Below are 111,946 nucleotides of genomic sequence, written 5' to 3' on the forward strand. Positions count from 1 at the left end.
GATAGCTGTGCTGGCCTTGATTAGCAGCAGTCAATACATACCTGACAGCATCAGCAGAATGGTCGGGCGCTGCTTTCTCCATATCCTCTGGATTGCGATCATCACTAATGCAATAAGGCAATGTCGCCCACAAGCTTTCACAACGCTCTGAAATGAATAGACCAGGCTGTTCACTACCCGCTTGCCACAACAAACTCTTCATCAGTTGCCACCCCACAGCCCTTGAACTCTTAGGGCTGCCAGTGACCTGCCATCCGTACTTCTTAAATTCAGTGCTCAGCGTCACAGGATCGCTATGACCGCCAAAGCCAAGCTGCGCAGTAACTGCTGAATCCATAATTACCCTGCGGGGCGGAATCACAAAATCTGTGAACCCGTTCCGCATATAAAGCTTCTTCACTCGCTCCACAAACTGCGGTGCAGTAAGTGATCGATCTCCCCTATTCCATTCCTTTGATCCGTCTGGCTGAATCGAGCAGATGTATTCCTCATCAACGCAGACCCAACTACCCCTAGCGATATGACGCTCTCCAAATACCATTGGCTCTTGGATCTGACACATCAACACGACGCAGGCAGGGCTGGCCGTGCCCCAGTCACCACCGATCCAGCACCAATGTGCCTTGGTCTTTTCAGTAAATGCTCCGCTCTTATCCGGATACCACGGGATCTGAAAATCACGGGGCAGCATGTTGCGATCAAGTGATAGGGCTGAACCAAAGAATCCAGCCGTTACTTGTCCCCATTCACCCAGCACCTCCGCCGCAATCTTGCTCTCATCCCCGAAGCAACTAGCCCGTAGCTCCTGCTCATACTGGTCAGGACTAAAGAGATAAGGATTGTCCCGCAGAGTTGATTTCACCCATACCGCAGGCTGTGCTCCAAAAAACTCACAATTAAAAATCCGGTTTGGCATCGCTTTTGTAACGATGTAATCCCGAATCCACCAGCTGCCAGGCCCTAAAGGGTTAGCCGTCGCAATGAACTTTGGCACCACAGTTGGGTCCGTCGTCCGCATTGATGACCTAGCCCGCAACACAACCTGCGGGTCGCCTTCCTGCCCCAGCTCATCCCAGAAGATATGGCTCAGATCCTCACCCTGGATCTTGTTAAACGCATCATTGGCATCCATATGAATCAGCCTGATCGTCCCCCCATTACTCAGCTTCCATTGCCGCTTCGCCTTGAAATACTTTGACCCTGGCATCAACGTCGGCACCTGCTGATACAACAGATCCTCAAGCTTCGATAATCCAGCTAGATCACGTCTGATCAGTACCGCATTAAACGCCTCACCACTGATCAGGGCAAAATATCCAATCAGCCAGATCAGCATGATTGACTTGCCACCGCCCCGACCACCAGCAAGGATCAAAGTATTCAGCTGATCAACCGATTGCACCAGGCCTGCCACCCTCCGCTGCCAGGGCGACAGTTGAATCGTTCGCGGTGCAGTATCAGCCAATTAATAACAACATGCTGCATATATTCTGGCAGATTGAAATAACCTGACTAGGAACCCGCTGGCTGGCTGCTGAATTTTTGATATAGTCAATCTGACGGCATCGATCGTCATTCACAACGCCTTTGAGCCACATGATCTTCGCGACCTCTGCGTTGCAGCAAGCTATTGATGCTGCAGACCTTTCTGATGGACAGCGCCATTGGTTGCGCTCTACGCAGTTGTTGCAACGCGGCACTGCGTTTGATGGTGCCATCGCTGCTGGTCTGTCTCCTGACGATGCACCGGACAAAAGCAACCCGGTGAAAGCCTTATCTGGGCGATGGAATCTGAACCTTGGCAAAGCATGTCATCAGATTGCAGATGAACTTGGCTGGACCAAACAGGACAAGCGGTTCTGGATTGATCTGATGGTGACGTTCGAGGACGAGGAGTACAAAATCGATGATCAAGTCATCTGGGTGCTGCGCCCTCAGTGGGTCAACTTGCATATCTGAATTGACTGCTGACTGACTGCAAGGGTGTCAGCAATCCGGACACCTTTGATGACCTTGCCTCCCCGGAACCCGGGTTCCCGCTAGTAGCGGGAACCATCACTGGCACATACCCCCGTGAGATAGGTGATTTGGACACGGTCCAGTATTGAACTGGACACAGAACACTGCTCAGTCTCATTGAATTAGACAGCTGAGACGGGACTATGACTAGGCCGACTGGCACACCGTGGCCTGCGTACCTGTGACAGCCACAGGGCAGCAATCACACGTCCAGCGTCTGTTGATTCCACTGCTCAGGGCTCAACTTCCCGCTGGTGTCACCTTGCTGCAGGAAGTCACGAACAACATTGACTTGCACCGCCTGGACACCGGCATCAGGGCTGAGCTGGTTGTTGAGCTGACGGGCACGGCGATCGTGATGAGTCGATAGCGCTCGCAACAGCGCTGGATCAACGCCTTCTGTCTTGGTGACCTTCACCTGCTCATGCCCATTCGGCAGGCGGATCACCTCACGCACAACACGACCACTGCGACGTTGCTCTTGGATCTCCTCGCGCATCTCACGTTCGCTGAGATTCCAGCGTTCCTCGCTGAGTGCCATCCGCTCTTCCATCGACAGCTTGTTAATGGGATGAGCCTTGGCGACCGACTTAATCATCTGCGACACACGCGCCTGCGTGATCCCAAGCTCATTGGCAATATCCCATTGCGTCAACCCGGCAATATATAACTCCCAGGCACGATTTGCGGTTTCTTGACTCTTCTTTTGAACGTTGATTGATGCAGCCACGTTAATACTTACTCTGAACCCTTGAAAAATTATAAGACGTTATAAGTAATCGAAGCAAAATCCCCCCATATCGCTGCGTATGGGTAGCTGCTCCATGGTCCATACCCCCCACCCCCCTTTGTGCGTATATGAGCTAATTACCCTCTTTTTAATCATCAATACTTTTAAGGGGGGTATCCCTTGGACATAGGACCAACCCTTTTCAGCACTGAGAAAACCGCCTTGGACCACCTATGGACCGGTCCAGGACCACGTTGATTAGGTCCACGAGCTTGGTCCATCGGATCTACGCTTTGGTCCACCTTCAGAGGCGCTTCCATATGCGCGGGCGAGCACCTCCGTGTTGTCCCGTTCTTGGTCTTTTCAGCCCCCATCCAGCGCGTGTCATGGCGTCTTTGATGAGCATCTGATTCTTCTGCGTGGTCATGCCCGTGTCGCGCACAGCTTCCAGCAGTTCATTGGGATTAATTATTTCTGCCCCTGCGTGTTCTTGGAGGTATCTGGCGACCGGACCCTCCAGGATGTTGTCGGCGGTGTAATCACGATTCAGGTCATCGTTTTCTACCTCGTCGGCATCGCCCAGGAACGTCTCAAAGCCGTTGAAATAATCAGCCGTTGCCTGCGCCCAGATCGCATCACGCAGAGCAGCAAGGGCCTCGGTATCGATCTTGGATGGAACGTCGCAGGGAATGATCCACCAACGGCGCTCGCCTGTGTCGTCGTAGAGGAAGTCACCACGGTTGCAAGAGCCGACAAAGATTGAAGGGCGCGGGCAAGGTGCTGCCTTAGTGGCATATGGCGGGCGGAAGTGGTCGCACTCAGTCGAGAGGAAATTCTTGAGGTGTCCGGCGTGAGTGAGTGAGGTGATGCCATCTAGCTCTCCTAGTTCCAACCCCCAGTTGGCGTGCAGCGTGAGCAAGGCGTCTTTATCGCCAATCTTTCCACGGAAGATGGCGAAGAATGGGCCGAACAGGACACGCCAGAACGATGTTTTCTTAATGCCCTGATTGCCCTTCAGGACCAGACAGGTGTCGTGCTGACAACCGGGCTCGTAAGCGCGCTTGACGGCAGCCACAAGGGTTTTATGGAGCATGCGGTCATAGATGGTCTGCGGCCCTTCGTTATCAGCGGGGCGAAGGAACGTTGATGCCAGACGTGTGATGTCGACGCGGTCGCCGTAACGGATGGTGTCTAGGTAATTCCTGACGGGATGGAAGGCGTCTTCCTGCGCCGCTGCCGCTAGGGCATCTCTGGCATCGCGTTTGTTGACGTCATATCCCCGCTGTTGGATTGGGATGTAGATGCACTCTTGTTCGTGTGAAGAGAGGGTGATGCCATTGATCTCCACGTCTTGTGACATGAGGTTCCAGCGAATTAACCCGTCATGGATCGGGTCTTGCATGACGGTGGTGAACATCGTTGTGAGATCACCAGCGCGGATTGCAGTGCGCTTGCCCTTTTCGTTGATGCCAGAGGGGAGAGTGCTAGCGAGCAGATGAACAGGTTTATTGGGGGTATTGAGCTGATGCCCGTTCGGGGAGAAGGCTGAGGCAATTTCTGTTGGCCAATCCATCAGAGACCCTCCGCCATGGCACGAACAGCCGCGGGGCAAGGAGTGCCGAGGTTGTTTTGTTGGAACTGGCGCAGATCCTCGACTTGATAGGCGATGGATTTGATCTGAGCTTCAACGCGAAGGCGATGCAGCTGTGCGAGATCTTCGTGATCCCGCCAGATCGTTTTGAGGTGAGGTTTGAGGGCTGCTGCTTTGACCTGAGCGTCTGTTATGGCTACGCAGGCGGAATGCAATTCGTCAGGCGTTGCCGTGTAGAAGTCAGGGGCATCCCATGCAGCGTCAAAGGCGTTGTGGAACTGATCGAGGATGTGAGCCCATTGAGAGCGTTTGGTTTGGCGTGAGAGAAGTTCTTGCGCAGTGTTGGGGGTGGCCGGCTTCGGCCACCGATCCCGTTCACGGTCTGGCTTGAAGACAGCAGCTGAACCGCTGAATCCACCGTTGTGGTGGATGAATGCCCATTGCTGCCCCGCGATGGTGAGGGTGTCACCAGGGCGCATGTCCGTGCCGGTGTGACAAAGGATGGTTGTGTCCGACCACCGGCAATCTGCGTCTTTCGTCCTGCTGCATACGGGGCAGGGGTGATTGCGTCCGGAAGTTTTCACTCTCCCGCCTCCCAAATATCAATCTGTTGGGTGAAAGTTGTGTCGCGTTGCTTGGCGATTCGTGCGATGGCGCACATCAATGCCGCTAGCTGTTGATCTGCTTTTACGTCTGCCTGAAAGTCGTGTTCTGGCGGGACAGGCAGCGGCTGGGCGTAATGCGGGGCAGAAGCCAAGCGTCGTGCAGCGGCTTCTGTCATTGATTGGACTTTGTCGGAGGAAAGCCGACCTTTAGTAGAGTTGTTCATGTGAAAGCTTGTTTTCCTGAGGCGGTGTGGTGACCGCCTTTTTTTATGGGGCGACGAAGGCGCTCTGGCCGCGTTTTTCCATGTATTCAGCGATTGCGTGCCGGATCACAGTTGACTGGCTGACGCGATGCTCATGGGCAAACTCTTCAACACTGGCTTGCATCGGGATTGTTGCTTTAAAGCCAATGAAGAGGCGACGTGCTGGGCCGTTTTGAGTTTCGTGTTTCGAGAACTCTTTCGGGTTCACGGAAGTCATAAGAGAATTGAATAAATAAAGACTAGAGGACAAATGAGTGCCGTCTAGGTGCCAGAAATCCACTGCCTATGCCTCCTGATAGCTGATAACAACTGGTGACATCTAGTGACAAAGATTTAACTATTTTTTGGGTGATTTTACCTACCCGTTACTAACTTTTTTGAGAAAGTTTTGCGAGGTATTGATCCAGGGCAGTGCCGTATTCCTGCGCCTTCTGGAAGCAGTCATCAGCGAGATTGTTTTGCTGGTGATGCCCCCAGTACGCGGCTCTGAGCGATTCCCAGTGCTCCCCGGTTGAGAGCACAGAGGCTGTGTCTTCTTTGGATGCCATGACGACGTTGCGGATTGGATTAGCCATTAGTTCTTCCTTGCATTGCCATTAGGGAACATCACGCGAGCGCCATTAGTCAGTGCCGTTTCCAGCGCGGCTTCGGCACCAGGGCGACCATCTAGCCAGTCATTCATGAGTTGATTCACTTCCTGCTCAGTGGAGCCAGCAAGGAACAACATCATTCGGGCGTTGGCCTTTGCCTGGTCTCCGCCGTCGCTTGTTTCGGCGGGCTCCTGAATGGTTGCCATGACCCATTTCGCAAAGCCTTGATGGCTCAAAAGAATGCGATCAGCCATCGGTGCCCTCCGATTGGTGGAAATGACGCCAAGCCTGCGGATGCAGCAGGCTCGTCCCGGCCATCACGACAGCAACGGTGCAAAGGATTGAATCGGTCATGAGCCCTGCACCTCACTAATGAGTTGATCCATGCCGTCTTCGCCGTAAACCTCAATGGCAGCGTTGCGAGCTTTCTTCAGGTCTTCACGGCGCTGCAGTTCTGCAGCCACCATTTCCTTGGTGCGCTTCGCCAGTGATTTACGGATTGCCGGGATGTTGTAAACAACAGGACCACCAGCAGTACCAGTGGCAAAGATGAAGTGATCACCAGGCGTGAGCCTGCCGTCACGACGCATTAAACGAAGGGTGTTGCGTGCAATCGCCAGAAGCTCTGCAGCCTCGGGCTCATGCACCCATTCGGGCGTATTCATTAGGAGGAAGTCGGAGGTTTACTCCGCGTCCCTCAGTTGCTCTGACTTTCTGGCAGCCAGCAACGCGTTGCACGTTGAAGCTGTGCCCAGTTATTCCGTTGCTCACACTTGCGGCGCTTGACCACGGAGGCCAGTGCCTCTTTAGGGCTCATGCCATGCGACTCATCAATGCGCTGAGCGTTGTCGGCAACAGCCTGACGAGAGGCATCAGCCTTGGGCTGACGGGCGTCTGCAAGTTGAGTTGACGAGATGAGGTTGCCGCGATGATGCAGCTTCCTGACTCGCTCGGTGGCGGAAGTCATCGACTGAGGTTCTGCGGTTTCCTCCCCGTCAGATCCAGGCGTTTCACGTCAGCTCGGGGAAAGCCGCTTCACCCCCACGGGAGAAGGTTTGACGTGTCCGACCTCTGAATCTGTTGTTGAGTCAATGCTGTTACGCAGGCGAAATGCTGTCAACAGGTACCAACGGCTATCAACAAAAGTCGTGCGAAAGGCCAATAAAAAACCCCGATGCTTTCGCACCGGGTTCGCACAACCGATTTGGGAAATCGCTCAGATTGCAGTCGGGGAGACAGGATTTGAACCTGCGGCATCTTGCTCCCAAAGCAAGCGCGCTACCAAACTGCGCCACTCCCCGGCGCTTTTCCACTTTACGGCGTCGTGGGTGCTGGCTCAGCTCTGTTGTCTGGAGATTGTGTTCTCAACTGAGTCGTGCCTCGGGATTCATGACTGCACCAGCCCAGTACGAAGCTTGTTTCGTCCTGGACTTGCCTCGCTTTCAATCTTGAATTCTGTCTTGGCACGGCGAGCGTGAGCTCTGCTTTTCGTTGTTGACTCAAGTTCTTTCTTTTGTGTGCTGTTGAGTGCTGTTCTCCGTGGCTGTCATTTGTAGTACAGATACCCCTTCCATTGCTTGATTTAGGTTTGATCATGTCGACTGGCTAATCAATGAACTTCTCCGTTTCAATGGCTTCAGCAGCTCTGGTCAGTCTTTCTTGTCTGTTCCCGGCTTTTTCTAGGGCCAGTACCTCTGTAGCGGTTGATTCGTGGTTGCTCAAATATGCAGCTGATGCGTGTATTAATGACGCAATGAGGGCTGCTAATCAAGTTGGATTCACGATTAATCAAGAGGTTATCAAATATGGTCCAAGGAATCAGAATTGTATTCTTTATGCTTCGTCCATTGATGGTCCCTATAGTATGGCATTTGCATGTGAGGAGTCTGATAGAACCGTCGGGCTTGCGATGAGCGGCTTGAATAATGACATGACTTTTCAGATGTATCAGGCGGTTCTAAAGGCCTACGAATCACTTTAGGTTTGATCGAATCGATCGAATGTTCAGCCTGCTATCGCTGGTTTTATGTGGGCGGAGTCGCTGATTTATTGTTTTGATATTTAAAATCGAGCTCCTGTTCCTGTGTGCTGCTGTTTTCTTGTTATTGCTTGTTGATGTCCTTTTGTTGATATTGTGCTGTAACGCTGCATTGTTCAATGAGTGTTTGATCAGGATTGATCGATGCTGATGGCCACTCCTTCATTGTTCTCCAACAGTGGAAACATGGTAATGGAAGGACGTTTGGTTTGACTGCAAATGCGGCTGCTTGGTTGACATTTTTTGGCCTTTGCTCTGTGAAGGAATGCCTGATCACAAAGCATCCTGTGCATGCCATCGCCTGTTGAGGTGACTTTTTTAGATCACCGGCTTGGACATTGAATGGCTGGCGGCCAATTGTTCAGCAAGAGCCATACTGCTGAGCAGGGCACCTTCAGCGCGTCCAAATCCCGGGCCTTCGATCCAGTCCCCGCAGAATCCAATTCCGCTTGCAGGGCACCATTGCAAATCTTCAGGCAGCGGATGGTCCATGGGCTGTGCGGCTCCCCAGCGCATCATTCCCAGCGATAAAGGTTTCAGGTCATCGCCTGGTATCCCACTTAATCCGGGAATCTGTCTGATCAGGTCAGGTAAGAGAAGCCTGATTCTCTCTTCCTGCTTTGCCATTAAGCCTGGCTGCCGATCAGGTGTGATCGTGCTGCCGTCATCAAGGCCGTGCACCACAACTCCCAACACTGAGCCTGGTTGTTCCTGAAACACAAGGCGTTCCACTTGCCAACGTTCCTTGGCTTTCGGTGTCAGCCAGATCTGGCGCGGAAGCTTCTGATCTCCCAGGCCTTTGATCTCCAGCATCAGGTTCCAGCGAATCGATGCGCTGCTGTTCTCCAGAACGTCCAACGCCGCATCCAGCCGGGGATCATCACCGATTGGAACAGCCTCTCTCAGAGGTATATCCGGCCAGGCCAGCATGGACAGGGATCGTGGATGGGCCAGCAGAGTGCCGCTCAACACCAATTGTTTTGCCATCAGCACGACAGCGCCCTGTTCGTCGCTGAGCTCCCATCCCGAGCTGGTTTTTTTCAGCCTGCGGATCCGACATCCATACAGCCTCTTCAGGCGCGAAGAAGCCTGCTCCAGCAAGCCTTCACAGACGCTGGCCATCGTCGGGTGACCGCGTAGCCATTCGCCTTCCAGCAGCTTCTCCTCCGGGACCTCAACCAGCCGGCCGTTGTGATCAAGGCCCTTGAAAAGTCCCCACTCACGTTTGAGCGTTCCACTGGCGCGTAGTGGAGCCAAGATCGCTTCAACACCCGAATTGCCTGGAGCTCTGACGTTGAATCCAGGCGCTCCATGATCGAGCCTCCAGGTTTGATCGTCCCGCCGCCGGCGTGTCGCCGTTCGTCCTCCCGGGCCCCTTCCAGCCTCCACCACGGCCATTGAGCCCTGAACCCCCAGCTGATGCAGTCGCGCCAGCAAGCTGCAGCCCGACAGGCCAGCCCCGATCACGACGAGATCAACCACCTTCATTGACTCTGGAAATCTGGCAAAAAAATAGAGATTCAGGAGAGAAAAACATTCTGCTACCTGCTTTGTGCCATTTGTTCAAAAGCGGCCCTTCTGGGAATTCTGATGAGCAAGTGTCCCTTTTCCGGTCATGCCGGTGCCGTTAGCCCCTCTGGTGGCACGACGAACCGAAATTGGTGGCCCAATCAGCTTGATCTATCGATTCTTCATCAACATCATCCGGCCTCCAATCCGCTGGGTGATGACTTCAATTACGCCGAGGAATTCAACAAGCTTGATTTCGAGGCCCTGAAACGGGATCTTGATGCCCTGATGGCTGAGTCGCAGGATTGGTGGCCTGCCGATTGGGGACATTACGGAGCCCTGTTCATTCGAATGGCCTGGCACAGTGCCGGCACCTATCGCAGTGCTGATGGTCGTGGCGGCGCAGGCCACGGCAATCAGCGTTTTGCGCCGCTCAACAGCTGGCCCGACAACATCAACATCGACAAAGCCCGTCGCCTGCTCTGGCCGATCAAGCAGAAATACGGCAACAGCATTTCCTGGGCGGATTTGATGATCCTTGCGGGCAACTGCGCTCTGGAGTCGATGGGGTTCAAGACCTTTGGCTTCGCCGGCGGCCGGGTTGACATCTGGGCGCCGGAGGTTGATGTGTTCTGGGGTACTGAAACCGGCTGGCTAAGCGACGAGCGCCACAACGCCAAGGGTGAGTTGGAGCAGCCTCTTTCGGCCACGGAGATGGGCCTGATTTATGTGAATCCGGAGGGTCCGGAGGGCAACCCGGATCCACTGGCTTCAGGCCGGGAGGTGCGCGACACCTTTGCTCGCATGGGCATGAACAACGAAGAGACCGTGGCCCTGGTTGCCGGTGGACACACCTTTGGCAAGGCCCACGGTGCGGCCGTGGCGGACCACGTCGGAGCGGAGCCAGAAGGCGGCAGCATCGAACAGCAGGGCCTGGGATGGCACAGCGATTACGAAAGCGGCAAGGGCGTGCACACCATCTCCAGTGGCATCGAAGGGGCCTGGAAACCCAATCCCACCCGATGGGATGGCGGCTACTTCGAAATGATGTTCACCTATGAGTGGGAACTCAGCAAAAGTCCTGCGGGCGCCTGGCAATGGCATCCCAAGGACGTGCGTGAGGAGCATCTGATCCCCGATGCCCATGACCCCACGAAGTCGTCACCGCCGATGATGACCACGGCGGATCTTTCCCTGCGATTTGATCCCGCCTACGAGCCGATTTCCCGGCGTTTCCGTGAAAACCAGGACGCTTTCGCCGATGCCTTTGCTCGCGCCTGGTTCAAGCTCACGCACCGTGACCTGGGACCCCGTTCGCTCTATCTGGGGCCTGAGGTGCCGCAGGAGGTGTTGATCTGGCAGGACCCGATCCCCCCCGTTGATCACCCCTTGATCGCTGCCGCTGAGATCGACGACCTAAAGCACAAGCTGCAGAGCAGTGGCCTTTCCGTGGCCGAGTTGGTGAGCACGGCCTGGGCTTCAGCCTCCAGCTTCCGTGGATCAGACAAGCGGGGTGGAGCCAATGGAGCCCGTTTGCGCCTGGCGCCGCAACGCAGCTGGGAGGTCAACCGCCCCGAGCAGCTCAATCACGTGCTCGGTGTGTTGGAAGGCCTCCAGCAGGCCTTCAACACCAGCCGCGGCGATGGCAAACGCGTTTCCCTGGCAGACCTGATCGTGCTCGCCGGAGGGGTTGGTGTGGAGAAGGCTGCGGCTGCGGCAGGGCACAATCTCGTGGTGCCGTTCCATCCCGGCCGCATGGATGCCAGCGAGGCGCAGACCGATGCAGCCTCCTTCTCAGTTCTCCGGCCGATCGCCGATGGTTTTCGCAATTGGATGCGCTCAGGCCTTGAGGTGCCCGCCGAGCAGTTGCTGGTGGATCGCGCCCAACTTCTCAATCTCAGCGCCCCTGAAATGACGGTGTTGGTGGGTGGATTGCGGGTTCTCGGCACCAATGCAGATGGATCTGATCGAGGTGTGCTTACCGATCGAGTGGGTCAGCTCAGCAACGATTTCTTCGTGAACCTGCTGGATATGGAAACGGAGTGGACAGCAGTGGAGGGAGCCAGCCAGCTGTATGCAGGCCGCAGCCGCAGCAGCGGTTCCCAGAAATGGACGGCCACGCGTGCCGACCTGGTGTTCGGCTCAAATGCCCAGTTACGTGCCATCGCTGAGGTGTACGCCCAGCGAGGTGGTGAGCAGACGTTCCTCGAGGACTTCGCAGCTGCCTGGGTGAAGGTGATGGAGTTGGATCGTTTTGATCGGCGCTGAACAACGGCGCCGTTGATCACATCCAGTACTCCTCAGCTGCCACCCGGGAGATCAGCCCGCCAAAGAGAGCAAGCAGCAAGGTCACCGCGAAAAAAATGAAATAAGCCAACGGATGACCCCGGTGTAGGTAGAAATTCTGATCGTCATAACAGCGGATCCGTGGAGCGCAACATCAACTGCAACGTTCCATCGTTCCGCTTTGCTGTTTGCTGACCTCGAGGCGCAACCAAACCCGCCGTAGGCATCGGCTGATTACACCCTGGATCGATCACGAGGATCTAAATGGGTCGCCTGAGATTCGAACTCAGGACCAGCCGGTTAAAAGCCGGATGCTCTACCGCTGAGCTAGCGACCCGTCCCCTCTTGGGGGTGCCATAACAGGCACTCATGGACCTTATCACTCAGTTGCCCTGGAGACTGGAGGCTGTCACAAGCCCCCGATGAATGTCGCTGAGCCCTGGCCGACTCCTCAGATCAACGACGCTGCCTGGGTGGCTGAATCAGCTGTGGTGATTGGCGATGTGGTGATGGCCGAGGGCAGCAGTCTCTGGCCGACGGCTGTGGCGAGAGGTGATCTGGAGGCGATCCGAATCGGTGCGTTCAGCAATGTTCAGGATGGATCGGTGCTGCATGGAGATCCTGGCCAGCCCGTCACGATCGGACGGGAGGTCACGGTTGGACACAGGGCCGTGATCCATGGCGCCACGTTGGATGACGGTTGCCTGGTGGGTATCGGTGCCGTTGTTCTGAACGGTGTCACGGTTGGGGCCGGGGCCTTGGTTGCCGCAGGCTCTGTGGTGACGAAGGATGTGCCGCCGCGGACGATGGTGGTGGGCATCCCGGCGCAGGCCAAGCGTGAACTCAGTGAGCAGGTTGTTGAACAACAACGGCAGCACGCTCGCCGATATGCCGAACTGGCTGCTCGCCATGCCTTGATCAGGCAATGATTGCTGCGAATTTGATCAGCTTTTCGGCCAAGAGTCCCGCATACGGGAGATGGTCCGTAAGATCGCCGGAATTCAATCTCCATCCATGAGCTTCGTCCGAGTCGCGATCGGCCTGGTCCTGATCCTCGCGGTTGTCGGTTATTCCGCCTTCAGTGTGATCACCACCGGTCAGGTGCTCGGTATCGATGCACGTCTCTTCCTGGTGGTGGCTCCGGTGCTGGCTGCTGTGAGCTGGGCAGCATTCAATATCGGTCGAGCAGCGGTCGGCCAACTGCAGATGTTGCTCAAGCGCAGCCGCGCCTGATCTTTAGGGTGAAGGCTGTCAAAGAGCAGCCTCTTGTCAACGCAGCCTGCACGGGTCACGGTTCTTGGAGCCGGTCTGGCCGGAACAGAGGCTGCCTGGCAAGTTGCTCGCGCTGGTATTTCCGTGAGGTTGGTGGAGATGCGGCCGATCCGCCGCTCCCCCGCACACCACAGCAGTGATTTTGCGGAACTGGTTTGCAGCAATAGCTTTGGATCCCTGAGCAGCGACCGTGCCGCCGGCCTGCTTCAGGAAGAGATGCGTCGGCTGGGATCGTTGGTCATCGCGATGGCCGATCAGCATGCCGTGCCTGCCGGTGGAGCACTGGCCGTGGATCGTGGCCGGTATAGCGCTGCTCTCACGGAGGCCCTCGATCAGCATCCTCTGGTATCGATTGAGCGACGGGAGCAGCAGGATCTGCCATGTGCAGAGGAGGTCACTGTGCTAGCCACCGGGCCGCTCACCAGTGAACCGCTGGCTGAGGATCTCCGGCGTTTCACCGGCCGTGCCGACTGCCACTTTTTCGATGCCGCCAGTCCGATCGTGCACGGCGACAGCATCGACCATGAGATCGCTTTTCGAGCCAGCCGTTACGACAAGGGCGATGCGGACTACATCAATTGTCCAATGGACCGGGAGCAGTACCTCGCGTTCCGCGCTGCACTGCTGACAGCCGAGCAGGCTGAACTCAAGGACTTCGATCAGGAGCAGGCCAGTTTCTTCGAGGGCTGCCTGCCGATTGAAGAGCTTGCCCGCCGTGGTGAAGACACCATGCGCTACGGACCGCTCAAGCCGATCGGTCTCTGGGATCCCCGCTGGGGCGATGTGAACGATCGGGATGTGCGTCGCGCCCGGCGTGCCTATGCGGTGGTGCAACTGCGTCAGGAGGACCGTGATGGACGTCTCTGGAATCTGGTGGGCTTCCAGACGAATCTCAAATGGGGCGAGCAGAAGCGTGTGCTCCAGATGATTCCAGGACTAGCGGCTGCCGAGTTCGTGCGTTTCGGGGTGATGCATCGCAACACCTTTCTGGAGTCGCCCCAGTTGCTGACGCCAACACTGCAATTCCGTCAGCGGCCATCACTTCTAGCTGCAGGTCAGATCACCGGCACCGAGGGCTATGCGGCTGCTGTGGCCGGGGGCTGGCTGGCCGGCACCAATGCTGCACGGCTGGTTCGTGGCCTCAGTCCGATCGATCTTCCTGCCACGACGATGGCAGGAGCCCTCACCCACTTCGTGAGTGAAGCCCCGACGGCCAAATTCCAACCGATGCCCCCCAATTTCGGTCTGTTGCCGGACCTGCCTGAACGCATTCGCGATAAACGCGCCCGTTACGGTGCCTACCGAGACCGTGCTCTGACGGATCTCGAGCCCGTCCGAACCCTTTCGCTTCAGCCAATTCCCGCATGACCGACCAGCAGCATTGGGATGCCGTTGTGATCGGCGCCGGAATCGGTGGGTTGGTGACCGCCAGCCAGTTGGCGGCCAAGGGTGCCCGTGTGCTGGTGCTGGAGCGGTATCTGATCCCCGGTGGCAGCGGCGGCGCCTTTCAGCGCAAGGGCTACACCTTTGATGTGGGCGCCTCCATGATCTTCGGCTTCGGGGAGAAGGGGCATACGAACCTGCTCACCCGAGCCCTCGCCGATGTGGGGGAGCGCTGCGACACCATCCCCGATCCTTCACAACTCGAGTACCACATGCCTGGTGGTCTGCAGATCGCTGTAGATCGCAATTACGAGCAGTTCATCGCCGATTTGTCCGCCCGCTTCCCCCATGAGGCCAGCGGCATTCGCCGGTTTTACGACACCTGTTGGCAGGTGTTCAACTGCCTTGACGCCATGCCGCTGCTGTCCCTGGAAGACCCGGCCTATCTCGCCAAGGTCTTCTTCAAGGCACCTCTGGCCTGCCTCGGCCTCGCCCGCTGGCTTCCTTTCAATGTGGGGGCGGTGGCGCGTCAGCACATCAGCGATGAACAGCTTCTGAAGTTCATCGACATCGAATGTTTCTGCTGGTCGGTGATGCCGGCGGATCGCACGCCGATGATCAACGCCGGCATGGTGTTCTCCGATCGCCATGCCGGGGGCATCAACTACCCCAAAGGTGGTGTTGGCGTGATCGCCGAGAAGCTCGTCAAAGGGCTGGAGCGTCATGGCGGGGCCATTCGCTACAAGGCCAGGGTGACCGATGTGCTCGTCGAAAACGGCCAGGCCGTTGGCGTGACACTTGCCGATGGTGAGACGATTCGAGCCCGCCGGGTGATTTCCAATGCCACCCGCTGGGACACGTTTTCCGGGGATGTCAGCGCGCCGACAGCCAAGAACGAGCCAAAAGCCGACAAAAAGCCGACAGCCGACAGCCAGGCCCTTGTGGATGCAGCCCATACGCCGGCCAAGGAGCAGGTCTGGCGTCGTCGTTACGTTCCCTCCCCGTCCTTTCTGTCCCTGCACCTGGGCGTGCGGGCAGAGCTGATCCCTGAAGGCGCTCACTGCCACCATCTGCTTCTTGAAGATTGGGAGCGGATGGAGGACGAGCAGGGTGTGATCTTCGTCTCGATGCCCTCACTGCTGGATCCGGACCTTGCACCTGAGGGGCATCACATCGTTCACACCTTCACGCCGTCATCGATGCAGGCCTGGCAGGGGCTAACGCCTGCCGAGTACCGCCAGAAGAAAGAGGCCGATGCCGCTCGCCTGATCCACCGGCTGGAGGCGATCCTTCCGGGGCTCGCGGATGCCATCACACATCAGGAGATTGGAACCCCCCGAAGTCACCGGCGTTTTCTTGGACGCTTCCAGGGGAGTTACGGACCAATCCCGGCGATGCAACTGCCGGGTCTGCTACCGATGCCTTTCAACCGCACTGGTGTGCGCCACCTCTACTGCGTGGGTGATTCCTGCTTCCCTGGGCAGGGGTTGAACGCGGTGGCGTTCAGTGGCTTTGCCTGTGCCCATCGCGTTGGGGCAGACCTGGGCCTGAATCCGTGGGCCTTGCCGGCCTGAATCTGTTTAGGGTTTCGCTGCTATCCAGCTTCAATGACCTCCCCGCCCGAACCATCTGCTGCAGAGCTGGCTCGTTTTCTGGAGCAGCGTGGCGAGCTAACAAAACCCTGGAATCTGCAGATGCTGCGCCTGCAGAAACTCAAGGAAGAGAAGGGGTCGATGACACCGGAGGCTTACCTCGAAAAGATCCGCGATGCCCATCAGGATCTGATGCGACTTGGACGCTTCTGGGAGGGGCGGGAAGCGGAGGTGTTTAGTGGGACCTATCAGCCATCTGAACTGATTGAGCCTCGTCCCGGTTCCGCCGAGGATCGTTGAACAGATGGAACGGTTCGGACTCTCACCGCTGATTCGCTTCACGCTGCTCAGCCTCTATCTGGCGTTGGTTTTGCCCCTACCACTTCTGGCACCAGAATCGCTGCGCTATCCGATGGCCCTGGGGCTGGTTCTGGGACTTGTTTTGGTGGTGGGGCTGCTGAGTGAGCAGGTGGAGACTGACAACATGGGGATTCAGGTGCGCTACCCCGCCTGGATTCGCTGGTTGCTGCGCCGTGGCTGGTCCATGCCCTGGGAGGACATTCGCGCGCTCGTCCCGGTTGGCACCAGCCAGGGAGGGACCGTTTACTACCTGAAAGCCAAGGATCTGCGTCATCAGCTTCTGCCCCAGCGGATTGAACGCTTTGATCGCTTCCTCAAACTGCTGCAGGAGAAGAGCTCCGTGAGCACCGCTGGAATCGGTCGACTCACACCCCCCTGGACTTATCAAGTGCTGGCGGTTTTATCCGGCTTGATGCTGATCACCGAGATATTGACGGCGATTTGGCGATTCTCGGCAACGATGGGCTGAACACCTAAGGCTTGTTGCTGTGCTGGATCGAGACGTTTTCAGGTTGATTACAACGCAAGCCAGTGTTCTGGGTCTGTTGCTTGTCAGCAATGTTCCTGTCTTTGCGCAACCGCCATCTGAAGCCCTCGTGCGCGAGGCACTGGCGTGCACCCGCGCGGAGGAGCGTTTCACCGTTGGGCGGGACAACGGCTTCCAGGCCGGGTTCAACTCTGTTCCCGCATCGTCAATGCTGCCCGAGGCCATGAAGCAGGAGATTTTGAGGCGATTTCAACGGGTCGCTGATCAGGTGTTTTCCTGGCGAGATGTGGAATCTCGTTTCATCGAGCTCCATCAGACTCACTACACCAAAGCAGAGCTGGAGGGTCTTATGAGGTTCTGTTCAGACCCCGCTTATCGAGCTCTTGTTGAAGCTGATCTGAGGATGATCCCTGCCTCGATGCAGATCGGCGTTGAGTTTCAACCTCAGATTCAAAGCCTTATGCAGAAGGAACTCGAAGAGGTCTTCCAAGGGCTGTCTCAATAACTCCGATTCAGCTTGCAGGCAGATTGTCGAGGCTGAAGCGATAACCACGCTGGCGGACGGTGGTGATGCCACCACCTTCTCCGAGGCCGGCTTGCTCGAGCTTGCGGCGCAGGGTGAGCACCTGGGTGTCCACCGAGCGTGGGCCGCCACTGAATGGGGGCCAGGCCATCCGCAGCAGCTCCTGGCGGCTGCGAACAAGCCCCGGGGGCATCAGCAGGGCGCAGAGCAGGGCGAATTCGCGCGGGCTGAGCTCCACAGGCTGATCACGGAGGGTGACCTGTCGCAGAAGCAGATGGACCTCAAGAGGGCCCACGGTGACGCGCTCCTGCAGTCCGCTGTGGCCGCGTTTCAGCAGGGTGCGACAGCGGGCCGCCAGTTCTTCGAGGCCGAACGGCTTGCGCAACACATCGTCGGCTCCGTCATCTAGCAGTCCCACCACAGGGTCGGCACCGCTGCGGGCCGTGAGCACGATGACCGGGCAGCGCAGCTGCTCCGCTAGTCGCAACGCGGAGCTGTGCTCCAACAACTCAGCGCTCACCAGGAGGTCAGGAGACTGCTCCTGACAAACCTCTAGGGCTTCCGAAACCTTTCCGACAGCAGCCGTGAGGTGTCCGTCCTGGCGAAGGCGTTGGACCAGCACGGTGCGAAGTGTGGGATGTGGCTCCACAACCAGAACCCGTGACGGTTCCTGTCCGGTTCCGGAATTCGGCAACGACATGGTTGCCATGCTGATGTCGCTGGCTTCCGCAGTGATGTCGCGAGGGGTGGAGGTCACGGCACTGACTAAGGCGCGCTTACGCTAAGCCGAAATTTCTGGCACGCTGGTAACAGAGACAGCGGTCTCCTCAATGACGGCACTTGACGATCCTGCAGCTATCCGTCATTTCCAGTCACTTTGTGATGCCTGCCAGGATCTGACCAACCGCTACCACTCCCCTTCTGAGCTGCGTATTTATGCAGATGGCTATCTGCATGCGCTGCGCCGTTCCTCCACACTTGATCCGCGGGTTTTGCACCGATTGGAACAGCTGATCGATCGCTGGATTCTCGATCCGTCCAGCTTTATCGGCCCTGATGGCGATGTGAGCACGCTCTACATGCGCCGACCTGAAGCATTCTGACCATTTCAGCTTGATGCTTGCGCGCTACCAATTTGCTCAAAACGACTGATGCGACAGGTTTTCTAAATCAGTCAACTACGCGATTGTGCAAGATTCGATTACACTTTTCAAGTTGCAGCGATAGGCGAATGTTTATTTTTTGTGAGCGGTATGACTCAATTATGTGGTGAGCATATCGAATAAATCTTTCTGTCAGGTTCGATTGATTTCTGTTCGAGGGTGATGCCTGGATCGACAAAAAAGGAGCCGCAGCTCCCTGAAGTGTTGGGGTACAAGCCATCAACTGGCCAACGCAATTTCCAGCTTCTCTTTGAGTTCCCCGGCGTTGTACATTTCGATCAAAATGTCTGAGCCGCCAATGAATTCCCCTTTTACATAGACCTGAGGAATCGTTGGCCAACTTGAGAATTCTTTGATTCCCTGACGAATCTCCGGGTCGGAAAGCACATCGAATGTTTCAAAGCTGACGCCGAGGGAGTGGAGAATCTGTACGACGTTGTTCGAGAAGCCGCACTGGGGCATCAATTTTGAGCCCTTCATGAACACAAAGATCGGGCTGGTCTGAATCAGATCTTCGATGCGGCTGCGGGTGGAGGCGTCCATGAATCGAAAGGTCAGGTGGAGGTTGAGGTGTCTGGGGTTGAGCCGTTGGGAGCTGTGGTGTTGAGCGCCAGGGCATGAATGGCTTCGCTGGCCAATTCGCTCTGAAGCGCCCCGTAAACAAGCTGATGTTGCTTGATGCGGGATAAACCAACAAATGCTGTGGAAACCACGCTCACCTGGAGGTGATCACCACCACCGGTGAGATCTTCAACCGTCACCGTGGCATCAGGGATGGCGCGCTGTATAGCGGCCTCAACGGCAGCCGGCTGAACCATGAGTCAGGAAATCCTTCTATCGGATGTTGACAGATCAGTTGCCACCTACGGGAGCGGCACCTTTGAATTCCGTGTCGACGAAACCGAGCTCAACCAGGCTCTGATAGGCCTTCTGTCCCTGAGGTTGGGAGGGTGTCATCAGCCTCACCACTTCAACCAGCACGGGGACCGCCACTTCCGGTTGGTTCTGACGGCGGAACAGGGCTGCCAGACGGAGGTTGGCTTCCGCCAGCAGGACCAGAGATTCGCGACCTTTGTCGTCCATTTCTCTTGGAATCCTGGCATCGAGACCCCGGAAGGCACCGCTGAGATCCCTGTAGAAAGCGAGCAAACTCTTGGCTGCCTTGCGGGCATCGTCGTAAGCCTTGCGCGCTGTGGTGAGATCACCGGCAGCAGCAGCGGCGTCACCTTTGTTGATCAGGGCCTGAACGGATGAGGGGTTGAAGCCGCCCGTGGTCTGCGCCAGAACCCGACCGCTGGCAGCGCCCTGGGCCAGAGCCTGAGCCGGTGCAAACCCCAGGGCAGCCAAAAGAGCTGCAGCCGTCAATAAAGAGCGACAACTCATTGGGTCAGGTCCATTAATAATTCGCGGACTTTATAAGCAATGCAGGGGACGGCCCACCGCCTCACGGGCCGCTTGTTCAGCCGCATGCATGCCCATCGCCAGTGCATCGGTGAAGCGTTGCCCCGCTTCCCTGCTGCTCTTCTCCGGCAGTGTCATCGGTTCTCCAAAGCAGATCGCTGCGCGACTGAATGGTCGTGGTGGGGCCTGGCTGTACCCGAGTCCAACAGGGATGACAGGAACTTGCACTCCTCTTCTCTGCGCCAGCTGGGCTAGGCGAACCAGTCCCAGATGCAGCTGAATCGCACGATCCTGCCGTTGAATCCGTCCTTCTGGAAACACCACCAATTGCTGGCCATCGGCCAGCAGATCGATGGCCAGCCGCAGTGTGGTCATGGAGGGCCGTTCCTGATCCACCGGGAAGCAACCGAGACGCTGCAGAAACCAGCCCTGAGCTCCGCCCATCTCCGTCGTGGTCACCATGAAGCGGCAATCACGGCCGGTGACCCTACGTCCGGCGGCCATCGGCAGCATCAGGGCATCCCAGCGAGCCCGATGGGTGGGGGCCAGCAACACAGGGCCGGAACGCGGCAGGTTGTGGTGCTGCAGCACGATCCGCTGCCGAAATTGAAGGCGCAGCGCCAGATCCTGGGTGACCAGCATCGCCAGCGGAGCCCAGAATGGGTTGATGCCCACCTGAAGGGCTGATTCGCGGTTGGCGAGGGCCGCAGTCACCGAGTTGCGGTTTTTGGCGTTGAGAACCTACGGCGCTCAGGCGGCACTGCATAGGATCCCGATTGAACAGCCGTCCCCATGGCCAGTCTGGGCGTCAACATCGATCACATTGCCAACGTGCGTCAGGCCAGGCGCACAGTGGAACCTGACCCTGTCCCGTTCGCGATGCTCGCTGAGCTGGGTGGGGCTGATGGCATCACGGTTCACCTGCGTGAAGACCGCCGTCACATCCAGGACCGGGATGTGACATTGCTGCGGGAGACCGTTCGCAGTCGCCTCAACCTTGAGATGGCCGCCACCGAAGAGATGCTCTCGATCGCGCTGAAGCTCGGACCGGACATGGTGACTCTGGTCCCTGAGCGGCGCGAGGAAGTAACCACAGAGGGGGGGCTGGATGTGGTCTCTCAGCTTGAAAAGATGACGAGCTCGGTGCATCGTCTTCAGGATGCAGGCATCCCTGTGAGCCTGTTTGTGGACCCCGATGAGCGCCAGCTGCAGGCCTGTCAACGCAGTGGCGCGCGCTGGGTGGAGTTGCACACGGGGGCCTATGCCGAAGCCAGTTGGTCGGCACAGCCGCAGGAACTGGCCAGGCTGATCGAGGGCTGCTGCATGGCCCGTCAGCTGGGACTGCGGGTCAATTCCGGCCATGGCCTCACATACCAGAACGTCGAACCTGTGGCGGCAATTGAGGGGATGGAAGAGCTCAACATCGGCCACTCGATCGTGGCGCGGGCCCTCGCGGTGGGTCTGCAACAAGCTGTGCGAGAGATGAAGGCGCTGGTTCAGAATCCCCGTCTCGATCCCCTGTTTGGGCAAGTGTCTGGATGACGCAGTATCACTTCGTCGCCGCCAGCGAGCGGTTTCTTACCGAGGAGGAGCCCCTCGATGAGGTGCTCAGGGAGCGCCGACGCAACTACGGCGAAAACGGCAAAGAGATCGATTTCTGGTTGGTACGCCAACCGGCCTTTCTGTCGGCTCCGCAGCTTGCGGAACTCAATCAACGCATTCCCCAGCCAGCTGCTGCGGTGGTGTCATCGGATCCCAGCTTCATCACCTTCTTGAAGTTGCGTCTGGAATATGTGGTCACCGGGCAATTCGAAGCGCCCTCGGCTGAGATTCCTGAGCCTCTTGCCAGTCAGCTCTGAGATGCATTGATTCGGCTTTCGATCGAAGCGAATCAGCGTGCGTTGGTGATTTTCAATAAGGCACTAAATTTTGGTGAGAAGCCGAGAAGAGTTCATGTCTTACGAAGGGATGTACGACTACACACCGGCTCCAGCACCGCCCCCGTCGCCAGATCCATCTCCGATACCAAGTCCGGAACCGAGCCTTCCCGATCCAACGCCGGATCCTGGTTATCCAGATCCCATGGTTTACCCAACGCCGGCTCCTGGTTTTCCAGATCCCATGGTTTACCCGACCCCGGCTCCTTACGTCCCCGCCATTGACCCTATGACGGGCTTTGATGGTCTGCCAGAGGGCAGTTATCCGCCAGCGATCGATCCTGAAACCGGCATGGTCCCCATGCCGCCAGAGGCGGGCTATGGCCCCATTGAGGATCTGCCAGAGGGCAGTTATCCGCCGGCGATCGACCCTGAAACAGGCAATGCATTCCTGCCTCCTGATGATGGTTATGTACCCCCGATTGCAGATGACCAGGACTGGGGCGATTACAGCTGGGACTCCGTGAATTGGGACAACAGCGCCGTCGAGGACAACTTCGACTGGGGCGCGGTGGATTGGGGAGACCTTGAATGGGAGGGGAAGAACGCGGATGCGGAAGCGATCGACTGGGGCGCGGTGGATTGGGGAGACCTTGAATGGGAGGGGAAGAACGCGGATGCGGAAGCGATCGACTGGGGCGCCGTGGAGTGGGGAGAACTGGATTGGGAAGGAAAGAACGCGGATGCGGAAGCGATCGACTGGGGCGCGGTGGATTGGGGAGACCTGGACTGGGAGGGGAAGAACGCGGACGCGGAAGCGATCGACTGGGGCGCCGTGGATTGGGACGAACTGGATTGGGAAGGGAAGAACGCGGATGCGGAAGCGATCGACTGGGGCGCCGTGGATTGGAAAGACCTGGATTGGGAAGGAAAACAATCCGATGCCAAACAGATTCAATGGGAATCAGTCGAATGGGAGGAGCTCGATTGGGCGGGTGAGGACGCTGACTGCAAAAATATCGATTGGGGTGAAGTGAAGTGGACTGACGTTGACAAAAAAGCTGAGATTGAATTTGAAAAAATCGAATTCAGTGAATTGGACAAAAAAGACTTCAAGTCCTTGGCGAAGAAGTTCAACAAGCGAAAAGATCTTGAGTTGGGTTCGGCCTCTTCCGACAAGTTGAAGGGTTCGAAGAAAAGTGAAACCATGATCGGTGCTTATGGTGACGACACTCTTGACGGCGGCGGCGGTAAAGATAAGATTATTGGCGCTTGCCCTGAGTCAGGAGGTGGCAAGAATGAGATTGATGAAATGACCGGTGGTCAGGATAAAGATGTGTTTGTTCTCGGAACTGAGGATGGTGTTTTGTATGACGACGGTAAGAAGAAGAACGGCAAAAAAGATTATGCAGTAATCACTGACTTCAATCCCAAGCAGGATTCCATGCAATTGCATGGTGATTCTGGAGATTATTTCGTTGATGACCGCCAGAAGAACGGGCAAGGTTGGCAAGGGATCGTTTACGACTCCAATCAGAACGGTTTGTTGGATCGATCCGACGAATTGATCGCACAAATTCCAGCTGATCTTGGCTTGCGGGATTCAGTGTTGGAGAAATCAATCCGAAATGCTGATTTCATCTGATCAATCCAACAGCCCCTGCAGTTACTTTGATTGCAAGGGGCATCTTTTTACTTTTTTCTCACTTAATCTGATTCGTCTCGTTCAGATCAGTCGTGGACCTAAGAACGCTTCCAGTTAGCCGGCGGATCGCGCTTCTGGTGAATGCTCTTGATGGCGCTGTGAAGACCAACAAGGCCCTGGCTACCTGTGCTGATGGGGACGAGATGGTGGAGATTCTGCTTGGGGCTTCGGCAAAGCTTGGTTTGGGGTTGACGCGCCGAGATCTCACGCAAACGCCGCCCATCCGCGATTGGATCTGGTTTAAAAACAATGATCCGCTGCTGACGGTGGGGGATGCGATGCCGCGTTACCGCCAGGACAAGACCAATGATTCCGGCGCTGAATCAGCTCAGCAGGCACCGCCGGAAAAGAAGCGCTTCCTTGGTTTGTTCTGAGGCTGTCGGTCTGTTGTCAGGCCTGAGCCTGTCGGTCCAGAATCTGATTAAGTCAGTCGTCTGTTGTGAGGCCCTCCCGCACGCGCCACTGGGTGATAGGTGATGTGCACGGATGCCACCACTCGTTGCTGGATCTTCTGGCCGTGCTTCCCAGCGGGGATCACCTTGTTTTTCTCGGTGATGTGATCAGTCGTGGGGCAGCCATCGTGGCCACGATGGACCTGGTTTGGGAACTGGTGACGCAACGCCGTGCGACCTGGTTGCGAGGCAATCACGAACAGAGCCTCATCGATGCGTTGCAGTCGTCCAATCAGGACGAGTCACAACACCACCTCATGCTCGACACCTACGAGCAGCTGGGTGTGGAGCGCGCCGAACAGTGGCTGCATCGTCTTTTGCAACTTCCGTCCGTTTATCGGGCTGACGGTTGGAGCGCCACCCATGCGGGTTTCAACAGCAGCGGCGAGCCCGATCTTTCGATTCGCGATCCCTTCTGGGAGTCCTATGACGGCCGTTTCGGATTGGTGGTGGTCGGCCACACGCCGCGGCCGCAGGTTGAGCGTTACGGCCACATCGTGTTGATCGACACCGGCGCTGTTTACGGCGGATTGCTGTCGGCTTATTGCCCGGAGACCGATGCCGTGGTTCAGGTCCCTGGTGCTTCCTGCTCCACGTCGTTTCCCCGCCCTCAGGATGAGGGGCGGATTCCGGCCGTCCTGGCTGGAGAACCAAGCACTTGCTGACGCTCTACCGGAGCAACCGAGCCGAATTTCTGGCCACGCTGCTGGCCCGTCAGCTGCTCGAGGATCGCCCGGGTCCCTTCGAAACGGTGGAGGTGTTGGTCAACACCTGGCCAACCAGTCGTTGGTTGGGGGAGCAGTTGGCTGTCGCCAACGGCATCAGTTCGCTGGTGCGGTTCCCCTTCCCCGGCAGCCGTCTCCGCCAGCTGGTGCGACAACTGCTGGATCTCCCCGATCGTGAGGAGGACCCGTGGCGGGCCACCACCTTGGTGTGGACCGTGCTGGAGCTGCTACCCAGGCTGTTGGAGCAGCCCGCAGCGGCTCCGCTGAGGGATTGGCTGCAGCAGCGCAGTGGTGATGGGTCTGGATTGACCCGTGACCGTTGGCAGCTGGCTCGGGCGATCGCCGATGTCTTCGATGATTACGCCCTTTACCGGCCGGAGACCCTGCAGCGCTGGGTCGAGGGCAACGACGCTGACGCTGCTGACGATGATTGGCAGCCCTTGCTGGCGCGCCAGCTGGCGAAGGCTTTGGCGCGTCAGCCCTTTGGCTGGCAGGTGCAGGCCGCTGTCGAGCGTCTTCAGAACGGCATGGTGGATCCCGCCGTGCTGCCGCCGGTGCTGCGCCTGTTTGGGATCAGTGCCCTGGCCCCCGTGCAGGTGCGCTTGATCCAGGCCCTCTCCGGCAGCGTTGATGTGCAGGTGTATCTGCTGACGCCCTGCCGCGATCTTTGGCAGCGTTGCGGCAGCCGCCGCCAGCAGCTCGGCGATGCCTGGACTGTCCCTCCAGATGGCCTTTGGCTGCAGCAGGCACCTCGCTTGGAAGCGACGCTCGGCCGCATGGGGGCTGAATTTCAGCAGCTTCTTGAAGGCAGTGGCGAGAGCCAGTTGGGAGAGCTGCGGGAGGGAGATCTGTTTGCCGATCCCGTCGCCATGGCGCAATCGGCGGGCCGCTCGGCCTCGTTGCTGGAGCAGCTGCAGCAGCAGTTGGTGGAACCGGATCTTGCCGAGGCTTTGCAGCGATCTGCCGCCGACGATTCCTTGCTGTTTCAGGCGGCTCCGGGCCCCTGGCGTGAGGTGCAGCTGGTGCGCGATCGCGTCCTGCAGTGGTTGGCGGCTGATCCGACCCTCGAACCACGGGACGTGCTGGTGATGACCCCCCAGATCGATCGTTATGCCCCCCTGCTCAGTTCGGTGTTCAACGACCGCGATGCCATCGGCGTTGAGCTGCCCTGGCGCCTCACCGACCGCAGCCAGCAAAGCAGTCCTGGCCTGACGATGGCGATGCTGGAGCTGCTCGAGTTGGCCGGCGGCCGCTTCACCGCCAGCGGCCTTGAGCGCTTGCTGGCCAATCCAGCCCTGCAACGCCAGCAGGATCTCGACGGCGAGGAGGCCAGTGCGCTGACGCGGGTTCTGCAGCAGACGGGATTCCGCTGGGGGTTGGATGCCAGGGAGCGGAACGGCGATGAAACCCACAGCCTGCGCTGGTGTTTGGATCGCTGGTTGCTGGGACTGGTTCTGCCCCAACGCGATGGGCTGGTTGCCAGCGGTGCGGCGCCGTTTCAACAGGATCTAGCTCCGCAACGGCTGGTGCGTTGGTGGACCGTGCTGGATCGCCTGCTGCGCTGGATGCAGCGGCTGCGTCAAGCACGACCCTGCGCCGCCTGGACCGACCTGTTGCGCCAGCTGCTGGAGGATCTGTTCGGCGATGGTGGTGACTGGAGCTGGGAACATCAGTGCTGGTGTGTTGCCTTGGCGGAATGGCAGCAGCGGGCGGGCGACTTCGCTGAGGATCTGGAGGTCAGCGTGGCTGTTGAGGTGCTGATGGAAGCCCTCTCCGTCGACAGCGGACGCTTCGGCCATCGCAGCGGTTCACTCACCGTGAGTGCGTTGGAGCCGATGCGGGCGATCCCCCACAGGGTGATCGTGCTGATGGGGCTGGATGGCCATGCATTCCCGCGGGCTGATCAACGGCCTGGCTTTCATTTGCTGGAGCAGCGCCGCTGGTTGGGCGATCCCCGGGGTGCCGATCAGGACCGTTATGTGCTGCTGGAAGCCTTGATATCGGCGCGGGACCATCTGCTGATCAGCTGGTGCGGCCGCAATGAACACAATGGTGAGCCGCGTCCTCCCGCCGCTCCGGTGGAGCATTGGCTCCAGGATCTGACGCGCCAGCTGGGTGATGAGGCGAGCCAGGGGCTTTGCCTTCAGCCCGATCCCAACCCGCTGGACCGCAGCAATTTCCAGATCTGCGATCACGGCTCACCGCTCAGCTGTGATCGCCGTCATCTGGAGGCTCGCCGCCGGATTGATCGGCAGCAGCCAGCATCCGCCTCGGGCCTGGCCCTGCCCTTGGAATGGCAGCCACCAGAGGCCACTGATGAGCCAACGCCTCTGTCCGATGAAGCACTGCTGCAGTGGTTGGTGGATCCCCAGGCCAGCTGGCTGCGTCAACTGGGTTTGCACACGAGCGAGCGCGCTGATGCCGTGGCAGATCTGGAGGCCTTAGAGCTCAGCGCTCTGCAGCAGTTTCAGCTGCTGAACCAGGATCTTGAGGAGCACCTGCTGGCTGGCATGGGGCCGGACTGGCCGATGGTCCTGGCGGGTCAGGGTGTCTTGCCAGCTGGGTCAGGAGCCGCCCTGGAGGTGGCTGTCCTGCGTCAGCGTCTTGACGCGTTCTTGACGATCCTGGCTCGCTTTGGGCCGATTCGACGGGACGGCAGCCTGCTATTCGCAGGCCCAATCCAGGTGGTGGTGCAACCCGGCCGGTTTCGTGCTCGCCCTTTGATGACGGCCTGGTTGCAGCACTTGCAACGATCCGCCGAGGGGGCTGGTTTGGATGGGTCTCATTTTGCGGGGACTGCAGTCATCACCCGGGCGGATCGGGGGGATGGCGCCACTGTTCAGGTGCAGTGGGATCGCTTGGATCCCGAACCAGCGGCGGCTGAGCTAGATGCCTTGCGGCGGCTGGCGCAGCAGGGGCAGCACCGTTGTTGGCCTGTACCGCCAGTGAGTGGCTGGTTGCTGATGGCCAAGGAACACAGGAAGGCTGGCAGTGGCGTGAAGGCCTTCCGTGAGAGCTGGCACAGGGAGCGGGAAACGCCGACGCAACAGCTCTGTTTTGGCTTGGAGCTCGAGGCAGAGGTGCTGCTGGATTCTCCTGGCTTCCAGCAGGCCTGCAAGGCCCTTTACCAGCCGATGCTGACGGCGCTGACGTCGTGAGACGCAGGACGCGTCTCAATTGCTCCAACCTCACGCTTGCGATCAGCGAGGAACTGCCGAGTTGAGTTCCTCGAACAACTCGCGAACGTTGGCGTCGAGCTGACTGATCGGGTCTCCCCCCTCCTCTTCGCCGAGATCCTTCACAGCCCAGAAGCGGATCCTGTCTTCCCAGGCTGGATAGCGCTCGCGCACCATCGGTCGGTGGGCCGCGGCATCGACGGCCACCACCACGTCGGCAGCGCTGAGATCGGCGTCCTCCACTTGACGTGGCATCGCGAGCTGGTTGAGGTCGATGACGATGTCCCGTTCGCGAACGGCTGTAATAGCTTCTGCGGCCATCGGCCCCACATTGCCGCTGTCGGCCGTTACCTTCAAACCGGCGGATGCCACCTCAAGTCTGCCGTCCGCCTGGTCTTCGCTGATGAGGTGCTGGAACAGCGCTTCCGAGAAGCGGCTGCGGAAGTAGTTGCCAGTGCAGAGGAACAGGACGCGCGTCACGGAAGCCCCTCAGCCCCCCGAGCTGTGCACAAGTGCGTAGACGAACAGAGCAACGATCGCTGCTCCAAAAAAGCCAATGGAGGTGAGTTGGCGAGCCATACGACAAAGCCTCAACTGTCATGTTGTGACTCAGCTGAATTTTCCTGTCAATCGCCGCCGGCCTGTGGTGAGGAAATCGCGGTTTTTTTGGGGTTGGCTGATAGCTCCTCGTTGCCATCAATGGAGCAAAACTTAAAACTCATGATGTAAATCAATGTGTGCGCTGCTGAATTTTCTTTGCTCAGGGAAATAATTGTTGTCAATGCGTTTACCTTCCTGTCTCTGACGTCCTTTTTGGTTGTTTGAAGACTCTTTTTTGAGGCTCCATCAACCCTGAATTGATGTCGAGTGTTCCGCTGATTTGTTTCCATGACTGTTCAGGCATCACCCAAGCGGGCCTTTGGTGGCGAAACCAAAACAGCTGTTGTCAGCTTTTCAGCGCTTGGCGAACGCACGGCATCGGCGGCGCTGACAAACCGCGATTTCCAGCGCCAGATCTCGCAGTCGATCCACCATCCCGTCGGCCCGCGCGATCACGCCACATGGCCCCATGTCGTCACGTTCGAGCGGTTGGCTCCGATTGATTCCGAGGCGCTTGATCTGGCGATTCATACCGCCTACCGCCATGTGTTCGGCAACTGCTACGTGATGGCTCAGGACCGTGCCGTGGAGCTCGAGGCCCAGCTCAAGGATGGTCGCCTTTGCATGCGCGACTTTGTTCGTGGTTTGGCTCAAACCGAGTTTTACCGCGCCCGTTTCTTCGCATCGGTGTCGCCCCATCGCGGCATCGAATTGAGCTTCAAGCATCTGCTCGGTCGTTCCCCCTTGAGCCAGCAGGAGGTGGCTGCTTGCTTGGCGCTGCAGGCGCAGGCGGGTTACGACGCCCTTGTGGATCACCTGGTGGATTCCCCGGAGTACTGCGAGGTGTTTGGCGATCACACCGTTCCCTACACGCGGGGATTCAGCTCCGCTGCGGGAATGCCGATGATGAATTTCGTGCGGACCGCTGCCCTGGAGAGCAGCTTCGTGAGCAGCGACCGCGTCGTTGGAGCGTCCAGCGTGTTGCTGGACAACCTTGCGGCGGGCCAGCCGATGGTGATTCGCAGGCCCGCCTCCAGCCGCTTCAGGGCGATGGCCTCGAGCTGGGCGGCTGGCAAGCCCCCCGCCAATGCCGAGAAGCTCTGGCGCGGTCTGGCCCTCGTGGGGGCGGTTCATCTCGCCGGAATGTTAGTGAATGTGTCGGCCCAGATCCTGGGCATCCATGCCCTCGATCGCCTGCCCGCGATGTTCCTGGGTCTCTGACGCCAGGCTGGTCAGAATCGGGCCATCGCCCTCCGGCATGGCCCAGCGCTTCGATGCCAACACCTATCCGCTGGACGAAGGCGTCCGCCTGCTGGAGGCCAGTGCCGGCACCGGCAAGACCTTCGCTCTTGCCCATCTCAGCCTGCGGCTGATCACAGAAGCGGCGATGCCGCTGGACAGCCTGCTGGTGGTGACCTTCACCGATGCGGCAGCGGCGGAGTTGCAATCCAGGATCGGTAGGCGCTTGCAGGAGGCCTTGTTGGGGCTCGAAGCGCTCGAGAGGGATGAACCCTTGCCCGACGCCGATCAGGTGCTGACGGATTGGTGGCAACAAACCCCGGATGCCAGTGCACGCCGCGACTGGATCAGTCGTTTGCTGCTTGCTCTCGAGCAGCTGGATGCGGCGGATATCACCACGATCCATGGCTTCTGTCGACGCAGCCTGCGGCGCCAGGCGATCAGCAGTGGCGCGGCGATGCAATTGCAACTGGAAACCGATTCCACCGCGTTGGTGAAGGAGGTGGTGCAGGAGATCTGGCAACAGCAATTGCTGTTGCTCCCCCTGGGCCAGCTGCAGGGGTTGGATCAGGCAGGGTTGTCATTTGAAGCCGTTTGCGTTGCTTTGGCCCGGCTCGATGGTGATCCCCAGGCCCGTCTGCTCGTCGACTCCGACGACCTGAATCCCGACCTGCCGCTCGTGGATCAGCTGACGCACTCGATCCAAACCAGCTGGCAGTGCTTTCAACAGTTGTGGAGCCGCGATGGCGAAGCCCTTGAACAGACTTTTCGTGCGGCGGCGGCCCAGTGGAAGGCCCTTAAGTTCAAAACCACGCCTTACAGCGCCTCCCCCAAAAGTGATCGCGTCGGCCAGGTGGATCGTTGGATCGCCGAGCAACAAGCCAGTCCAGACAACACCAGTCCCGATCTGGCCTCGATCCGCAGCCTGAAGAACCCCCTCTACGACTACTTTCATCCCGGCATCTGGTGCCGAACGGCGCGTCAATGCGGTGAACAGGAGCCATCGTTGGCCGCCGCTGCGTTGCAACAGGCGATCGCTGATCTCTGGGATGGACCGATCGAGCGGGTGTGGCGCTACGCCCTGCGTCGGGGTATGCAGGTTCTGGCGGAACGGCGGCGCCGCAGCGGGGTGATCAGCTTCGCTGGCCTGCTGGCGGTGATGGATCCAGGGGACGGGCCGGCTGCCTGGCTGGAGCCGCTGCGCCAGCGCTACCGAGCCGTGATGGTGGATGAATTTCAGGACACCGACCCCACCCAGTGGCGTCTGCTGCAGCGGGCCTTCGCGGATCGTGGCCGCCTGCTGCTGTTGGTGGGTGATCCCAAGCAAGCGATCTACCGCTTCCGCGGCGGCGATCTGGATACTTACCGCCAAGCCAGAGCTCAGGTGGATCGGATCGACGATCTGCTCGACAACTTCCGCACCACGGAGCCGTTGATGGCGGGGCTCAATGCCTTGATGCAGCCGGGACTGCCGAGCTCGGGGTTGAAGGTGCCGGCGGTGCGCCCCTGCAGCAGCCGGACACCGGCAACGCTGCCCGACGGCGACTGGCCTCTGAAGCTGCTGGTTGATCAGCAGGAATCGCCTACTAGCCAAACAGCCCCCAGCCGCACCGCCGTTGAGGAGACGTTGCCTCCCCGGCTGGCGGAGCTGGTGATTCAGCTGTTGAGCGATCAGCCGGACCTGACCCCCTCCCAGCTCTGCATCTTGGTGACGCGCCACGACCAGGCGTCGGATCTTCGCCATGCCCTGGCCGAGCGAGGCGTTCCGACCCGGCTAGTGGCGCAGGGTGATGTGTTCGAGAGCGAAGCGGCGGGGGTGCTGCAGCGGCTGATGGATGCGCTGGCGGCACCGGGGGACGACCGTTGTCTGAGGTTGTTAGCGGCCTCGCCACTGCTCGGTTGGCGCCCGGAACAGCTGCGGCAGTCCAGCGACGACGCCCAGCTCGATCAGCTGGCCCAGCGCCTGCGTCTCTGGGCTGATCAGCTGTCCCGCTTAGGGCTGATGGGGTGTCTGGCGGAGTTGCTCGAGGTTGAGCGGATGGCTGATCTCTCGCAACGGGGACGGCTTCTGGCGGACCTCCAGCAGGCGGCACGGCTGGTGCAGGAAGAGATGCACCGGCAGGGGTTGGACATCGCCAGTGCGGCGACATGGTTCCGTCGGCAGCGGCTGCATCCTCCGGTACCCGTCCCGGAAGCCCGCGAGCCCCATAGCGACTTGGCTGAAAGCGCCGTCGCTGTGGTGACGGTCCATCGCAGCAAAGGCCTGGAATTCCCCGTTGTGATCTGCCCTTACCTCTGGAGGGGTGCCAAAGAGGCGCGTTACGTCTCAGGTCCTCTCTGGAAGGACCGTGCCGATGGCGGCTGGCGGATCGCCTTGAGCCGCGATTGGGGCGCCGGCTTTGCCGTATGGCAGCACAGCCATGCCGAGGAGGTGGCGGAGGCCGAACGGCTGGCCTACGTCGCTATGACGCGGGCTCGGTCGCAGTTGTTGCTGGTGTGGGCGCGCTGCAGTGGCCAGCAGACGGTGTTGCAGGACTGGTTGTTTGAGGGGTATCCCGAGCAAGGGGTGATGCGGCAGCTGCCGCTCACGGTGCAACCACTGCCGGACGAGCCTGGCTTCAAGCGTTGGCGTCCACCGTCGCCGCAGGAGAAACTCGGCCTTGGAGCCGCACCGGCCTGGATCGATCGCCGCTGGGGACGGTCGAGTTATTCCGCTTGGATTGCCTCGCCAGCTGCGGATGCCGTGATCGAGCAGGGTCGGGATCAGGATCCGGCGCCGGAGGACGCGATCGAATCGGGTCTTGATCGCTGGCCTGAGCGGGGCCCGTTGGCGGACTTCCCACGCGGTGCCGCTGCCGGTGATTGTCTGCATCGGATCCTGGAACAACTGCCGTTTCAACCGTCGCCGCCTGCAGCGGAGTTGATCGAGGCAGAGCTGATCGAGGCTGAACTGCAACGGGCCGGCCTTGATCCGGGCTGGAGCACGGCGGTGCAGCAAGGACTCGATCAGGTGCTCAGCACCCCCCTGGGCGGACCTTTGGGCGACCTCAGCCTGCAGGCCCTCTCCCCCGATCGGCGCCTGCATGAGCTCAGTTTTGATCTTCCGGTTCATCAGGCCCGCACGCTGGATCTGGTGGAGGCCTTCCGTCGTGATCCTGAGGCCCGCTTCGGCAGCGATTACATCCCTCAGCTGCAGACCCTGCAGGTGAACAGTCGCGGCTTCCTCACGGGCTCGATCGACCTGGTGTTCAGCGATGCCGCCGATCCGCAGCAGGCACGCTGGTGGGTGGCCGACTGGAAGAGCAATTGGATCGGCGAGAGAGCACTGGATGGCGAGGTTTGCCGATGCGGTCCCCGCCACTACCACGACGCTGCGATGCAGGCGCAGATGCTTGATCATCACTACCCGCTGCAGGCGCATCTCTACCTGGTGGCCTTGCATCGCCACCTGCGTTGGCGGCTGCCTGGCTATGCACCGGAGCGTCATCTCGGCGGCTACGTCTATGTGTTCCTGCGAGGGATGCCTGGTGCCGAAGGGTTCGAGCAGGGAGCACCGGGTCCGGGCCGCATTGTTGAACCGGCCCCCCTGCAACGGGTGCTCGCACTCGATCGCATGCTTCAGGAGGTTGAGGCATGAGCAACAGCTGGCCTGCAGCTTTCGCAGGAGCCGTGCATGCCGCCCTGCTGCGGCGTTTACCGCCTGATGCTGAACCGGCGGAGCTGGAAAAGCTCAGCCATGAGCTGATCGAGGCCCTCGAGCGCGGCGAGCTGGATCTGCCGCTCACGCCGGAACGGCAGACAGCGGCCCGCCTCAGCGGTTGGCTCGATGGCGAAGCGTCCCCCTTGCTGCTGCAGGGGCAACGCATCGGTTGGCGGCGCTGGCTGGAAGCGATGCAGGACGTGGTGGAGCAGCTCCTGACCAGAACCTCACCGGTGTTGCCGCCTGCTGCGCCGGTGATCGCCTCTCCCTCGACGCTCAACGCCGAACAGCTGGCCGCTGTGATGGCATTGGATCAGGCGCCTGTGGTTCTGCTCAGCGGTGGACCGGGGACGGGCAAGACCAGCACGGTGGTTGAGCTGTTGCAGCGTGCTACGGCTCGTCATCCCAAGCTGCGCATCGGTTTGGCAGCGCCCACCGGCAAGGCGGCAAGGCGTCTGGGAGATGCGGTGCGGCCACACTTACAAGAAGTGCCCTGTTTCACTCTGCATCGCTGGTTGGAGGCCTCCGTGAATGGTTTCCGTCGCCATCGCAAGCGCCCGCTGGAGCTGGATCTGCTGGTGATCGATGAGATGTCGATGGTGGATCTGGCCTTGATGACGGCGTTGCTGGAGGCCCTGCCCGCCTCCTGCCGGCTGGTGCTGGTCGGTGATCCGGCTCAGTTGCCGCCGATCGGTAGTGGTGCCGTCTGGCATCGCCTGCAGGATCCGGCCATCCGCTCAGAGTTCGGATCGGCCGCCATTCATTTGCAGCGCACATATCGCAACCGCGGCGCCCTGGCGGCCCTGGCGACGGCGCTTCGAGACGGTGGTCTGCCGGTGTTTCGTGAGCAGCTGGATCGTTTGCCAGGCGAGGCCAACGTCACCGTGGTGCAGGCCAGCCTGCAGCGGTTGCCGCCACTGGTGCGTGAGCGCTGGCAGACCCGCCACCGGGGGCTGGCCGCATTGGCCGAGGGGCTGGTTGATCTGCCGGAGGAGGAGCTGCAGCAAGCCGCTGAACCTCTTTTGCAGGAGCTGGAGAGGGAGCTGTTGCTCTGTCCGCGCCGCAGAGGTCCCTGGAGCCTCAACGACGTGCATCGATCCTTGCTGGGAGCCGCCGGATGGAGAGATCCGATGGTCTGGAGCGAGGGCGTGCCGGTGATCAGCGGTGGTAATCAGCCTGAGCTGGGGCTGGCCAATGGTGATCTCGGAGTGAAGCTGGGATCTGGCGAGCAGGGGCGTGTGCTGTTCCGTGTGATCGGTTCAGATGGTCAGCAGCAGGTGCGGCGGCTGCATCCGGCCCGTTTGAAGGCGTTGGAACCGGCCCTGGCGCTCACGATCCACCGCGCTCAGGGCAGTGAGGCCGACTCCGTGAGTGTGTTGTGGCCCCAGGCGGAGGCACAGGACAGTGCCTACGACAGCTGTTTGCTCTACACCGCCATCACCCGGGCCCGTGGCAGCCTAGATCTGATCTTGTCCCGGCCGACCTGATGCGGGTGGAGCGTCCCTGGGGTTGGTATGAAGACCTTCTGGAAGCTCCCGGCTACAAGGTGAAACGCCTGATGGTGCGCCGTGGCTGTCAGTTCTCCTTGCAGCGGCACCATCACCGCAGCGAAAGCTGGACTGTTGTCTCCGGTGATGGCGGCCTGTTCTGCGACAACCGTTGGCATGACGCCAATCCCGGTTTGATGCTCTCGATTCCGTGTGGTGCGGTGCATCGCGCCCGGGGTGGTCAGCAGGATCTGTTGATTCTTGAGGTCCAGCACGGCAGCTTGCTGAGTGAGGACGACATCGAGCGCCTGCAGGATGATTACGGGAGAGTGATAAGTTAGGGATCAACCTTTGAAGCGTAGGCAACACAACCAGGAAGCGATCTGTGATCGCAGGGAGGTTGTGAGCCTGATTTCAAGGATTAATCAGGCCAGGGCCTACCACCATGACTGCACAGAACCCTCACGGGCAGAACTCGTGCGCCGTTGATCTGTCCGATACGGCGCTGCCTGAGGAGACAGCGAACGATTCTCTTACCAAAGTGGATGAATCCACTGACAGCGAACCGGCATCAACTGCTGAAGCAGTTCCATCCGGATTTGACGGTTTTGGATTCAGTCAGGCCCTGCTCGACACCCTGTCTGCCAAGGGATATAGCGAACCGTCCCCGATCCAGAGGGCTACTTTCCCCGAGCTGATGCTGGGTCGCGATCTGGTCGGCCAGGCCCAGACCGGAACCGGCAAAACAGCGGCGTTTGCCCTGCCGCTGCTCGAGCGTCTTGAGCAGGGTTCAAAGGGCCCTCAGGCCCTGGTGTTGGCTCCAACCCGTGAGCTGGCGATGCAGGTGGCCGACTCCTTCAAGGCCTATGCCGCCGGCCATCCCCACCTCAAGGTTCTCGCTGTTTACGGCGGTTCCGATTTCCGCTCCCAGATCCAGGCCCTGCGCCGTGGTGTTGATGTGGTGGTGGGGACGCCCGGCCGGGTGATGGACCACATGCGTCAGGGAACGCTGGACACCAGCGGCCTTCGCACTCTCGTGCTCGATGAAGCCGACGAGATGCTGCGGATGGGATTCATCGATGACGTCGAGTGGATTCTTGAGCAGCTGCCCGAGGAGCGGCAGGTGGTGCTGTTCTCAGCGACGATGCCGCCCGAAATCCGGCGCCTCTCCAAGCGTTACCTCAAGGACCCTGCTGAGGTGACGATCCGCACCAAGGATCAGGAGGGCAAACGGATCAGGCAGCGCTCGATCACGGTGCCGATGAGCCACAAGCTGGAAAGTTTGCGCCGCGTGCTCGATGCCTGCGGCAGCGAAGGTGTGATCATCTTTGCCCGCACCAAGGCGATCACCCTCACGGTGGCCGAGGCTCTTGAGGTGGCCGGCCATCAGGTGGCGGTGCTCAATGGTGATGTACCCCAATCGCAGCGCGAGCGAACGGTGGAACGCCTGCGCAATGGAACGGTCGACATCCTTGTTGCCACGGACGTGGCTGCCCGTGGACTGGATGTGGATCGCATCGGAATGGTGATCAACTACGACATGCCGTTCGACAGCGAGGCCTACGTGCATCGCATCGGCCGGACAGGCCGTGCCGGCCGGACCGGTGAGGCGGTGCTGTTCGTCACACCGCGGGAACGACGCTTCATCAGCAATCTCGAGCGGGCCACCGGCCAGCCGATCGAGCCGATGGAGATCCCGGGGAACTCGGCGATCAACCAGGGCCGCCTGGATCGCTTGCGTTTGCGTCTCAGCGAATCGGCCCGCAATGGCCGCCCCAGTGAAGAGGAAACCGCACTGTTGAAGGAGCTGATCCAGCGCCTCGGCACCGAGCTGGAGATGACGCCCGATCAGCTGGCTCTGGCAGCCCTCGGGTTGGCCATCGGCAAGGCGCCGTTGCTCTGCCAAGGCGATGAGGAGTGGATTCAGCAGGCCATGTCCGGAGGTCTGCGCCGGCGGGAACGTGGGGAGCGCGGCGAGCGTGGGGATCGCGACCGGCGGCGTTCGGATCGGCCCAGTCGGCCGCCCGAGGACAACATGCAGCGCTACCGGGTTGAGGTCGGCCACCGTGATCGGGTAAAGCCCGGCAATCTGGTTGGAGCGATCGCTGGAGAAACCGGCCTGCAGGGTCGAAGTATCGGTCGCATCCAAATTTTCGACAATCACAGCCTTGTCGATTTACCGAAAGGAATGCCTGAGGATGTCTTCAACAACCTGCGGCGTCTGCGTGTGATGAACCGTGAGCTGCAGATTAGTCAGGCCAATTAATGCGTCTCCTTTTGCCGATGTTGCTTGTGTTGGTGATTCCACCAACCCAGGCGGCAGGAGACAACAAGCTGATTCGCACGATGTGCATGGCTGCCTTTGATTCCGCCATGGCTGATGCCGGCATGACGCCGCCTCAGGGCATGGGTGATTTCACGTGCCGTTGCTTCATCAAGCAGGTGGAACAGGGATCCGGGCTTGATTCAGCCCAACAGACCTGCAAACAGGCCGCGGTGAAGAAGTACCCCATCTGATGAACCAGGTCAGCTGTTGCTGACCTGGTTCGTGAGCGAGTGCTCGGCGCAGGCCATGCATTCAATACTTCGGATCAGTTCTAGTTGCACTTCGGGAATGCTTTGCTGCACCAGTGTGTTCAGCAGGGTGAAGCGATCTGCGGCGATCAGGTCGCCGTCTTTTGCCCAGTGCAGAGCCTGCAGATGGAGCGAATTCAAAGGAACCTCTCGCGTCAGAATTTCCTGACAATGAGGGGGACTTTGCGAAATCTGTCCGGTCCTTCGGTTTCCCTTCGGATTTTTGTGATGAAACGTGGGTTTGCCCTGTAACGTCGGTGTGTTCAGGTCTGGCCTAGAGACCTATTCCGAACAGTTCGGAACCGACTCACCCGACTGAGCACATCCAAAGCTCCACGTTCATGACCATCTACATCGGCAATCTCTCGTTCCAGGCGGAACAGGAGCACCTGTTCGATCTGTTCAGCGAGTACGGCGAGGTCAAGAACTGCAGCCTGCCTCTCGACCGAGAAACCGGCCGCAAGCGCGGCTTTGCCTTTGTGGAGATGGTGAACGACGAGGAGGAACAAAAGGCGATCGACGATCTCCAGGATGTGGAGTGGATGGGTCGGATGATTCGCGTCAGCAAGGCAACCCCCCGCGAACGGTCCGGTGGACCGCGCGGTGGTGGCGGTGGCGGCGGCTATCGCAACTGATCTGAGCTCAGGCGTCGCTCTCCTGAAGCTCCAACTGAATTTCTCGGCCCCACAGGCGCCTCAGGATGTTGCGGCTGTGGTTGACCGGTGCTCCAATCACGTCGAGTTCCTCCCGGAATCGCGGCAGCGCAGTCCTGAGCCCGCGGCGTTTCTGCCGAGCCAGGTAACGGTGAAAGCGGTTGAACGACCTTGAACGGCTCATTGCACCTCCTTTCGGTTGTGTTGTTGTTCTACTGCTGCTGGTGCGGCTGAAACAGTGATGACATCAAGCTTCAGCAACCCTTCAGAAAGGCCGCCCCTGCGGCGTCTGCTGGTGCATCTCGCTCCACAGCGTCGGCTGGTGGCCGCGGCCGTCGGCTGCTCGTTGCTGAACAAGCTTTTTGATCTCGCCCCGCCGCTGCTGATCGGCCTCGCTGTCGATGTGGTGGTGCGCAAACGGGATTCCCTGTTGGCGGCATTTGGGATCTCAAGCCCGTTCCATCAGCTCTGGTTGCTGGCTCTGCTCACCTTTCTGATCTGGGCAGCGGAATCGCTGTTCGAATATCTCTACGACGTGCTCTGGCGCAACCTGGCGCAGACCACCCAGCACCGCCTGCGCCTTGAGGCTTACGACCATCTGCAGCAGCTCGAGCTGGCGTTCTTTGAGCAGGACAGCAGCGGCCGCCTGATGGCGGTGCTGAATGACGACATCAATCAGCTTGAGCGTTTTCTCGATCGGGGCGCCAATCAGATCCTGCAGCTGATCACAACGGTTCTGGTGGTTGGCATCGGCATGGCTGTGGTGGCGCCTGAGGTGGCGTTGTTCGCGTATCTGCCGATCCCCGTCATCCTCTGGGGATCGCTGCGGTTTCAGAATCGCCTCGCCCCCCGCTACCGCGAGGTGCGTGCCCGGGCTGGCGATCTGGCGTCCCGGCTGGCCAACAACCTCGGCGGCATGCTCACGATCAAGAGCTTCACCGCCGAAGCCTTGGAACTGGACAGGCTCACGGGGGAAAGCCAGGCCTATCTGGAGAGCAATGCCCGGGCGATCCAGCTTTCGGCGGCATTCATCCCTCTGATTCGTTTCGCGATCCTGTTCGCTTTCATGGCGATCCTCCTGATCGGTGGTTTTCGAACCCTCTCCGGTCAGCTGGAGGTGAGTACTTACAGCGTGCTGGTGTTCATCACCCAGCGTCTGCTGTGGCCGCTCACGGCTCTCGGCCGAACACTGGATGAATATCAGCGTTCGATGGCGTCCACCCGGCGCGTGCTGGATCTGATCGATACACCGATCGGAATTAAGGGCGGCCCTCAATCCCTTGATCAGAGGATGGTTCGCGGTGAGCTGCGTTTTGAAGCGGTGGATTTCGCCTACGACGGTCGGCCACCCTTGCTGCAGGGCTTTGATCTGGTGATCCCGGCAGGCAGCACCATCGGCATCGTGGGGTCCACTGGATCCGGCAAAAGCACCGTGGTGAAGTTGCTGCTGCGCCTTTACGAGCGCGACGGCGGCAGGATTTTGCTGGATGACCGTCCAATCGAAGCGCTGCAGCTGCAGCAGCTGCGGCGGGCCATCGCTCTGGTGAGTCAGGACGTGTATCTCTTCCACGGCACGGTGGCTGAGAACATCGCCTACGGCAGCGATTCCATCGATCAACGTGCGATTGAACGAGCTGCCCAACTGGCGGAGGCGGCGGGGTTCATCGACGAGCTGCCCGACCGATACGACACCCTTGTGGGTGAGCGGGGCCAGCGACTCTCCGGCGGTCAGCGTCAGCGCATCGCCCTGGCCCGCGCCATCCTCAAAGATGCCCCGATCCTGGTGCTCGATGAGGCCACAGCAGCGGTGGATAACGACACGGAGGCGGCGATCCAGCGATCACTGGAGAGGATCACCCGCGATCGCACCACCCTGGTGATTGCCCATCGTTTGAGCACGGTGCGGCATGCCGATCGGATTGTGGTGATGGAGCGGGGCCGGATCGTGGAGCAGGGCCGCCACGACGAGCTGTTGGCCATCAACGGCATTTATACGAATCTCTGGCAGGTGCAGGCGGGCATGGCCCTGCTGGAAAATCGCTGATGGGACGAGTTTCCAAGCGATTCGATCGGATCGAGAAGCTGATCCTCAATGCCCAATTGCCTAAAGCAAGACGCTTGTTGCACCGTCTTTCAAGACGGATTTCTGATCGCTCCAACCAGCTCAATCGTTTTCGCACCTTGGCGGTAAGCCTCGGTGAAGAAAAAATGGCCTTGAAGGTTTCGCGTTTGCTTGTGAAACGTAGCCCCAATAATCACAAGCATTGGGTCCAGTTGATTGAGTTGTTGTTGCATCTTGGGAAGACCAAGGCGGCGCTTCGCCGTACGGAGAAAGCTTCCAATTCTATCGTCCTTCAAATCTTCAGCGAACTCAATCATCCAGCTCTTGATGCTCGATGGCCTTCGCTCAAGACCTCTGACACTCCCGCTGATTTTCAAACGCTGCTTGCTGTAATGCGGCGACATGATTTTCAGCAGGCAAGTGAGCTTTTAGAGGCAACACTTCAGACATTGCAGGCTGCAGGAAAAACTGGTCAACTGCAACGCTTGCAGAGATGGCGTGCACAGATCAAAGCGTCCTGCCATACCCAGGAGCTCGTCCGTACCTGGAGCACAAGCTTTGAATTACCCCCTGCAAACAATGCGCTCGTAGAGGTCCCTAGTCCGCCGATCGTTCAGTACTGGGCTCAGGGCCCATTGCCAAAAGAGCTTCATTACATTCAGCATCGCTGGAAAGCGCTTTTGAAGCCTCAGGGCATCATCGACTGGGTCTTGTTCGATCGCGACGCAGCTCTGGCCTGGATCGAAGCTGAAGCGCCGCAATTTCTTATTTCTTTTCACTCTGCTTTTCATTTTGCAGTCGAAGCAGACGTGTTTCGTGTGGCATACGCAAGTCGTATGCCTGTGATTTGGTTGGATGTTGATTTATTCCCTACCCCATCTGCTGGGCGTTTTCTGCGGCGAGCTCTAAATCGTGGTGTTACCTGTCTTTTTACTCGTCCCTTTGCGCCATTTCTCCTTAATGGTTTTTTCAGTAGTTCACCAAGTTGCCGTTTTGTGCAGATGTTGGCTGAGCAGTGCGCGGGGATTGATTTCTCGGTGCTTCCAAAGACAGGCCGCACGATCACCAGTACCTATGGCTGCGATCGCTTCAACAAGGTTTTGGCTGAGCTCTGCCGTCAGCCCCATCGTCAGGACCACATGGTGTTGCGAGGAGATAACTGGGGGATCCAGTTCGCCAACAGCAAAAGCTTTGCTCGTTCAAAACCGCCATTGGCCTATCGCAACAAAAGCCCCTGGCAGACCGCCTGCACGGATCGCTGAAACAACGCTCTTTCGCTTCCTGAAGAAGGCGTTGTCTGCCATCGCCAATCTGACCATGCTGAGTGCTGTTTGAGCGGCAGTGCCATCCAGCTATGGCGATGGAGGCCTCTCTGAGCGATCTCACCCACCACCCGTTGGGGGTGTTCGCCCTTCTGGTGGCCATCAGTGCGGCGGTTCCGCCCCTGGTTCGGAGGGTGGGTCTGCCGGATCTGGTGGGCTTGCTGCTGGCGGGGGTGTTGATCGGCCCGCATGCGCTGCAGTGGGTTGAAACGGACAGCGAAACGGTGCGGCTGCTCTCCGATCTGGGGGCCGTTTATCTGCTGTTCACGATGGGGTTGGAGATCGACCTGGAGGAGTTCAACCGTGTTAAACGCCGCTCTCTGATCTATGGCCTGCTGATCCTGGTGATCGGTGTGGCAACCGGCGTCAGCATCGGCTGGATGCAGGGGTTTGCTTCGGTGTCCTGCCTGCTGCTGGGTGCCCTGATGGCCACGCACACGCCACTCGGCTATCCGATCGTGCGCAGCTACGGCGCCCAGAAGGATGAATCGGTGGTGGTGAGTGTGGGCAGCACGATCTTCACCGACATCGTCGCCCTGCTGCTGCTGGCGGTGGGTCTGGGCCTGGGCAAAGGCGATCTCAGTGGTTTTGGCATCACCTGGTTGCTGCTCAAGATCACCCTGTTCGCCGTGGTTGTGGTGGTGGGAATCCGCTGGCTGGGCAAGCGGCTGGTGATGCGCGGCATCAACGACGAGAACCGCATGGTGCTGGCGGTGCTGGTGGCCCTGTTTCTGGCGTCGTTGGGAGCGGAACTGGCGGGGGTGGAAAAGATCGTGGGCGCCTTCCTGGCGGGGCTGGCAGTGAATTCGGTGCTGCCGGAAGGGCGGGTGAAGGAGCAGGTGATCTTTGTGGGGGGTGTGTTGTTCATCCCGATCTTCTTCATTGATCTCGGCCTGCTGCTGGATGTGGGCAGCCTCGTCCGCAGCCTTTCGAAGTTTCAGTTCACCGCCTTGATGCTGGCGGGGGCGATCGGCGGCAAGGGTCTGGCGTCCTGGATCAGTGGAGCGTTGTTCGGCTACCGGCGGCCGCAGATCCTGATGATGTGGTCGCTCACGATGCCGAAGGTGGCCGCAACGCTGGCCACGGCCTTCATCGGCTTTCAGGCGGGGTTGCTCAACCAGATGGTGCTCAATGCCGTGCTGGCGGTGATGGTGGTGACGGCCACTCTGGGGCCGATCCTCACGGAACGCTCGGTCACCCGGCTTACGGAGTCGCAGCAGGGGATGGTGCCGGTGAGCTTCGGGGAGGAACAGGGACAGATCGATGGCATCAGCGAGGTGGTGCAGAGGCCGCTGCGCATCGTGGTGCCGGTTGCCAATCCAGGAAATGAACAGGGGTTGTTGAACATCGCCTCCCGTTTGGTTCGAGGATCAGCGGGGGGAGAAGGCCTGCTGCTGCCGCTGGCGATGGTGAACCCGAGCCTGGAGGAGGTGCGCGGCGGCCTGAATCGGGCGGTGGCTTCAGCCCGCAGCCGCCTCAGCCAGGCCGAGCAAATCGGCCATGCCCTGCAGGTGCCCACCCGCACGTTGTTGCGACTGGATGAGGACATCGCCGGTGGCATGAGCCGCACGGCACTGGAGCAGGCGGCGGACCTGCTGTTGATCGGCGCCGGGCGCCCCGATCAGCTGCGGGCCTGGCTGCTGGGAGATGTGGTGGATGGGGTCTGCCGCACCGCCCATTGCCCAGTGGTGGTGGTGGATCTCGGGCGTCAGCGCGACACGGGCCTGAACCGGATCCTGGTGCCGATCAAGGATCTCTCCGCCAGTGCGCGGGAGCAGTTTGAGCTGGCCTTGCGGGTGCTCAACAGTGCCCCGCAGGATCAACGCACCCGGATCACCCTGCTGCATGTGCATGATCCGCGGTTCAGCGGTCAGGACCGTCAGTGGATGGAAGATCAGCTGATCCGTTGGCGACCGGCGGGAATTCCAGCCGAGCGGTTTCACATGGTGATCGTGCGGGGGCCTGGGATCGATGGCTCGATCCACCGGCTCAGCCGGGAACATGATCTGGTGATCCTGCGCACGCAGCGCCGGCGGGTGGCGGGACTGCCGATTCCCGGCAGTGATCGCACCAGCAAATTGATCAGCCAGTTGCCTTGCGCGGCGATGGTGATCAGCGATCCGTTGGTTTAGCCGTGCTTAGGTGAGCCATGGCATCGCCATCCCCTGGTCAGCCTCCCCGGGATCGTGCGGTTTGGATCGCTGCGCTTGTGGGTCTTGCCGGCGGTCTGATGCTGTCGGTGCCGCTGACCCGCAGCCTGCAGGGCGATCAAACTCCGGCAGCACTGCAGGGCGATCAAACTTCGGAAGCACTGCAGGGCGATCAAACTTCGGAAGCACTGCAGCCATTGGGCAATCCCTTTGCAAGCTGGGGAGGCTTTGGGGTTCAGGAAGTGGTGGTGCTTGGCCGTGATGCCGCCGGCAGCAACACCGACACAATCTTCACGCTGCGGGTGGAGGGTGGCCGTACCCAGATCACCCAGATTCCTCGGGACAGTTATGTGAATGCCGACGGCTTTGGGGCGATGAAGATCAACGGTCTGCTGGCCGCTGGCGGACCGGAGGCGGTGGAGCGGGAACTCACGCGGCTGATGGATCGACCGATCCGCCACCACATCGTGGTGAAACTGGATGCGATCAGCACCCTGGCTGATCTTGTGGGTGGCATTGAGGTGGATGTACCCAAGCGCCTGTATTACGTCGACCGCAGCCAGGGATTGGTGATTGATCTGCAGCCTGGTAAGCAACTGCTGAAGGGCAAGGAGCTGGAGGGCTTCTTGCGCTGGCGCAATGATGGTCGCGGCGATTTCGGCCGGCTTGAGCGTCAGCAACTGGCCTTGAAGGCGTTGTTCGAGCGGATCAAGCAGCCGCAGAATCTGATCCGTTTACCGGCGTTGATTGCAGCGGCCAGCAATGAACTGCAGACCGATCTTGGGCCGGTGGAGCTGGGCGGATTGATCACGGCGATCGGCAGCACCGATCTGGACACACAGCGCCTGAAAGCGACGCCCTTCAGCCGTGGTGGTATTAGCTATCTCGATACGGAATGGCCAGCGAAAGACAGCAGCGGCGTGGAAGCCAGTGAAGCGAGCAGCCGCCGCTCTCAATTTTTGTTCTGATCAAATCAACAGATTTAACGAGCGCACCACCCGGCCGCAGAGGTCCTGCACCTTCTCCCAGCGTTCTTCGTTGACGCTGGTGGCGAGGGTGTAGAGCCGGCCGCGATCCACCACCACCGTTGCCAGTTCGTGGCGGTCGCGATCGGGAAGATGCACCGCGTATTCGAGGTCGTAGAAGGTGCGGCCATTCATCTCTCGCTCACCGGCTTCAATCAATTCGGCCGTGCGACCGCTGCCAACCGTGGCGATCACTTCCCGACGCAGGCGCTCACCCACTGCCACAGCACTGCCGAGGTCAACGAGATCGTTTTGCTCATCCACCTTGTTCACCATCAGGCTCACGGTTTCATCGCTGTGGATCAGGTCGTGAAACACAACCCGTGGTCCGTTGCTCACCTGCACCTGGGTCCAGCCCGTGGGATAGAGGAAGGCGAAGCGCCCATCAGGGCTCTGGTACGACTGCAGGCCCGCGGTTGGTCCGGCTGCACAGGCCCCCAAGACGAACACCAGGGACAGGCTGGAGAGCAGGCGGGCAAGTGAACGGAACGGCTGCATCAACCCCAGAGTGAATCGCAGCATTCTGCCTAGAGTTCGGCCCATCGGCAGCAGACTCCTGAGCGGCTTTACCAGACCGTTAGCTCGGCTGATCGATCAGTTCGAGCGTTTGCCTGGCATTGGACCACGCACAGCCCAGCGTCTGGCCCTGCATTTGCTCAATCAACCCGAGGAGCAGATACAACAGTTTGCTGATGCTCTGCTCGCCGCAAGAAGTCAGGTTGGCCAGTGCCAGCGCTGTTTTCACCTGTCCGCCGATCCCCTTTGTGAGATCTGCCGCAACCCCGAACGCAGCAATGGACTGATCTGTGTGGTGGCGGAGTCCCGCGATCTGCTGGCGATGGAACGCACCCGTGAATTTCAGGGCAGTTATCACGTTCTCGGTGGCTTGATCTCACCGATGGATGGTGTGGGCCCGGAGCTGCTCCAGATCACCTCACTGGTGAAACGGCTTGGTCCAGAAGCGATCACGGAGGTGATCCTGGCGCTCACACCAAGTGTCGAGGGAGATACCCCCAGCCTCTACCTGGCCCGGTTGATCAAGCCCTTCTGCTCCGTGAGCCGCATCGCCTATGGCTTGCCGATGGGCAGTGAACTGGAATACGCCGATGAAGTCACCCTGAGTCGTGCCCTGGAAGGGCGCAGGCCCGTCGACTGACCCCTAAACGAGAGATTGATTGAGCAGCTGCTGAGATTCATCTGAGAGCTGCCTGAGAAACCCGACAGATGACGGTGTGAAATCGCTGGGGGTGGATTCAGACTTCCAAGGGAATCCACCAGATCGATGAGCTTCGCGTTGTCTTACTCAAGCCGCAGGCCTCGTTCTGGTCGCAAACCGCGCTGGGGCTGGAAACGTCCGAAACCACGGCCAAAGCAACTTTGGCTCGAGGAGCAGGCGCTTCTTGAACAGGCGTCTGTTGCACAGGCCCTGCCGCTTGAAATCGATGCGGTGATTCCTGCTGTTGAAGAGCTGGCTGCAGAAGTTGATGTGGTTGTTGAAGATGTTGAGGCGTTGATTCCGGATGTAGGGGAAATAGTTCCCGATGTTTCTGAGCTCATTCCGGATGTTTCTGAACTGATTCCCGATGTTGGTGAATTGATCCCGGATTTTGATGAGGGTCTTCCAGACATAGAAGAAGGTCTTCCAGACGTTGAAGAAGGGTTTCCAGACGTCGTCGATGAGCTTCCGGATGTTGATGAGGGTCTCCCAGACGTTGCTGACGAGATTCCCGATGTTGGCGATCTGATCCCGGATGTTGGTGAACTGATTCCCGATGTTGGCGATCTGATCCCGGATGTTGGTGAACTGATTCCGGATGTTGGTGAGCTGATCCCTGAACCGATTGAGGAGCCCAGTCATCCTTTGGCTGAGGGATCCACGCTGGTGGTGCAGTGGAACGAACTGGCCTTGCAGGCCATCCGGGAGGACAAACCGGTTCCGACGGTGATCACGCGCTCGCTGCATCTGGCCCACGCCGCGATGTACGACGCCTGGGCAGCCTTTGATGATGCAGCCGCTGGTGCCTACTTCAACCCCCGCCAGACGCGACGCCTGGGGCGGCGCACTCCCGAGAGGATGAAGCTGGAAAGGGCCATCAGCATGGCTGCCCACAGCACCCTGTCTGAGCTGTTCCCCAATCACCGCGACAGCTTTGATCAACTGCTCGGTGAGCTTGGTCTTGATGATCCCCAGCACCCGGCAGCCCGTCTGGGGGCTCGCGTCAGCCGTGCTGTCCTGCATTCCCGCGCTAATGACGGTGCGAACGCTTCAGGTGGCTACGCCGACACCAGCGGCTACCAAGCCAAGAATGCTCCGGACGCTGAGGATCTCGATCCCAACTACTGGACGCCGCTGAAGGTTCCGAATGGCAGCGCCGTCGACGACAACGGCACTCCAATCGCTACCGACGATCCGTCCAGCTACGACGTGCAGGCCCCATTGACTCCCCACTGGGGCGGTGTGACGCCCTTTGCGATTGACAGCGGTGAAGCCTTCCGGCCCGTGGCTCCTCCCAAGTTTGGCGATTTCACGCCCTACACCGACGCCAATGGTGTGGTGAGCACGAACGATGCCGCCTATCGCCAGCAGTTCACGGAAGTGGCTGAGCTGAGTGCTGCGCTCACGCCGGAGCAGAAGGTGATTGCCGAGTACTGGGCCGATGGACCCAACAGCAGCACACCGCCGGGGCACTGGAATGAATTCGCCCACGACATCGCCTTGCGGGAAGAGCACGATCTCGAGCAGGACGTCAAGCTGTTTTTTGCTCTCAACAACGCCCTCTTCGATACGGGGATTGCGGTCTGGGATGCCAAGTACAGTCACGATTTCGTGCGTCCGCAGACGGCGATCCGCTACCTCTTCGAAGACGAGGAGATCGAGGCCTGGGGCGGTCCCAACCAGGGCACTCAATCCATCCCCGGCAACAGCTGGCAGCCCTATCAGGACGTCACCTTTGTGACGCCTGCTTTCCCGGAATACACCTCCGGGCATTCCGGTTTTTCCTTCGCGGCAGCCACGGTGCTGGAGGCCTTCACTGGCAGCGATGTGTTGTACGACGGTGTCAGCACCGGCGTTCAAGATTTCGATGGCGATGGTGAGCCCGATCTGATCGGCCGCTACACCACCGATGCGCTTGCCTTTGAGGAGTACGACGGCGACCCGATCACCCTGCAGTGGGGCACGGTTTGGGATGCTGCCGCCGAGGCCGGCCGCTCCAGGCTGTATGGCGGCATTCATATTCAGGATGGCGACCTGCGGGCCCGTGAGATGGGGCAGCAGGTGGCATCTCAGGTGTGGAGCGAAACCCAGGAGTTGTTCACGGCAGAGGAGGGATCAGCGTTGCCTAGCCCGCGTCGTCCGAGGCGTCCACGCCGCAACCTACGCCCCAATCGCCATCGTCAAGCTCAGCCTGCTGCAGAGCTGGATCAAGCCATACCCGTTGAACCTTTGGGGCCAGAGATTGCTGCTGAATTTGATGCACCGAATGATCCCATTCTTGACGCTTCAGATGAGCTTTTTGCGGCAGATTCTGCCGTCATACTTTGATTTAGCGTCGTTCCTACATTTGTCGGTACCTCGTGGCACCCCCGTCAATCGGAGGATGTGCTGAACGAAGGAGGCTGTGAGTCTTGTGGGGCCCGACGGTTCATGTCCGTCGTTACCCCAGTTACTCCCATGACGACATTTTCCGATCTGCTGTCTGAGTCCATCGATTCACAATCGGGCTCAGCTGCTGTCAGTGAGGTTCTTCCATCCGTCAGTGAGGTCCTTCCATCTCTCAGTGACATGCCAAAGGTGGTCGACACAATTCCATCAACCATCGAAGACATCGCTGAAGTGATCAGTGAGGTCACTGACGATGTTGCTGAAGTTGATGCTGATGATCTCGCTGAAACGGTTGCTGAAATTGAACAATCAGTCGCCTCTGATCTCACCTCTGTCGGTGACAGCATCACCCTGTCCCAGGTCCAGGATCTGTTCGAAACCTATTTCGGCTCGATCACTGAGATGCTCTCGGGGACAGAGGATATCGCTGAATCCACTCCCAGTGAACTGATCGCCACCACGCTCTCCGACGAGGGCGAGAGCGAGCTTGATGATTCTTTCGCTGGTTTCAGTTATGAGCCGCGCCGCGGTGGTGGTCGCGGTCGGGGTCGGAGTCGCGGGGGCCGTGGCGGTCGCCGTGGATCTGGTGGAGGTTGCAATCGATCAGGTGATAGCGAAACCGCAGACATGTCGTCGCTAACGATGAATCCTGAGATCGAAATCACCAGTGATGTTTCTGAATCTTTGATTGATCAGAGCATGATTGATGGCGGTTCTTTCGATGATGGCAGCATCGAAACGCCCGACACATTTGAGGTGAGTCGCGCTGATGTTTCATTCGAGAATCTGATCAGCGGAGCCCGTCGTCGTGGACGTGAGGCTGTCAATGGCACCGGTGATGATGATCTGATTGGTGCTGGACGCGGTCGCGATCGATTGTCCGGACGTGCTGGAGCTGACAACTTCCTGTTCGATGAAGCGGATGGTGGCTGTGGTCGGCGTCAGGCGGATGTGATCAGCGACTTCGACAGCGAGCAAGGCGATCGCATCCTGCTAGACAGCGCTGCCTTTGAAGGGGATGGCGTCGTCAGTGTTGCTGAGAGCCGCCGCGACTTCCAACAGCTCCGTAACAGTGGCGATTGCGATTTCATCTACTACCAGCCCCGGGGAGGCCTCTACTACAACGAGAATGGAGAGGAGAGCGGCTTCGGTGAAGGAGGCCTGCTTGCCGCGATCAAAGGTGCTCCGGAACTCACCGCCGAGCAGATCGCCCTGGTCTGAAACCCGTTGTTCGAACGAACCCGCGCTGTTGAGAAATCGGCGTGGGTTTGTTTGTGTTGAAGCAAGCCAGTGAAGCAAGCCAGTGAAGCGAAAAAGTGGATCTAAACAGTGGAGCGAAACACTGGTACCAATGAACCTGCAAATCCTTATCGGGTGCAGTATCTGAGCCGGCCCTTCATCGTCTCGTGAAGCAGCTCCCCTTCATCTGACGGTAATTCAATGCTTCCCCGTCAATCGGAGGATGTGTAGCTGAGACTTTGCTGTGAGTCTAGTGAAGCCAGGTGGTGGTTTACACGCCGCATCTTCTACTCATCTCATGCCTTCTTTCTTTGATCTGCTATCACAAAGCAGCTATGAAAAAGCAGAGTCCAGCAGCACAACAGACATCACGATCGAGCAGCAGAACATTGTTGAATCAATCTCCAACGAATTGATCGCCGAAGGTCTGCCCACTGATATTGCCGGTGATGTTTTGGCGATGGTCGGAGGATTTGGTTTTCAGCCGATGCGTGGACGTGCTGGTCGCGGACTTAGTGGTCGCGGACGCGGTGGACGGGGCCGCGGTCATGGTGGACGCGGTTATGGCGGTGGGGGGTATGGCTATTCAGAGCCTGATTCCGTGTTCGAGGAGGTTGATGTTACTGATGAAGTCGTTGACGAGTTTGACCCTGTTGTTGAAGAGTTCGAGGTTGTTGATGCTCTGGATGATGAGGGCGACGTCTTGGACACAACAGATGAGATCGCAGAAGCAGTTAGCGATTATGCCGGTGATGAATTTGAACTTGATCCCGATGATGTCGCTGAGGTGTTCAATGACATCGATCAGGAAGCTGTTTCTGATATCACCTCCGGCTCCAACTCGTTGACGCTGTCCCAGGTGCAGCAGCTCTTTGAAATGTATTTCAATACAATTATCAATAGCGAGACAACGAACACGACGAATACTTATATTGACAATACTGATAACAGCGTCAATACGATCAACGTTGACAATAGCGTCAACAATACAATTGACAACTCAAATAATAGCGTTAATGATTCCTACAATTCTGTCATCGATAATAGTGTCAACAACGTCAACACGTTTGAGGTGAATCGCACGGTGGTCTCGTTTGAGAATGTGATCAGCGGTGAACGTTCCCGTGGGCGCGAGTCGGTGCGCGGGACGCGGGACGATGATCTGATTGCGGCCGGTTCAGGCCGTGATCGTCTGTCTGGTCGTGGTGGTGCTGACGACTTTCTGTTTGATCAGGCAGATGGTGGATGTGGTCGACGTCATGCCGATGTGATTCGCGACTTTGATGCTGATCAGGGTGATCGAATCCTGCTCGATAGTGTTGCCTTTGAGGGTGATGGTGTTGTCAGTGTTGCGGACAGCCGTCGTGAGTTTCAGCAACTCCGTAACAGAGGTGATTGCGACTTCATTTACTACCAGCCCAAGGGGGGGCTCTATTACAACGAGAATGGTGATGGTCGTGGTTTCGGTGAGGGCGGACTTCTGGCCGCACTGAAAGGTTCTCCAGAGCTCAGCGCAGAACAAATCGCCCTGGTCTGAAGCTTCGATTCAGTCGCTCACACGACGTGGCTCGATCAAACCCACGCCGGACGTAAGCCGGTGTGGGTTTTTGCTTAACAGGGTCGTGTTTCTTTCGGGATGAGGGATCCCTGAGCCGCGAACTCAGAGTTCTCTCAGGGAATCCTCCAGAAGTCCTTCAGTGCTGCTGCTGCAACCGCGAGAAGGTACGGGAGGGAGAGATCCCCTCAATTACCACCACCACAATCGTGACTCCGCTGACGAACCGTGAAAACGACGTGCTTCGTTTGATCTGCGATGGTCTTTCGAATCGTGAAATCGGCTTGTCCCTTCACATCGCTGAAACCACCGCCCGCGATCACGTTCATTCGGTTATTCGCAAGATGAATGCCCGGAACCGCACAGCCTGCGCTGTGGAGGGCATTCGCAGGCAGCTGGTGAGCTGATCGGCTGTTGCTCTGATCGGCTGTTGCGCTGACGTGTCGCAAAACCGAAGTTTTTGTATCGAAAGACACATCCGCTGGCGTTATGGCCAATGATGGCCAAGCCGGCGGCATCGCTCCGGGCGGGTACACCCTCCCAGGCTGCCGGCACTCACTAACCGCTGCTCCGTTGATCAGAATCGGAGCAGGAAGCGGCGTGAACCATGAGCAAATACAGCGCCATCGCTCCAGCGGAGCGTCTGCCGGAATGGTTGAGACGTCCGATCGGTAAGGCTTCAGACCTTGAGGCGGTTCAGGCCCAGGTGAAGCAGAACCGTTTGCACACGATCTGCGAAGAGGGCCGCTGCCCGAATCGCGGTGAGTGTTATGCCGCGGGCACGGCGACCTTCCTGTTGGGCGGCTCGATTTGCACCCGTAGCTGTGCCTTCTGCCAAGTGGAGAAGGGTAGGGCTCCGATGCCGCTGGATCAAGCAGAGGCTGAGCGGGTTGCTGATGCCGTGGCGTCGCTCGGTCTGCGTTATGTGGTGCTCACCGCCGTTGCCCGCGATGACCTGGCGGATCATGGCGCTGCGCTGTTCACCTCCACGATGGCGTCCATTCGCCAGCGCAATCCGCTGATTGGCATCGAGGTGCTCACGCCGGACTTCTGGGGTGGATTCGCCGATGAGCAACGAGCGGTGCGGGCACAACGAGAGCGTTTGTCAACGGTGCTGTCAGCTCAGCCCGCCTGCTTCAACCACAACCTGGAAACCGTCCAGCGTCTTCAGGGTGAGGTGCGCCGTGGGGCGACGTATCAACGATCTCTGGGCTTGCTTGCTTCCGCCAGGGAGCTGGCGCCCTCGATTCCAACCAAGTCTGGCTTGATGCTTGGGCTTGGGGAAACCCACGAGGAAGTGATTGCGGCGATGCGGGATCTGCGTGCGGCTGATTGCCAACGCCTCACCCTGGGTCAGTACCTGCGCCCATCACTGGCTCACATCCCAGTAGCCCGCTACTGGACGCCAGAGGAGTTTGATGCCCTGGCTGTGGTTGCCAGGGAACTTGGTTTCGCTCAGGTGCGCAGTGGTCCGCTGGTGCGCAGCAGCTATCACGCAGCCGATTGACGCCAGCGCCGCTGGCTGATCGTTTGCACCCTGGCGCAATCACCTGTCATCAGCATCCCGGCCCCGCCCCAGACCAGGCGCAGCGGCAAATCCCAAAGCGCTGCATCCACCGAGCGGACAGCTTCAAAACCAAAACAGCGGAAGTAGCGCAGCAGGCGTTGGTGTTGCCGTTCGTCATCACGGATGGCCAGCAGCCGGGCCATCCGGCAGGGCGTCATTTCCAGCGTCCAGGCCATCGTGGCGCTCCAGATCAGATCCCCAACACCAGCAGGCGCTGATGGCATCACCCGCATCGTGTCGAGCTGCAAGCCAGAGGCAGCTGGATAGGCCCAGGCCTTCATGTTCCCTAGCCAGCGGAGGCTTCCGTTCTGAGATTGCTGAGCAACCACCAGGTGCAGGCTCCACAACCCCAAGGGCCGGCCAACTTTGAGGCGCAACAGCAGGCCTGCATCACGAGCCTGCCGTTCCAGTTCATCGAGGCGAGGACCGGCGGCACATGCGGATGTCATGCGATTCCGTCAAGGCAGAGGTCAAAGCCAAATCGCGGTTGGGCGATTTCTCCAGCAGCTGTTTCAGCTGTTGGGTCGACCACCCTGTTTTCGTTGAATCCTGACGAGACTGCGAAGGACGCGAGACCATCATCCTCAAGCGGCAAACCAGTCATAGGGCCTCCACAGAGTTGTGCAACCCCTGAACTGGCCCAGGACATCTTGCCTTTCTCAGGCTGCTTCTTGCACGTAGCGGTTTGCGGCGGAAACGGCCTGCAACGGCAGGGCTCCATAGAGATGCGGAAAAAGTTCGCCGCTGGGTGAAGCGTCCGCACGTAACGGTGCTGCAACATCGGCAGTGTTGATCTCAAGCAAAAGCACCTCTCCAGCATCGGTGTAGAAGCGCCGATGGGTGTCTGCCACCTGATGTTCCCAAGAGCAGTGGATGTAGCCCACCTGCTCAAGATGCATGCCTCGGGTGGAGATGCAGTAGCTGCCATTGGCTTGTGCCGCCTGCCAATCGCTGGCGATGGCCAGATGAAACAGCGGTTGGTCGAGGGGCACGGGGATGGCGTCTGCCGGGAAGACGGGTTGATGGCCCCCTGGGCACCAGGGATCGGCCCGTTGCATCAAGCGTTCAAAGTCTGGGCTGTTCAGGAAGTGTTGGAGCCAATGTTTGAGAGGCGCTAAGGATGCATCGCCATCAAAACCATCCGGATCAGCGATGCGCCACTGACGCACGAAGGGCCAAAGGGCGCTATCGGCGATGCCTATCTGAGGCCCTGTTAACCAGCCATGAGCAGCGATGCGATCGCTCCAGGAGCGCAGGATGCAACGTCCAGCCTGCTCATGGCTCTCTTTGGTCTCACCCGGGTAGCGATCGGTGTATTTGAAGCGATCGAGATGATGCTTGAAGGCAGCATCGTTCTCTGCGATCAAGGCGTTGTTCGCGTCGTTCTGAACCAGATGGCGGGGGTTGGCCTGGGCAAGTGCCCACTGCATCAGCTCCAGGCTTTCGTCCATCACGGTGCCATCCTCCAGCACCAGAACAGGAACCGTGCCTTTCGGAGAGGTATCCAGCATCTCCTGAGGTTTGGCTCTCAGGGCAATTTCGCGCCAGTGCACCAAAAGCCCTGCCTGCAACAGAGCCCAACGGGCCCGCATCGCATATGGGCAGCGGCGAAAGCTGTAAAGGATCGGCAGCACGAGCTAGGCGTTTAGGGCGGTATGGGTTAATCCTGGCTCTGCTCAACCGCTTGCTGCTATGCGCGCACTTGTCCCGTTAGGACTGCTGGCCTGGATGGTGGCACTCTTCGTGGTCCATCAATCGATTCACGCGGGCGGTTGCCAGACAGAAGCCAGCTGGGCGTCTCAGAACGATGAGATCTACGACCGCGAATTGAAGGTGGACTAGTGGCGAAGAAGCGCATCTCCTTCCGTGATCCGATCTGGTTGATTCCGATGGTGATCGTTGCGCTGGGCTGCACGGTGCAGACGCTGCACGTGTTTCAGCACAGCGCCTATTGCAAGTCAGATGCGGAATGGACTGAGATCTATGAACAACGGGCTGAAGAAAACCTCGATGAAGACGACTCCTGATCAGGCGTAGGGCTTGGAGGAGTGGTGCACCACAATCCTCAGCACGCCGTCATCACCTTTCTGGTAGGTCCAGGTTTTGTCGACGTAGCCGACATTTCCCTTCTCGTCCTCGGTGTACATCCAGCCCATCGAGGTGGCGGTGTCGCCATCGATACGGATCACGGCGTTCTCAGTCCAGGCATCTGCCCAGGGGGATCGCTTCCCTTTTTTATTAGGGACATTGCCGATCGCGTAGCCAAGATCGTCGTAGTCGTCATTGCCGCCTACAAAGTAGGAAATGGCGCCCTCACGGTCTGTGCGGAAGGTGGTGTCTCCATAGGCCCAGGTGGGCTTGAAGGCCACCCCACCACTGTCGTAGCCGTAGGCCCCATCGATTACCGCTCCGGCGAGTTCCTCAGCAGCATCAAACCCTTCGTTTTTGTTGGTCTGACTAATGGCGACCAAGGCATCGGTCCAGGCGTCCTGAGCAGCCAGCACTTCCTTTTTCGTGATCAGGTTGTCAACGTCGAAGTTCCTGGCGTCGACATCGAAGTTTTTAACACTCTTGGGTGAGTCGATGGATTCGTAGGGCTTGGAGGAGTGGTGCAGAACGATGCGCACATTGCCGAAATCGTCCTTCTGGAAACCCCAGGTTTTATCCACGTAACCAACTGAGCCGTCTTCCGCTTCGGTGTACAGCAGCCCCTGAACGATGGCTGTGTTGCCATCCAATCGCCTCACGGAGGGATCAAACCATGAATCCTCCCAGGGGCTTCTTTCGCCGGTGACGGGATCCGGAGCACTGCCGATCGCGAAGCCGAGATCGTCGTAGTCGTCATTGCCGCCGACGAAATAAGAGATCGCTCCTTCGCGATCGGTGCGGAAGGTGGTGTCTCCACTGGCCCAGGTGGGCTTGAACGCAACGACACCGAGCTGGTAGCCATAGGCGCCGTCGATCACCGCTCCGGCTAACTCTTCTGCCGCATCAAAGCCTTTGTTTTTGTAGGTCTGGCTGATATCAACCAAGGCTTGCGTCCAGCCGTTGAAAGCCTGGCGGACTTCTTTCTTGGTGATGAGATTCTGGTACGGGAGGAAGTTCGTCTCCAGCACTGATTCCTTAGCGGAGCGTTTCAGGCTTGTAGAGATGGGATCCGCGCAGTCGACGATTGCTGCTTGGGAAGAATCTGTTGATAACACTCAAAGCTAATGAAATCAAGTCTAATGTTGCAACGACGACCATTCAGGAAAGTATTAAAAGATACTTTTACTGGAGATTTGTGCTCGGCGTCCGTTGCTTTAGGGCACAGGCGTGGCTCTGATCTTTTGAATATCATTGGCAATCGCACTAGCTATTTTTTGACTGTGCAATTAGCGCTGCTTTTTTTGCTAGCAGAAGTTTATGGTCATTTCAATTATTGAAATTAACGGGGAGTCTCGCCGCTGTTTCAAAATAAACATCAAATTTTCGTCTGTTTTTCAATGCATTGAATCAAGCCTTTGAGAGGTCCGTTACTCCATGCTTGGACGATCTGCACCAGCTGATCTTTTGGAGAGCTGTTGCTCCATTTGCTGTTGCCGCATTGCAAACCGCTCCCGATCGGCATCGCTGAAGCGATCGACGCAATGCACACACTGCACACCTTTGATGGTGCTCGGATGTTCACGCTGCTCCGGCGACAGCGGCAATCCGCAGGCGTGGCAGAGGCTGTGTTCACCAGGTTCCAGTTTGTGGTTTAAGGCCACTCTCTGATCGAACACGAAACATTCCCCTCGCCAGCGGCTGTCGGTCTCCGGCACCGTCTCCAAGTACTTGAGAACGCCGCCGCGCAGATGGTGCACCTCCCCGAAACCGTTGTCTTGGAGATAGCTGCTGGCCTTTTCGCAACGGATGCCGCCGGTGCAGAACATGGCGATGCGTTTGGGGGCTTTTTCTTGCATCACCTCTCGCAGCATGGTGTCGGCCCAGTGGGGAAAGTCCCGAAAGCTCTCGGTGTTTGGATCGATGGCCCCGTCAAAGGTCCCGATGGCGGTTTCGTAGCTGTTGCGCGTGTCGATCACCAACGTGTCGGGATCATCCACCAGTGCGTTCCAGTCCATTGCGTCCACATAGATGCCCGTGCTGGTGCGTGGGTCAACGCTCTCCACCCCCATGGTCACAATTTCCTTTTTGCGCCGGGCCTTGAAGCGCCGGAAAACCTGCTTGTTGGCCCAACTGCGCTTCACCTCCAGCTCTTCAACCTGCCTGTTGGCTGGGTTCAGCGTCTCCTGAATCCGTGCCAGAACTTGTTCCACAGCGGCTTTGGGGCCGCTGATCGTGCCGTTCACGCCCTCTTTGGCGATCAACACCGAGCCAACCACCTCGCCCTCATGCGCCAGGGTTGGTAACTCGGCCAACAAGCTTTCCCGTTGGTCGTCGTTCAGTGGACGAAAGGCATAGAAGGCCGCCACCAAGATCTTGTTCGCGTGGCTTTCTCGCGCTGTGGTGCTCATTGGGCGTGGCTGATCACAGCAATGGCCGCTGCAGGTTTGTAGAACATGGTCTTGTTACCAGTGCTCTGGCGATGTTGCGGCTTCTGTATTTCGGCAGCGTCGTCCTTACAGCGTTCTGGTTGCTGCGTCTCCTGTATCGCCGGTTCCTGGCCATGCGTCAGGTGAATGTGATCGTCGAAACGCCCGAACGTGCGGCGAGTATCAAAGCGCTTGAGAGGGCCTGGTCTGTGGAAGACATGCCAGATCCAGAACAACCGAGCGATTCCACGCCCTAGCTCAGCTCTTAATTCAGTGTTTGGCATTCCTGCCAGTTGGCCTGTAGCCCCGCATCCCTTAGCAGCTGTCGGTCCGCTTCTACATCGGGATTGCCGGTGGTGAGCAGGGTGTCGCCATAAAAGATCGAATCCGCACCAGCCTGCAGACAGAGAATCTGCGCCTCGCGGTTCATCGATTCACGGCCGGCACTGAGCCGTACGCGGGCGTGGGGCATCAGGATCCTGGCGGTGGCCACCATCCGCACCAACTCCAGCGGCTCGAAGGGCACCCGTCCTTCAAGCGGGGTGCCTTCCACCGCCACTAACCCGTTCACCGGCACGCTTTCCGGGTGGGGATCCATCCCCGCCAGCACCTGCAGCATCGAGGCGCGATCCCTCAGGGTCTCCCCCATGCCGATGATGCCGCCGCAACAGAGGGTGACGCCGGCCTGGCGCACCCGTTGCAACGTCTCCAGGCGTTCCTGGTAAGTGCGGGTGCTGATGATCCGGTCGTAGTGCTCCGGGCTGGTATCGAGGTTGTGGTTGTAGGCCGTGAGCCCTGCTTCTGCGAGCCGTTGAGCCTGCTGATCGCTCAGCATTCCAGCCGTGACGCAGGCCTCCATGCCCATGGCGCGCACACCGCGCACCATCTCCAACATCGCTTCAAAGGGAGCGCCATCACGGATCTCGCGCCAGGCCCAACCCATGCAGAAACGATCAGCACCGGCGTTCTTGGCCGCCTTGGCGCGCTGCAGCACGGGCTCCACCTGCATCTGGGCTTCAAAAGCCGATACATCGCTGCTGTTGTGGATCGACTGGGAGCAATAGGCGCAGTCCTCCTCACAGCCGCCGGTCTTCACGCTCAGCAGCGAGGCCAGCTGCACCCGATAGCCGGGGTTGGCAGTGCGGTGCACGGTCTGGGCCTGCCAGAGCAACTCCATCAAGGGCAGTTCGAGCAGCCCCTGGATCTCCTCAATGCTCCAGTCGTGGCGGATGGTGAGGCTCATGATGCGATTGGATCCAGTCCTCCAAAGCGGCGCTGGCGGCTCTGGTAATCGAGCAAGGCCCGCTTCAGGGCATCGGCGTTGAAATCGGGCCAGAACACATCGGTGACGTGGATTTCCGCGTAGGCCAGCTGCCACAGCAGAAAATTGCTGATCCGGTGCTCACCGCTGGTGCGGATCAGCAGATCCGGGTCCTGCTCGCCGCGGGTGAACAGCTCGGCGGCAAGGCTGTTTTCATCGATGCTCTGGGGATCCAGCTCCCCCGTGGCCGCCCGCATCGCCAGGCGTTGTGCCGCCCGCACCAGCTCGCGGCGCCCGCCGTAATTGGTGCACACATTGAAGTGGATGCCGTTGTTCCCGGCGGTGCGCTCCATGGCATTGCCGATCAGATCCTGCAATTTCTGCGGCAGGTCTTCGAGGTCGCCAAGAAACCGGATCCGCACCTGCTCCGCTTCCAGGGACTGCAGCTCCTTCTGCAGCACCCTCTCGAACAAGGTCATCAGAAAATTCACCTCTTCACCGGGACGGGCCCAGTTCTCCGTCGAGAAGGCGTAGGCGGTGAGGGCCTCGATTCCCCAGTCGTTGCAGAGCCTCAGGGTGGATTTCAGCGCCTCCACGCCAGCCCCGTGACCCATCACTCGCGGCAGCCCGCGTGCTTCGGCCCAGCGGCCGTTGCCGTCCATGATCACCGCCACGTGGGCTGGCAGCCGCAACGGATCGAGCTCCGGCGGACAGGCGGAACGCGGTTCGGTGTCGGTGCTGGTGGCCGGGGTTCGGCTCAAGACAGCGTTTCGGACGGAGAGCTGCCCACGCTACGTCGCCCTGGTGGCGACGGTTCGGCCTGCAGGAACAACTCCTTCAGCAGTTCCTGCAGGCGGCTGCTGGTGATCGGCCGCTCAAGTCGGCCCTGATTGGCCAGAGACAGGGTTCCGGTTTCCTCGGACACCACAATGCTGATGCAGCGGTCAAAGCGTTCGGTAATGCCGAGGGCGGCCAGATGGCGGGTGCCGTAACGGCTGACGCTGTGGCGGGACAGGGGCAGGATCACGCCGGCCGCTTCGATGCGGTTACCGCGTACCAGCACAGCACCGTCGTGCAGTGGTGTGTCAACGGCAAAGAGGTTGAGCAGAAGTTCCCGACTCAGCTGGGCATCGATCGAGACGCCTGGATTGAGAAAATCCTCCGGCCGCAGATCGCTACCGAGATCCACCACGATCAAGGCGCCACGACGCATCTGTGAGAGCCGACCAGCCGCGTCGGTGATCTGGGCCACCGTGCCTGCGGCGGCGCGGAACTCGTTCTGAGGGTTTCCCAGCAACACCGCCAGTCTGCCGGTGCCGAGCAGTTCCATCAGGCGACGCAGTTCCCCCTGCCACAGGATGGCGAGGGACAGGGAACAGGCCATCACCAGTGCATCCACCAGCTTGCTGGTGAGGGGCAGGTTGGCGAAGCGCTGCACGAACCATGCCATCGCCACCAGGAACAGGTAGCCCCTCAGCAGCCAAAGGGTTCGGGCTTCGTTGACCCTGGAGAACAACAGGAAGCCGATCGCGGAGGCAAACAGAACGTCGAGAACCAGGCGCGGGTCGATGCCCGCCAGCACGTTCACTCCGTCGGCTTCACCGCTGGTTTCAACGTACCGTCTGGAAGCGCTCTGGCAAAACGTCGTAGCGCAGCAGATCATCCGGCTGTTCTCGCTTCTGCACGAGTTCGGAATGGCCGTCCTGCACCAGCACCGCCGCTGGCCTTGGGATGCGGTTGTAGTTGGAGCTCATCGAGGCGTTGTAAGCACCGGTGGCGAACACCACCACCACATCTCCGCTGCGGCTGCTGGGCATTGGCAGATCCTTCAGCAACACGTCACCCGATTCGCAGTGTTTGCCAACGAGATTCACCGTTTCGTCGTTGCTCGCCAAGGGGCGATCAGCCAGGCGCGCCGTGTACAGCGATTGATAGGTGATCGGTCGCGGGTTGTCGCTCATGCCGCCGTCAATGGCGACATAGGTGCGCACGCCTGGGATGGTTTTGCGAGATCCCACTGAATACAGGGTGACGCCGGCGGTGGCCACCAGCGAGCGACCCGGTTCGCACATCAGTCTTGGCAGCTCCAGGCCCCGCTCGCGGCAGGCCGCTGTGACGGCGTCGGCCACCACCTTCACCCACTGATCAATCGTCGGCGGATCATCCGATTCCACGTAGCGAATGCCGAGGCCGCCGCCGACATTGAGATCGTTAACAGGGTGGCCGAGGTTTCGGGCCAGCTGCAGTGCATCGGCCATCACGGCTGCGAGGTCGCGGTGGGGCTCCAGTTCAAAAATCTGTGAACCGATGTGGGCATGCAGGCCGGTCACCCTGGCCCATGGTTGATTGACCAACTGTTTCAGCACCGGCTCCAGCTGATCGGGGTCGAAACCGAACTTGCTGTCCAGGTGGCCGGTGCGGATGTATTCGTGTGTGTGGCATTCAATGCCGGGCGTGAAACGCAGCATCAGCCGCGCCGGATCCGCATCTGCCGGGATCAGTTCCCCAAGGCGATCCAGGTCGTGATGGTTGTCGACAACGATCGTGACGTTGTTCCTGTATGCGAGCAGCAGCTCCTCATCGGATTTGTTGTTGCCGTGCAACACCATCCGATCTCCGGGCATGCCGCCCTGGAGGGCCGTGAGCAGCTCACAGGCCGACACCGCATCAAGACCGAACTGCTCCGAGGCCACCAGGCTGCTCATCAGCAGGGAACTGTTCGCCTTTGAGGCGTAGATCGGCAGTGACGGCCCGGCGTAATGGCGTTCCAACGCATCGCGGTAGGCGCGACAGGCGGCCCGCAGGGTTTCCTCATCCAGTACATACAGAGGAGTTCCGTAGCGCTGGGCCAGCTCGCTGAGGCGGCACCCGCCCACCACCAGGCGATCCTGATCGTCCAGCGTTGTGGTGAGCGGCGCCAGGTTGCGATTGGGGCTGACGGGATCCTGGCCGGACTCGAACGGCCTCTGGCTCGTGATGGTCTGGGTCAAGACGGACCGGCGGTAGTGGTGCAATCTAAGAATCCTGCTGCTGCGTGCCTGCCCTCGGTCGTGAACGGCTCAAGCTTGCGGTTGCTGTGTCTTGATTCGTCCTGGTTGGCGGCCTGCTTGGCCCTGGACCGGCGCGCCCTGGATGGTTTCTGGAGCGAAGCCCAATGGCAGCGGGAGCTGGCGGAACCAAACCGGATCTGTCTTGGTTTGGTGAACGAAGCTGAGCTGCGAGGCTTCGTCTGCGGCTGGCTGGTGGTTGATGAGTTGCAGATCACGGCTCTGGCCGTGGATCCAGACCATCGACAGATCGGTTGTGGAGGACGGTTGCTGCGGGCGTTGCTGACGCGTGCTCAGCAGCAGGGGGCGCGTCGAGCCACCCTGGAGGTGGCAGCGGACAACGCAGCTGCTCGCGCTTTGTACGCCGCAGAAGGATTCAAGACCGCTGGCTGCCGCAGCCGTTACTACAGCGACGGTCGCGATGCCCTGATCCAATGGTTGGAGTTGCCGCCTGGAACAGGGCGGTGTGATTGATCAGGGGTTCGGTTTTCCCTCTACCGTCAATAGAAATCACGTCACATTTTGGCGCGCTCGTTGTTAATTACTGGCCGTTCCAGCCCAGATGGAGACTGGAAAGTGACCGAACCAACCGAACAGTCGCGCGAGGCGCTAACCCCTGATAGCTTGGTGCCACTCCACATCGGCCTAAACGATGTTTGAACGGTTTACCGAGAAGGCCATCAAGGTGATCATGCTTGCCCAGGAAGAGGCACGGCGTCTTGGTCACAACTTCGTGGGAACTGAGCAAATCCTGCTCGGATTGATCGGTGAAGGCACAGGTGTTGCCGCCAAGGTTCTCAAGTCCATGGGAGTGAACCTCAAGGACGCCCGGGTTGAGGTTGAGAAGATTATTGGTCGAGGCTCTGGCTTCGTAGCGGTTGAGATTCCGTTCACACCGCGAGCCAAACGGGTCCTTGAGCTGTCCCTTGAGGAGGCTCGTCAGCTTGGTCATAACTACATCGGTACAGAGCACCTTTTGCTTGGCCTGATCCGCGAAGGCGAAGGTGTGGCAGCCCGTGTGCTCGAAAACCTCGGTGTCGATCTAGCCAAAGTGCGCACCCAGGTGATCCGCATGCTGGGAGAAACAGCGGAGGTCACCGCTGGGGGCGGTGGCGGTGGTGCCAAGGGTTCCACCAAAACCCCCACGCTTGATGAATTCGGCAGCAATCTCACCCAGATGGCCAGTGAGGCCAAGCTGGACCCCGTGGTGGGGCGTCATAACGAGATTGATCGAGTCATCCAGATCCTCGGTCGCCGCACCAAGAACAATCCAGTTCTGATCGGTGAGCCTGGTGTGGGCAAAACAGCCATCGCCGAGGGGCTCGCTCAGCGGATTCAACAGGGTGAAATTCCGGACATCCTTGAAGACAAACGGGTTCTCACCCTCGACATCGGACTGCTTGTTGCAGGCACCAAATACCGGGGTGAATTTGAGGAGCGCCTCAAAAAGATCATGGAGGAGATCAAGTCGGCCGGGAACGTGATCCTGGTGATCGACGAAGTTCACACCCTGATCGGAGCCGGCGCAGCCGAAGGTGCCATCGATGCCGCCAACATCCTCAAGCCGGCCCTGGCCCGAGGCGAGCTTCAGTGCATCGGTGCCACAACTCTCGATGAATATCGAAAGCACATCGAGCGGGATGCGGCTCTGGAACGTCGCTTCCAGCCAGTGACTGTCGGCGAGCCCTCCATCGATGACACGATCGAAATCCTCAAGGGATTGCGGGAGCGCTACGAGCAGCATCACCGACTCAAAATCACTGACGACGCCTTGGTTGCAGCCGCCACCCTTGGCGATCGCTACATTTCCGACCGCTTCCTGCCCGACAAAGCCATCGATTTGATCGATGAAGCCGGCTCCCGGGTGCGCCTGCTCAATTCCAAGCTGCCTCCGGCTGCCAAGGAGGTGGACAAGGAACTGCGGGCGGTACAGAAGCAGAAGGAAACTGCTGTTCGCGATCAGGATTTCACGAAGGCCGGTGAACTCCGCGAGAAGGAGGTTGAGCTGCGTGAGCAGATCCGGACTCTGCTGCAGAACAGCCGTAGCCAGACCCCGCTCGAGACAATCACCGAAGAACCGGCTGCGGAAGCAGAGCCGGCGTCAACTGAGGCGACCCCGGCAGTCCTGGCCGATGGCGGTGAGTCCACGCCATTGGTGAACGAGGAAGACATCGCCCAGATCGTCGCCTCCTGGACGGGAGTGCCGGTCCAGAAGCTCACTGAAAGCGAATCGGTGAAGCTGCTGAACATGGAGGAGACCCTGCACCAACGGCTGATTGGTCAAGACGAAGCAGTGAAGGCAGTCTCCAAGGCCCTGCGCCGTGCCCGCGTTGGCCTTAAGAACCCCAATCGCCCGATCGCCAGCTTCATTTTCTCCGGCCCCACCGGTGTCGGTAAGACCGAACTCACCAAAGCGTTGGCGGCTTATTTCTTCGGCAGCGAAGAGGCGATGATCCGCCTCGACATGTCGGAATTTATGGAGCGCCACACGGTCAGCAAGTTGATCGGTTCGCCTCCGGGCTACGTGGGCTTCAACGAGGGTGGTCAGCTCACCGAAGCCGTTCGCCGTCGTCCCTACACCGTGGTGCTGTTCGACGAGATCGAGAAAGCGCATCCCGATGTGTTCAACCTGCTGCTGCAGCTTCTTGAGGACGGACGCCTCACCGATTCCAAAGGCCGCACGGTCGATTTCAAGAACACCCTGGTGATCATGACCTCGAACATCGGTTCGAAGGTGATCGAGAAAGGCGGTGGTGGCCTTGGTTTCGAATTCTCTGGAGAAAGTCCCGAAGATTCTCAGTACACCCGCATTCGCTCGCTGGTGAATGAGGAGCTCAAGCAGTATTTCCGTCCTGAGTTCCTCAACCGTCTCGACGAAATCATCGTGTTCCGTCAGCTCAGCCGCGATGAGGTGAAGGAGATCGCTGAGATCATGCTCAAGGAGGTGTTCGGTCGCATGGGCGACAAGGGCATCACCCTGACGGTGTCCAGTGCCTTCAAGGAGCGTCTGGTCGAGGAGGGGTACAACCCCGCCTACGGAGCTCGTCCTCTGCGTCGGGCCGTGATGCGTCTCCTTGAGGATTCCCTGGCAGAGGAGGTTCTCTCCGGTCGCGTCAAAGATGGCGATCACGCCGAAGTGGATGTAGACGAGAACAAGAAGGTTGTCGTGCGCCACAAAGGTCGTGCGGAGGCCACTCCCCAGCTCGCAGGCGCCAGCGTCTGATGTCCGCACCCATCTCTGCCCACGCCATCGCGCCTGCCGCGGTGCTGAGGGGAGAGGGTGCCTGGGTGCAGGCTCTGCCACAGATCGCTTCTCTCAGTCAGGTACCCCTTTTGCTCGGCCGCAGCAGTCAAACAGAACTGTTTCGCAGACAGCTGTTTGAAGACCTCCAGCGCGCTGGCCTCTCACCCCGTTCAGCCCAGCTCCACTCCGATTGCTGTGAAGAGGACCTTCAACGGTTGGTTCTCGATATGTCGGACAGCCCTGAACGTCCCTGTGATGCGGTGATTGCCGCCGGTGGTGGCAAGGTGCTCGACGCGGGGAAGCTGCTGGCCAACCGCCTCAATCTTCCCTGCATCACGGTTCCCCTCAGCGCTGCCACCTGCGCTGGCTGGACCGCACTGGCCAATCTCTATTCCCCGGATGGTGCCTTTCAGCGGGATGTGGCACTGCCGCGCTGTCCCGATCTTCTGGTGTTCGATCACGCCCTGGTACGACAGGCTCCCCCTCACACGCTGGCCAGTGGCATCGCCGATGCCCTTGCCAAGTGGTATGAGGCTGCGGTGAGCAGTGCCAGCAGTGAGGACGGGCTGGTGCAGCAAGCCGTGCAGATGGCCCGGGTGCTGCGGGATCAGCTCCTGATCGACAGCGTTGAGGCAATGCGCGATCCCTCGGGAGATTCCTGGGTTCGTGTTGCAGAAGCCTGCGCTCTCACCGCCGGCGTGATGGGTGGCCTTGGCGGAGCCCGTTGTCGCACGGTGGCAGCCCATGCCGTGCACAACGGTCTCACCCAGCTTGCGGCGGCCCGTGCCGTGCTCCATGGCGAGAAAGTGGGCTTTGGAATTCTTGTTCAGCTTCGGCTCGAGGATCGTCTTGGTGACAACCGCCTCGCGGCTCAGGCCCATCGCCAGCTGCTGCCTCTGCTTCAACAGCTGGGACTTCCGGTGAGCCTGGCGGATCTCGGTCTGGCGGAGGCCAGCCTCAGCGATCTCCAGTCGGTTTGCGACTTTGCCTGCCGCGAGGGCTCTGATCTGCACCATTTGCCCTTTTCCGTCTCACCTGGAGCTCTGCTCGAGGCGTTGGTGGGGGCGGCTGAACCGATCCCCGTTCACTCTTGAACACTCTGCTGGATCAGCTCAACCCTGAGCTGCTGGATCCCCAGGCACGGGCTCTGGTGGATGGCGTGCAGTGGTGGGATCTACCGGGCCTGGGGAGCGATGACCCCTTCCCTGTCGCCGTGCTCGGGGAGGGCCCGCCAGTGTTGTTGTTGCACGGTTTCGACAGCAGCTTTCTGGAATTCCGTCGCATTGCGCCCTTGCTGGCACCGCACGTGCAGCTGTTCATCCCCGATCTCTTCGGCTTCGGTTTCACGCCTCGTCCAAAGGGCGTTGTTTATGGGCCCGAATCGGTGTTGCGCCATCTTGATGCCCTGTTGTCGCGCTTGACGGCTGATCAATCGCGCCCCGATCAAACCGCTGCGGATCAAACCGTTGCAGTGATCGGTGCCTCGATGGGCGGTGCGGTGGCGGTGGAACTGGCCAGGCGCCATCCCGCACGCATTGGTTCGCTGTTGCTCCTGGCTCCCGCCGGTCTCAGCGGTCGCCCGATGCCGTTACCGCCCCTGCTTGATCGCCTTGGCGTCTGGTTTCTGTCCAGGCCAGGGGTGCGCAGGGGGTTGTGCAAGCAGGCATTCGCCGATCCAGCGGCGTCCGTCGGTCCGCCAGAAGAGCAGATCGCTTCGCTTCACTTGCAGGTTCCCGGCTGGGCTGACGCCCTGGCCGCCTTCGCCCGCAGCGGCGGTTTTGCCGGTTGTGGGTCACCGCTGCCGAGTCAGCCCCTGCATGTGATCTGGGGGGCTGAGGATCGTATTCTGCGGCCGCCGTTGAAACAGGCTGTGTTGGATCTCCTGGAGGCGCCGGTGGAGACCTTCGAAGCTTGTGGGCACCTGCCGCATCTCGATCATCCGCAGCGGGTGGTTGATCGTGCACTCACCCTGCTGACTTCATGAGTGTGCTCCCCTCGCCTCGCAGTGGGCCAGTGCTGCAGCTGATCGCCAGTGGACTGAAGCTGTGGATTCGCAGTTCCTGCGAGAGCATCGGCGATCTGCAGCTGGAGCTGCAGGGCTCAGGCCTTGGCTTGCTGCAGGGCAAGCTGGAGGGTGTCAAGCTCACTGCCCGTGAGGTGCGCTTCCGCGGCCTGCCATTGCAACTCGCGGACCTGCGCAGTGGACCGATCCAGGTGCATCTCACCCCTGGGGGTGTTGTGCTTCAGCAGTTTTTTGATGTTCAAGGTGAAGTCACGATCACTGGTCGTGGTCTCAATGAGGCGTTGCTCTCGGAACCTTGGCGCTGGCTCGGAGACTGGTTGGCTGAGCAGCTGATGGGACTGACGCCCCTTGGTGGTTTGCTGATTGACAACGACCAGATGGAGCTCAGGGTCCCAGTGGTTGCCCACAAGGATCCGGCACGACGTCGGTTCCGACTGCGTGCTGCTCAGGGCACCGTGGCGATCCAGCCCATCGATGACGACCACACCACCTTGTTGCCGATGGACGAAGGAATCCAGATCGAGCAGGCAGAGCTGCAGGCAGGAATCCTGCATCTGAATGGGCGTGCCCGCGTCACCCCTTAGGCAGCAGCGGCAGGGCCAGGGTGATTGCGTAATAAATCACAGCGGGGGTGAACAGGTAGCTGTCGATGCGATCCAGGATGCCGCCATGGCCAGGCAGCACATCCCCGGAATCCTTCAGGCCGGCATCGCGTTTCATCATCGATTCGGTGAGATCCCCCACCAGGCTGATCAAGGCCACCAGTGCTCCCAGCAGCAAACCCGGTAGCCCCGCCAGGGGCCAGCCCAGCAGTCGCCCGCTGATCAGCCCGACTGCCATGGCGCAGGCAAAACCACCGATGGCTCCCTCCACCGTTTTCCCAGGCGAGATCGATGAGAGCGGGCGGCGTCCGCAGCACATCCCGAATGCCCAGGAGCCGATGTCGCTGGCGACGATCATCAGACAGGCCGAGAGGGTGATCGCCAGGCCGCTGCTCAGCCAACCCCAAGTGTCCGGCAGCGACGCCAGGCTCGGGGCCAGTTGCGGTGCATTCAGGTTGCGTAGTTGCAACCAGTGGCTCGGCAGAAACCCCAGATAAAACATGCCAAAGATTGACGCGGCGATGTCCGCAATCGACCCGGTGACCGGCTGCAGCAGCAACCAGGCGCAGATGGCCGCCCCCGACAGGGGGAGAACCGCCTGAGGAATCACGTCAGGCAGTCCTCCCTGGACGGTCCACTGGGTGCTGAGCAGCAAAAGCTGACAGGCCACCAGGGTGGTTTTGGTGGCAGGTCGCATGCCCTTGAACTGGGCCATGCGGAAGAACTCCAGAAGGCCGAGGTGCACGATCACCCCAACGGCGAGCGTGAACCACCAGCCCCCCAGGCCCACCACAACGAGGCCGAAACCACCCGCTGCTGCGCCACTGATTAAGCGTTTGCGGAGAGAGCCGGTTCTTGGTGTGAGGTTCGGTGTTGCTGCGGTGACCTCGCTGATCAAAAGTTTCCTTTGGGAGGTGCTGAAAGACCCTTGGTGGTGCAGCGTACCAATGGCGTCACGTCAGCTCGCCGATCCTGCTTCTTCCATCTAGGAGGAACAGGGTGATCGGCGACTGAGTCGGCGTCGCCAGTGGAGATGAAATCGGGCCTGATGTCGACAATCAGGCCCAGAGCTCAGTAGGGGAGCAGAACCAGAAATCAGAAGAATCCCGATTTGGAGATCGGTGTTCCCACCAGCTCCTTTAAGGCTGATGCGGTGTAGTCGTCGAATTCCTCCTGGGCTTCCTCCCAGCTGCTGAGCACGCCGATGTCGGCCAGCGGCTCTGTGATCGAATCGAAGCGCTTCTCACTACTCTTCAGTCCCTGGCCGAAGGACCCGAGCAGATTGGCAGCCGTGCCCCATTGGGCCTGATTCCATTGGTTCGTTGCAGACATCAATGCGGTTCGATAGATGTCGTCCCCATCTGTGTCGAGCAGAATCTGAGCTGGGAGAAGGGTCTGATCGAGGCCGCCGCTGACGGCGTCCTTCCATTCATTGATCTCGCTCTTGCTGGGGTCACGGCCGTAGAGATTGTTGAAGGCTCCAGTGACGATGTCCTTCACCGAGAGCTCATCCAATGAACCCCCGTAGCTGTCGATGATGGGCTCGGCATGAGCACCCTGGAGGTCGTAGGCCAGTTCTTCGATGTCAACGCCCTCGCCGAGCGCATAACCAGCTGCTGTTGCCGAATGGGCTGCATCTGCCGTGGTGTTGGCATAGGCCTGATACAGCAACGTCACCGTGTTTGCCCTCGCCGTGACCTGCTTGCCCTTGAAGGTGGTGTCCAGACTTTCGCCGAGAACACCTTTGTTCTTTTGCTTGGTCACGCTGTTGATCTTGTGCAGGTTGAACGTGAGCTCCTGGGAGGTGTTGAAGACGTTGTTGCTGCTTGAAGTATTGCCGTAGGAGTAATCCCCCTGGGTGGCCCCCTGAGAGATCACCAGATGTTTGTCGACAAGCATCGCCCCATTGCCGAAGACGCCGGCAATGGTGGGCGTTGGAGCTTTGCCATTTTCCTTGCTGTAGTGCTGCTTATCGGAAATCGACAGAGGCATCGAGTTATTGCGCAGGTTGACGACACTGTCGTCGTACTCGGTGACCACCGTGGCTCCATGACCGGCATGGGAGCTGTCGCTGTCTTCATCGCTACTCGGCTCTGAAGTGGCAATGAAATGGCCGGCCTGCAGCTGGGTGGTAAAGACGTGCTTGCGCTTGTCACCTGTTGACTTCGTCGTGATCAGCAGATCTTCAAGGGCGCTCTGGGCGTAACTGCTGAATCCTGCTGTCAGCACGATCTCGGATAGATCGTTCAGTGACGAATCGAGGATCAATGCGTCAGCCAGAACATTCTCATCAGGGAAATATCCGCCTTCGAAGCTGCCGGTCTGATGCTGCAGCGACATGGCTGCACCATCAAGGACGAGGACGCGAATGCCTCCCTCAATGGCATAGCTGATCGCTACGTCCTGGAAGTTGTCCAGGTTCATGTCGGCCATGGCAACGCTCACCTGGTCGTCCTGAAGGTTGTCGACTGGGTGACCGTGAACACCGTCGCCATGCGCCATGACGTCGATGTCCTTGAACGGTCGGAAGCTGTATTCCTCCGTCCAGGTGCTGCTGTCGTCTGATCCGCTCCAGGCATTGATCGTCAGTTTCTTGAGATTCACGTCCGAAGAGCTGGCGCCCTCGAATCCAGCGGTCACCAGATCGCGACTGCCATCGCCATCGAAGTCCTCTGCAAAGGCATAAGGCGCAAGAATGGAGTCGTAGGGAGTGAGACTGCTCAGCAGCTCTGTTGTGTTGGCAAGCAATGCAGCGCCGTCATACAGCTCCACCTGGCCGGACGTCTCGGTAGCGGCGGACGGCTTACTCAGCACGATGTCCTGGGTGAAGTCATTGGTGATGTCTCCAGCCACCATCCGTGTCACCGGCGCACCGTCGTTTTCAGGGGTGAGGCTGTAGGTGCTGAAGTCCTGAGCGAGTCGCAGGGTGATGGTGCCGTCTTGGGTGAGGTAGTTGTCCCGCTCCGCCGGGGCAAGCCAGCTGGAATCGGTGTTTTCCACCACCGTGATCACCTGCATCATTCCCGCGTCTTCATGGGGAAGGATGTGGCAGTGGTAGACGTACGTCCCGAGGTAATCCTGGAACAGCATCCGTACGGTCTGATCGTTGGCGCCGTGCGTGTTGAGATCGCCGACCGTGTCGGGATCCATCGCTTCCTTGATCGTGTGCAGGCTGCCTTGATATGGCTCCAACTCGATCACCTTCGAGGCGTCGGTGTCGTAGTATTTGTATCCCGAAGAATTGAGCATCGTTACATCTTCGAGACTTCGCTTGTTCAACAGCTCGGTATCACTGTTTTTAACTTGATAGTCGTTGATGTGAATGTGGAAAGGATGGCCGATATATTTATTTGATGTTCCAAATGCGACGCTCCAGTTTCGGTTAACCCACTCCTCCATTGTTCCCAATTGAGCAATCGTCAGATTGCCGTTGGGGAAGACGTGATCGTTGATCAGGAATGGTTTTTCATAGCCAAAGTAACGTTCGCCATCTTCTGTGAAGACAGTCGTGGCTTCATAACGCTCGTAGGGGTCGTCCGCGTTTTCTGCGTTGTATTCACCAACAAGCTGCTGCGTGGGAATATCCCATTCATCCTCAGGACCAACCAGTGCTTCCTTTGAATAGTTGAATCGTCTGTGACGAAGTGGTTTCCATTTATATTCGCCCTTCTTTTTCTGAAATAGATTGACACTTGGCACCTGGCCGTCTTCGTAATCCTCCGGCTTGGTGCTCGGCTTGATCTTCTGAATCTGAATACCTGCGTTGGCCTCTTCGATCTGTTTGTCAAGTTTCTTCTGGCTGGGCAGAGCCGTTCCGTTTTTAACCTTGAATGTGGCCATCGGGCCAGCACTTTGCCCACCAGTGGCACCCAAACCGTTATCAACGGTCTCGCTGGTGAGTTCGGGGTAACCACCCATGTTGTCGGTGATTCCTATATTTCCATCTGAATTGGTAAAGAAATACTTTGTGGCCACCTCTGTTGTTCCTTCCGGCAGATAAACCATCAGGTCCATCCGCTTTCCGGGTGACATCGTCACCACATTTTCATGGGTTTCGTATAGTGTCTCGTAGCAAGGATCGGGTGCACCTTCAATATTGCAAGTGACACCATCTTCTTCTGTCGGGACAGACGAATTCAGTGCGCCGATTGCCTGCCTGATTTGCGGATATTGGTGTCCATCTTCTCCATAAGCGTAGATCGGAAGTGTGGTTTTGTTGCCGTCATCATCGGTATGAATCAGGGTGACGTTGTAAAAAGCCTGTTGCGTCTGATTGTTCAGGGTGAGTGATTGCCAGCCACCTTCCTTGACTTCGGCTTCGGGTTGAAATTCTCCATTCACGGTCACCATCGTCATGCTGTTGCCGAGGAACGGGCCGCCATAGCCATCGAATCCCGCCAGCAATAGATCGCCGGTCTCGCTGTTGACCCCGAGGTCCATGGTCTTCAGCAACGCCAGATTTCTGGGGACGTCCTTGAAGGCAGGGATGTTGCTCAGCGGATCCCCGATCTGCATGAAACCAGTCAGGCCTCCATACACCTGCTGATTTACCGAAGGGTGGTAGTGGGGGTGATACCAGTACGACCCTTGTCCGTGATCAGCCGGCAGATCGATGATCGTGGTCCAGTCCTGGCCTGTGGTGAAGCGCGAGACGACGTTGTCGCCGAATCCGCTTGGATTCGTGTGGGAGCCGTGCAGGTGGAAATTGGTTGATGTAGTGCCTCCGAGTCCGTCGCTGGCTGTATTTCCTGGAGTGCTGTTCTGGACGAGTGTCGCCTTATCTGTCTGTTCGTCATCCAGGTCCGCGATCCGGATGTCGTTGCTGAAGTTCAGGCGAACCTGATCGCCCGGTTCAACCATCAGCACCGGTCCTGGATAACTCGGTCCCTCTCCCTTGACGCCGTAGGTGTAGAGAAGTGATGGGTACCAAAGATTAGGATTTTCCTCTCCGTTGACGTTCTGAAGCAGCGCATCAGCATCAAAGTCTGAGTTGATGACATTGGCATTTGGTGCCTCAGGGTTATATTTTGCCCAGACAGATTCAGGATCATAGTTCGAAAGGATATTGATCGCCGTCAACAGATCGTCGTCTGTGCTGGCGCCGTCAGTATTCCAATAGTCGTCGTTTGTGGCGTAATTCTTGAATCCAGGGCCTCCGTAACCCAGCATCTTCAGCGATTTCATCGTCTGATTTCGCTGATTGCTCGTCCACTTCGTATTGGCGCGAGACACCACACCTCCGAAGATCGAGCTGATGTCGATGTAGGGGTCGATGCCGTAGGAGCTGGTGTCACCACCACCTCCGCCGCCACCACCACCACCACCACCGCCGGAACCGCGAACGCGTCCACCGCCTCCACCGGGCGCCACATTGCCCACGGTTTCTTCCGTGTCGGGCCCGCTGGTTGCATAGTCAGCCTCTACACCGATCTCTTCGAGAGCGGCATCATCTTCTTCGACTTCGGAATCAGGATCATCGGTATAAACCGATGTGATTTGTGGGATGAACCATTTACTGAGGAAGTTGTTGACTCCTGGAATCAGAACCGGATCGGTGGTGATCTCCAGATCTGTTTCCAGGAGGTTTTTTTGATTTTTCTCAGACTTGTTTTTTGATTTAACGGTGATATTGCTGCCTGATCCTTTGATCTTCAGGTCAGACGAATAAACAACATTGGGGCTTCCATCAGGCTTGCGGGGGAAAAGGCTGCCCACCACATAATTCGTTGCCATGAAGCGTCCTTATTCACAAGATCCCAGAAAGCTAGCCATAGCATCTAGAGAGTCTTGATGCTTTCTTTTTTGTTCCAGGTTGTCTGATGTGCTAGCCCTGAAACCACTGAAAGCATCCTTGTTGCCTTCTCAGTTCAACCCATCGTTGAGCCCGCGGATCACGCCATCGTTGATCAAAGTGCTGATCAACTCCCGGGTTTGCTGATGGCTGCGGCCGAAGTACTCCGCTTCGTGGCAAAGGGACGCAATTGTGTGGGTCCCATCGCAGTGATTGATCAGGCGGGCTTCATCGCCATTCAGCAAGCGCACTTTGGGTTTGTGGTCCTGATCGGCATAGATCAGAAACGTGGCTGGGCCATTCGCGGTGTACGGCACCTCTTTGGGGTCAACGTTCTGCTCAACCCACTCGTTCAGGCTGACGAGATCCACACCACTGACGCATTGCTTTGAGGTTGGATTGAGTGTTGGTCGCTGCCAGATCGATGAACGCTGATGCAGCTTCTTCTGGAGAAGCTCTGTGGATTCGTAGGAGCGGTGTGCGATCAGGGAGACCCAGTGGCATCGCCAATCAAGCAATGCTGCTGCAACCAGCGCCATCGACGCCGTGAAGCCGCACGCACTGTTCAGGCTCACGCGATCCGCCATGCGAACCCAGTCTTCTTCTTCCAGAGATCCCAGATAACTGACAAATTCCGTCGATAACGCCTCCGCGTTGAGAGGTTCGCCGAGTGAATCGGCGTAGAAGCGCTCAAGCAGTTCTTCAAAGTGTTCAGCTCCCATCATCCAGCGAACTGAATGGAACACCTGGTTAAGCGGATCCACCGTGCGTGCCATGGCGCGATGCAGATAGATCTTCAAGACCTCCTGGCTGTCCCTGAAGGCCGGAGCGGGAATGATCTGATCCAGAAGCCACGACCTTGGCTCGCTGTGGAGGCTCGCCAGGAACTGCTGCTGCAACCGCACGATTTGTGGTGATCTCATTGCGCTTTCTCGAACGTGTATGGACGCAGGAATTTGTTGACGAGCTGAACCTGATCCATCGCCCGCTCGAGCGATGGTGCATCGTTGTCCCATTCAACGATGGTGGGCCAGGCGCCGAAATGGGTGAGCGATTGTTGGTAGAGGTCCCAGACCTCTTGATGGATCGCCTCTTTGCGGTAGTCGATCTGAATCAGTCCGTTCCCCATCGCTTCCGTAGCGCAACCCTCCAAGTGGAAACCCCGCACGCTGTCTCCCCTGAGCTGTGAAAGCTCTTTCCATGGATCCTCATGGAAGTTTTTCGAATTGATCCAGAAGTTGTTGACGTTCAGACGCACATAGCAGCCACAACGCTCCGTGATGGCATTAATGAATTCGATCTCCGACATGTCGGAATCCCTGAAGCGCATGTAGCTGCTGATGTTCTCCAAGAGGATTGGAGAGCCGATCACGTCCTGTGCCTCTTCGATTCTTTCCGCCAGGTATTCAACGGTTTCCCCGTTCTGAATCAGGGGGAGCAGAACGTGGAAATGATGTTGGGAGAGGGAACTCCAAGAGAGGTAATCGGAGAAGACAGCCTCGGGATGCTCCCTGAGCAGCTGACGCACAAGGAGCAGATACTGCTTGTCGAGTGGTCCGGATGACCCCAGCGACAGTCCGTAGCCATGAAGCACCACGCTGTATTCCCGGCGCAGCTCATCCAGCTGCTCCCGGTAGGTGCCACCCGCTTCCTGAATCAGGTGTTCCGGATGGATCTGCAGGCAGTCCAGCTCAGGGCGTTGCTTGAACAACGTCGAGGCATTGTCGTGGCAGAGGTTCAATCCGGCTGAGGCGCGATTCAGCCTCGTCGACAGAGGTTTGAGTCCTGCCGTCGCGCTCATGGCATCACATCTGGATCACTGTTGTCAACGTAGTGACATCACATCGATTTGAAGAGGTGATTTAAAGCCTTTCTTTGATGCATTTCGCCCTGCCGGCATCGATCATTCGATGACTTCCAGGCGCACTGGAACCTCGCCTGCCTGCATCATCCGCAGTTCGCTGGCGGCTCCATGGGCGAGATCGATAACGCGGTGACGACGATGGGGCCCGCGATCGTTGATTCGAACAACAACGGAACGGCCGTTGCTCAGATTCGTCACTCTCACGAGTGTCCCGAAGGGCAGGGTTCGGTGGGCTGCGGTGAATGTGCCTCGCCGCAATGTCTCACCACTGGCAGTGCGACGCCCATAAAAGCCAGGGCCATACCAGCTGGCTTGGCCATTCACCACCTGGATCAATCTGGACTGAGCAGCCAGTGGTGCCGTGCTCAGCAACATCAAAAGCAAAAGACGGATCAGCACTGCAGTGACGGATCTGGCTGCATTGAAGCGATCCGAACCGGATCGCGCTCCCCATTCACCAGTCGCACTGTCTGGGGGATTTGATCCCCCCATAGCCCCTGTTGCTCAAGCAGCCAGCGCCAGCGTGGACCATCCAGCTGTTCCCCCGGAACCAGCAAGGGAATCCCTGGTGGGTACGGGCAGATCGGTTCTGCGGCGATGCCTCCTTCCGCGTCGCTCAACGGCACACAGTGCGCAGGAGCCCGCCAGGCCTGTCCCAGGGGCATTGAGAGTGTGGCCACCAACGGCAGCGGTGGGCGACTGAAGGCTGTTTGCGCCTGACGATCGGGGTGAGCCTTGAGCAGTTGTTTCCAACGGCGGGTGAGCAGGGACGCCAGACCCCTGCGCTTCGCCAGGCCCAGGCAGAAGGTGAGTGTGGCCGGTTCCGGGAGCTCCGCCACCAGCCCACGCGATAGCAGCCAGGCATCAGCCTCGGGTCCGCTGATTCCTGCTGCACCTGTATGCAAGACCAGCCTCAGTGGGTCCTGGTTGGCCAGCAACGGCACCCCCTTACCGCTGAGACAGTCACGCAGTCGTCGTGCCTCCTGTAGACGTCGCATCAGTCGTTGCCGTCCTGCCCGATTGCTCCAGGCCATGACCGCCGATTCACAGGAGGCCAGCAGCAGGGCACTTGGACTGGTGGTTTGTAGCCAGCCGAGACTGCGTTCGACAGCGTCCGGGTCGACGCGTTGTCCCTGCAACCAAAGCACGGCCGTCTGAGCCAGCCCCGAGGACGATTTCTGTAGGGAATGCACTACCAGATCGGCTCCCCCGTGAAGCGCGGATGGCGGAAGTTCGGTCTCGCCGGCCAGCGCGAGATGACTGCCGTGGGCTTCATCCACCAACACAGGCCAACCTTGCTTCTGCAGCAGTTGGATGACAGCGGTTGGATTGTTCGCATAGCCCTGATATGTGGGATGTACCAGAACAGCGGCGGCAATCGGCGGGGCATTGCGTGGAAGTTCGGCCAGAACGCGCTGCATCCAGGCCTGATCGGCAGGAGCCGGTTGTCCGCGATCGCTCTGGAACGGCAGATCGAACAGCAGGGGCACGAGATCGCCCAGCAGGCAGGCCTGCAGAACACTGCGATGGCTGTTTCGGGGAATCAGCACGGCCTGGCCAGGTGCAGCAACGGCCAGCAGAGCGGCCTGGAGCATTCCGGTAGCGCCGTTGACGCCATACCAGGCCCGATCAACTCCCATGGCTGCGGCGACATGTCGCTGGCTGTCGGCGACGGCTCCATCACTGATCAGTGGTCCGCCGATGCTGGGAAGTTCCGGCAGATCCCACCGGCCAGGACGCTGGCGCAAGAGACGCTTGAACGAAGCCGGCAGAGCTAAGCCACGACAGTGCGCCGGCAAACAAAGGGCTGTCCCTACATTCCGCTGCAACAGGGACAGCAGCGTCATCACTTCAAGTGGATCTTGAACAACGCTAAAGGACAGTCGTCAGCGAATTTTGTCCGAGTTTTTACAGGCATCTATTGCTGCAATGGTGAAGGGATCTGGGCTGTTTAAAGTTGTTGCTTTGTCGAATTCATGCCATTCATTGACCATGTAAGAACTCGATTGATGCGATAACCATCACTGGCTGGTTTTCCAGGATTCAAGTGCTTGCCGACATTTGGTAATTCGCTGCTTTGCTCAATTGTTTGGTAAACAGCGCTTTTGGAGATGTCTCTTAAATCTTTGTCTTGTCCAATTCTTGTGAATGTTGACGTAACCGTGGATTTGGCAATTTTTCCTTGTTCGTAGAGGTTGCATTCTGCAGCTGCCCAGCCAAGATGAAGTCCGAACATGTAAATCTGTTCTTCGCTGGCGCTCATGTCAGCCGCAGAGGACGGCGGAATTTGCATCCAAAGGCCAATGGCGACAAAGATTGCAATTTCATGCTTTATACAGGACATAAACAAGAGCATTTAATTATAGTTTACTTTGTCCTCATCTGTGTCTGTCCTCATCAAAAGTATTCTCGGCATCGCTTTTGTGGCTTGAATGTTAAGCCAAAGGAATCCCAGCAAAGCCCACAAGCCAAACCTAACCAAATGCATCATGTGCAGAGTGTGGTTTGAACCCTCGACGACAGGGCAATTCTTTGGAATAATCAGATGCAAATGGATTGAATAAGTCATGGGTATGACGTCAATCGCTCTGCGGTCGTTGCCAATTTTTATGCTTGCGTTGTCACCCCCTGTTCTGGTAAAGCCCATTGAGCTCAAATGCGTTCTTAATCCAGACCAATTTGATACGGATTTACCATTGTCGGTGCATCGCTTCACTCTCGATCGTGATGAGTCAAGTGTGACCCTTCGCATCAAATCCATAGAGAGTTCTGAGACATTCACTTCCTTTTATGAAACGAAGCCTTCTTCAAGCGCCATCACCTTGGTGAGTTGGCTTGCGATGCCGGGTGAAGTCATCAACCTGTTTAGGCTTGTGAACCTCGGCGACCAAACCTGGTCGTACGAATTGGGTTTTCCTGGTGATTTGGGCGAACTGATCCAGATGGCTCGTTGGGGTACTTGCACTGAGCAGTTGCCCTAATGATCCCTTGATGGAGGCTGGCGCATGGACCGATTTAGGCCCCCCATCTCGCCCTGCGTCTTGTCTGACTTTTGTGGATGTCGAAAAAAGCTGGCTTTTATTCGACAATCAAAGTTTTTTCGTACCATCATCAGTGCGTCAGGCAGCTAGTTGGGCCTGGAAGCCGGGTAGAGCGATGCCCGACGGGTGAAGACCTGACCGCACCCGCTGGGTGCGGTCAGGTCCGTTCCTCTTAAGAAAATAGGTGGTGTATCGCTAATCAATGATTAGCCCGTCAACCTAAGTAAGTGGTCGAATCGCTCCGGTGGTGCACCTCCGTCGACCACACAACAATTTTGTTAGCAAATATTAGGGAAATGAAAATATTTCTGTATTTGTACTTCTAGTTTTAACAGCGATCATCTTCAGAGATGTTTGAAACTCAATGGTATTACTCTGGATATCATCTATCTAATATTCTGAATCTTTGTTCAGATTGGTTATAAATAGTATTGCGAGTGCTGATAAATTCTCGTTGTAGAGAGTTCGTGAGTATCCCGAACAATTCAATTTTGTTCCTCGAGAAACGGCATGGTTTTGGGCGGCACGGAGTGACTTTCGGCTTTGAGCTCTCAAGGTAGTTCAAGTTTTGGGGACAACCGGTTTTTAATCAAGGCGGCACCAAGGTCTGATCTTTTGGGCGAGAGCGCCGGCATTGGTTCCGCGAAGTTTGCCTCGACTTTGTCCTTCAATGCAGCCGAATTGGTATTGGTTCACGGTTGTGATGTAGTTTTCGGTGCATCAATCAAGGCCAATTTTCCTTTTGCATACGGCTGTGAGCGACTCTTGAGGCATTTGCTCTGCTCTGATGTTCAGATTTTTTATTTGCGCAGCGCCTGGGATTTCGCTAATAATACGCCTGTACTATCAGTTTTGGTATGGCAGAGGGCTGGCTTACGGACTGCGAAAGTTATTGGGTTGCTCGGTTTCACAAGGACGAAAGGTCCTGGCAGCGTGATCCAAGGGTTTTCGTGGACTACGGCAGGGAGATGCCGGCTGGAGAGCCTGCTCTGCTCAAGAGCAGGCGTTATCTGAGGCAGTCGGATGCGATCGCGCTTTGGAAGGCGTTGCGATCCAGCGGTTGGGTGCAGACAGCCCCTGCCTGGGGTGATGACGCCGTGGCATAGGGAGCAAGGGTGGACCATCTCCCTCAAAGTCCACCCACGCCCGGCGCTGCAGGCATCCGCTTTTACCTGCTCATTCAGTGTGTCCTTCGCTGATGCAGGCGGCATCCGTTGATTTGCTCAGTTCAGAATCGATCCTCCGCACAGAACTAATTGGTTTGTCGTCTGCTTCTATTGATGTTTCGTGAAGCTGTGAACGTCGCTCTGTCGGTGCCTTCAAACAAATATGTGAGGCTTACTGGCTGCGAATACGTCAAGTTGTTATCTGTTTGCAATGCCTCGATCAGCTCCATCGAGAGGTTGATCAGGCCTCGGCTGACGCTTGATCGTGAATCTTGCTCATCGTGGAGGACAGCTGGGCCACATCCTCAAGCCCTTCAACGCTGAACCATGGCGCGTTCTCCCAGCTGAAGCCTTCTCCAAACGTGTTGTCCGGTGCCACCACATACCAATGGCAATCAACGTCGGGGGTGTCGACTGAGCACTGAGACCAATCGGGTTGCCATTGAGGCACCTGCACCCACATCACGGCTGCAAGCACCAGTGAAACAATCGCTTGCAACATGAGTTACATGAGACAGGGGTGAGACCCTAGTTGGTTTTCCCTTGTCTTGCGAGCTGATTGATCCAAGCGTTCCACCGTTCCTGATTTCAGTGGCTCCAGTTGGCTACTGGCCTGATCAGCACCTGGGGTGCGTGTTTTTCTCTTTAAAGTAGTGATTTGTACCGTCTTCGCTTGATGGCTTACAACCCCAGACGGGATCTGGTGTGGTTGATGTTGCGGCCCTGGGTGGCTGTGCCGCGACTGATCCAGGTGCTGTGGTCGCTCAGCGGTTTAATTCTCGTACTGCTTGTGCGAGGAGGCAGCGCAGACGCCAAGGTTCAGCAAGGGGTTGCACGCAGCATCCTCAACACCCTCACCGGCCTGGGTCCCTGTTTCATCAAAGTTGGCCAGGCCTTGTCGACACGCCCCGATCTGGTGCGGCGCGATTGGCTGGAGGAGCTCACACGACTGCAGGATGACCTGCCGGCTTTTTCCCATGCCATCGCTTTAAAGCGGATTGAGACGGAGCTCGGAGCTCCCGCTGACGAGTTGTTCGAGGAATTTCCGGATCATCCCGTCGCTGCCGCGAGCCTCGGCCAGGTTTACAAGGCTCGCCTCCAGGGCGATGCCTGGGTTGCTGTGAAAGTTCAAAGGCCGAACTTGCAGTTCATCCTGCGCCGTGATCTTGTCTTGATTCGTCTGCTGGGCGTGATGACGGCACCGTTGTTGCCGCTCAACCTCGGTTTTGGCCTCGGCGACATCATCGATGAATTCGGCCGCAGCTTGTTCGAAGAAATCGATTACGAACAGGAGGCTGCCAATGCTGAGCGCTTCGCGGCAATGTTCGCCAACAACTCAGCCGTTTATGTGCCACGGGTTGAGCGCATGCTCAGTTCCCGTCGTGTGTTGACCACGGTCTGGGTGGATGGCGCCAAGATGCGCGACAGCAAGGAGCTGTTGGATCTCCATTTGGATCCCACCGCCTTGATCCGTACCGGGGTGATCAGCGGCCTGCAGCAGTTGCTGGAGTTCGGCTATTTCCACGCTGATCCTCACCCCGGAAATCTGTTTGCCCGTCAGGGCCGCAGCGGTGATATGGGCCATATCGGTTACGTCGATTTCGGGATGATGGACTCGATCAGTGATAGCGACCGCCTCACCCTCACTGGCGCGGTTGTTCATCTGATCAACAAGGATTTCGAGGCTCTTGCCAAGGACTTCCAGACCCTCGGTTTCCTAAGCCCTACAGCTGACCTGCGTCCGATCATTCCGGCATTGGAGGAAGTGCTTGGCGGCAGTCTTGGTGATTCGGTCGGTTCCTTCAACTTCAAGGCGATCACGGATCGCTTTTCGGAGCTGATGTTTGATTACCCCTTCCGCGTGCCGGCCCGCTTTGCCCTGATCATCCGGGCCGTGGTGAGCCAGGAGGGCCTGGCCCTGCGCCTCGATCCTCAGTTCCGGATCATCGCGGTGGCGTATCCCTATGTCGCCCGTCGCCTTCTGGCCGGCGACACCAGTGAGATGCGGGACAAGCTCATGGAGGTGATCTTCGACACGGAAGGCCGCCTTCGCATCGATCGTCTCGAAAGCCTGCTGGCTGTGGTGGGACAGGATGCCCCAGCACCCGGAAAGGAGTTGATTCCAGTGGCTGGAGCCGGTCTGCGCCTGTTATTCAGTCGTGATGGTGCTGATCTGCGGAAGCGATTGCTGCTCAACCTGATTCGTGACGATCGAATTCACACCGATGACGTCCGAGCCCTGGCTGGACTGATCGGCCGCACCTTCGGCCCCGGTCGCATCGCAGGGGGGCTGTTGCAACAGCTCAACCCCCTGGCGGCAGCGTGAGCCAGCAGAGCACAATGCTGATCGAACTGAAGATCACCACCGTCAGCGGCCAGATTTCATCGAGTCGGTGCAGGCGCTGCTCGATCTGTTCCCGTTTCGCTCCCTCCGGCATCAGTTCCATCTCTCCGTAGCGTCGACCGATGTAGATCACCAGCACGAAGGCCAGCAAGGTCACCACATAGGCGACGACGTACACCTGATCGAGAAAGGTGAGAAAAGGCAGATCGGGGAGTTCATCCCGGTAGGTCTGCTGCAGAAAGACAAGGGTGAGCAGCACCGTGACGGGGATCCCGGCACGGGCATCCTGTTCATCCGCCCGCACCTTGAATACCAGCAGCACCATCGCCATCACCACCAGCAGCGGCAGCATCAACCGCCAGAAGGCAGACCAGGCAGAGGTCCCGAAGGAGATGTCATAGACGATTAAGCTGTAATCGTCGGCGCTGCCACCCAGCCCGAAGTTGGTGGCGTAATTGTGGCGATATTCGGCGATCGACCAGCCACGGTTGAGCCAGCCGATGATGCCGGCGAACAGTCCCATGCCACTGTTCTGAACATCCGCTTCAAAGCGCAGATTGGTGTAGTCGAAGCTCCCCTCGATGTCCTCCATTTCCAGGACCAGGGGCAGGCTCACCGTCACGAAGGGGAAGTGACGGAAACTCGCCTTGTCGATGTAAAAGCGCCCCAGGTATGTGAACAACTGGTAGTAACTGCCATCAGCCTGCTGCACCGGCTTTGGGACCAGTGGTGTCAACACAGGATCTGCATCCGAAAGCAGGGCATTCACCAACGTGATTCGTTCGTCGATCGACTGGTCCTGGTCTTTGAGGTACTGCTGCATGGCTTCGTCCCAGCGCAGCCAGACGTATCCGTTGGAGGAATAGCTCGGGATACTCAGATCAAGGTCGTAGGTGCTGGTGGCATAGACGCCCGCCTGGATGTGGAACTTGGCGTCCTCCAGGGCCTGTTGGTCCGTCGTGGTTTCGCGGTCTGAGAGCAGCTGCCCACGCAGCGAGGTCCAGCCATCCGACGGCAGGCGGCGGGAATCGGTCGTCAGGGCCCTGGATGATGAGGCCAGCCTCAGCGCATCGCGACTCGGCACGCGACTGACATCGAGCTCGCTGATTCCAGACACCGCCAGGACGGCAGCAAGCAGAATTGAGATCGCAGCGAGGATGTTCCAGTGCTTCTGTTTCCTCGGGGCCATCAGCGGCTCGCCTCTCTTCGCACTCTGGCCTGTGGACTGCTGCTCGGTGGTCTGGCACTGGTCCCTTTTCAGCGTTTGATCGCGGACTCCCGCAAGCCGATAGCCGATCTCGGCGCCGGAAGTGATGCGCTGGTTCTGGGCCAGTCCTTGCCCCTAACTGGACCATCGGCCCAGCTCGGCCTTGAGTATCAACGCGGAGCCCTGGCCTGGTTTGAGGAGGTGAATCGACGTGGCGGCATCCATGGACGTCCGATTCGCCTGGTCAGCCTGGATGACCAGTACGAACCCAGCAAAACACTTGAGAACACCCGGCAACTCTTGCAGCGTCAGGATCTGCTGGCGTTGTTCGGCTACGTCGGAACGCCCACCACGAAGGTTGCCTTGCCCTTGATTGAGCAGGCCTCGGTACCCCTGGTCGCGCCGATGACCGGGGCCAGTCTGCTGAGACGCCCTGATCTGGAGATGGTGTTCAATCTGCGAGCGAGTTATCGCCTCGAGATCGAGGCGATGGTGGAGGAGCTGGTGCGGGATGCCAATCACCGCATCGCCGTGGTGTATCAGGACGACGCCTTCGGGCAGGACGGCCTCACGGCTGCGACAGAGGCTCTTGCTCGCCACGATCTGAAACCCGTTGCCACAGCCACAGTGCAGCGCAATTCGGCTCAGGTTGGTCAGGCTGTTCGTGAGCTGCTGTCGGTGAACCCCAATGGGGTCATCGTGGTGTCCGCCTACGTGAGCTCTGCTGCCCTGGCCACCCAGCTGAGGGACGAGGGCAGTCGTGCCCAGATCATGAACGTGTCTTTTGTTGGCACCAAGGCGCTGCAACAGGCCATGCCGGTGGGTGAAGCGAACGGAATCGGTGTCGCCCAGGTGGTTCCCTTCCCTTGGAACCGCTGGATTCCCGTCGTGGCCCAGTACCAGAAGTTGATGCGCTCCAGCAGCGACGATCCCGATTTCGGTTTCACGAGCCTCGAGGGCTTTCTGGCAGCTCGTCTGGTCACCACGGCTCTGGACCGTGCCGGCAAGGATCCTTCCCGCCCGGATCTCGTTGCGGCGCTTGAGTCGATCAATGATTTAGATCTTGGTGGTTTCCGTCTGGATATGGATCGGGAGGATCACCAGGCCAGCGATTTCGTTGAACTGACCTTTCTGGGTTCCCAGAACTGGGAACCCTGAGCCGAGATCGCTAAGGTCGCGGCTCCAATGCTGAGGTCGTGATGATCGACGAGTTGACCGACGAACAGCTCGAGCAGCTGCTCCAGATGGTGATGCTGCCCGAGCCGCCTTACCTGATGGCTGGCGTCGGTCTGCTGATGGGCGTGCTCTGCGGCCTCACCTTCGGCCGTCAGGTGCAAAACAAGCTGGATGGCTGGAAAGAGGATCGTCTTCCCCTTCTGCCTCTTGGTACCACTGAGATCACCATCAGTTTTGCCGGCACCCTGATCGGCATCACCCTGTTCATCGGTTGCTGTCTGCAGATCTTCGGGTTTTCCGCCGGGGTTGCCTTGCTCGTGGCCTTCGTGCTGTCGCTGCTGACGGGAGGAGCCTTGTTCGCTCAGCTTGAACGCCTGATGCAGCAAGTGGAAAGCGGCAATTTCAAGGCCGTTGATTTCGATAATTTCGACGAATTCTTCTGATCAATTGGTGCGGCTTTGATGCTTGTTGAGCCTTCTCGTCTCAAACTGGTGATGTCGGTCTGAGATTCGATGGTGACAACCTTGCCCGCTGGAGCCGTCGCCACAGGACGTCTCCTGGTTGTTGAAGATGACGACAGCATTCGAGAAACCGTTGGAGAAGCCCTCAAAGCTGAGGGCTATGAGGTGATGACCTCCTCAAACGGCAAGGAGGCACTCTCCCTTCTGACCGATGAGTCGCGTCAACCCGTGGACCTGCTGGTTCTGGATCTGATGCTGCCAGGCCTCGGTGGTCTCGATCTCTGCCGCGAACTGCGTCGCGTCAGCAACAACACGCCGATCCTGGTGATCAGCGCTCGTGACGGTGAGACCGATCGGGTCCTGGGTTTGGAGGTGGGGGCTGACGACTACCTGGTGAAACCCTTTGGATTGCGGGAGCTGGTGGCTCGCTGCCGCGCTCTGCTCAGACGCGCACGCCAGCTGCCCAACACACCCGCGGAGATTCAGCAGCACCGCAATCTCTGCCTGTACATGAGTGAGTGCAGGGTGACCCGTGATGGAGAGGATCTGAACCTATCGCCGAAGGAATACAAGATTCTCGAGTTGTTCATCCAGCATCCCAAGCGGGTCTGGAGCCGTGATCGGTTGCTGGAGAAGATCTGGGGACTGGACTTCGTTGGCGACACCAAAACCGTGGACGTCCATATCCGTTGGTTGCGGGAGAAGATCGAGAAGAATCCATCCGCACCGGAACTGATCCGTACCGTGCGCGGTTTCGGTTACCGCTTCGGCTGATCGTTCCGTGTTGCTGTCTGCCATCTGCGGCCTGCTGATCGGTGTGATGGTCACCCTGGCTGTTCAACGTCGTCGTTATCGCCGTCGCGATCCGGTTGCAAATGACGGTTGCCCCGGATTTCCACCCGGAACGATCAACACGCCCCAGTTGTTGGCCTGGATCGATGCCGCCACTCAGGGTTGGGTCATCCTGGCGCCCGATCTCACGATCGCCTACATCAACGCCCGCGCCGAGCGGTTTCTCCACATCACACGCAATCTGCTGGTCCGCGGACGGCCGCTCAATGAGGTTCTCTCGATCCCTCAGCTTGAGGAGGCGATCATCAGCACACGCCATCAGCAGCGGCCGCAACGCAGCGAATGGGAACAACTGGGGGAGCCCTTAGAAGCCCTTGTGCTGCCGGGCTCCGAAGAATGGCTGCTGGTTCTGATCCAGAGTCGACAGTCCCTGGAAGCACAGCAGCAGCAACAGGAACGCTGGGTGAGCGATGTGGCCCATGAGCTCAAAACCCCACTGACAGCTCTGATGCTGGTGAGCGATCGTCTTGAGATGGCGGTTCACGGTGAAGACACCGTGCTGGTTCAACGCCTCCAGCGGGAGTTGCAGCGTTTGCAGTTGATGGTGGAGGACCTGCTGGAGCTCTCCCGGCTGGAGAACTGCCTGCTCCAGGACAATGACGGCTATATCCCCATCACGCTTGAAAATCTGGTCGACAACGCCTGGAGCAGCGTCAGACCTTTGGCTGAGCAACGTCAGGTGCAACTGGTGCTGGATCGTTCCCAACCAGGCCCACTGATGGGCGATCAGCGGCGGCTGCATCGTGCGGTGCTCAATCTTCTCGACAACGCCTTGCGCTTCTCCCCAGACGGTTCCAGCGTTGAGGTGGAGGTGGTCTCGAGTGGCGGCTGGTGGATGCTGATGATCCGGGATCACGGTCCCGGCCTGAGTGAATCAGACCTGGGCAGCATGTTTCAGCGCTTCTACCGGGGAGATCCGTCCAGGGCCCGTTCTGCCCGAAGCGGCAGCGGCAGCGGTTTAGGCCTGGCCATCGTTCAACAGATCGCCGTGAATCATGGCGGGCGCGTTGATGCGCGCAACCATCCTGCTGGCGGCACCTGCATGGAATTGCTGCTGCCCAAAAGCCTGCCGGTTTCGTGACTCGGCAGCGCTTGCAGAAACTGATTGCAGCGGCCGGTCTCTGCTCACGGCGGAAGGCGGAGCTGTGGCTGCAGCAGGGGCGTGTCAGCGTCGATCAGCAACAGGCTGGCCTGGGCGACCAGGCTGATCCGGAGCATCAGCTCATTTGCGTGGATGGCCGTCCTCTGCCGACCCGTCAGCGGCGGCGGGTGTTGTTAGTCAACAAACCCATCGGAGTGATCAGCAGCTGCGTGGATCCGCAGGGCCGTCCCACCGTTCTGGACCTGGTTCCATCTGATCAGCGCGGGGGGCTGCATCCCGTTGGACGCCTCGATGCCGACAGTCGTGGGGCTTTGCTGCTCTCTGATGTTGGAGAACTCACGCTTCGGTTGACCCATCCCCGCTACGACCACCGCAAGACGTATCGGGTTTGGGTCGAGGGACAGCCCAGTGAGCGGACGCTGCAGCGTTGGTGCCGTGGGGTGCCCCTCGATGGACGTTCAACCCGCTCTGCTCAGGTCCGACTGTTGTGTCGCGAACGGCAGCAAACCCTTCTTGAGGTGATTCTTCAGGAGGGCCGCAACCGCCAGATCAGGCGCGTGGCTGATGGTTTGGGCCACCCGGTTCTTGATTTGCAACGCACGGCGATCGCCCACGTGCAGCTCGGGGATCTCCCGGAGGGCTGCTGGCGTGAACTCTGCGAGGGAGAATGGCGTGACCTGCTGGAAGGTGAAGCGCTGCGGCCAGGCTCATGCGACTGAAGCTCCCCCGTCCCTCCTGGTGGAGGAAGGTCACTGACGAGAACGGTGCGCAAACCGCTCCAGTGGATGGCCTCCAGGCACAGGCCGATATCGGATCGATGCTGCGGCAACGACGGGAGGAGCTGGGCCTCAGCCTGCGGGATCTGGCGAATGAAACCCGGATCACCACGCCGGTGATTGAAGCGCTCGAACGTGGTTGGAACGATCGTCTGCCGGAGCGGGCCTATCTGGCGTCGATGCTTCCACAACTGGAGCGTCGTCTGGATCTGCCTGCGGGTTGCCTCGAGCCGGTGCTGCCTCCCCGTGCCGCTGTGCGCCAGATGCGTTCCGGTGGCCTCAGGCGCTTCACGCCGGGAAGCATCGATGTGTTCACAACCTGGCAAGGCAGCGTCGTTTACACCATCGTCATCGCCTTGAGCCTGCTGGCCCTCAACCGTCAACAGCAGGATCTCGCGCAGCGCAACAGCCCGTCGTTCGAACCGGTCAGGGCGGATCTGCGGGACCTTGCCCAGGGCGGCGGCCCCAACCGTGATGACTCTGATGTGGCCTCGCTGCGTCCACTCGAGCGAGCGCAACGCCGCGAGCTTCTGGACTGGCTCGATTCCGATAAAGGTGCTGCCAACCGCTCCAGCGGCGTCCTCGAGGTGATTCTCACAACACCTCGACAGCTGCAGATCTCCAGTGGTGGTGGTGACCGTCTCAAGCTCAAGGCTGGTTCCGGGGCGCTGACGCTGCAGTTGCTACCGCCCGTGGAGCTGCTGATCGAGCCGCCTGCTTCCCAGGAGGACAAGGTGCTCTGGAACGGCACGCCGCAACAGCCGGATGGCAAACAGAAGGGGCTCTACCGGGTGGAGGTTCCCGTGAGCAAAGCTGATGCACCGGCCAGTGAGCGTCCCCAGACGGCACCGCGCTCTCCGTAACCCTTGAGGGCGCCGTCCAGGGCATGATCAAACCGTGGCAGTCGCCAGTTCCAGTTGCCTTGACTGGTTCCTGGGGTGTTGAAGCGGGCCTGATCGTCGAGATGCATCAGATCCTGAAGAGGGGCCACCACGAGCCGCGCCGTCGTGGCGAAGGCCATGTCGAACAGCGCCCATGCCGGGGCTTCAACGGCCCCTGGTGCTCGTCTGCTGATCCGATGGCGGCCTCCGTCGTCCAGTTGCTGCCACCACCCCAGGGTGGTGGCGTTGTCGTGGGTGCCTGTGTAAACCACCCAGCGTTCTCCGCTGATGTTTTCCGGTAGGTAGGGGTTGTTGACCTCACCATCGAAGGCGAACTGCAGCACCTTCATTCCCGGTAGCTCGAAATCATCCCGGAGCGATTCCACATCCGGTGTGATCACCCCAAGGTCTTCGGCAATCAGAGGCAACACGCCGCCGCAGTCTTGCTGCAACTTGGAGAGCAGCGATCGACCGGGGGAGCTTTCCCAGCGCCCGTTTTCGGCAGTGCTGTCCGCACCGGGAACGGCCCAGAATCCCGCCAGTGCACGGAAGTGATCAAGGCGCAACAGATCCACCAGCTGCAGCTGCCGGCCAATGCGCAATCGCCACCAGCGGAAGCGACTGAGGCGATGGCGGGCCCAGCGGTACACCGGTGAACCCCAGAGCTGTCCGGTTTCAGAAAAATAGTCGGGCGGAACGCCGCTCTGGGTGGTGAGGCGTCCATCGGCCTCGATCGTGAACAGATGGCGATGACTCCACACATCGGCGCTGTCGGAGCTCACGTAGAAGGGCACATCTCCGAACAGCTGGATGCCCAGCTCCTTGGCCAGGTCATGAATGGCCTGCCACTGGCGATCCAGGTGCCATTGCAGCAACTTCTCACGCAGCAGTGCATCCCCCTGCTCTGCCGCCCAGTCCTGCAATGCCTTGGACTGGTGGCTTGCCAGTGCTGCCGGCCAGGTCCACCAGGGGCCGTGATGCTGGTGATGCAAGACCATGAAGTGAACGTGATCCGCCAGCCATGCCTGATTAGCGCACCAGTGGTTGAAGGCGTCTTTCCGGCTGTTGTCTTGCTGCGGCCAGTGTGCAACCAGGGCATCCGCCAAGGCGTCGCTGCGTTGCGTCGCCAAGTCGAAATCCAGCGGACCGACGCCATCGACCGGTGCATCGGCTCCCGGCAGGGCCGCCATCGCTTCCGCACTGATGTAACCCTCGCTGCTCAGATCAGCAGCATCAAGAAACCAGGGATTGATCGCGAAGCAGGAGGGTGAGCTGTAAGGCGAGCCTGTGGGATCCGGTGGTGCCAGGGGTAAGAGCTGCCAGACGCCGATTCCGCTGGACGCCAGTTGATGCAACCAGCGGCGACTGGGCTCCCCGAAACTTCCGCAAACCTGGCTGCCGGGTAGGGCGGTGGGGTGCAGGAGAACCCCGGTTGTTCGTGCCCGTGGCGGCGTCTGCTGATCCATCGGGCACTCCGTTTCAATCTCAGGATGGCTTTTTTTTCAGAACAAGGCCGCATCGCCCAGTTCCTGTCCCGCCAGTCCATCCCGAACCACCCGCTCAAAGAACTGTTCGAGAGTGTCGTTGCCTGTGGAGGGGGTGGCCTCGGCGTCGTAGCACCCCTGCTCTGAATCCCACACCAGCATTGATTCGCTGGCGTAGTAACGGCCGATCTTGCCAAATTCCGCTGTGTCCTGAAGTCCTGGAAACAACTGTGAAAGCCCCTCAAGCAATGCAATCGGGCCATCCATCAAGGCAATCGGCACCGACAGCATGCGCGGCTTGCGGTTGAGGGCTCGGAACAGCAGCTCGCCCTGCTCACGAGCGCTCATGGCCGGTCCTGGACCGCCAATCGGCAAGACCCGATTGATCTTGTCCTCATCCCTGAGGCAATCCGCCATGAAGCTGGCGAGGTCGGCCTCGCTGATCGGTTTGCAGCTTGCAAGCCTGCCGCCCCCGAACATCACATAGGGACCGCCTTTTCGACAGCTCTCCACCTGCCCGGCCAGGCTTTTGAAGAACGCGGTGGGCCGCACGATCGAGTGGGTCATCTCGCTGTCCTGCTGCAACACCGATTCAAAGGCGAGCTTGGCTTTCTGGAACTCCAGCAGTGGTTTCTGGACGCAGATGGCCGAGAGCAGCACGAAATGAGCGGCTCCGGCCCGGCGCCCTTCCCGATAGGTGTTGAGGGTCGCGTCATGGTCGATGGCCCAGGAATCCTTGCGGCCGCCGCTGCGTGAGGCCAGGCAGGAAACAACCACATCGGCGGGTTGATCAAAGGCGTTCTCAGCAATGGATGCGGCATCGGTGACGTCTCCGAAGCGGACGTCGGCACCAGCGAAATCCGCAACAACCTGCTTGCGGCGGTTGCGACCGCCGATTCCGCTGCGATCGCGGCTGAAGGCCACCACCTGATAGCCCCGCTGGATCAGCTCCCGGGTCACGAAGCGGCCGATGTATCCCGTCGCTCCGAAGACCACCACCCGCACCTGCTCCGGCGGTCGGCTGCGGAAGTCATGTCGCAGGGGCATTGCGGCGGTGAATCGATGTCACCAAAACTACGGACCTGGGACTTGGGCGAAACTGATCAGCGCCTGCATTCGGGAGTGATGGCAGCATCTGATCAACAGCGGCTGAAGCGGTGGTTCGGTCGTCACCCGCTGAGGACCATGCTGCGCATCGCTGCAACCCTTGTTGGGGTTGGTGTTTCCGGTTGGCTGATTTCGATTGTGTGGCCGGAGCCGGATCGGGTTGCCAGGGGGGGGCCTCCGAGTGTTTCCGATCCCACGAGCCTGGCCAAGTTTCCGGCGATGCCGATCACGCTGCTGGTGATTGGTGTCGACACCGACAACCTCAGCGATCCCACCAACCAGGCCGCACCCAAGGGTCCGGCCAATGCCGATGCCCTGCTCCTGGTGCGCATCGATGCCAAGCAACCTTTAAGGGTGTTGCAGGTCCCAACGGAGCTGGCGGTGCAGCTTCCAGGCAGCGATCAGCCCATGGCCCTGGGCGGACTCTGGCGCTCCGGCGGGGTCTCACTGATGGCTGATGCGATACGGGAAATCGTCGGCATTGCCGACACGGATCTGCAGCGTTACGTCGTCGTTCCCCGTCAAACCCTGCGCACCCTGGTGGATGGTCTGGGCGAAGTGGATGTGATCCTCAGCCAGTCGTATAAGCGAACGGACAAAAGTCTTGGCTACGGCGTTGATCTTCAGGCCGGTCGGCAGAGTCTCAACGGAGCTCAGGCTGAACAGTTAGCGCGCTTGCTTCAGAACGGTCGCGATTACGAGAACAGGCGTCTCAGGCAGCAGATGCTGATGCGATCGGTGGTGGATCAGCTGCAGGCTCCCAGCGGAATCGTCGGCATCCGCGTGCTTCTGGATGAGGTCAATGGTCAGCTGGAAACCAATCTCAGCTACAGCGAAATGCTGAGCCTGGCGGCTGCGTTGATCGCCAGCCCGGCGCCGGTGCAGTTCAGCCAGCTCCCGCTGGCCCCTGCAGTGGGTGAACAGACCCTGCGGCAGCTCAAACCTGGGCTGCCGCTGCCGCTCTGGCCGACGCCGTGAACTGAGGGTTGAGGATCCTGCTGCCCAGCGCGGTGACACCGTCCTGATGCTGGGGGTGCTGGGCATCCGGTAACCAGCCGCACCAGGGAAGTCCATCACGACGTCTCGCCTGGGTTTGCCAGGCTCCCCGCAGTTGCGTGATGCCGATCAGGGGGACCCCGAGCTGATGGCAGAGGGCCACCCAGGCGGCCGCAGCTCCCGGCACCCCTCCATCGGATTCACCGGGTGTGAGCAACAACACCGGAAGACGCCAGTCCGCCAGGGCGGAGAGCCAGCTGCCTCCAGACGGATGCAGGCGCCCGGCATCGCCATTGAGTCTCAGAAGGCAAGTTGAGTCCGCACAGCTGCTCAGGACAGCATTCGGGGATTCACCGATGCCGTGGCTGATCAGCGGACGCCCCGTTTCCTGGGAGAGCGCCATGGCGGCCTGATGCATGAGCAGGGCTGGCAAAGGGCCGGTGCCCACCAAAGCCAGACAACCTGTGGTCATGAATCGCCATTACAGCACTACCATCGGATTACAGCAGAATCTGTCCCGCGGGCGCCGTGACCAGTTTCCTGACCGCAGTCCGCGACGAACAGGAGCACCTGATCCCTGACAGCCGCAGGCTGCGGCTGTTCAGTGGCACCTCCAATCCTGGATTGGCCAGGGAGATCGCGGCCTATCTCGGAGTCCCTGACGGCCCGCGGGTGTGCAAGCGCTTCGCCGATGGTGAGCTCTATGTGCAGATCCAGGAATCGATCCGCGGCTGCGATGTCTTTTTGATCCAGCCCACCTGCGCTCCGGTGAACGATCACCTGATGGAGCTACTGATCATGGTGGATGCCTGCCGTCGAGCTTCGGCACGGCAGGTCACCGCAGTGGTTCCGTACTACGGCTACGCCCGCGCTGATCGCAAGACCGCAGGCCGAGAATCGATCACCGCCAAGCTCACTGCCAATCTGCTGGTGAAGTCCGGCGTGGACCGGGTTCTGGCCATGGATCTCCATTCCGCGCAAATCCAGGGCTATTTCGATATCCCCTGCGACCACATCTATGGCTCACCGGTACTTGTGGATTATCTCTCCACACAAAACCTCGGAGACGTTGTGGTGGTGTCGCCGGATGTGGGCGGTGTCGCCAGGGCCAGGGCGTTTGCCAAGCAGATGAATGATGCTCCCCTGGCGATCATCGACAAGCGGCGGACGGGGCACAACATGGCGGAAAGCCTCACCGTGATCGGAGATGTGTCCGGTCGGACGGCGGTGCTGATCGACGACATGATCGATACCGGCGGCACCATCTGCGCCGGTGCCCGATTGCTGCGCGAGCAGGGCGCCAAGCGTGTGATCGCCTGCGCAACCCATGCGGTGTTTTCCCCACCGGCTGCTGAACGGCTGTCCTCCGATGGACTGTTTGAGCAGGTTGTCGTCACCAATAGCATTCCGATTCCGAAGGACCGCATCTTTCCTCAGCTTCAGGTGCTCTCGGTTGCGAACATGCTCGGGGAGTCGATCTGGCGTATCCACGAAGAAAGTTCCGTCAGCTCGATGTTCCGCTGAAGCGGGATGGACTCTTAAGGGAGCGGGCCGGAGTGTGAGACAGGGCGGGTAAACCCGAGCGAACCTGTCGGAAGCAAGTTTTCCAGTGTGTTGACGGCGTCCTGGTTGAAGTCATCCCTTGGCTTGCTGTCTCTTCTGGTTTTGGTCTCTCCAGTGCAGGCTCAGTCCCGTCTGGATCGCTTGTTGACGTCACGTCGCCCAATGGGGGTTTGGCTCACGAACAGTCCGAGCCCTCTGTACTACGACCGCCAGAGGATCCGCCTGGCCATGGAGCAGCTGCAGGAGGCCGGATTCGATCGTGTTGTGCCGAATGTGTGGAGCCGCGGCACGACGTTTCACAAGAGTGCCTTCGCGCCTCTGGAGCCTCCGCTGAAGAAGGCCGGCGTGTCTTTGGATCCGATCTGCACCCTGGCCAAGGAGGGACGCAAGCGCGGCATCAAGGTGATGCCCTGGTTTGAATACGGGTTGATGGAGCCGGCAAACGCCGAGGTGGTGAAACGCCATCCGGAGTGGGTGCTGGCCAAGGCGAACGGGCAAACCACCATGACCATGCACGGCAGTCACCGCATGGCTTGGCTCAATCCAGCCCACCCCGAGGTGCGAAAGCGTTTCATTGGGCTGGTGGTTGAAACGCTCAGGCGCTGTCCGATGCACGGGTTGCAGCTGGACGATCATTTCGCCTGGCCTGTGCTGTTCGGTTACGACCGCTTCACGACGTCCCTCTATCAGCAGCAGACGGGGGCAGCACCGCCGCGGGATCACACAAATCGCCACTGGATGACCTGGCGGAGGAAACAGCTCACCAGCTTGTTGAGGGAGCTGCGCAGCACCTTGAAGCGGGAGGGCTTACCAAGCAGGATCAGTCTTTCTCCGGGACCTTTCCGGCAGGCCTACAACCTCTGGCTGCAGGACTGGGAACTCTGGGCCATGGGAGAGCTGATCGATGAACTGGTGGTTCAGAACTATGCGTATTCGATCAAGGGATTCGCCCGCGACCTCGACCAGCCAGCCCTTCGCAAAGCGCGGGAGTGGGGCATCCCCACACAGATCGGAATCCTCGCGGGCTTCGGCAAACGAACAACCTCGATGCGGGATCTTCAGGAAAAGGTTCGTCTCTCCCGCCAACGGGGGCACGGGGTGATCTTTTTCTATTGGGAAGGGTTATGGGGCAAACACGTCCCTCAAGCTGCACGGAGCACTCGATACAACGACTTCAGAAGACTGGGCTCCTCAGACTGATTGCAGACGACATGCCAACCGAGGTTGATGAGTTCATCGGGATCCAATCCCGGTGAGTTGTCTGAAGATAAGCAGCAGCATGCAGAGCACTCCGATGATCGGTCCCGGTGGCAGGTCAGCCCAGATCGCTACAACCATGCCGCTGCTGCAGAGCAGTACGCCAGTGAACGCAGAACGCAGCATCAACTGGCGCAGGCTGAGGCTGCGTTCCACGTGCACCAAAACAGGTGCGCAAAGAAGCCCGATTACCAGAATGATTCCAACGGCTGAAATCGCACTGATCACCACAAGAGCCGTGGTGACAATGGTGATGAAGCGGATGCGGGTCACGGGTCGCTTTGCGGCGACGGCTCCATCGGGATCGACACCGAGGAACACCAGGTCGCTGTATGAGCTGATCAGAAGCAGAACCAATGCAGTCGCAGCGATTCCCGTACGGATCAGATCGGCACCGCTGGCCGCCAGCGGATCGCCAAAAAGCAAAGTTTCTAGATCAACGCGGGCCTGAAGCAGGGGCACAAGCAGAACTCCGAGGGCCATGAATCCGGCCAGCACAGTGTTCATGGCCCCTTCTTCGCGGCCCTGGAAGCCTTGATTGAGACGTTCTGCCAACAAAGCTCCCAACAGACCGCTGATCAGGCCTCCGATGGTGGGATCCAACTCAAGGGCAAGGGCGAGAACCAGTCCCGGCAGGACGGAATGCGCCATCAGATTGGCCAGCAGGATCCGTCTTTGCGTGATCAACAGCGATCCAGTTGCGGGACAGATCAGGCCGATCATCAAGGCCAGGATCAGCGGAACCAGCCACCAGAGATCGGTTTCAATCACAACAACTGCTCCCCATCATGCAAGTCATGTCGCTGAGGTGTTCCCTCACTTCAACGGGCGTGCCGCAGGCGCGCACGTTGCCGTCGAGGACGACAACGCGGTCGTAGCTGTCGAGAGCGCTTCCCCAGTCATGACTGCTCACGAGAAGCGTCTGGCCTGAATCAGCCTGCTGACGCATCACATCCAGCAGATGTTCACGGGTGGGTGGATCGATTGCGCTGCAGGGCTCATCCAGCAGCAAAACGCCACTTTGCTGAGTCAGCGCCCGTGCCAAAAGCACCCGTTGCTGCTGACCACCGGAGAGCCGGCTGAGGCGGCGGTTGCGCAGGTTGCTCATGCCAACGCGCTCAAGAATCTGATCAACGTCTTCGTTCCCAGGCCCATGGCGTTTGGGTCCCCTGCCGAGTTTGACCATCTCGAGCACCGTGATGGGAAAGCTCCAGTCGATGGCAGCACGCTGGGGCATCAGGGCGATGCTGGCGAGGCACTGCACACTGCCGCTGCTGGCTTTCAGGCGCCCCTGCAGGAGATGAAGCAGGGTTGATTTGCCGGCACCATTCGGCCCGACCAGTGCCGTAAGCGTTCCCGGTTCGAGTTCCAGACTGACGTTGTCGATCACCGCCCGGTTCTGGTAACCGAAGCAGAGATCATGCGCCTGCAGACCCGTACTAGTAGACGAAGTGATTGTTGTCACAAGGGTCGTTGGTTCACTTCATCATGCGGTCATTTTGGGGTTGCTGCATCGTCGTTGTTCGAGAAAACTGATAATCATTCTCACTTAATGATCGATGTCTGTTTCGGGATGGTTCCGGTTCACTGGGCTGGCCTCCGCAATCGCTTTGGGGGTGGGTACCGCGCCGGTACTCGCCGCTCCCCTCACAGTCGTCGCTGTGGATGGCACCCTCTGCGACCTCACCCGCACTCTGGCTGGGTCATCTGCGCGAGTCACCTGCTTGATTCCCCCGGGGGGTGATCCCCACGGTTATCGACTCAAGCCCAGTGATCGCAAAGCACTCTCCAAGGCCGCTCTAGTGGTGCACATCGGTTTCAATCTCACCCCGGCTGCAAAAAAAATCTCCAGCTCAGGGAAAGTGGTGGCCGTCGGTGAAATTGCCCTCCCTTCCTATCGAGGCAATGACCCCCACGTGTGGCATGACCCCGCGAACTCCGCAGCGATCGTGACGGTGGTGGCCAACAATCTCGCCCCTTTGCTTCCCCCTGGAGAACGAGCAGCTCTTGGGGTGCGGGCCTCAAAAGCCAAGGCCGTTTTGAACGCGCTTGGCAGCTGGGGTTCCGTCCAGTTCTCGTCACTTCCGAAGGCCCGGCGTGTACTGGTGACTGATCATCAGACCTACAGCCATTTAGCCAAGCGCTACGGGCTCAAGGAGATTTCCATGCTGGACAGCTACACCACTGGAGGTGTGCTGCGGCCTTCAAGTCTCAACCGAATCTCCATTGCCGTGAAGGCGTCCGGTGCTCGCATCATCTTCACACCATCGTTGCCTCCGAATAAGACCCTCCGACGGATCAGCAAAAGCACGGGTCTGCCGATTGCGAAATCTCCAATTTATGGAGAAGGCGTCTCGCCGGGAGGCAACGCTGTCACTACAGCGACCGGCAACATCTGCACGATGGTGACCGGACAGGGTGGGCGCTGTGACAAGGCTGCTGCCGCAAAGCTCGCCGCCCGTTGGAAAGCTATTTAAATTGCCGTTGATCCGGCGCATGTCTCTTCTGTCGTTTCGTTCCGTGTCTCGTCCCATGTTCCGTTCCCGCAGCCTGCTTCTGGCTCTGTTTTTGCTCCCTCTGGTCCATACACCAGCTGCTTTTGCCCACGGCAGCCACGGTGGAGGTGGTTCCGACGGCGTGGAAGAAGGGGAATTTGATTTCACGCCGATCGTCACAGTTGAGTGGCATGCCGGATTCGATAACAATCTTGAGGACAATCCAAGGCATGACGCCCTCGATGGTCTGCTTGGAGGTGTTTTTGAGTGGGGCCTCAGCAATGGTGGCAGCCTCACGATCGAGGCGGCGGTTGGTCCCGCTTTGGTGTGGGGTGAGGCGGAGCATTTTTACGGAAAGGTCCACGGTCACGGCGACCACGACGAGCATGGCCATGACGAGCATAGTGATGAGGATCATGACGATCATGCTGACGACGACCACGAGGATCATGACGACCACGAGGATCATGATCATGATCATGATCATGCCGACCATGATGACCACGAGGATCATGTAGACGATGATCATGATGATCACGACGACCATGATGATCACGACGACCACGAAGGTCACGACGATCATGGACATGGTCCGGCTGAATTCAAACGAGCTGATGTGCGCGGCCTCCTGAGCGTTCGTTATGCCCCTAACGATCGACTCAGCTTCACGGTTGATTGGGCGCCCTATTACGTCACCCGTGATCAGGGTGAAGACATCGAGGGTTTAAAGAATGAAGTGGGTGCTGAGGTTCTCTGGGCCCTCGGCGATGGCGATGTTGACTTTGCACTCGGCGATGGCCTGGAGGATGTCGTCGATGGATTGTTCGTCCTCGTCAGACATCGCCAGGGCTGGGAGTCAGATGGGACCTACATCGGCAACTACACCGATCCGCGCGTTGGCTTCGGATTCAACGTCAACGCAGTGAACGTGACCATGGACGCAGGTCCACGCTTTTACGTTCCAGGGAGTTATTCAGGGCTTGATCAGCGAACGGATTTCGCGGCTGAAGTTGGTCTTTCAGTTCCCATCGGTGACGTGACGATGTTTGTGCACTGGCAGCCCACCTACTCCGGTACGGATGCGCCGGGCTGGGGAGTGGGCTGGCAACACCACGTTGGTACGGGTATGTCTTTCAGTTTCTGATCGATAATGTTCAGCGGGATGACGAAAGTCATCCCGCCATCAGCCACTGCGCTTCTTCGACGGCAATCGGCAAGACCTGATTCCAATCGAGAGTTTCCGCGTTGATGAGTCCAACCCGCCCATCGCTCAACTCGGGCTTGGTCAGGGTGATTAAAAGTTGACGACTCACGGGATCGAATTGCATCGGTGTACCCGACTTCAACGTCCAAGGTGATAGAGGACGGCGCTTGAGAACCTTGCCGTCGCCGTCCAGCAACACGATTTCGTGCTCTCCCTTCTTTCCCTGCCAGCGTCCAAGCACGGCCCAGATCCGCTTTCCGCTTCCGTTGCAGGCCACCGCCAGCACCGCCTGATCACCCAATAACAACTCTTGTGGTGCGAGGCCAGGAATCACCAGTTCGATGGAGCGTCGGTAGTCCGGCCAGTGACGAATCAGAACGGCGCGGCCTGAAGCGGCGCAGAACGCTCCCAGTTCGCGGCTTCCCGGCAGCATCTGAGCGGGTTGCCCTGTCTCCGCGAGCGGTTGCAAAGCCAGGCCGTTGTAAGCCGGCACCACCAGCCCACCCCCGGCCGGCAGAAGTTGCAGGGGGCCGGACGCCAGAACATCGAGATCCCGGCGGCTTCCGTCCGAACGGATCAGTTGAATCTCTTCGCTGCCGGGGGTGAAGCCTCCTGTTTGCACGAGAAGGTCGCCGATCAGATTGCTGCTGAGGTGCGCGAACAGCAGGTCCTTGTCCAGAAGTGGTTGTGGTTCTTCGGCCTGTGGAGGGATCAGATCGTCCCGCTGCTGCGCTACCGAGGCGGTGATGAGGCGTTGCATCCAGACCCGCTCCTGCCCTTCGCTGGTGCTGGTAACCATGGCGATTCCCTGGCCATTCCCCAATGGAACAATGTTCTGAATCCCCTCCCATACCGGGCTGATCGGTCGCCAGCGTTGATTGCGGTCCAACAACTGCAGCTGTTCCCCACCCTCAACAACACGGTTGACGAGCAGCCATGGTCTTGGTTCCCACCACAGGGGACGAATTGGTAGGGACTGGCCGCGCCGATCCTGACCGCCGATCTGCAATTCAAGGGGGCCGGTAATCGGCGTTTCTGAATCCAGCACAAGACGCAGCGGATTCGTCTCCCCCAGCCATCGGTGGTTCAGTGGCGGCGTGAGACGACTGGCCACCTGCACGCTTTGCCGCTCCATCGGCCGGCTGAAGCTGAGGTCCAGCGCAGCATTGCCGGAATGGATCGGCTGGGGCAGTTGGTGGATCAAACGCGGTGGGCGCCTCAACATCAGCTGTTGCTGGCCGACAACGATGGCGACGGCTGACGTCAGCAGGATCCAGAGCAGACGTGTCATGGCTCCAGCGGTCGCTCGGGCCTGGGGATCGAGGTGATCGTCTCCGGCACGACCACCGCCGTGCGAACGCCTTGACGCGTCTCCACGGCCATGCGGCCCTGGATGGAAAGCCAGTCGTTGGTTTTGGGATTGGCGTCATCAGGCCATGCCACCGGCAGGCCAGCGGGGGTGGCATCGGCGAGGCAACAGCGCACCGTGAGCCTGGCGATCTGAGGTGGTTCATCCTGACGTTTCAGCACAAAACCACTGATGTTCACCGGATTGCCCTCCACCAGATCCGGGTCTGGTTGAGCGCGCAGCAGGCGCACCCATTCGGTGAGGGTGCGTTGCTCCGGTGGCAGCACAAAGGCGAGATCCGGTGGTTCCGGCAACCCCTCTGGACGGGTGGAAGCGAGATCGCTGAAGGATGGATTCGGTGGAATGGCCAGCACGAGCAGTGCCACCACGGCCCCGGCCAGCCAGGTAAAGGGTGTGCGTTCCCGGCGTCCGATGCTGCGGTGAAACACCACGATGCCAGCGAGGATCAGGGCCACACCGGAGGCGCCGACGAGACTGTGAAAGACGCCGCGCAGCAGCAGATCCAGTCGGCCGGAGTAAACGCTCCAGATCACGATCCAGCCCCAGAGCAGCAGCAGGACTCCGCGATTCATTCCCATCCCCCGCTTATAGCTGCCAAAGATTCACCCACTGGCCGATCAGCAAGACCCCCAGGCTGGCTGCGGTGGCGGTGATTGCGATGGCTTTCGGTGTAAGCAACACAGTGAACAGACCGGCCAGTTTCAGATCCACAACGGGGCCCAGCAGCAGAAAGGCCAGCAGCGCCCCCGGGGTGACCTGGGCAGCGAACCCCAGCGCCAAAAAGGCATCCACGCTGGAGCACACCGACACCACGATCGCCAGCACCATCAGCGCCAGGATTGAGAGCGTTGGGGCACTGCCCACCGCCAGCAACCAGCTGCGGGGCAACCATGTCTGCACCAGGGCTGCGATGACACATCCGAGCACCAGGAGGGCCAGCAGGTCCAGAAATTCCCGACTGCTCTGATCCACAACGCCCCCCAGCGACACCCGCTGGGGAGTTGTTGCGGCTTTGCTGTCCAGAGGTGTTCCGATCAGGCCACTCGATCGATCCAGCAGCCCCAGATTGCTGAGCGGCTGGCTCATCCGCCGTTCACTGAGCAAGGCTCGTTCCAGTAGTTGAGTTTCTGAAAGCTGCGTCAGCAGCAGGCTCAGCAGCACGGCGAGCAGGAAGGCACCGAATGGTCTGGCGAGCAACAGCCAGCGCTGATCGGGAAAGGCTGCCCAGGTACTGGCCAGCACAATCGGATTGAGAACGGGCGCTGCGAACAGAAAACCGAAGGCTGTTCCCAACGGTGCACCACTGGCCAGGAGACGCCGTGCGACTGGAACGTTGCCGCATTCACAGGCAGGTAGAGCAAAGCCCATCAAAGCTCCGGTGATTGGAGCCAAGACAGGGTTCTTCGGCAACCGGTCGATCCAGGCTCCCTGGGGCACCAACCAGCGAGCCAGTCCTGCGATCAGCACTCCAAGCAGCAGGAATGGAAGTGACTCCAGCAGCAAGCCCTGGAAGATGGCCCAGGCGGTGGCCAGTCGGTCGGTGTTCAAAACAATCGAATGGCGTCAGGGGCGATGGTCTGGCATGGGGCTTATCGCATGAAACGGTGGTTGCTCACCCTATTGATGGCCTGGGCGTTGCTCCTAAGTGGGGCGACGTCTCGGTCTCCACAGAGCAAGCCCCGAAGTGATCAAGACAATGGATAGAACGCCAAGAACAATGGAATAGATGGGCTGCAAGTTGATCGGACCAAAGCGACCGGAGTGAATCTTCAGCAGCCAGAAGGCATCGATCCCCAGTTCTAGAAGCAGGCTGTAAAGCGACCCAGTTAGGGCCGTGATCAGCAGGGGTGCAGCCGCGATAGGCACGATCAGCCTGTGAAGTTGGCGTGCCTTCACTGACGTCTCAGAGCGCGATGGAGATCGGCTTCGTCCTGACAGGGCATCCACTTGCCGTTGTTTTCGTGGCTTCCCTTGCAATTGAGTTCTTTGGCACGGGCATCAGCTTCCGACTGAGTTGCAAACATGCCTTTGCCGTGGGCTTCGACGCGGTCTGGGGTCAGGCACAACATTGCAAGAACAAAGAAGCGAAGGACGAATCCCATGGCCGGCATAGTTCTTACCCAACTTTAGAAACCTGGTGCTTGCGCTGCCGAGGACTCATCGCAGCGTCAACCCCTGATACGAGTCGTAGATCGTTGGCGTTCCATTGGTTTGCAGCGCGATCACCTCATACCGATCGCCAGCCACGTTGGGGGCTTCCATCCCTGGAGATCCCAGAGGCATGCCGGGTACGGCAAGACCCGTGATCTCTGGCATCTCACGCAGGAGACGTTGCACGGATTGAACCGGCACGTGGCCCTCCAGGACATATCCCTCAACAAAGGCTGTATGACAGGACGCCAGCTCTGGGGGCACTCCTTCGGCCTGTTTGAGGGTGTCCAGATTGTCCTTCACATGATCAATCACGTTGAATCCACTGGATGCCATGGCGTTGCCCCATTTGGTGCAACAGAGGCAACTTGCTTCTCTGTAGAGGTGTAGGTCTGGGCCAGAACCCTTCGGGTGGGGATCGAGCGTTGCTGAACCACCATGGCTTCCGCCGTGGGACCAAGCGTTGGATGCCACAACAAGAATTCCGAGACAGGCCGTTAGAAAAAATCGGATCACAGACATCTCGCACCTGTCCATCTTCTAGCTAGCCCGATCGGCAGGCTGACGCTGTGGTGACGTTGCTGGTCAGGCTGCGAACCGCTTCAGTTCCTTCAGATCGGCAAGCTCATCACGCCACTCCTGCACCCATTGGTCCTGGCTGCGTTTGTAGAGATTTTGAAGCGCATTGACGGCTTTCTCCTGATAGTCGATACGAAGATCGAGCAACGGAAAAGCAGAGGTTCCGCTCACTTGAACCGCCGCAGAGGTGGCTTGTTCTGAGCGGTGATCGCCCCCTGCATCCTCACCGGCCTGCAAGGCATGGATCAGGCGACGACCGAGTTTCCACTTTGGGTCACAACTGAAAAATGCCTGCTTCATGCAAAGCAGGATGTCGTTGTTCACCAGGCAGTTCCCGGCGATGGAGAGATCCTGCTCACAAAGGTGAGCAGCAGAGTCCATGCATGCTTCGCCCGTCCATCCCGTCGTGGCCCCTGTGGCATCGATCAGATGAAACTGACGCCGATCACGGTCTGGGTCGTCGATCAACAAACTGTCGAGAACAGAGCGTGCATCAACGCCCTGCTCCAGGCGCTCAAGACCACAGATGCCGAGATAAGGATTTGTGTGCGCCTGTGTGGCGACAGCGCCAATACCGGAGCGGATGTGCGGAACAGTCGAACCAACAGCAAGATGAAAACTTGCGACTGCAACACCGAACCGGCCGTTGCTTGGATCCCTGGCGATGATCGAAAAGGTCACAGGGTTCGATCGAGCCGCAGAAGGGTGTCCAGCAGAACCTGCGTGCCTGCCTCGCAGTGAGACGCCTCGGTGAACTCCCCTGCGGAATGACTCAGGCCATCACGACTGGGGACGAAGATCATTCCCATTGGCCAACGGCGTCCGATTTCCTGGGCATCGTGGCTGGCCCGACTGGGGAGCGACGAAGTCTTCAGTCCCAAAGCCCCGGCGGAGGCCGTAATGGCCTGTTTGACGGTTTGATCAGCAGGGGTGGGAGCGACGTCGAACTGGGGGTCGAGACGAATCGCACAGCCACTGCTTTCACCGATTCGCTCCAAGGCGTTCATCAGGGTGTTGGAGAGCTGGTCGAGTACGGATGAATCAAGATCTCTCAGGTCCACGGTGAGCTGGACAGAACCGGGGACGACATTGGCGGCGTTGGGCCAAACCTGAAGTCGACCAACCGTCGCCACGGGATCGCCTGGATGCTCAACGGCCATCTGTTCAACAGCCAGCACAACACGGGCTGCAGCGGCGAGTGCATCGAGTCGATCGTTCATCGGCGTGGTGCCCGCATGATTGGCTTGCCCTTCGATCACAACGGTGAACCGCTTCTGACCAACCACACCGTCAACCGTGCCGATGACATCGCCTCGCTGTTCCAGGACGCCGCCCTGCTCCACGTGGAGCTCAACGAAAGCAGCGATCGCATCGTCAGAACGCCGTGCGGAGGCGAGATTGCTCCAGTCGCCTCCGATCATTGAGAGGTTGTCTTGGATCGGCTTGCCGTTGCTGGTGACAAAGCTGCTGGGATCGCACGAAGCAGTTCCACTCATGCCTTTGCAGCCCACCATCGTGGACTCCTCATCAGCGAAGGCGATCACCTCGAATGGGTGTTGAAGTGAACGCCCCCTTCTGTGGAGGGTGCGGGCAATTTCAAGCCCGGCCAAAACGCCGAGAACACCGTCGTAACGGCCGCCTGTCGGCACCGTGTCGATGTGGGATCCGGTTACCAGGGCCGGCAACCCTGGGACGGCACCTTCCAAGCGACCAATCAGGTTGCCGGCGGTGTCGATCCGAACCTCGAGACCGGCATCCTTCATCCAGCCTGAAAGGAGAATCCTTGCTTCAACATCTTGTTCCGTGAACCCTCTGCGGCAGACACTCCCATCCGGGTTGGTGCCGATTGCTGCCATGCGATCGAGGCCTGCATTGAGGCGAACTCCATCAACCCGCAACAATTCTGTTTCAAGTGACTGATGCAGATCAGTTGGACGGGAAACAGAAAGCTGTGGCGACAACGAAAAAACTCATAAGTATTACTTACAAGATTCGCTGTAAAACCAATTCTCACCTGTAGCAGGAGTGACGGTTTTCGCTTCGACAGATGAATACTTCCTTAGAGGCTCCTGACGACTGCTGTCAGGTCAGACTGATGCTGAATTCAAGCGGGAACGGGAACCTTCCATCCCAGCTCTTCGGCCATCTCACGCGCCTGAGCCGGCACATCAGCGGCCACGAACATGCGATGAAGCATCTGCACACCCAGCAGATGGTTGATCAGGGCATCCATCTGCACCCGTTCCGCGTCCGATGTGAGTGGGTCCTGGTGTCGTTCAAATAGCGTGCGAACCCCATCGGCATCGAGAACACCGGACGCTTCAATCGCTTCGTCACTCAGGTACTCATCCGCAAGCTTGAGCATCTGTTCCCACTTTTCTGGTTCCGTGTGGGCTGGAGGGGCCATGAAGGCAAATTTCTCGCGTCGGTAGAGAACCTCTGGCAAGAGTCCAGCCATCGCCTCTCGCAGAACGTACTTCTCAGTTTTCCCTTTGATCCGCAACTCCGGTGGAACCTGAACCGCCGCTGCCGCGAGGTGGTGGTCCAGAAAGGCAGGCCGGGCTTCCATGGAGTTGGCCATATCGACCCGATCGCCGCCCCAGGTGAGGATTTGGCCCTCCAACATCGTTTTGATCCAGACGTACTGGGCTTTATCGAGGGCGTGGCGTCCCTCGAGCTGCTCCGGATCGAGCTGCTCGGCGATGGCACGACCGGGCGAGTAGTCCGTGAGGGCATCGCGGTGCTGTTTCGCCAGCAGTGCCGGTACGTGCGGAGCACAGGCGAGCCATGGCTGCAGACAGCTCGGGGTGAAGCCCACCACCGAATCAATGTCCGGATCATCAATCTGATCCGCCGAGAGCATCGCTCCCTGGACGAGGGCATTGGACTGCTGCAGGAGTTCCTCCCAGGCGTTTTTCTCCTGATCCGGAAGCGCATCAAGACCATGCAGAAACATGTCCCTGCGGAAGGCTGGGTAGCCGCCGAACAGTTCGTCTGATCCCTCACCGGTCATCACCACTTTGTAGTCGACCGAATTGACATGACGACTCATCAGGTATTTGGCCACGGCCAGGGTGTTGTAAATCGTCCGCTCGGTGTGCCAGAGCGTTTGCTCCATATGGCCGTAGAGCTCCTTGCCCGATAGGCGCATCACATCCTGCTGAGCACCTGTGGACTCAGCCATCTCCTGTGCAATCGGCGACTCGTCGTAGCGGTTGTCATCAAATCCGATCGTGAACGCCTTCACCGGGTTCTGGCTGACAGCAGATGCAAGGCCGAGGATCGAACAACTATCGATCCCACCCGAGAGATAACAGCCAACGGGAACGTCGGCGACCATGCGCAGCTCAACCGCCTCAAGCAATGCGCTGCGTATTGCAGCCACGTGGTGGGCTTCGTCAAGGTTGTGATCGCGCTCCTCCTGTTTGGGGAAGTCGATGTCCCAGTACTTCCACTCAGAAACGTCGAGCCCACTGGCGGAACGCTGGATCTTCACCACGTGGCCGGGTTGCACCTGATGAACACCGGCAAATGCCGTCGACCCCGGCACCATCGTTTGCATGAGCTGGTGGAAGAGTCCGTCGGAGGTGAAACGCCTCTCCACAGCGGGATGGGCGAACAGCACTTTCAGCTCCGAGCCAAACACCAGCCCCTGCGGCGTGAGGCTCCAGTACTGCGGTTTGACCCCGAAGCGATCACGCACGAGATAGAGGCAGTCTTCTTGTCGATCAAACAGAGCGAATGCAAACTCCCCCCGCAGCAAAGGAAGCGTTTTTTCCAGTCCCTGCTGTTGATACAGACGCAGGAGGATCTCGGAATCGCTCTTGGTTTGAAAGCGCACGCCACGGGCGGTGAGATCGGCGCGAATGCGTTGAAAGTCGTAAAACTCACCGTTGTGAGCCATCAAAACCTGGCTGTCATCGGTGAGAAATGGCTGCCGAGCTCGGTTCTCATCGAGATCGATGATCGACAGGCGGGCATGGCAGAAGCCGACCCCAGCATCGTCGAGGGTTTCCACACCGAAGCCGTCCGGCCCCCGGTGGGCCTGGATCGCGGCCATGTTCACCAGCAGCTGTGGATCAATCCGCTGGTTTGCCTGTGGGCTGAGAACGCCTCCGATTCCACACATGGTTTCTTCCTCAGATCACGTCCATCACGCGGTCGGCCCTGTCCACCATGCAGGTGAGCAGAGCCATGCGTAGGAAGACGGCACCCCGCGCCTGACTGAAGTACCAGTTGTGGGGAGTGTCATCCAGACAGGTGCTCAGTTCAGGCCCCCGTGCCAGGGGATGCAGCACGATGGATCCCTCCTTGAACGGCAGATCGCTGGTGAGGCGGAAGCGGTTGCCATGCACTTCATAGCTATCGCCCACCCAGGCAATGGCATTGATGTAGGTGACATCGAGTTGCGGTAACTCGGCTTGCAGGTCTCCGCTGATCCGAATGTTGAGCCCTGCGGCCTCCAGCTGTTCCAGTTCACCGGGCTCAAACAGGGTGTCGGCCGGATCCGCCTGATCGTCATGGATGACCACGATCTCCGCCAAGATTCCTGGAAATTTCGAGAGGATCCTCAGCAACGAGCGCACCGTTCGCATCTTGGAGGGAACGCCAACGACGCCAATTCGAATCCTGTCGGCGGGGTCCACATCCGGCAAGGCAAGACGCGGACGCCACTTGAGGATGGTGTAGAGATCGGCCATCGCCTGGGTTGGATGTTCATCGATGCCATTGCCGGCATTGATGATCGGTATCCGCAGAGAGCCGGTCATCTTGTAAATAGCGCTGGGATCGCTGTCCCTCAACACGACGCAATCGCCGTAGTTGTTGAACATGTGCGCCACGTCCTCTAGCGACTCGCCTTTGGCAATGCCCGTGGTGCTGCGATCGGTGATGTTGATCGAATTACCACCGAGACGGTGCCAGGCACTGTCAAACGACAGCCGGGTTCGGGTGCTCGGTTCGTAGAAGGCGTTGATCAGGATCTTGCCCGTCAGGGGCGTGTTGTGACGGATATAGCGGTCTGGGTTGCTTTCGTACTTGGCTGCCAGGCGGAACAACTGCAGCAGGGTTTCGGGCCCGAACGGCATGATCGAAACGACATGTTGATCGATCAGATCGAGCAGAGCCTCGCCATGCTCTTCGATGGTGCCGAGCAGAAGCTGCGGCTGGGTGCGGCCGAACACATCAGGTCCCAGTGGTGCGAATCGAATCGGGGAGTTGTCCCGCTCGAGCACACAGGAATCGACTTGGCGCATAAGCATTCCGTCGTAACGATCAGCGCATCAGGCTCATCGTTCCAAGCGGATGAAGTGTCTTCATTCACCGTTAATCAGACATGGGCACCTACGTCCACTTTTTGTGGCCTTCTTTACCAAATCAACCAATATTTTGTATCGAAGCAGCCACTTTTTCACGCAAAACGTTCGTGATGAACCGTTTGATTGGTGCTCACCACACTCTGCCGTTGCGGAATTCGATCCACCAGATCAGCAGCAAGGTCAGCACCGACACGGCAAGGATCACCTGACTGCCCGCCACGATCCACTGGAACAGCGATTCATCCGCGATCAAGGTCGTCATGAGTGGTCTCATGCCTCATCTCCTGCGCTGAGTTGGCTCCACTGGAATGATTCCGGCTGACACAAGCTCCAACCTGCCATCACAGCAGCAGAAACAGCTGCTGAAAAGACGGCGGCGCAGTAAGGCGCAATCAGGTTGTAAGCCAACAACCCCACCACACTCCCAGCGACCATGGAGACGATCGCTCCATGGCGGTTGGCACTTGTCCAGTACAAGCCGCAGGCCACCGGCCAGATGGTTGATGCCACAAGCGCTCCTGTGAAGAACAGGACGCTGGCCAGGGAATCGAGTCGGGGCCAGGACAAAGCCAATGTGGCCACAGCGAGGCCGACGATGATCCAGCGGGTGGCCAGCTTCAACTGGGCGTCGCTGGCCTGGGGGCGCAACAAGTGCAGAAAGACATCCTCAGCCAGCAAATCGGCGGTCGAGGCCAGCAGGGAATCGAGCGTGGAGGTGAGCGACGCGAACACCACCACAAACACCAAGGCGGCGCCACCAGCACCCAGGAGATCCGCTGCCATCACGGGAAACACCATGTTCACCTGGGGCAAATCCAGGTTGCGGGCCAGGGCGACGAGCCCGATCGATCCCGTAACCAAGGGCACGCTCATCCATGCCAATCCCCCCAGCAGGAAAGACGGCATCACGACGGATCGGCGGCTTGCAAAAACCCGCGACCACCAGATGTTGTTGTGGAACACCTCCCCCATTGAAAACAGAGCTGAGTTCCAAGCGATCAGGAGGCCAGCCGGCAACAGCAGATTGAGGTGATCGGGGTGGTTGCTTCTGAGTTCGGCGTGTACTTCCGGAATCGGAAACTGACGGAAGGCCAGAACCGCCACGAGCAACAGTAAGCCCATGATCAGAAGCGATTGGATGAAGTCGGTTCCGATCACGGCTCGCATGCCGCCATACAGGGTGTAAACCGTGGACACTCCGATCACCACAAGCATTCCCAGGCGGTAGTCGAATCCAGACAGGGACTCGAGAAGAATCCCTGCTCCCATGGCCTGGGTCATCAGGAAGCCCAACGTGTAGATGGCCGTGATCACCATGAAAATCACCCAGGTGATGCGGCCATAGCGCAATCGGATGAAATCTCCGCTGGTGCGTCCCTTGGGCATCAGCTCCTTGATCCGGAGGGCCAAGGGCGCGAACAGAATCAGGCCGAGCCCTGCCAGGGCGTAGCTGAACATGCCCCAGAGCCCTGTTTTGTATCCGAACTCCGGGGCCAGCAGGGTGGTGTTGCCCGTCACCCAGGACGCCATCAGGGTTGCTGTGCTGAGCGACAGGCCAATGTTCCGTCCAGCCAGCATGTAGTCGTCGGCATCTCCACGGCCTTGGCGACCCCAGGCCACGCCAAGGGCGATCCAAAGCACGGAAAAGGCCACCACCAGGAACCAGGCGATGCCGGGAGCGAGAAACGGAGTCGTTGCGAGCAAAGGCATCGAATCAACCCACCTCGCCACGTTGGTTGCGGCGTTGCCTCAAATGTCCATTCAGGATCATCGCGGCGGTGGCCAAGGTCACCACTGCACCGATGGCAAAGATGACGGAGGCCCAAAGCATGTCACTCACCCGAATTCTCTCGACAGACAACCTTCAACAGATAGCCCATGGGCTTCCCTGTGGCGTTCTGGAAGGGGCGTGACACTGCAGGCGATGAACACCATTTGGCCATGAACATCATGTGGCCATGAACATCATTCATTTGCATCGGGATGATCTCTGGCTGGATCACAACACCGTGTTGATCGGAGATCGACGTTTTCAGCACATTCGTGAGGTTCTGAAAGCTTCTGTTGGCGACACCGTTCGTGTTGGCTTGCTCGGAGGGGACCTAGGGGGAGGACGGATTGAACACGTCGACACCAACGCAATTCGGCTGCATGTTGAGTTGGATCAATCCCCACCCCAGCGTCACCGCTTCGACATTGTGCTGGCGCTGCCGCGACCAAAAATGTTGCGCCGGATTTTTCGCACAGTTGCTGAATTCGGCGTAGCGAATCTGCATCTCATTAATAGTGCCCGGGTTGAAAAAAGTTATTGGCAAAGCCCATTGCTGAGGCCCGACAAGATTTCTGAGGCGCTACTGGCTGGGATGGAACGTTCGCGCGACACCGTGGCACCTGTGGTGCATCAACACGCCTTATTTCGTCCGTTCGTTGAGGACCAGCTCAAGACGTTGTGTGCTGGACGCCCTTGCTGGATAGCGGCAATCGGTGCCAGGAAGGCTCTGAGCAACGCTGCATCAGCGCCTGCCGTCGTGATGATCGGCCCAGAAGGTGGTTTTGTTCCTTTTGAGATTGAACTTGTGCAGCGTGTTATCGCCGAACCCGTCCATCTGGGTTCTAGAATCTTGAGTGTAGATACGGCGTTGACGAGTGTCCTGGCCCTGGGTGGATGATTGATTGAAGGACCAGCAAGCCACAACCAAATACTTTTGGTTAGCTGAGGACTGGGTCGCTCTGAGCGGCTGTTGATACGGATTGTTCGCTATCAGCGGCTGTTGATGCGGATCGTTCGCTTTTTTTTGGCTATCGCGCCCGTGGAGTATCGCTGGGTTTTAAAAATTGAAGTGTTCACTTTTTCATGAATGAGCCTTTCAAACGCTGCCAAACGCTACGACTATTTCTGGGAAGGGACATTTAAAGCTGAAAAGCATTCGGCCAAGAGCAACAAAACAGCCCTGCTTGTTGGCTGGGGCGGAAACGATACCTTGGACGGCGCCAACAAATACGACAAGCTTGCAGGGGCATGACGGAAATGATCAACTCGACGGTGGTAAAGGCAATGACAAGCTCGATGGTGACGATGGCAAGAATGTCTTCACGGGTGGGAAAGGCAAGGATGTTTTTGTCATCGATGATGATGATGGGTTTGTGACAATCACCGATTTCAACGGTAAAAAAGATAAGCTCGAAATTGATGATGATTATGAGTTTCTTGAAGACTTCAAGAAAAAGGTCGTCGACGGGAATATGGAGATCCGTCTTGATGATGAACTCGTCGACCAGCTTGATGGAGTCACAGAGTTGACCAGCAAGATGATTATCTGGGAATAGATTTTACCATAAAAATTTGCTCAAACCTGGTCGCAATGACCAGGTTTTTTTTATGGCTTAGTAACGGCATCGAGTGCACCACCCTGTAATTTGAAAAGCTCAAGTGGTGCTCTACGTGATGTCCCTCACGCCTACGAGCCCTCGCAGTGTTCAACAGCCTTGAGATAATTGAGCATCCCAGGAGAGCGTCCGCCCTGCGGATTGATATCAGCACGCATGGCGATCTGTCGATCGATGCAGCGGTTGTAGCGGTGGTTTTTTACAGCCTGAGGGATCAGCAAAATGGCAATTGCCAATAGGCTCAGACTGCTTAATGCTTTGAGGACATTGGCTCTGATTAATGTCGCCGGGTCATTCATCGATTGTTTGATTGTTCAAAGTGGTTGATCAACGGCTCTAATGATTGAGCTTGATGACGCATCCCATACCTCTTTGATTCTATTTGTGTTGGACGTTTGATTGGTTGAATGACGACCCAATATGCGTTTACCGGAGCGAGCCAAACCCTCGCACACCAAGTTTCTCGGTGACATTGTGAAATTCAAGATGATCATTGCCTGGGTCGTAGAGCGTGTATGCCGCTCCCGCGATCAACCAGGTTGTGCCCATGGCTGCTTGCTGGAGACAAGAGAATCATGCCCCCACAAGTGGGAATGATTCTCATTCGATGGCTTTAGATCTTGCCTGTCCACTCCCTCGCCTCACCTACGGGGTTTGGAGGGACAGGACTGTCTTTTCGTCGTTGGCAGAAGCGGCCCGACCGAGGCGTGAACCTTGGCCCACCTCTTGACTCAGTAGCCCTTGAAGGGTGTGGAGGAGTGATGAACAACGATGCGCAGTGCTCCGTTGTCGTCACGCAGATAGCCAAAGGTTTTGTCCACCTTGCTCTTCGTTCCATCAGCGGCTTCGAAATGCACCCAGCCCATGGCATTGGCGGTATCGCCGAAGCTCTGGACGACAAAAATCTCGGGAACACATTTCACCCAGGGGCTGCGATTGTCGCCGGGGGTGCCAATGCCGAACCCGGAATCATTGAAGGCCGGGTCTCCTCCTACGAAATAGGACAAGGCGCCACTGCGCGTCTCACGAAACGTTGTGTCGCCGTTTGCCCAGGTTGGCTTGAAGGCCACAGGACCAAACTGGTAGCCGTAGGCCGCGTCGATGATCTCCCCTGCTAGCGGCTTGGATTTCGAGATTCCGCCGTCATTGTGGGCTTTGCT

Annotated in this window: 116 protein-coding genes and 2 tRNA genes (2 of these 118 only partly in view); 59 read left to right on the top strand and 59 right to left on the bottom strand. The window is 58.8% G+C overall.

Going from position 1 to position 111,946, the window contains the following annotated elements:
• Positions 1 to 1,402, bottom strand: the 5' portion of a protein-coding gene (locus SYN9616_RS0102785; protein ID WP_232199934.1) for a hypothetical protein. 107 nt of this gene lie to the left of the window's left edge; 1,402 of the gene's 1,509 nt are visible here — the first part of the coding sequence; it begins with the start codon at positions 1,400 to 1,402; its stop codon lies off the left edge, out of view.
• Positions 1,403 to 1,596: 194 nt separating this feature from the next.
• Between SYN9616_RS0102785 and SYN9616_RS0102790 the strand changes: the two genes are divergently transcribed.
• Positions 1,597 to 1,959 (top strand): hypothetical protein, encoded by a 363-nt coding sequence (locus SYN9616_RS0102790; protein ID WP_028951766.1) that lies wholly within the window; start codon positions 1,597 to 1,599, stop codon positions 1,957 to 1,959.
• Between the two features lie 262 nt (positions 1,960 to 2,221).
• Here SYN9616_RS0102790 and SYN9616_RS0102795 read toward each other — a convergent pair whose 3' ends face one another.
• The 10 genes from SYN9616_RS0102795 to SYN9616_RS0102845 all read right to left on the bottom strand — a co-directional run bounded on the left by SYN9616_RS0102795 (position 2,222) and on the right by SYN9616_RS0102845 (position 7,099).
• Complete coding sequence (locus SYN9616_RS0102795; protein WP_028951767.1) at positions 2,222 to 2,749, bottom strand: TrfB-related DNA-binding protein; 528 nt, start codon at positions 2,747 to 2,749, stop codon at positions 2,222 to 2,224.
• Between the two features lie 304 nt (positions 2,750 to 3,053).
• Complete coding sequence (locus SYN9616_RS16040; protein WP_028951768.1) at positions 3,054 to 4,322, bottom strand: VapE domain-containing protein; 1,269 nt, start codon at positions 4,320 to 4,322, stop codon at positions 3,054 to 3,056.
• Complete coding sequence (locus SYN9616_RS0102805) at positions 4,322 to 4,819, bottom strand: hypothetical protein (RefSeq protein ID WP_232199939.1); 498 nt, start codon at positions 4,817 to 4,819, stop codon at positions 4,322 to 4,324. The genes SYN9616_RS16040 and SYN9616_RS0102805 overlap by 1 nt, the downstream gene beginning before the upstream one ends.
• A 101-nt stretch (positions 4,820 to 4,920) precedes the next feature.
• A complete protein-coding gene (locus SYN9616_RS0102810) occupies positions 4,921 to 5,121 on the bottom strand; it encodes a hypothetical protein (protein WP_232199943.1) in 201 nt (66 codons plus the stop codon).
• A gap of 91 nt (positions 5,122 to 5,212) precedes the next feature.
• The gene (locus SYN9616_RS0102815; RefSeq protein WP_232199950.1) at positions 5,213 to 5,488 is read right to left on the bottom strand and encodes a hypothetical protein; all 276 of its coding nucleotides are present in this window, start codon (positions 5,486 to 5,488) and stop codon (positions 5,213 to 5,215) included.
• 88 nt (positions 5,489 to 5,576) lie between these two features.
• Entirely contained in the window at positions 5,577 to 5,783 is a 207-nt protein-coding gene (locus tag SYN9616_RS17830) for a hypothetical protein (RefSeq protein ID WP_028951772.1), read from the bottom strand.
• Positions 5,783 to 6,052, bottom strand: coding sequence for a hypothetical protein (locus SYN9616_RS0102825; RefSeq protein WP_028951773.1), 270 nt, complete (start codon positions 6,050 to 6,052; stop codon positions 5,783 to 5,785). The genes SYN9616_RS17830 and SYN9616_RS0102825 overlap by 1 nt, the downstream gene beginning before the upstream one ends.
• Positions 6,053 to 6,148: 96 nt before the next feature.
• Complete coding sequence (locus SYN9616_RS0102835; RefSeq protein ID WP_028951774.1) at positions 6,149 to 6,463, bottom strand: hypothetical protein; 315 nt, start codon at positions 6,461 to 6,463, stop codon at positions 6,149 to 6,151.
• Positions 6,464 to 6,495: 32 nt separating this feature from the next.
• Positions 6,496 to 6,765, bottom strand: a complete 270-nt coding sequence (locus tag SYN9616_RS0102840; RefSeq protein ID WP_028951775.1) for a hypothetical protein — start codon at positions 6,763 to 6,765, stop codon at positions 6,496 to 6,498.
• A gap of 260 nt (positions 6,766 to 7,025) precedes the next feature.
• A tRNA-Pro gene (locus SYN9616_RS0102845) sits at positions 7,026 to 7,099 on the bottom strand.
• 311 nt (positions 7,100 to 7,410) lie between these two features.
• Between SYN9616_RS0102845 and SYN9616_RS0102850 the strand changes: the two genes are divergently transcribed.
• Positions 7,411 to 7,779, top strand: coding sequence for a hypothetical protein (locus SYN9616_RS0102850; protein ID WP_028951776.1), 369 nt, complete (start codon positions 7,411 to 7,413; stop codon positions 7,777 to 7,779).
• A gap of 375 nt (positions 7,780 to 8,154) precedes the next feature.
• Here SYN9616_RS0102850 and SYN9616_RS0102860 read toward each other — a convergent pair whose 3' ends face one another.
• The gene (locus tag SYN9616_RS0102860) at positions 8,155 to 9,324 is read right to left on the bottom strand and encodes an NAD(P)-binding protein (RefSeq protein WP_028951777.1); all 1,170 of its coding nucleotides are present in this window, start codon (positions 9,322 to 9,324) and stop codon (positions 8,155 to 8,157) included.
• Positions 9,325 to 9,426: 102 nt separating this feature from the next.
• On the opposite strand from SYN9616_RS0102860, the gene katG reads away from it, so the two are divergent.
• Positions 9,427 to 11,613 (top strand): catalase/peroxidase HPI, encoded by a 2,187-nt coding sequence (gene katG / locus SYN9616_RS0102865; RefSeq protein ID WP_028951778.1) that lies wholly within the window; start codon positions 9,427 to 9,429, stop codon positions 11,611 to 11,613.
• Positions 11,614 to 11,896: 283 nt separating this feature from the next.
• On the opposite strand, the gene SYN9616_RS0102875 is transcribed toward katG, so the two are convergent.
• Positions 11,897 to 11,968 (bottom strand) — tRNA-Lys (locus SYN9616_RS0102875).
• 85 nt (positions 11,969 to 12,053) lie between these two features.
• On the opposite strand from SYN9616_RS0102875, the gene SYN9616_RS0102880 reads away from it, so the two are divergent.
• The 7 genes from SYN9616_RS0102880 to SYN9616_RS0102910 all read left to right on the top strand — a co-directional run bounded on the left by SYN9616_RS0102880 (position 12,054) and on the right by SYN9616_RS0102910 (position 17,230).
• Positions 12,054 to 12,560, top strand: a complete 507-nt coding sequence (locus SYN9616_RS0102880; protein ID WP_028951779.1) for a gamma carbonic anhydrase family protein — start codon at positions 12,054 to 12,056, stop codon at positions 12,558 to 12,560.
• A gap of 181 nt (positions 12,561 to 12,741) precedes the next feature.
• The gene (locus tag SYN9616_RS17580; RefSeq protein WP_028951780.1) at positions 12,742 to 12,864 is read left to right on the top strand and encodes a photosystem II protein Y; all 123 of its coding nucleotides are present in this window, start codon (positions 12,742 to 12,744) and stop codon (positions 12,862 to 12,864) included.
• Positions 12,865 to 12,897: 33 nt separating this feature from the next.
• On the top strand, positions 12,898 to 14,271 hold the full coding sequence (trmFO, locus tag SYN9616_RS0102890; protein ID WP_028951781.1) for an FADH(2)-oxidizing methylenetetrahydrofolate--tRNA-(uracil(54)-C(5))-methyltransferase TrmFO: 1,374 nt from the start codon (positions 12,898 to 12,900) through the stop codon (positions 14,269 to 14,271).
• Positions 14,268 to 15,860 (top strand): carotenoid isomerase, encoded by a 1,593-nt coding sequence (gene crtH / locus SYN9616_RS0102895; RefSeq protein ID WP_028951782.1) that lies wholly within the window; start codon positions 14,268 to 14,270, stop codon positions 15,858 to 15,860. Before trmFO ends, crtH begins: the two co-directional genes overlap by 4 nt.
• A 33-nt stretch (positions 15,861 to 15,893) precedes the next feature.
• Entirely contained in the window at positions 15,894 to 16,178 is a 285-nt protein-coding gene (locus SYN9616_RS0102900) for a hypothetical protein (RefSeq protein WP_028951783.1), read from the top strand.
• A 4-nt stretch (positions 16,179 to 16,182) separates the two neighbouring features.
• The gene (locus tag SYN9616_RS0102905; RefSeq protein ID WP_028951784.1) at positions 16,183 to 16,707 is read left to right on the top strand and encodes a hypothetical protein; all 525 of its coding nucleotides are present in this window, start codon (positions 16,183 to 16,185) and stop codon (positions 16,705 to 16,707) included.
• Positions 16,708 to 16,750: 43 nt separating this feature from the next.
• Positions 16,751 to 17,230, top strand: coding sequence for a hypothetical protein (locus SYN9616_RS0102910; protein WP_156918643.1), 480 nt, complete (start codon positions 16,751 to 16,753; stop codon positions 17,228 to 17,230).
• Between the two features lie 7 nt (positions 17,231 to 17,237).
• Here SYN9616_RS0102910 and SYN9616_RS0102915 read toward each other — a convergent pair whose 3' ends face one another.
• The gene (locus tag SYN9616_RS0102915; protein ID WP_369791934.1) at positions 17,238 to 17,957 is read right to left on the bottom strand and encodes a response regulator transcription factor; all 720 of its coding nucleotides are present in this window, start codon (positions 17,955 to 17,957) and stop codon (positions 17,238 to 17,240) included.
• 121 nt (positions 17,958 to 18,078) lie between these two features.
• Between SYN9616_RS0102915 and SYN9616_RS0102920 the strand changes: the two genes are divergently transcribed.
• Positions 18,079 to 18,351, top strand: a complete 273-nt coding sequence (locus SYN9616_RS0102920; RefSeq protein ID WP_028951787.1) for a DUF6761 family protein — start codon at positions 18,079 to 18,081, stop codon at positions 18,349 to 18,351.
• Between the two features lie 279 nt (positions 18,352 to 18,630).
• On the opposite strand, the gene grxD is transcribed toward SYN9616_RS0102920, so the two are convergent.
• The 4 genes from grxD to SYN9616_RS0102940 are packed head-to-tail and all read right to left on the bottom strand — an operon-like array spanning position 18,631 to position 20,526.
• Positions 18,631 to 18,954 carry a Grx4 family monothiol glutaredoxin gene (gene grxD, locus SYN9616_RS0102925; RefSeq protein ID WP_028951788.1) on the bottom strand — a complete coding sequence of 108 codons (324 nt, stop codon included), beginning with the start codon at positions 18,952 to 18,954 and terminating at the stop codon, positions 18,631 to 18,633.
• Positions 18,955 to 18,965: 11 nt separating this feature from the next.
• The gene (locus SYN9616_RS0102930; protein WP_028951789.1) at positions 18,966 to 19,229 is read right to left on the bottom strand and encodes a BolA/IbaG family iron-sulfur metabolism protein; all 264 of its coding nucleotides are present in this window, start codon (positions 19,227 to 19,229) and stop codon (positions 18,966 to 18,968) included.
• Positions 19,230 to 19,263: 34 nt separating this feature from the next.
• Entirely contained in the window at positions 19,264 to 19,794 is a 531-nt protein-coding gene (locus SYN9616_RS0102935) for a hypothetical protein (RefSeq protein ID WP_028951790.1), read from the bottom strand.
• A gap of 30 nt (positions 19,795 to 19,824) precedes the next feature.
• The gene (locus SYN9616_RS0102940) at positions 19,825 to 20,526 is read right to left on the bottom strand and encodes a 1-acyl-sn-glycerol-3-phosphate acyltransferase (RefSeq protein ID WP_028951791.1); all 702 of its coding nucleotides are present in this window, start codon (positions 20,524 to 20,526) and stop codon (positions 19,825 to 19,827) included.
• A 78-nt stretch (positions 20,527 to 20,604) separates the two neighbouring features.
• Here SYN9616_RS0102940 and SYN9616_RS0102945 point away from each other — a divergent pair, with 78 nt between their 5' ends.
• The 6 genes from SYN9616_RS0102945 (at position 20,605) to SYN9616_RS0102970 (ending at position 27,729) form a co-directional block, all read left to right on the top strand.
• A complete protein-coding gene (locus SYN9616_RS0102945; RefSeq protein ID WP_028951792.1) occupies positions 20,605 to 21,354 on the top strand; it encodes a pyridoxine 5'-phosphate synthase in 750 nt (249 codons plus the stop codon).
• Positions 21,351 to 21,671 carry an MgPME-cyclase complex family protein gene (locus SYN9616_RS0102950; RefSeq protein ID WP_028951793.1) on the top strand — a complete coding sequence of 107 codons (321 nt, stop codon included), beginning with the start codon at positions 21,351 to 21,353 and terminating at the stop codon, positions 21,669 to 21,671. The genes SYN9616_RS0102945 and SYN9616_RS0102950 overlap by 4 nt, the downstream gene beginning before the upstream one ends.
• A 307-nt stretch (positions 21,672 to 21,978) precedes the next feature.
• Positions 21,979 to 23,334 carry a hypothetical protein gene (locus SYN9616_RS16045; protein WP_028951794.1) on the top strand — a complete coding sequence of 452 codons (1,356 nt, stop codon included), beginning with the start codon at positions 21,979 to 21,981 and terminating at the stop codon, positions 23,332 to 23,334.
• A 92-nt stretch (positions 23,335 to 23,426) separates the two neighbouring features.
• Positions 23,427 to 23,768: a hypothetical protein gene (locus tag SYN9616_RS0102960; protein WP_028951795.1), complete on the top strand. Its 342-nt coding sequence runs from the start codon at positions 23,427 to 23,429 to the stop codon at positions 23,766 to 23,768.
• 65 nt (positions 23,769 to 23,833) lie between these two features.
• Positions 23,834 to 24,511, top strand: a complete 678-nt coding sequence (locus SYN9616_RS15050; RefSeq protein WP_037990621.1) for a metallophosphoesterase — start codon at positions 23,834 to 23,836, stop codon at positions 24,509 to 24,511.
• Positions 24,505 to 27,729: an exodeoxyribonuclease V subunit gamma gene (locus tag SYN9616_RS0102970; protein ID WP_028951796.1), complete on the top strand. Its 3,225-nt coding sequence runs from the start codon at positions 24,505 to 24,507 to the stop codon at positions 27,727 to 27,729. The genes SYN9616_RS15050 and SYN9616_RS0102970 overlap by 7 nt, the downstream gene beginning before the upstream one ends.
• Before the next feature lie 42 nt (positions 27,730 to 27,771).
• Here the strand turns inward: SYN9616_RS0102970 and SYN9616_RS0102975 are convergent, their stop codons facing one another.
• Both SYN9616_RS0102975 and SYN9616_RS0102980 read right to left on the bottom strand, forming a co-directional pair.
• A complete protein-coding gene (locus SYN9616_RS0102975) occupies positions 27,772 to 28,227 on the bottom strand; it encodes a protein-tyrosine-phosphatase (protein WP_028951797.1) in 456 nt (151 codons plus the stop codon).
• Positions 28,228 to 28,373: 146 nt separating this feature from the next.
• A complete protein-coding gene (locus SYN9616_RS0102980; protein WP_028951798.1) occupies positions 28,374 to 28,637 on the bottom strand; it encodes a hypothetical protein in 264 nt (87 codons plus the stop codon).
• Between SYN9616_RS0102980 and SYN9616_RS0102985 the strand changes: the two genes are divergently transcribed.
• The 6 genes from SYN9616_RS0102985 to SYN9616_RS0103010 all read left to right on the top strand — a co-directional run bounded on the left by SYN9616_RS0102985 (position 28,636) and on the right by SYN9616_RS0103010 (position 37,290).
• Complete coding sequence (locus SYN9616_RS0102985) at positions 28,636 to 29,568, top strand: phycobilisome rod-core linker polypeptide (RefSeq protein ID WP_028951799.1); 933 nt, start codon at positions 28,636 to 28,638, stop codon at positions 29,566 to 29,568. The genes SYN9616_RS0102980 and SYN9616_RS0102985 overlap by 2 nt on opposite strands.
• Positions 29,569 to 29,605: 37 nt before the next feature.
• Positions 29,606 to 33,223 carry a UvrD-helicase domain-containing protein gene (locus SYN9616_RS0102990; protein WP_028951800.1) on the top strand — a complete coding sequence of 1,206 codons (3,618 nt, stop codon included), beginning with the start codon at positions 29,606 to 29,608 and terminating at the stop codon, positions 33,221 to 33,223.
• A complete protein-coding gene (locus SYN9616_RS0102995) occupies positions 33,220 to 34,773 on the top strand; it encodes an ATP-dependent RecD-like DNA helicase (protein ID WP_028951801.1) in 1,554 nt (517 codons plus the stop codon). The genes SYN9616_RS0102990 and SYN9616_RS0102995 overlap by 4 nt, the downstream gene beginning before the upstream one ends.
• Positions 34,773 to 35,114, top strand: coding sequence for a phosphomannose isomerase type II C-terminal cupin domain (locus SYN9616_RS0103000; RefSeq protein WP_028951802.1), 342 nt, complete (start codon positions 34,773 to 34,775; stop codon positions 35,112 to 35,114). Before SYN9616_RS0102995 ends, SYN9616_RS0103000 begins: the two co-directional genes overlap by 1 nt.
• 104 nt (positions 35,115 to 35,218) lie before the next feature.
• Positions 35,219 to 37,039 (top strand): DEAD/DEAH box helicase, encoded by a 1,821-nt coding sequence (locus SYN9616_RS0103005; protein WP_028951803.1) that lies wholly within the window; start codon positions 35,219 to 35,221, stop codon positions 37,037 to 37,039.
• Positions 37,039 to 37,290 carry a hypothetical protein gene (locus SYN9616_RS0103010; protein WP_028951804.1) on the top strand — a complete coding sequence of 84 codons (252 nt, stop codon included), beginning with the start codon at positions 37,039 to 37,041 and terminating at the stop codon, positions 37,288 to 37,290. The genes SYN9616_RS0103005 and SYN9616_RS0103010 overlap by 1 nt, the downstream gene beginning before the upstream one ends.
• A gap of 9 nt (positions 37,291 to 37,299) precedes the next feature.
• Here the strand turns inward: SYN9616_RS0103010 and SYN9616_RS0103015 are convergent, their stop codons facing one another.
• Entirely contained in the window at positions 37,300 to 37,488 is a 189-nt protein-coding gene (locus tag SYN9616_RS0103015; RefSeq protein ID WP_028951805.1) for a hypothetical protein, read from the bottom strand.
• A gap of 200 nt (positions 37,489 to 37,688) precedes the next feature.
• On the opposite strand from SYN9616_RS0103015, the gene SYN9616_RS0103020 reads away from it, so the two are divergent.
• Positions 37,689 to 37,982: an RNA-binding protein gene (locus SYN9616_RS0103020; protein WP_028951806.1), complete on the top strand. Its 294-nt coding sequence runs from the start codon at positions 37,689 to 37,691 to the stop codon at positions 37,980 to 37,982.
• Between the two features lie 7 nt (positions 37,983 to 37,989).
• On the opposite strand, the gene SYN9616_RS0103025 is transcribed toward SYN9616_RS0103020, so the two are convergent.
• Positions 37,990 to 38,184 carry a hypothetical protein gene (locus SYN9616_RS0103025; RefSeq protein WP_028951807.1) on the bottom strand — a complete coding sequence of 65 codons (195 nt, stop codon included), beginning with the start codon at positions 38,182 to 38,184 and terminating at the stop codon, positions 37,990 to 37,992.
• 57 nt (positions 38,185 to 38,241) lie between these two features.
• Here SYN9616_RS0103025 and SYN9616_RS0103030 point away from each other — a divergent pair, with 57 nt between their 5' ends.
• The 4 genes from SYN9616_RS0103030 to SYN9616_RS0103045 all read left to right on the top strand — a co-directional run bounded on the left by SYN9616_RS0103030 (position 38,242) and on the right by SYN9616_RS0103045 (position 44,502).
• Positions 38,242 to 40,044: an ABC transporter ATP-binding protein gene (locus SYN9616_RS0103030; protein WP_028951808.1), complete on the top strand. Its 1,803-nt coding sequence runs from the start codon at positions 38,242 to 38,244 to the stop codon at positions 40,042 to 40,044.
• Entirely contained in the window at positions 40,044 to 41,324 is a 1,281-nt protein-coding gene (locus tag SYN9616_RS0103035) for a hypothetical protein (RefSeq protein ID WP_028951809.1), read from the top strand. The genes SYN9616_RS0103030 and SYN9616_RS0103035 overlap by 1 nt, the downstream gene beginning before the upstream one ends.
• A gap of 92 nt (positions 41,325 to 41,416) precedes the next feature.
• Positions 41,417 to 43,516 (top strand): cation:proton antiporter, encoded by a 2,100-nt coding sequence (locus tag SYN9616_RS0103040; RefSeq protein ID WP_028951810.1) that lies wholly within the window; start codon positions 41,417 to 41,419, stop codon positions 43,514 to 43,516.
• Positions 43,517 to 43,533: 17 nt separating this feature from the next.
• Entirely contained in the window at positions 43,534 to 44,502 is a 969-nt protein-coding gene (locus SYN9616_RS0103045; RefSeq protein ID WP_028951811.1) for an LCP family protein, read from the top strand.
• Here the strand turns inward: SYN9616_RS0103045 and psbP are convergent, their stop codons facing one another.
• Positions 44,503 to 45,057 carry a photosystem II reaction center PsbP gene (gene psbP / locus SYN9616_RS0103050; RefSeq protein ID WP_369791916.1) on the bottom strand — a complete coding sequence of 185 codons (555 nt, stop codon included), beginning with the start codon at positions 45,055 to 45,057 and terminating at the stop codon, positions 44,503 to 44,505.
• 58 nt (positions 45,058 to 45,115) lie between these two features.
• Between psbP and recR the strand changes: the two genes are divergently transcribed.
• The 6 genes from recR to lipA all read left to right on the top strand — a co-directional run bounded on the left by recR (position 45,116) and on the right by lipA (position 52,464).
• Entirely contained in the window at positions 45,116 to 45,715 is a 600-nt protein-coding gene (gene recR, locus SYN9616_RS0103055) for a recombination mediator RecR (RefSeq protein ID WP_198015202.1), read from the top strand.
• Positions 45,716 to 45,841: 126 nt separating this feature from the next.
• The gene (locus SYN9616_RS16050; protein ID WP_051410924.1) at positions 45,842 to 48,103 is read left to right on the top strand and encodes a vanadium-dependent haloperoxidase; all 2,262 of its coding nucleotides are present in this window, start codon (positions 45,842 to 45,844) and stop codon (positions 48,101 to 48,103) included.
• Between the two features lie 129 nt (positions 48,104 to 48,232).
• Positions 48,233 to 49,384 (top strand): calcium-binding protein, encoded by a 1,152-nt coding sequence (locus SYN9616_RS0103065; protein WP_028951814.1) that lies wholly within the window; start codon positions 48,233 to 48,235, stop codon positions 49,382 to 49,384.
• A gap of 316 nt (positions 49,385 to 49,700) precedes the next feature.
• Positions 49,701 to 50,939 (top strand): calcium-binding protein, encoded by a 1,239-nt coding sequence (locus tag SYN9616_RS0103070; RefSeq protein WP_028951815.1) that lies wholly within the window; start codon positions 49,701 to 49,703, stop codon positions 50,937 to 50,939.
• Positions 50,940 to 51,166: 227 nt separating this feature from the next.
• Positions 51,167 to 51,364 carry a LuxR C-terminal-related transcriptional regulator gene (locus SYN9616_RS0103075; protein WP_232199954.1) on the top strand — a complete coding sequence of 66 codons (198 nt, stop codon included), beginning with the start codon at positions 51,167 to 51,169 and terminating at the stop codon, positions 51,362 to 51,364.
• A gap of 200 nt (positions 51,365 to 51,564) precedes the next feature.
• Positions 51,565 to 52,464, top strand: a complete 900-nt coding sequence (gene lipA / locus SYN9616_RS0103080; protein WP_028951817.1) for a lipoyl synthase — start codon at positions 51,565 to 51,567, stop codon at positions 52,462 to 52,464.
• Here the strand turns inward: lipA and SYN9616_RS0103085 are convergent.
• Together SYN9616_RS0103085 and SYN9616_RS0103095 are read right to left on the bottom strand one after the other, a co-directional pair.
• Positions 52,449 to 52,973, bottom strand: coding sequence for a hypothetical protein (locus SYN9616_RS0103085; RefSeq protein ID WP_028951818.1), 525 nt, complete (start codon positions 52,971 to 52,973; stop codon positions 52,449 to 52,451). The two genes, lipA and SYN9616_RS0103085, sit on opposite strands and share 16 nt — an antisense overlap.
• Positions 52,974 to 53,183: 210 nt before the next feature.
• The gene (locus SYN9616_RS0103095) at positions 53,184 to 54,158 is read right to left on the bottom strand and encodes a DUF952 domain-containing protein (RefSeq protein WP_028951819.1); all 975 of its coding nucleotides are present in this window, start codon (positions 54,156 to 54,158) and stop codon (positions 53,184 to 53,186) included.
• A 58-nt stretch (positions 54,159 to 54,216) separates the two neighbouring features.
• Between SYN9616_RS0103095 and SYN9616_RS17015 the strand changes: the two genes are divergently transcribed.
• Positions 54,217 to 54,366 (top strand): hypothetical protein, encoded by a 150-nt coding sequence (locus SYN9616_RS17015; RefSeq protein ID WP_156918645.1) that lies wholly within the window; start codon positions 54,217 to 54,219, stop codon positions 54,364 to 54,366.
• A complete protein-coding gene (locus SYN9616_RS0103105; RefSeq protein WP_028951820.1) occupies positions 54,366 to 54,551 on the top strand; it encodes a hypothetical protein in 186 nt (61 codons plus the stop codon). The genes SYN9616_RS17015 and SYN9616_RS0103105 overlap by 1 nt, the downstream gene beginning before the upstream one ends.
• Here the strand turns inward: SYN9616_RS0103105 and SYN9616_RS17585 are convergent, their stop codons facing one another.
• Positions 54,552 to 55,640 (bottom strand): hypothetical protein, encoded by a 1,089-nt coding sequence (locus SYN9616_RS17585; RefSeq protein ID WP_051410925.1) that lies wholly within the window; start codon positions 55,638 to 55,640, stop codon positions 54,552 to 54,554.
• Between the two features lie 399 nt (positions 55,641 to 56,039).
• Positions 56,040 to 57,020: a rhodanese-related sulfurtransferase gene (locus SYN9616_RS0103120; protein WP_028951821.1), complete on the bottom strand. Its 981-nt coding sequence runs from the start codon at positions 57,018 to 57,020 to the stop codon at positions 56,040 to 56,042.
• Positions 57,021 to 57,025: 5 nt separating this feature from the next.
• Here SYN9616_RS0103120 and SYN9616_RS0103125 point away from each other — a divergent pair, with 5 nt between their 5' ends.
• On the top strand, positions 57,026 to 57,295 hold the full coding sequence (locus tag SYN9616_RS0103125) for a hypothetical protein (protein ID WP_232199960.1): 270 nt from the start codon (positions 57,026 to 57,028) through the stop codon (positions 57,293 to 57,295).
• 8 nt (positions 57,296 to 57,303) lie between these two features.
• On the opposite strand, the gene bioB is transcribed toward SYN9616_RS0103125, so the two are convergent.
• Genes bioB through lysA form a run of 4 tightly spaced genes read right to left on the bottom strand, consistent with a single transcriptional unit; the run spans position 57,304 to position 61,289 of the window.
• Positions 57,304 to 58,281, bottom strand: a complete 978-nt coding sequence (bioB, locus tag SYN9616_RS0103130; protein WP_028951823.1) for a biotin synthase BioB — start codon at positions 58,279 to 58,281, stop codon at positions 57,304 to 57,306.
• Entirely contained in the window at positions 58,278 to 59,060 is a 783-nt protein-coding gene (locus tag SYN9616_RS0103135) for an isoprenyl transferase (RefSeq protein ID WP_028951824.1), read from the bottom strand. Before SYN9616_RS0103135 ends, bioB begins: the two co-directional genes overlap by 4 nt.
• The gene (gene cdaA, locus SYN9616_RS0103140; RefSeq protein WP_028951825.1) at positions 59,057 to 59,887 is read right to left on the bottom strand and encodes a diadenylate cyclase CdaA; all 831 of its coding nucleotides are present in this window, start codon (positions 59,885 to 59,887) and stop codon (positions 59,057 to 59,059) included. Before cdaA ends, SYN9616_RS0103135 begins: the two co-directional genes overlap by 4 nt.
• 22 nt (positions 59,888 to 59,909) lie before the next feature.
• A complete protein-coding gene (gene lysA / locus SYN9616_RS0103145; protein ID WP_028951826.1) occupies positions 59,910 to 61,289 on the bottom strand; it encodes a diaminopimelate decarboxylase in 1,380 nt (459 codons plus the stop codon).
• Between the two features lie 60 nt (positions 61,290 to 61,349).
• Here lysA and rimI point away from each other — a divergent pair, with 60 nt between their 5' ends.
• The 5 genes from rimI to SYN9616_RS0103170 all read left to right on the top strand — a co-directional run bounded on the left by rimI (position 61,350) and on the right by SYN9616_RS0103170 (position 67,197).
• Positions 61,350 to 61,820, top strand: coding sequence for a ribosomal protein S18-alanine N-acetyltransferase (gene rimI, locus SYN9616_RS0103150; RefSeq protein WP_071991501.1), 471 nt, complete (start codon positions 61,350 to 61,352; stop codon positions 61,818 to 61,820).
• A gap of 178 nt (positions 61,821 to 61,998) precedes the next feature.
• Positions 61,999 to 64,569: an ATP-dependent Clp protease ATP-binding subunit gene (locus SYN9616_RS0103155; protein WP_028951828.1), complete on the top strand. Its 2,571-nt coding sequence runs from the start codon at positions 61,999 to 62,001 to the stop codon at positions 64,567 to 64,569.
• Positions 64,569 to 65,684, top strand: coding sequence for an iron-containing alcohol dehydrogenase family protein (locus tag SYN9616_RS0103160; protein WP_028951829.1), 1,116 nt, complete (start codon positions 64,569 to 64,571; stop codon positions 65,682 to 65,684). Before SYN9616_RS0103155 ends, SYN9616_RS0103160 begins: the two co-directional genes overlap by 1 nt.
• The gene (locus SYN9616_RS0103165; RefSeq protein ID WP_028951830.1) at positions 65,681 to 66,574 is read left to right on the top strand and encodes an alpha/beta fold hydrolase; all 894 of its coding nucleotides are present in this window, start codon (positions 65,681 to 65,683) and stop codon (positions 66,572 to 66,574) included. Before SYN9616_RS0103160 ends, SYN9616_RS0103165 begins: the two co-directional genes overlap by 4 nt.
• The gene (locus tag SYN9616_RS0103170; RefSeq protein WP_028951831.1) at positions 66,571 to 67,197 is read left to right on the top strand and encodes a DUF2993 domain-containing protein; all 627 of its coding nucleotides are present in this window, start codon (positions 66,571 to 66,573) and stop codon (positions 67,195 to 67,197) included. Before SYN9616_RS0103165 ends, SYN9616_RS0103170 begins: the two co-directional genes overlap by 4 nt.
• Here the strand turns inward: SYN9616_RS0103170 and SYN9616_RS15070 are convergent.
• The 7 genes from SYN9616_RS15070 to SYN9616_RS0103205 form a co-directional block, all read right to left on the bottom strand.
• Positions 67,187 to 68,113 carry a phosphatidate cytidylyltransferase gene (locus SYN9616_RS15070; protein ID WP_037990626.1) on the bottom strand — a complete coding sequence of 309 codons (927 nt, stop codon included), beginning with the start codon at positions 68,111 to 68,113 and terminating at the stop codon, positions 67,187 to 67,189. The genes SYN9616_RS0103170 and SYN9616_RS15070 overlap by 11 nt on opposite strands.
• A gap of 197 nt (positions 68,114 to 68,310) precedes the next feature.
• The gene (locus SYN9616_RS15075; RefSeq protein WP_051410926.1) at positions 68,311 to 72,948 is read right to left on the bottom strand and encodes a multicopper oxidase family protein; all 4,638 of its coding nucleotides are present in this window, start codon (positions 72,946 to 72,948) and stop codon (positions 68,311 to 68,313) included.
• A 129-nt stretch (positions 72,949 to 73,077) separates the two neighbouring features.
• The gene (locus SYN9616_RS0103185; RefSeq protein ID WP_028951832.1) at positions 73,078 to 73,929 is read right to left on the bottom strand and encodes a DNA-binding domain-containing protein; all 852 of its coding nucleotides are present in this window, start codon (positions 73,927 to 73,929) and stop codon (positions 73,078 to 73,080) included.
• Positions 73,926 to 74,807: a DUF692 domain-containing protein gene (locus SYN9616_RS0103190; protein ID WP_028951833.1), complete on the bottom strand. Its 882-nt coding sequence runs from the start codon at positions 74,805 to 74,807 to the stop codon at positions 73,926 to 73,928. The genes SYN9616_RS0103185 and SYN9616_RS0103190 overlap by 4 nt, the downstream gene beginning before the upstream one ends.
• A 102-nt stretch (positions 74,808 to 74,909) precedes the next feature.
• A complete protein-coding gene (locus SYN9616_RS0103195; protein ID WP_051410927.1) occupies positions 74,910 to 75,362 on the bottom strand; it encodes a septal ring lytic transglycosylase RlpA family protein in 453 nt (150 codons plus the stop codon).
• A complete protein-coding gene (locus SYN9616_RS15080; RefSeq protein WP_084218290.1) occupies positions 75,263 to 76,717 on the bottom strand; it encodes a lysine decarboxylase in 1,455 nt (484 codons plus the stop codon). Before SYN9616_RS15080 ends, SYN9616_RS0103195 begins: the two co-directional genes overlap by 100 nt.
• Positions 76,718 to 76,821: 104 nt before the next feature.
• Positions 76,822 to 77,133 (bottom strand): hypothetical protein, encoded by a 312-nt coding sequence (locus tag SYN9616_RS0103205; RefSeq protein ID WP_156918646.1) that lies wholly within the window; start codon positions 77,131 to 77,133, stop codon positions 76,822 to 76,824.
• Between the two features lie 310 nt (positions 77,134 to 77,443).
• Between SYN9616_RS0103205 and SYN9616_RS0103215 the strand changes: the two genes are divergently transcribed.
• Positions 77,444 to 77,851 (top strand): hypothetical protein, encoded by a 408-nt coding sequence (locus SYN9616_RS0103215; RefSeq protein ID WP_232199966.1) that lies wholly within the window; start codon positions 77,444 to 77,446, stop codon positions 77,849 to 77,851.
• A gap of 917 nt (positions 77,852 to 78,768) precedes the next feature.
• The gene (locus tag SYN9616_RS0103220) at positions 78,769 to 79,017 is read left to right on the top strand and encodes a DUF1651 domain-containing protein (RefSeq protein WP_028951838.1); all 249 of its coding nucleotides are present in this window, start codon (positions 78,769 to 78,771) and stop codon (positions 79,015 to 79,017) included.
• Between the two features lie 301 nt (positions 79,018 to 79,318).
• On the opposite strand, the gene SYN9616_RS0103225 is transcribed toward SYN9616_RS0103220, so the two are convergent.
• Positions 79,319 to 79,579, bottom strand: a complete 261-nt coding sequence (locus SYN9616_RS0103225) for a hypothetical protein (protein WP_028951839.1) — start codon at positions 79,577 to 79,579, stop codon at positions 79,319 to 79,321.
• A 174-nt stretch (positions 79,580 to 79,753) separates the two neighbouring features.
• Here SYN9616_RS0103225 and SYN9616_RS0103230 point away from each other — a divergent pair, with 174 nt between their 5' ends.
• Positions 79,754 to 81,403, top strand: a complete 1,650-nt coding sequence (locus tag SYN9616_RS0103230) for an AarF/ABC1/UbiB kinase family protein (protein ID WP_028951840.1) — start codon at positions 79,754 to 79,756, stop codon at positions 81,401 to 81,403.
• Here the strand turns inward: SYN9616_RS0103230 and SYN9616_RS0103235 are convergent.
• A complete protein-coding gene (locus tag SYN9616_RS0103235; protein ID WP_028951841.1) occupies positions 81,381 to 82,610 on the bottom strand; it encodes a hypothetical protein in 1,230 nt (409 codons plus the stop codon). The genes SYN9616_RS0103230 and SYN9616_RS0103235 overlap by 23 nt on opposite strands.
• On the opposite strand from SYN9616_RS0103235, the gene SYN9616_RS0103245 reads away from it, so the two are divergent.
• The 6 genes from SYN9616_RS0103245 to SYN9616_RS15090 all read left to right on the top strand — a co-directional run bounded on the left by SYN9616_RS0103245 (position 82,587) and on the right by SYN9616_RS15090 (position 87,858).
• On the top strand, positions 82,587 to 83,786 hold the full coding sequence (locus tag SYN9616_RS0103245; protein WP_028951842.1) for an ABC transporter substrate-binding protein: 1,200 nt from the start codon (positions 82,587 to 82,589) through the stop codon (positions 83,784 to 83,786). The two genes, SYN9616_RS0103235 and SYN9616_RS0103245, sit on opposite strands and share 24 nt — an antisense overlap.
• Positions 83,787 to 83,827: 41 nt before the next feature.
• Positions 83,828 to 84,247: a hypothetical protein gene (locus tag SYN9616_RS0103250; RefSeq protein WP_028951843.1), complete on the top strand. Its 420-nt coding sequence runs from the start codon at positions 83,828 to 83,830 to the stop codon at positions 84,245 to 84,247.
• A gap of 69 nt (positions 84,248 to 84,316) precedes the next feature.
• Entirely contained in the window at positions 84,317 to 85,039 is a 723-nt protein-coding gene (locus tag SYN9616_RS0103255) for a response regulator transcription factor (RefSeq protein WP_037990628.1), read from the top strand.
• A 7-nt stretch (positions 85,040 to 85,046) separates the two neighbouring features.
• A complete protein-coding gene (locus SYN9616_RS0103260) occupies positions 85,047 to 86,198 on the top strand; it encodes a cell wall metabolism sensor histidine kinase WalK (RefSeq protein ID WP_028951845.1) in 1,152 nt (383 codons plus the stop codon).
• Positions 86,195 to 86,938, top strand: a complete 744-nt coding sequence (locus SYN9616_RS15085) for a pseudouridine synthase (protein ID WP_037990630.1) — start codon at positions 86,195 to 86,197, stop codon at positions 86,936 to 86,938. The genes SYN9616_RS0103260 and SYN9616_RS15085 overlap by 4 nt, the downstream gene beginning before the upstream one ends.
• Positions 86,929 to 87,858, top strand: coding sequence for a RodZ family helix-turn-helix domain-containing protein (locus SYN9616_RS15090; protein WP_037990631.1), 930 nt, complete (start codon positions 86,929 to 86,931; stop codon positions 87,856 to 87,858). The genes SYN9616_RS15085 and SYN9616_RS15090 overlap by 10 nt, the downstream gene beginning before the upstream one ends.
• On the opposite strand, the gene malQ is transcribed toward SYN9616_RS15090, so the two are convergent.
• The gene (gene malQ / locus SYN9616_RS0103275) at positions 87,780 to 89,342 is read right to left on the bottom strand and encodes a 4-alpha-glucanotransferase (protein ID WP_028951846.1); all 1,563 of its coding nucleotides are present in this window, start codon (positions 89,340 to 89,342) and stop codon (positions 87,780 to 87,782) included. The two genes, SYN9616_RS15090 and malQ, sit on opposite strands and share 79 nt — an antisense overlap.
• 36 nt (positions 89,343 to 89,378) lie before the next feature.
• Positions 89,379 to 90,407, bottom strand: coding sequence for an NAD(P)-dependent oxidoreductase (locus SYN9616_RS0103280; RefSeq protein ID WP_028951847.1), 1,029 nt, complete (start codon positions 90,405 to 90,407; stop codon positions 89,379 to 89,381).
• A gap of 78 nt (positions 90,408 to 90,485) precedes the next feature.
• Here SYN9616_RS0103280 and SYN9616_RS0103285 point away from each other — a divergent pair, with 78 nt between their 5' ends.
• The gene (locus tag SYN9616_RS0103285) at positions 90,486 to 91,445 is read left to right on the top strand and encodes an LCP family protein (protein WP_028951848.1); all 960 of its coding nucleotides are present in this window, start codon (positions 90,486 to 90,488) and stop codon (positions 91,443 to 91,445) included.
• On the opposite strand, the gene SYN9616_RS0103290 is transcribed toward SYN9616_RS0103285, so the two are convergent.
• Entirely contained in the window at positions 91,405 to 91,935 is a 531-nt protein-coding gene (locus SYN9616_RS0103290) for a hypothetical protein (protein WP_028951849.1), read from the bottom strand. The genes SYN9616_RS0103285 and SYN9616_RS0103290 overlap by 41 nt on opposite strands.
• Positions 91,936 to 91,991: 56 nt before the next feature.
• On the opposite strand from SYN9616_RS0103290, the gene SYN9616_RS0103295 reads away from it, so the two are divergent.
• Positions 91,992 to 92,987, top strand: coding sequence for a ribose-phosphate pyrophosphokinase (locus SYN9616_RS0103295; protein ID WP_028951850.1), 996 nt, complete (start codon positions 91,992 to 91,994; stop codon positions 92,985 to 92,987).
• Positions 92,988 to 93,188: 201 nt separating this feature from the next.
• Positions 93,189 to 94,226 carry a glycoside hydrolase family 10 protein gene (locus SYN9616_RS0103300; protein WP_084218383.1) on the top strand — a complete coding sequence of 346 codons (1,038 nt, stop codon included), beginning with the start codon at positions 93,189 to 93,191 and terminating at the stop codon, positions 94,224 to 94,226.
• Between the two features lie 33 nt (positions 94,227 to 94,259).
• Here SYN9616_RS0103300 and SYN9616_RS0103305 read toward each other — a convergent pair whose 3' ends face one another.
• Positions 94,260 to 95,054 carry a metal ABC transporter permease gene (locus SYN9616_RS0103305; protein WP_028951852.1) on the bottom strand — a complete coding sequence of 265 codons (795 nt, stop codon included), beginning with the start codon at positions 95,052 to 95,054 and terminating at the stop codon, positions 94,260 to 94,262.
• Positions 95,047 to 95,748, bottom strand: a complete 702-nt coding sequence (locus SYN9616_RS0103310) for a metal ABC transporter ATP-binding protein (RefSeq protein WP_369791917.1) — start codon at positions 95,746 to 95,748, stop codon at positions 95,047 to 95,049. The genes SYN9616_RS0103305 and SYN9616_RS0103310 overlap by 8 nt, the downstream gene beginning before the upstream one ends.
• A gap of 94 nt (positions 95,749 to 95,842) precedes the next feature.
• On the opposite strand from SYN9616_RS0103310, the gene SYN9616_RS0103315 reads away from it, so the two are divergent.
• The gene (locus SYN9616_RS0103315) at positions 95,843 to 96,760 is read left to right on the top strand and encodes a metal ABC transporter solute-binding protein, Zn/Mn family (protein ID WP_028951854.1); all 918 of its coding nucleotides are present in this window, start codon (positions 95,843 to 95,845) and stop codon (positions 96,758 to 96,760) included.
• A gap of 55 nt (positions 96,761 to 96,815) precedes the next feature.
• Positions 96,816 to 97,922 (top strand): hypothetical protein, encoded by a 1,107-nt coding sequence (locus SYN9616_RS0103320; protein ID WP_028951855.1) that lies wholly within the window; start codon positions 96,816 to 96,818, stop codon positions 97,920 to 97,922.
• Between the two features lie 28 nt (positions 97,923 to 97,950).
• On the opposite strand, the gene SYN9616_RS0103325 is transcribed toward SYN9616_RS0103320, so the two are convergent.
• The 12 genes from SYN9616_RS0103325 to SYN9616_RS0103380 form a co-directional block, all read right to left on the bottom strand.
• Positions 97,951 to 99,273, bottom strand: coding sequence for a hypothetical protein (locus SYN9616_RS0103325; protein WP_028951856.1), 1,323 nt, complete (start codon positions 99,271 to 99,273; stop codon positions 97,951 to 97,953).
• Complete coding sequence (locus SYN9616_RS0103330; protein ID WP_028951857.1) at positions 99,270 to 99,923, bottom strand: TIGR03943 family protein; 654 nt, start codon at positions 99,921 to 99,923, stop codon at positions 99,270 to 99,272. The genes SYN9616_RS0103325 and SYN9616_RS0103330 overlap by 4 nt, the downstream gene beginning before the upstream one ends.
• 13 nt (positions 99,924 to 99,936) lie before the next feature.
• Positions 99,937 to 100,899, bottom strand: a complete 963-nt coding sequence (locus SYN9616_RS0103335; protein WP_037990634.1) for a permease — start codon at positions 100,897 to 100,899, stop codon at positions 99,937 to 99,939.
• Positions 100,900 to 100,992: 93 nt separating this feature from the next.
• Positions 100,993 to 101,217, bottom strand: coding sequence for a hypothetical protein (locus SYN9616_RS0103340; RefSeq protein ID WP_232199971.1), 225 nt, complete (start codon positions 101,215 to 101,217; stop codon positions 100,993 to 100,995).
• Between the two features lie 26 nt (positions 101,218 to 101,243).
• Positions 101,244 to 101,453, bottom strand: a complete 210-nt coding sequence (locus tag SYN9616_RS0103345; protein ID WP_028951860.1) for a DUF3721 domain-containing protein — start codon at positions 101,451 to 101,453, stop codon at positions 101,244 to 101,246.
• 55 nt (positions 101,454 to 101,508) lie between these two features.
• Positions 101,509 to 102,024, bottom strand: coding sequence for a DUF411 domain-containing protein (locus tag SYN9616_RS0103350; protein ID WP_028951861.1), 516 nt, complete (start codon positions 102,022 to 102,024; stop codon positions 101,509 to 101,511).
• A gap of 63 nt (positions 102,025 to 102,087) precedes the next feature.
• The gene (locus SYN9616_RS0103355; protein ID WP_028951862.1) at positions 102,088 to 102,762 is read right to left on the bottom strand and encodes a DUF1028 domain-containing protein; all 675 of its coding nucleotides are present in this window, start codon (positions 102,760 to 102,762) and stop codon (positions 102,088 to 102,090) included.
• Positions 102,759 to 104,006: a Zn-dependent hydrolase gene (locus SYN9616_RS0103360; RefSeq protein WP_051411073.1), complete on the bottom strand. Its 1,248-nt coding sequence runs from the start codon at positions 104,004 to 104,006 to the stop codon at positions 102,759 to 102,761. Before SYN9616_RS0103360 ends, SYN9616_RS0103355 begins: the two co-directional genes overlap by 4 nt.
• Positions 104,007 to 104,185: 179 nt before the next feature.
• The gene (gene asnB / locus SYN9616_RS0103365; RefSeq protein WP_028951864.1) at positions 104,186 to 106,210 is read right to left on the bottom strand and encodes an asparagine synthase (glutamine-hydrolyzing); all 2,025 of its coding nucleotides are present in this window, start codon (positions 106,208 to 106,210) and stop codon (positions 104,186 to 104,188) included.
• Between the two features lie 10 nt (positions 106,211 to 106,220).
• Entirely contained in the window at positions 106,221 to 107,336 is a 1,116-nt protein-coding gene (locus tag SYN9616_RS0103370) for an aspartate carbamoyltransferase (protein WP_028951865.1), read from the bottom strand.
• Between the two features lie 193 nt (positions 107,337 to 107,529).
• Complete coding sequence (locus tag SYN9616_RS18065) at positions 107,530 to 107,661, bottom strand: hypothetical protein (RefSeq protein ID WP_255326787.1); 132 nt, start codon at positions 107,659 to 107,661, stop codon at positions 107,530 to 107,532.
• A gap of 8 nt (positions 107,662 to 107,669) precedes the next feature.
• Entirely contained in the window at positions 107,670 to 109,109 is a 1,440-nt protein-coding gene (locus SYN9616_RS0103380; protein WP_028951866.1) for a sodium:solute symporter family protein, read from the bottom strand.
• Positions 109,110 to 109,357: 248 nt separating this feature from the next.
• Here SYN9616_RS0103380 and SYN9616_RS0103390 point away from each other — a divergent pair, with 248 nt between their 5' ends.
• From SYN9616_RS0103390 to SYN9616_RS18145, 3 genes are all read left to right on the top strand, one after another.
• A complete protein-coding gene (locus SYN9616_RS0103390) occupies positions 109,358 to 110,068 on the top strand; it encodes a 16S rRNA (uracil(1498)-N(3))-methyltransferase (protein ID WP_028951867.1) in 711 nt (236 codons plus the stop codon).
• Between the two features lie 189 nt (positions 110,069 to 110,257).
• Positions 110,258 to 110,422 (top strand): hypothetical protein, encoded by a 165-nt coding sequence (locus SYN9616_RS18140; protein WP_156918648.1) that lies wholly within the window; start codon positions 110,258 to 110,260, stop codon positions 110,420 to 110,422.
• Positions 110,409 to 110,726 (top strand): hypothetical protein, encoded by a 318-nt coding sequence (locus SYN9616_RS18145; RefSeq protein ID WP_028951868.1) that lies wholly within the window; start codon positions 110,409 to 110,411, stop codon positions 110,724 to 110,726. The genes SYN9616_RS18140 and SYN9616_RS18145 overlap by 14 nt, the downstream gene beginning before the upstream one ends.
• 131 nt (positions 110,727 to 110,857) lie before the next feature.
• Here SYN9616_RS18145 and SYN9616_RS0103405 read toward each other — a convergent pair whose 3' ends face one another.
• Together SYN9616_RS0103405 and SYN9616_RS0103415 are read right to left on the bottom strand one after the other, a co-directional pair.
• Positions 110,858 to 111,085 carry a hypothetical protein gene (locus tag SYN9616_RS0103405; protein ID WP_028951869.1) on the bottom strand — a complete coding sequence of 76 codons (228 nt, stop codon included), beginning with the start codon at positions 111,083 to 111,085 and terminating at the stop codon, positions 110,858 to 110,860.
• 432 nt (positions 111,086 to 111,517) lie between these two features.
• A protein-coding gene (locus SYN9616_RS0103415) for a hypothetical protein (RefSeq protein ID WP_028951870.1) crosses the window boundary here: on the bottom strand, positions 111,518 to 111,946 show its 3' portion. Its footprint extends 150 nt past the window's final position; 429 of the gene's 579 nt are visible here — the last part of the coding sequence; its start codon lies off the right edge, out of view; its stop codon occupies positions 111,518 to 111,520.

This window comes from Synechococcus sp. CC9616, assembly GCF_000515235.1.
Lineage (GTDB): Bacteria > Cyanobacteriota > Cyanobacteriia > PCC-6307 > Cyanobiaceae > Parasynechococcus.

Bases quoted from the DNA above. Each gene is read 5' to 3' on its own strand.
- SYN9616_RS0102790 (WP_028951766.1), top strand. From the start codon at position 1,597: ATGATCTTCGCGACCTCTGCGTTGCAGCAAGCTATTGATGCTGCAGAC.
- SYN9616_RS16040 (WP_028951768.1), bottom strand. From the start codon at position 4,322: ATGGATTGGCCAACAGAAATTGCCTCAGCCTTCTCCCCGAACGGGCAT.
- SYN9616_RS0102805 (WP_232199939.1), bottom strand. From the start codon at position 4,819: ATGCGCCCTGGTGACACCCTCACCATCGCGGGGCAGCAATGGGCATTC.
- SYN9616_RS0102810 (WP_232199943.1), bottom strand. From the start codon at position 5,121: ATGACAGAAGCCGCTGCACGACGCTTGGCTTCTGCCCCGCATTACGCC.
- SYN9616_RS17830 (WP_028951772.1), bottom strand. From the start codon at position 5,783: ATGGCTAATCCAATCCGCAACGTCGTCATGGCATCCAAAGAAGACACA.
- SYN9616_RS0102825 (WP_028951773.1), bottom strand. From the start codon at position 6,052: ATGGCTGATCGCATTCTTTTGAGCCATCAAGGCTTTGCGAAATGGGTC.
- SYN9616_RS0102835 (WP_028951774.1), bottom strand. From the start codon at position 6,463: ATGAATACGCCCGAATGGGTGCATGAGCCCGAGGCTGCAGAGCTTCTG.
- SYN9616_RS0102840 (WP_028951775.1), bottom strand. From the start codon at position 6,765: ATGACTTCCGCCACCGAGCGAGTCAGGAAGCTGCATCATCGCGGCAAC.
- SYN9616_RS0102850 (WP_028951776.1), top strand. From the start codon at position 7,411: ATGAACTTCTCCGTTTCAATGGCTTCAGCAGCTCTGGTCAGTCTTTCT.
- SYN9616_RS0102860 (WP_028951777.1), bottom strand. From the start codon at position 9,324: ATGAAGGTGGTTGATCTCGTCGTGATCGGGGCTGGCCTGTCGGGCTGC.
- katG (WP_028951778.1), top strand. From the start codon at position 9,427: ATGAGCAAGTGTCCCTTTTCCGGTCATGCCGGTGCCGTTAGCCCCTCT.
- SYN9616_RS0102880 (WP_028951779.1), top strand. From the start codon at position 12,054: ATGAATGTCGCTGAGCCCTGGCCGACTCCTCAGATCAACGACGCTGCC.
- crtH (WP_028951782.1), top strand. From the start codon at position 14,268: ATGACCGACCAGCAGCATTGGGATGCCGTTGTGATCGGCGCCGGAATC.
- SYN9616_RS0102900 (WP_028951783.1), top strand. From the start codon at position 15,894: ATGACCTCCCCGCCCGAACCATCTGCTGCAGAGCTGGCTCGTTTTCTG.
- SYN9616_RS0102905 (WP_028951784.1), top strand. From the start codon at position 16,183: ATGGAACGGTTCGGACTCTCACCGCTGATTCGCTTCACGCTGCTCAGC.
- SYN9616_RS0102915 (WP_369791934.1), bottom strand. From the start codon at position 17,957: ATGGCAACCATGTCGTTGCCGAATTCCGGAACCGGACAGGAACCGTCA.
- SYN9616_RS0102920 (WP_028951787.1), top strand. From the start codon at position 18,079: ATGACGGCACTTGACGATCCTGCAGCTATCCGTCATTTCCAGTCACTT.
- grxD (WP_028951788.1), bottom strand. From the start codon at position 18,954: ATGGACGCCTCCACCCGCAGCCGCATCGAAGATCTGATTCAGACCAGC.
- SYN9616_RS0102930 (WP_028951789.1), bottom strand. From the start codon at position 19,229: ATGGTTCAGCCGGCTGCCGTTGAGGCCGCTATACAGCGCGCCATCCCT.
- SYN9616_RS0102935 (WP_028951790.1), bottom strand. From the start codon at position 19,794: ATGAGTTGTCGCTCTTTATTGACGGCTGCAGCTCTTTTGGCTGCCCTG.
- SYN9616_RS0102945 (WP_028951792.1), top strand. From the start codon at position 20,605: ATGGCCAGTCTGGGCGTCAACATCGATCACATTGCCAACGTGCGTCAG.
- SYN9616_RS0102950 (WP_028951793.1), top strand. From the start codon at position 21,351: ATGACGCAGTATCACTTCGTCGCCGCCAGCGAGCGGTTTCTTACCGAG.
- SYN9616_RS16045 (WP_028951794.1), top strand. From the start codon at position 21,979: ATGACGGGCTTTGATGGTCTGCCAGAGGGCAGTTATCCGCCAGCGATC.
- SYN9616_RS0102985 (WP_028951799.1), top strand. From the start codon at position 28,636: ATGACTGTTCAGGCATCACCCAAGCGGGCCTTTGGTGGCGAAACCAAA.
- SYN9616_RS0102980 (WP_028951798.1), bottom strand. From the start codon at position 28,637: ATGGAAACAAATCAGCGGAACACTCGACATCAATTCAGGGTTGATGGA.
- SYN9616_RS0102990 (WP_028951800.1), top strand. From the start codon at position 29,606: ATGGCCCAGCGCTTCGATGCCAACACCTATCCGCTGGACGAAGGCGTC.
- SYN9616_RS0102995 (WP_028951801.1), top strand. From the start codon at position 33,220: ATGAGCAACAGCTGGCCTGCAGCTTTCGCAGGAGCCGTGCATGCCGCC.
- SYN9616_RS0103000 (WP_028951802.1), top strand. From the start codon at position 34,773: ATGCGGGTGGAGCGTCCCTGGGGTTGGTATGAAGACCTTCTGGAAGCT.
- SYN9616_RS0103005 (WP_028951803.1), top strand. From the start codon at position 35,219: ATGACTGCACAGAACCCTCACGGGCAGAACTCGTGCGCCGTTGATCTG.
- SYN9616_RS0103010 (WP_028951804.1), top strand. From the start codon at position 37,039: ATGCGTCTCCTTTTGCCGATGTTGCTTGTGTTGGTGATTCCACCAACC.
- SYN9616_RS0103020 (WP_028951806.1), top strand. From the start codon at position 37,689: ATGACCATCTACATCGGCAATCTCTCGTTCCAGGCGGAACAGGAGCAC.
- SYN9616_RS0103025 (WP_028951807.1), bottom strand. From the start codon at position 38,184: ATGAGCCGTTCAAGGTCGTTCAACCGCTTTCACCGTTACCTGGCTCGG.
- SYN9616_RS0103030 (WP_028951808.1), top strand. From the start codon at position 38,242: ATGACATCAAGCTTCAGCAACCCTTCAGAAAGGCCGCCCCTGCGGCGT.
- SYN9616_RS0103035 (WP_028951809.1), top strand. From the start codon at position 40,044: ATGGGACGAGTTTCCAAGCGATTCGATCGGATCGAGAAGCTGATCCTC.
- SYN9616_RS0103040 (WP_028951810.1), top strand. From the start codon at position 41,417: ATGGCGATGGAGGCCTCTCTGAGCGATCTCACCCACCACCCGTTGGGG.
- SYN9616_RS0103045 (WP_028951811.1), top strand. From the start codon at position 43,534: ATGGCATCGCCATCCCCTGGTCAGCCTCCCCGGGATCGTGCGGTTTGG.
- psbP (WP_369791916.1), bottom strand. From the start codon at position 45,057: ATGCAGCCGTTCCGTTCACTTGCCCGCCTGCTCTCCAGCCTGTCCCTG.
- SYN9616_RS16050 (WP_051410924.1), top strand. From the start codon at position 45,842: ATGAGCTTCGCGTTGTCTTACTCAAGCCGCAGGCCTCGTTCTGGTCGC.
- SYN9616_RS0103065 (WP_028951814.1), top strand. From the start codon at position 48,233: ATGACGACATTTTCCGATCTGCTGTCTGAGTCCATCGATTCACAATCG.
- SYN9616_RS0103070 (WP_028951815.1), top strand. From the start codon at position 49,701: ATGCCTTCTTTCTTTGATCTGCTATCACAAAGCAGCTATGAAAAAGCA.
- lipA (WP_028951817.1), top strand. From the start codon at position 51,565: ATGAGCAAATACAGCGCCATCGCTCCAGCGGAGCGTCTGCCGGAATGG.
- SYN9616_RS0103085 (WP_028951818.1), bottom strand. From the start codon at position 52,973: ATGACATCCGCATGTGCCGCCGGTCCTCGCCTCGATGAACTGGAACGG.
- SYN9616_RS17015 (WP_156918645.1), top strand. From the start codon at position 54,217: ATGCGCGCACTTGTCCCGTTAGGACTGCTGGCCTGGATGGTGGCACTC.
- SYN9616_RS0103120 (WP_028951821.1), bottom strand. From the start codon at position 57,020: ATGAGCACCACAGCGCGAGAAAGCCACGCGAACAAGATCTTGGTGGCG.
- bioB (WP_028951823.1), bottom strand. From the start codon at position 58,281: ATGAGCCTCACCATCCGCCACGACTGGAGCATTGAGGAGATCCAGGGG.
- SYN9616_RS0103155 (WP_028951828.1), top strand. From the start codon at position 61,999: ATGTTTGAACGGTTTACCGAGAAGGCCATCAAGGTGATCATGCTTGCC.
- SYN9616_RS0103160 (WP_028951829.1), top strand. From the start codon at position 64,569: ATGTCCGCACCCATCTCTGCCCACGCCATCGCGCCTGCCGCGGTGCTG.
- SYN9616_RS0103170 (WP_028951831.1), top strand. From the start codon at position 66,571: ATGAGTGTGCTCCCCTCGCCTCGCAGTGGGCCAGTGCTGCAGCTGATC.
- SYN9616_RS15075 (WP_051410926.1), bottom strand. From the start codon at position 72,948: ATGGCAACGAATTATGTGGTGGGCAGCCTTTTCCCCCGCAAGCCTGAT.
- SYN9616_RS0103185 (WP_028951832.1), bottom strand. From the start codon at position 73,929: ATGAGATCACCACAAATCGTGCGGTTGCAGCAGCAGTTCCTGGCGAGC.
- SYN9616_RS0103190 (WP_028951833.1), bottom strand. From the start codon at position 74,807: ATGAGCGCGACGGCAGGACTCAAACCTCTGTCGACGAGGCTGAATCGC.
- SYN9616_RS0103195 (WP_051410927.1), bottom strand. From the start codon at position 75,362: ATGGGGGGATCAAATCCCCCAGACAGTGCGACTGGTGAATGGGGAGCG.
- SYN9616_RS15080 (WP_084218290.1), bottom strand. From the start codon at position 76,717: ATGACGCTGCTGTCCCTGTTGCAGCGGAATGTAGGGACAGCCCTTTGT.
- SYN9616_RS0103205 (WP_156918646.1), bottom strand. From the start codon at position 77,133: ATGAGCGCCAGCGAAGAACAGATTTACATGTTCGGACTTCATCTTGGC.
- SYN9616_RS0103215 (WP_232199966.1), top strand. From the start codon at position 77,444: ATGACGTCAATCGCTCTGCGGTCGTTGCCAATTTTTATGCTTGCGTTG.
- SYN9616_RS0103220 (WP_028951838.1), top strand. From the start codon at position 78,769: ATGGCAGAGGGCTGGCTTACGGACTGCGAAAGTTATTGGGTTGCTCGG.
- SYN9616_RS0103225 (WP_028951839.1), bottom strand. From the start codon at position 79,579: ATGTTGCAAGCGATTGTTTCACTGGTGCTTGCAGCCGTGATGTGGGTG.
- SYN9616_RS0103230 (WP_028951840.1), top strand. From the start codon at position 79,754: ATGGCTTACAACCCCAGACGGGATCTGGTGTGGTTGATGTTGCGGCCC.
- SYN9616_RS0103235 (WP_028951841.1), bottom strand. From the start codon at position 82,610: ATGGCCCCGAGGAAACAGAAGCACTGGAACATCCTCGCTGCGATCTCA.
- SYN9616_RS0103250 (WP_028951843.1), top strand. From the start codon at position 83,828: ATGATCGACGAGTTGACCGACGAACAGCTCGAGCAGCTGCTCCAGATG.
- SYN9616_RS0103255 (WP_037990628.1), top strand. From the start codon at position 84,317: ATGGTGACAACCTTGCCCGCTGGAGCCGTCGCCACAGGACGTCTCCTG.
- SYN9616_RS15090 (WP_037990631.1), top strand. From the start codon at position 86,929: ATGCGACTGAAGCTCCCCCGTCCCTCCTGGTGGAGGAAGGTCACTGAC.
- malQ (WP_028951846.1), bottom strand. From the start codon at position 89,342: ATGGATCAGCAGACGCCGCCACGGGCACGAACAACCGGGGTTCTCCTG.
- SYN9616_RS0103280 (WP_028951847.1), bottom strand. From the start codon at position 90,407: ATGCCCCTGCGACATGACTTCCGCAGCCGACCGCCGGAGCAGGTGCGG.
- SYN9616_RS0103285 (WP_028951848.1), top strand. From the start codon at position 90,486: ATGGCAGCATCTGATCAACAGCGGCTGAAGCGGTGGTTCGGTCGTCAC.
- SYN9616_RS0103290 (WP_028951849.1), bottom strand. From the start codon at position 91,935: ATGACCACAGGTTGTCTGGCTTTGGTGGGCACCGGCCCTTTGCCAGCC.
- SYN9616_RS0103300 (WP_084218383.1), top strand. From the start codon at position 93,189: ATGGGGGTTTGGCTCACGAACAGTCCGAGCCCTCTGTACTACGACCGC.
- SYN9616_RS0103315 (WP_028951854.1), top strand. From the start codon at position 95,843: ATGTCTGTTTCGGGATGGTTCCGGTTCACTGGGCTGGCCTCCGCAATC.
- SYN9616_RS0103320 (WP_028951855.1), top strand. From the start codon at position 96,816: ATGTTCCGTTCCCGCAGCCTGCTTCTGGCTCTGTTTTTGCTCCCTCTG.
- SYN9616_RS0103325 (WP_028951856.1), bottom strand. From the start codon at position 99,273: ATGACACGTCTGCTCTGGATCCTGCTGACGTCAGCCGTCGCCATCGTT.
- SYN9616_RS0103330 (WP_028951857.1), bottom strand. From the start codon at position 99,923: ATGAATCGCGGAGTCCTGCTGCTGCTCTGGGGCTGGATCGTGATCTGG.
- SYN9616_RS0103345 (WP_028951860.1), bottom strand. From the start codon at position 101,453: ATGGGATTCGTCCTTCGCTTCTTTGTTCTTGCAATGTTGTGCCTGACC.
- SYN9616_RS0103350 (WP_028951861.1), bottom strand. From the start codon at position 102,024: ATGTCTGTGATCCGATTTTTTCTAACGGCCTGTCTCGGAATTCTTGTT.
- asnB (WP_028951864.1), bottom strand. From the start codon at position 106,210: ATGTGTGGAATCGGAGGCGTTCTCAGCCCACAGGCAAACCAGCGGATT.
- SYN9616_RS0103370 (WP_028951865.1), bottom strand. From the start codon at position 107,336: ATGCGCCAAGTCGATTCCTGTGTGCTCGAGCGGGACAACTCCCCGATT.
- SYN9616_RS18065 (WP_255326787.1), bottom strand. From the start codon at position 107,661: ATGACGACCTTGATCGCGGATGAATCGCTGTTCCAGTGGATCGTGGCG.
- SYN9616_RS0103380 (WP_028951866.1), bottom strand. From the start codon at position 109,109: ATGCCTTTGCTCGCAACGACTCCGTTTCTCGCTCCCGGCATCGCCTGG.
- SYN9616_RS0103390 (WP_028951867.1), top strand. From the start codon at position 109,358: ATGAACATCATTCATTTGCATCGGGATGATCTCTGGCTGGATCACAAC.
- SYN9616_RS18140 (WP_156918648.1), top strand. From the start codon at position 110,258: ATGAGCCTTTCAAACGCTGCCAAACGCTACGACTATTTCTGGGAAGGG.
- SYN9616_RS0103405 (WP_028951869.1), bottom strand. From the start codon at position 111,085: ATGAATGACCCGGCGACATTAATCAGAGCCAATGTCCTCAAAGCATTA.